The sequence below is a fragment of the Frigoribacterium sp. PhB24 genome (assembly GCF_003755185.1).
Lineage (GTDB): Bacteria > Actinomycetota > Actinomycetes > Actinomycetales > Microbacteriaceae > Frigoribacterium.
In genome coordinates this window covers 340,689-453,848 of sequence record NZ_RKIC01000011.1, presented here as the reverse complement: position 1 = coordinate 453,848, position 113,160 = coordinate 340,689, and the positions used below count along the sequence as shown (strand labels likewise).

General features: G+C 71.2%; 101 protein-coding genes and 2 tRNA genes (2 of these 103 running past the window's edge). 34 read left to right on the top strand and 69 right to left on the bottom strand.

The genetic code is table 11. The annotated features are described in order from the left end of the window. From EDF50_RS09760 to EDF50_RS09735, 6 genes are all read right to left on the bottom strand, one after another. Positions 1 to 540, bottom strand: partial view of a glycosyl hydrolase family 8 gene (locus tag EDF50_RS09760; protein ID WP_123519321.1) — the 5' portion only. It extends 633 nt beyond the left edge of the window; 540 of the gene's 1,173 nt are visible here — the first part of the coding sequence; the start codon lies at positions 538 to 540; its stop codon lies beyond the left edge, outside the window. Positions 541 to 664: 124 nt separating this feature from the next. After that, positions 665 to 1,534, bottom strand: a complete 870-nt coding sequence (locus EDF50_RS09755; protein ID WP_123519320.1) for a DUF4397 domain-containing protein — start codon at positions 1,532 to 1,534, stop codon at positions 665 to 667. Positions 1,535 to 1,632: 98 nt separating this feature from the next. Continuing rightward, on the bottom strand, positions 1,633 to 3,639 hold the full coding sequence (locus tag EDF50_RS09750) for a glycosyltransferase family 39 protein (protein WP_123519319.1): 2,007 nt from the start codon (positions 3,637 to 3,639) through the stop codon (positions 1,633 to 1,635). After that, a complete protein-coding gene (locus tag EDF50_RS09745; RefSeq protein ID WP_233570496.1) occupies positions 3,636 to 5,126 on the bottom strand; it encodes a glycosyltransferase in 1,491 nt (496 codons plus the stop codon). Before EDF50_RS09745 ends, EDF50_RS09750 begins: the two co-directional genes overlap by 4 nt. Before the next feature lie 15 nt (positions 5,127 to 5,141). Further along, positions 5,142 to 5,753 (bottom strand): GtrA family protein, encoded by a 612-nt coding sequence (locus EDF50_RS09740; protein WP_123519318.1) that lies wholly within the window; start codon positions 5,751 to 5,753, stop codon positions 5,142 to 5,144. An 85-nt stretch (positions 5,754 to 5,838) separates the two neighbouring features. Then, positions 5,839 to 7,281, bottom strand: coding sequence for a glycosyltransferase (locus tag EDF50_RS09735; RefSeq protein WP_158612678.1), 1,443 nt, complete (start codon positions 7,279 to 7,281; stop codon positions 5,839 to 5,841). A 182-nt stretch (positions 7,282 to 7,463) separates the two neighbouring features. Between EDF50_RS09735 and EDF50_RS09730 the strand changes: the two genes are divergently transcribed. Further along, complete coding sequence (locus tag EDF50_RS09730) at positions 7,464 to 8,468, top strand: aldo/keto reductase family protein (RefSeq protein WP_123519316.1); 1,005 nt, start codon at positions 7,464 to 7,466, stop codon at positions 8,466 to 8,468. Positions 8,469 to 8,624: 156 nt separating this feature from the next. After that, complete coding sequence (locus EDF50_RS09725; protein ID WP_054144994.1) at positions 8,625 to 9,176, top strand: YceI family protein; 552 nt, start codon at positions 8,625 to 8,627, stop codon at positions 9,174 to 9,176. A gap of 53 nt (positions 9,177 to 9,229) precedes the next feature. On the opposite strand, the gene yidC is transcribed toward EDF50_RS09725, so the two are convergent. Both yidC and EDF50_RS16650 read right to left on the bottom strand, forming a co-directional pair. Continuing rightward, on the bottom strand, positions 9,230 to 9,973 hold the full coding sequence (gene yidC, locus EDF50_RS09720; protein WP_123519315.1) for a membrane protein insertase YidC: 744 nt from the start codon (positions 9,971 to 9,973) through the stop codon (positions 9,230 to 9,232). Between the two features lie 77 nt (positions 9,974 to 10,050). After that, positions 10,051 to 10,347, bottom strand: a complete 297-nt coding sequence (locus EDF50_RS16650; protein WP_158612677.1) for a DUF6412 domain-containing protein — start codon at positions 10,345 to 10,347, stop codon at positions 10,051 to 10,053. A gap of 227 nt (positions 10,348 to 10,574) precedes the next feature. On the opposite strand from EDF50_RS16650, the gene EDF50_RS09710 reads away from it, so the two are divergent. Both EDF50_RS09710 and EDF50_RS09705 read left to right on the top strand, forming a co-directional pair. Then, positions 10,575 to 11,132, top strand: coding sequence for a TIGR03086 family metal-binding protein (locus tag EDF50_RS09710; RefSeq protein WP_123519313.1), 558 nt, complete (start codon positions 10,575 to 10,577; stop codon positions 11,130 to 11,132). A gap of 86 nt (positions 11,133 to 11,218) precedes the next feature. Beyond that, complete coding sequence (locus EDF50_RS09705) at positions 11,219 to 12,913, top strand: long-chain-fatty-acid--CoA ligase (RefSeq protein ID WP_123519312.1); 1,695 nt, start codon at positions 11,219 to 11,221, stop codon at positions 12,911 to 12,913. 33 nt (positions 12,914 to 12,946) lie between these two features. On the opposite strand, the gene lepB is transcribed toward EDF50_RS09705, so the two are convergent. From lepB to EDF50_RS09690, 3 genes are all read right to left on the bottom strand, one after another. Then, positions 12,947 to 13,582, bottom strand: coding sequence for a signal peptidase I (gene lepB / locus EDF50_RS09700; RefSeq protein WP_233570494.1), 636 nt, complete (start codon positions 13,580 to 13,582; stop codon positions 12,947 to 12,949). Positions 13,583 to 13,660: 78 nt separating this feature from the next. Further along, positions 13,661 to 14,578, bottom strand: coding sequence for an oxygenase MpaB family protein (locus EDF50_RS09695; RefSeq protein WP_123519311.1), 918 nt, complete (start codon positions 14,576 to 14,578; stop codon positions 13,661 to 13,663). A gap of 131 nt (positions 14,579 to 14,709) precedes the next feature. Beyond that, positions 14,710 to 15,528 (bottom strand): SDR family oxidoreductase, encoded by an 819-nt coding sequence (locus tag EDF50_RS09690; protein WP_199738705.1) that lies wholly within the window; start codon positions 15,526 to 15,528, stop codon positions 14,710 to 14,712. Positions 15,529 to 15,651: 123 nt separating this feature from the next. Between EDF50_RS09690 and EDF50_RS09685 the strand changes: the two genes are divergently transcribed. Next, positions 15,652 to 17,334 carry a long-chain-fatty-acid--CoA ligase gene (locus EDF50_RS09685; RefSeq protein ID WP_123519309.1) on the top strand — a complete coding sequence of 561 codons (1,683 nt, stop codon included), beginning with the start codon at positions 15,652 to 15,654 and terminating at the stop codon, positions 17,332 to 17,334. Positions 17,335 to 17,381: 47 nt separating this feature from the next. On the opposite strand, the gene EDF50_RS09680 is transcribed toward EDF50_RS09685, so the two are convergent. From EDF50_RS09680 to EDF50_RS09660, 5 genes are all read right to left on the bottom strand, one after another. Next, on the bottom strand, positions 17,382 to 17,837 hold the full coding sequence (locus tag EDF50_RS09680; protein WP_123519308.1) for an SRPBCC family protein: 456 nt from the start codon (positions 17,835 to 17,837) through the stop codon (positions 17,382 to 17,384). A 52-nt stretch (positions 17,838 to 17,889) separates the two neighbouring features. Continuing rightward, the gene (locus EDF50_RS09675) at positions 17,890 to 19,353 is read right to left on the bottom strand and encodes an NAD(P)/FAD-dependent oxidoreductase (RefSeq protein ID WP_123519307.1); all 1,464 of its coding nucleotides are present in this window, start codon (positions 19,351 to 19,353) and stop codon (positions 17,890 to 17,892) included. Next, entirely contained in the window at positions 19,350 to 20,360 is a 1,011-nt protein-coding gene (locus EDF50_RS09670; protein ID WP_123519306.1) for an SDR family oxidoreductase, read from the bottom strand. Before EDF50_RS09670 ends, EDF50_RS09675 begins: the two co-directional genes overlap by 4 nt. Positions 20,361 to 20,449: 89 nt before the next feature. Beyond that, on the bottom strand, positions 20,450 to 21,274 hold the full coding sequence (locus EDF50_RS09665; RefSeq protein WP_123519411.1) for a hypothetical protein: 825 nt from the start codon (positions 21,272 to 21,274) through the stop codon (positions 20,450 to 20,452). A gap of 109 nt (positions 21,275 to 21,383) precedes the next feature. Then, complete coding sequence (locus EDF50_RS09660) at positions 21,384 to 22,100, bottom strand: DedA family protein (RefSeq protein ID WP_123519305.1); 717 nt, start codon at positions 22,098 to 22,100, stop codon at positions 21,384 to 21,386. A 190-nt stretch (positions 22,101 to 22,290) separates the two neighbouring features. Between EDF50_RS09660 and EDF50_RS09655 the strand changes: the two genes are divergently transcribed. After that, on the top strand, positions 22,291 to 22,617 hold the full coding sequence (locus EDF50_RS09655) for an ATP-dependent DNA ligase (protein ID WP_123519304.1): 327 nt from the start codon (positions 22,291 to 22,293) through the stop codon (positions 22,615 to 22,617). A 25-nt stretch (positions 22,618 to 22,642) separates the two neighbouring features. On the opposite strand, the gene EDF50_RS09650 is transcribed toward EDF50_RS09655, so the two are convergent. The 10 genes from EDF50_RS09650 to mnmA all read right to left on the bottom strand — a co-directional run bounded on the left by EDF50_RS09650 (position 22,643) and on the right by mnmA (position 34,302). Then, positions 22,643 to 23,059, bottom strand: coding sequence for a DUF3054 domain-containing protein (locus EDF50_RS09650; protein ID WP_123519303.1), 417 nt, complete (start codon positions 23,057 to 23,059; stop codon positions 22,643 to 22,645). Positions 23,060 to 23,112: 53 nt separating this feature from the next. Beyond that, positions 23,113 to 23,976, bottom strand: coding sequence for a spermidine/putrescine ABC transporter substrate-binding protein (locus EDF50_RS09645; protein WP_123519302.1), 864 nt, complete (start codon positions 23,974 to 23,976; stop codon positions 23,113 to 23,115). A 153-nt stretch (positions 23,977 to 24,129) separates the two neighbouring features. Beyond that, complete coding sequence (locus tag EDF50_RS09640) at positions 24,130 to 24,966, bottom strand: DUF3097 domain-containing protein (RefSeq protein ID WP_199738703.1); 837 nt, start codon at positions 24,964 to 24,966, stop codon at positions 24,130 to 24,132. Further along, on the bottom strand, positions 24,959 to 25,753 hold the full coding sequence (locus tag EDF50_RS09635) for a hypothetical protein (protein WP_123519301.1): 795 nt from the start codon (positions 25,751 to 25,753) through the stop codon (positions 24,959 to 24,961). Before EDF50_RS09635 ends, EDF50_RS09640 begins: the two co-directional genes overlap by 8 nt. Before the next feature lie 37 nt (positions 25,754 to 25,790). Continuing rightward, on the bottom strand, positions 25,791 to 27,290 hold the full coding sequence (gatB, locus tag EDF50_RS09630) for an Asp-tRNA(Asn)/Glu-tRNA(Gln) amidotransferase subunit GatB (RefSeq protein ID WP_123519300.1): 1,500 nt from the start codon (positions 27,288 to 27,290) through the stop codon (positions 25,791 to 25,793). Next, positions 27,290 to 28,840, bottom strand: a complete 1,551-nt coding sequence (gene gatA / locus EDF50_RS09625) for an Asp-tRNA(Asn)/Glu-tRNA(Gln) amidotransferase subunit GatA (RefSeq protein ID WP_123519299.1) — start codon at positions 28,838 to 28,840, stop codon at positions 27,290 to 27,292. The genes gatB and gatA overlap by 1 nt, the downstream gene beginning before the upstream one ends. Positions 28,841 to 28,842: 2 nt before the next feature. After that, the gene (gatC, locus tag EDF50_RS09620; protein WP_043594160.1) at positions 28,843 to 29,142 is read right to left on the bottom strand and encodes an Asp-tRNA(Asn)/Glu-tRNA(Gln) amidotransferase subunit GatC; all 300 of its coding nucleotides are present in this window, start codon (positions 29,140 to 29,142) and stop codon (positions 28,843 to 28,845) included. 106 nt (positions 29,143 to 29,248) lie between these two features. After that, positions 29,249 to 30,706 carry an alpha/beta hydrolase gene (locus EDF50_RS09615; RefSeq protein WP_123519298.1) on the bottom strand — a complete coding sequence of 486 codons (1,458 nt, stop codon included), beginning with the start codon at positions 30,704 to 30,706 and terminating at the stop codon, positions 29,249 to 29,251. A gap of 105 nt (positions 30,707 to 30,811) precedes the next feature. Then, positions 30,812 to 33,160 carry an NAD-dependent DNA ligase LigA gene (ligA, locus tag EDF50_RS09610; RefSeq protein ID WP_123519409.1) on the bottom strand — a complete coding sequence of 783 codons (2,349 nt, stop codon included), beginning with the start codon at positions 33,158 to 33,160 and terminating at the stop codon, positions 30,812 to 30,814. An 11-nt stretch (positions 33,161 to 33,171) separates the two neighbouring features. Further along, on the bottom strand, positions 33,172 to 34,302 hold the full coding sequence (mnmA, locus tag EDF50_RS09605; protein ID WP_123519297.1) for a tRNA 2-thiouridine(34) synthase MnmA: 1,131 nt from the start codon (positions 34,300 to 34,302) through the stop codon (positions 33,172 to 33,174). 39 nt (positions 34,303 to 34,341) lie between these two features. Here mnmA and EDF50_RS09600 point away from each other — a divergent pair, with 39 nt between their 5' ends. From EDF50_RS09600 to EDF50_RS09590, 3 genes are all read left to right on the top strand, one after another. Then, positions 34,342 to 35,592 (top strand): MFS transporter, encoded by a 1,251-nt coding sequence (locus EDF50_RS09600; RefSeq protein WP_123519408.1) that lies wholly within the window; start codon positions 34,342 to 34,344, stop codon positions 35,590 to 35,592. Between the two features lie 56 nt (positions 35,593 to 35,648). Beyond that, positions 35,649 to 35,730, top strand: a tRNA-Leu gene (locus tag EDF50_RS09595). A gap of 94 nt (positions 35,731 to 35,824) precedes the next feature. Then, positions 35,825 to 36,532, top strand: a complete 708-nt coding sequence (locus tag EDF50_RS09590) for a DedA family protein (RefSeq protein WP_123519407.1) — start codon at positions 35,825 to 35,827, stop codon at positions 36,530 to 36,532. Between the two features lie 57 nt (positions 36,533 to 36,589). Here EDF50_RS09590 and EDF50_RS09585 read toward each other — a convergent pair whose 3' ends face one another. The 3 genes from EDF50_RS09585 to murI all read right to left on the bottom strand — a co-directional run bounded on the left by EDF50_RS09585 (position 36,590) and on the right by murI (position 38,889). Next, a complete protein-coding gene (locus tag EDF50_RS09585) occupies positions 36,590 to 37,216 on the bottom strand; it encodes a non-canonical purine NTP pyrophosphatase (RefSeq protein ID WP_123519296.1) in 627 nt (208 codons plus the stop codon). Next, on the bottom strand, positions 37,213 to 37,959 hold the full coding sequence (gene rph / locus EDF50_RS09580) for a ribonuclease PH (protein ID WP_123519295.1): 747 nt from the start codon (positions 37,957 to 37,959) through the stop codon (positions 37,213 to 37,215). Before rph ends, EDF50_RS09585 begins: the two co-directional genes overlap by 4 nt. Positions 37,960 to 38,034: 75 nt before the next feature. Beyond that, entirely contained in the window at positions 38,035 to 38,889 is an 855-nt protein-coding gene (gene murI / locus EDF50_RS09575; RefSeq protein ID WP_123519406.1) for a glutamate racemase, read from the bottom strand. A gap of 105 nt (positions 38,890 to 38,994) precedes the next feature. Between murI and EDF50_RS09570 the strand changes: the two genes are divergently transcribed. Further along, on the top strand, positions 38,995 to 40,245 hold the full coding sequence (locus tag EDF50_RS09570) for a nicotinate phosphoribosyltransferase (RefSeq protein WP_233570528.1): 1,251 nt from the start codon (positions 38,995 to 38,997) through the stop codon (positions 40,243 to 40,245). A gap of 13 nt (positions 40,246 to 40,258) precedes the next feature. On the opposite strand, the gene EDF50_RS09565 is transcribed toward EDF50_RS09570, so the two are convergent. From EDF50_RS09565 to EDF50_RS09555, 3 genes are read right to left on the bottom strand one after another with little or no spacing between them, the layout of a single operon-like run. Next, positions 40,259 to 40,519 (bottom strand): DUF3039 domain-containing protein, encoded by a 261-nt coding sequence (locus EDF50_RS09565; RefSeq protein ID WP_123519293.1) that lies wholly within the window; start codon positions 40,517 to 40,519, stop codon positions 40,259 to 40,261. Positions 40,520 to 40,544: 25 nt separating this feature from the next. Continuing rightward, positions 40,545 to 42,110, bottom strand: coding sequence for an ABC transporter permease (locus EDF50_RS09560; RefSeq protein WP_123519292.1), 1,566 nt, complete (start codon positions 42,108 to 42,110; stop codon positions 40,545 to 40,547). After that, complete coding sequence (locus EDF50_RS09555) at positions 42,086 to 43,552, bottom strand: ABC transporter ATP-binding protein (RefSeq protein ID WP_233570492.1); 1,467 nt, start codon at positions 43,550 to 43,552, stop codon at positions 42,086 to 42,088. The genes EDF50_RS09560 and EDF50_RS09555 overlap by 25 nt, the downstream gene beginning before the upstream one ends. Positions 43,553 to 43,816: 264 nt before the next feature. Between EDF50_RS09555 and EDF50_RS09550 the strand changes: the two genes are divergently transcribed. From EDF50_RS09550 to EDF50_RS09530, 5 genes are all read left to right on the top strand, one after another. Further along, entirely contained in the window at positions 43,817 to 44,530 is a 714-nt protein-coding gene (locus EDF50_RS09550; RefSeq protein WP_123519291.1) for an NTP transferase domain-containing protein, read from the top strand. A gap of 61 nt (positions 44,531 to 44,591) precedes the next feature. After that, entirely contained in the window at positions 44,592 to 45,389 is a 798-nt protein-coding gene (locus EDF50_RS09545; protein WP_123519290.1) for an ABC transporter permease, read from the top strand. Then, positions 45,389 to 46,150 (top strand): ABC transporter ATP-binding protein, encoded by a 762-nt coding sequence (locus EDF50_RS09540; protein ID WP_123519289.1) that lies wholly within the window; start codon positions 45,389 to 45,391, stop codon positions 46,148 to 46,150. Before EDF50_RS09545 ends, EDF50_RS09540 begins: the two co-directional genes overlap by 1 nt. Before the next feature lie 9 nt (positions 46,151 to 46,159). Continuing rightward, positions 46,160 to 46,963, top strand: coding sequence for an EcsC family protein (locus tag EDF50_RS09535; RefSeq protein WP_233570490.1), 804 nt, complete (start codon positions 46,160 to 46,162; stop codon positions 46,961 to 46,963). Between the two features lie 165 nt (positions 46,964 to 47,128). Next, the gene (locus EDF50_RS09530; protein ID WP_123519288.1) at positions 47,129 to 47,410 is read left to right on the top strand and encodes a hypothetical protein; all 282 of its coding nucleotides are present in this window, start codon (positions 47,129 to 47,131) and stop codon (positions 47,408 to 47,410) included. A gap of 38 nt (positions 47,411 to 47,448) precedes the next feature. Here EDF50_RS09530 and EDF50_RS09525 read toward each other — a convergent pair whose 3' ends face one another. From EDF50_RS09525 to EDF50_RS16820, 6 genes are all read right to left on the bottom strand, one after another. Then, a complete protein-coding gene (locus EDF50_RS09525) occupies positions 47,449 to 47,754 on the bottom strand; it encodes a helix-turn-helix domain-containing protein (protein WP_123519287.1) in 306 nt (101 codons plus the stop codon). 99 nt (positions 47,755 to 47,853) lie between these two features. Continuing rightward, complete coding sequence (locus tag EDF50_RS09520; protein WP_123519286.1) at positions 47,854 to 49,158, bottom strand: CDP-glycerol glycerophosphotransferase family protein; 1,305 nt, start codon at positions 49,156 to 49,158, stop codon at positions 47,854 to 47,856. 54 nt (positions 49,159 to 49,212) lie between these two features. Next, positions 49,213 to 50,100 (bottom strand): glycosyltransferase family 2 protein, encoded by an 888-nt coding sequence (locus tag EDF50_RS09515; protein ID WP_123519403.1) that lies wholly within the window; start codon positions 50,098 to 50,100, stop codon positions 49,213 to 49,215. Beyond that, entirely contained in the window at positions 50,097 to 50,903 is an 807-nt protein-coding gene (locus EDF50_RS09510) for a CDP-alcohol phosphatidyltransferase family protein (protein WP_123519285.1), read from the bottom strand. Before EDF50_RS09510 ends, EDF50_RS09515 begins: the two co-directional genes overlap by 4 nt. A 6-nt stretch (positions 50,904 to 50,909) precedes the next feature. After that, the gene (locus EDF50_RS09505; protein WP_123519284.1) at positions 50,910 to 51,953 is read right to left on the bottom strand and encodes a glycosyltransferase family 2 protein; all 1,044 of its coding nucleotides are present in this window, start codon (positions 51,951 to 51,953) and stop codon (positions 50,910 to 50,912) included. A gap of 149 nt (positions 51,954 to 52,102) precedes the next feature. Then, positions 52,103 to 53,875, bottom strand: coding sequence for a trypsin-like peptidase domain-containing protein (locus EDF50_RS16820; protein WP_199738701.1), 1,773 nt, complete (start codon positions 53,873 to 53,875; stop codon positions 52,103 to 52,105). 144 nt (positions 53,876 to 54,019) lie between these two features. Here EDF50_RS16820 and EDF50_RS09495 point away from each other — a divergent pair, with 144 nt between their 5' ends. Beyond that, the gene (locus EDF50_RS09495; protein ID WP_123519283.1) at positions 54,020 to 55,219 is read left to right on the top strand and encodes an aminotransferase class I/II-fold pyridoxal phosphate-dependent enzyme; all 1,200 of its coding nucleotides are present in this window, start codon (positions 54,020 to 54,022) and stop codon (positions 55,217 to 55,219) included. Here EDF50_RS09495 and EDF50_RS09490 read toward each other — a convergent pair. From EDF50_RS09490 to EDF50_RS09470, 5 genes are all read right to left on the bottom strand, one after another. Beyond that, entirely contained in the window at positions 55,205 to 56,071 is an 867-nt protein-coding gene (locus EDF50_RS09490) for a carbon-nitrogen hydrolase family protein (protein WP_123519401.1), read from the bottom strand. The genes EDF50_RS09495 and EDF50_RS09490 overlap by 15 nt on opposite strands. After that, complete coding sequence (locus tag EDF50_RS09485) at positions 56,068 to 57,162, bottom strand: glycerate kinase (RefSeq protein WP_123519282.1); 1,095 nt, start codon at positions 57,160 to 57,162, stop codon at positions 56,068 to 56,070. The genes EDF50_RS09490 and EDF50_RS09485 overlap by 4 nt, the downstream gene beginning before the upstream one ends. A gap of 142 nt (positions 57,163 to 57,304) precedes the next feature. Beyond that, positions 57,305 to 57,378, bottom strand: a tRNA-Met gene (locus EDF50_RS09480). Positions 57,379 to 57,516: 138 nt separating this feature from the next. Next, on the bottom strand, positions 57,517 to 60,408 hold the full coding sequence (locus tag EDF50_RS09475) for a UPF0182 family protein (protein ID WP_370453990.1): 2,892 nt from the start codon (positions 60,406 to 60,408) through the stop codon (positions 57,517 to 57,519). Between the two features lie 154 nt (positions 60,409 to 60,562). Further along, positions 60,563 to 61,798 (bottom strand): PDZ domain-containing protein, encoded by a 1,236-nt coding sequence (locus EDF50_RS09470; RefSeq protein WP_123519280.1) that lies wholly within the window; start codon positions 61,796 to 61,798, stop codon positions 60,563 to 60,565. On the opposite strand from EDF50_RS09470, the gene EDF50_RS09465 reads away from it, so the two are divergent. Continuing rightward, complete coding sequence (locus tag EDF50_RS09465) at positions 61,797 to 63,191, top strand: zinc-dependent metalloprotease (RefSeq protein ID WP_123519279.1); 1,395 nt, start codon at positions 61,797 to 61,799, stop codon at positions 63,189 to 63,191. The two genes, EDF50_RS09470 and EDF50_RS09465, sit on opposite strands and share 2 nt — an antisense overlap. 815 nt (positions 63,192 to 64,006) lie before the next feature. Here the strand turns inward: EDF50_RS09465 and EDF50_RS09460 are convergent. After that, on the bottom strand, positions 64,007 to 65,719 hold the full coding sequence (locus EDF50_RS09460; protein WP_123519278.1) for an ATP-dependent helicase: 1,713 nt from the start codon (positions 65,717 to 65,719) through the stop codon (positions 64,007 to 64,009). Beyond that, positions 65,716 to 66,648 carry an NAD(+) diphosphatase gene (gene nudC / locus EDF50_RS09455; RefSeq protein WP_123519277.1) on the bottom strand — a complete coding sequence of 311 codons (933 nt, stop codon included), beginning with the start codon at positions 66,646 to 66,648 and terminating at the stop codon, positions 65,716 to 65,718. The genes EDF50_RS09460 and nudC overlap by 4 nt, the downstream gene beginning before the upstream one ends. A gap of 74 nt (positions 66,649 to 66,722) precedes the next feature. Between nudC and EDF50_RS09450 the strand changes: the two genes are divergently transcribed. Then, positions 66,723 to 67,724 (top strand): phosphotransferase, encoded by a 1,002-nt coding sequence (locus tag EDF50_RS09450; protein ID WP_123519276.1) that lies wholly within the window; start codon positions 66,723 to 66,725, stop codon positions 67,722 to 67,724. On the opposite strand, the gene EDF50_RS09445 is transcribed toward EDF50_RS09450, so the two are convergent. Both EDF50_RS09445 and EDF50_RS16435 read right to left on the bottom strand, forming a co-directional pair. Then, positions 67,715 to 71,038 carry a UvrD-helicase domain-containing protein gene (locus EDF50_RS09445; protein ID WP_370453988.1) on the bottom strand — a complete coding sequence of 1,108 codons (3,324 nt, stop codon included), beginning with the start codon at positions 71,036 to 71,038 and terminating at the stop codon, positions 67,715 to 67,717. The two genes, EDF50_RS09450 and EDF50_RS09445, sit on opposite strands and share 10 nt — an antisense overlap. After that, positions 71,035 to 74,241: a UrvD/REP family ATP-dependent DNA helicase gene (locus tag EDF50_RS16435; RefSeq protein WP_148076803.1), complete on the bottom strand. Its 3,207-nt coding sequence runs from the start codon at positions 74,239 to 74,241 to the stop codon at positions 71,035 to 71,037. Before EDF50_RS16435 ends, EDF50_RS09445 begins: the two co-directional genes overlap by 4 nt. A 139-nt stretch (positions 74,242 to 74,380) precedes the next feature. On the opposite strand from EDF50_RS16435, the gene EDF50_RS09430 reads away from it, so the two are divergent. Together EDF50_RS09430 and EDF50_RS09425 are read left to right on the top strand one after the other, a co-directional pair. After that, positions 74,381 to 74,605 carry a DUF3107 domain-containing protein gene (locus EDF50_RS09430; RefSeq protein ID WP_043595511.1) on the top strand — a complete coding sequence of 75 codons (225 nt, stop codon included), beginning with the start codon at positions 74,381 to 74,383 and terminating at the stop codon, positions 74,603 to 74,605. Positions 74,606 to 74,607: 2 nt separating this feature from the next. Then, a complete protein-coding gene (locus EDF50_RS09425; RefSeq protein WP_123519274.1) occupies positions 74,608 to 74,904 on the top strand; it encodes a hypothetical protein in 297 nt (98 codons plus the stop codon). Between the two features lie 92 nt (positions 74,905 to 74,996). Here EDF50_RS09425 and EDF50_RS09420 read toward each other — a convergent pair whose 3' ends face one another. Beyond that, positions 74,997 to 75,716 carry a ferritin-like fold-containing protein gene (locus tag EDF50_RS09420; protein ID WP_233570487.1) on the bottom strand — a complete coding sequence of 240 codons (720 nt, stop codon included), beginning with the start codon at positions 75,714 to 75,716 and terminating at the stop codon, positions 74,997 to 74,999. Positions 75,717 to 75,800: 84 nt separating this feature from the next. Between EDF50_RS09420 and EDF50_RS09415 the strand changes: the two genes are divergently transcribed. Beyond that, a complete protein-coding gene (locus EDF50_RS09415) occupies positions 75,801 to 77,252 on the top strand; it encodes a DEAD/DEAH box helicase (protein WP_123519273.1) in 1,452 nt (483 codons plus the stop codon). A gap of 111 nt (positions 77,253 to 77,363) precedes the next feature. On the opposite strand, the gene EDF50_RS09410 is transcribed toward EDF50_RS09415, so the two are convergent. Further along, on the bottom strand, positions 77,364 to 78,218 hold the full coding sequence (locus EDF50_RS09410; protein ID WP_123519272.1) for a PHP domain-containing protein: 855 nt from the start codon (positions 78,216 to 78,218) through the stop codon (positions 77,364 to 77,366). Between the two features lie 83 nt (positions 78,219 to 78,301). On the opposite strand from EDF50_RS09410, the gene EDF50_RS09405 reads away from it, so the two are divergent. Together EDF50_RS09405 and EDF50_RS09400 are read left to right on the top strand one after the other, a co-directional pair. Beyond that, the gene (locus tag EDF50_RS09405; protein WP_123519271.1) at positions 78,302 to 79,333 is read left to right on the top strand and encodes an endonuclease/exonuclease/phosphatase family protein; all 1,032 of its coding nucleotides are present in this window, start codon (positions 78,302 to 78,304) and stop codon (positions 79,331 to 79,333) included. 46 nt (positions 79,334 to 79,379) lie between these two features. After that, entirely contained in the window at positions 79,380 to 80,879 is a 1,500-nt protein-coding gene (locus tag EDF50_RS09400; RefSeq protein ID WP_123519398.1) for an aminopeptidase P family protein, read from the top strand. Positions 80,880 to 80,956: 77 nt separating this feature from the next. Here EDF50_RS09400 and EDF50_RS09395 read toward each other — a convergent pair whose 3' ends face one another. From EDF50_RS09395 to EDF50_RS09380, 4 genes are all read right to left on the bottom strand, one after another. Then, positions 80,957 to 81,754 (bottom strand): copper resistance CopC family protein, encoded by a 798-nt coding sequence (locus EDF50_RS09395; protein ID WP_233570485.1) that lies wholly within the window; start codon positions 81,752 to 81,754, stop codon positions 80,957 to 80,959. Next, entirely contained in the window at positions 81,751 to 82,578 is an 828-nt protein-coding gene (locus EDF50_RS09390; protein ID WP_123519396.1) for a YcnI family protein, read from the bottom strand. The genes EDF50_RS09395 and EDF50_RS09390 overlap by 4 nt, the downstream gene beginning before the upstream one ends. Positions 82,579 to 82,696: 118 nt before the next feature. Further along, positions 82,697 to 83,335, bottom strand: a complete 639-nt coding sequence (locus EDF50_RS09385; protein ID WP_123519270.1) for a hypothetical protein — start codon at positions 83,333 to 83,335, stop codon at positions 82,697 to 82,699. Between the two features lie 17 nt (positions 83,336 to 83,352). Further along, entirely contained in the window at positions 83,353 to 83,853 is a 501-nt protein-coding gene (locus EDF50_RS09380; protein ID WP_123519269.1) for a general stress protein, read from the bottom strand. 71 nt (positions 83,854 to 83,924) lie between these two features. Between EDF50_RS09380 and EDF50_RS09375 the strand changes: the two genes are divergently transcribed. The 3 genes from EDF50_RS09375 to EDF50_RS09365 are packed head-to-tail and all read left to right on the top strand — an operon-like array spanning position 83,925 to position 86,980. Then, positions 83,925 to 85,247, top strand: coding sequence for a magnesium transporter MgtE N-terminal domain-containing protein (locus tag EDF50_RS09375; RefSeq protein ID WP_123519268.1), 1,323 nt, complete (start codon positions 83,925 to 83,927; stop codon positions 85,245 to 85,247). Beyond that, on the top strand, positions 85,234 to 85,815 hold the full coding sequence (locus EDF50_RS09370; protein WP_123519267.1) for a DUF1003 domain-containing protein: 582 nt from the start codon (positions 85,234 to 85,236) through the stop codon (positions 85,813 to 85,815). Before EDF50_RS09375 ends, EDF50_RS09370 begins: the two co-directional genes overlap by 14 nt. Continuing rightward, positions 85,808 to 86,980, top strand: coding sequence for an Mrp/NBP35 family ATP-binding protein (locus tag EDF50_RS09365; RefSeq protein ID WP_233570483.1), 1,173 nt, complete (start codon positions 85,808 to 85,810; stop codon positions 86,978 to 86,980). The genes EDF50_RS09370 and EDF50_RS09365 overlap by 8 nt, the downstream gene beginning before the upstream one ends. 173 nt (positions 86,981 to 87,153) lie before the next feature. Here the strand turns inward: EDF50_RS09365 and EDF50_RS17030 are convergent, their stop codons facing one another. Continuing rightward, positions 87,154 to 87,276, bottom strand: a complete 123-nt coding sequence (locus EDF50_RS17030) for a hypothetical protein (protein WP_255410071.1) — start codon at positions 87,274 to 87,276, stop codon at positions 87,154 to 87,156. 188 nt (positions 87,277 to 87,464) lie between these two features. Here EDF50_RS17030 and EDF50_RS09360 point away from each other — a divergent pair, with 188 nt between their 5' ends. Continuing rightward, a complete protein-coding gene (locus EDF50_RS09360; RefSeq protein ID WP_123519266.1) occupies positions 87,465 to 88,379 on the top strand; it encodes a LysR family transcriptional regulator in 915 nt (304 codons plus the stop codon). 72 nt (positions 88,380 to 88,451) lie between these two features. Here EDF50_RS09360 and EDF50_RS09355 read toward each other — a convergent pair whose 3' ends face one another. After that, on the bottom strand, positions 88,452 to 88,859 hold the full coding sequence (locus tag EDF50_RS09355) for a Sec-independent protein translocase TatB (RefSeq protein WP_123519265.1): 408 nt from the start codon (positions 88,857 to 88,859) through the stop codon (positions 88,452 to 88,454). Positions 88,860 to 88,928: 69 nt separating this feature from the next. Here EDF50_RS09355 and EDF50_RS09350 point away from each other — a divergent pair, with 69 nt between their 5' ends. Then, positions 88,929 to 89,555, top strand: a complete 627-nt coding sequence (locus tag EDF50_RS09350) for an O-methyltransferase (RefSeq protein ID WP_123519394.1) — start codon at positions 88,929 to 88,931, stop codon at positions 89,553 to 89,555. A gap of 113 nt (positions 89,556 to 89,668) precedes the next feature. On the opposite strand, the gene EDF50_RS09345 is transcribed toward EDF50_RS09350, so the two are convergent. The 3 genes from EDF50_RS09345 to dapE all read right to left on the bottom strand — a co-directional run bounded on the left by EDF50_RS09345 (position 89,669) and on the right by dapE (position 92,252). Next, positions 89,669 to 89,839, bottom strand: coding sequence for a DUF3117 domain-containing protein (locus EDF50_RS09345; protein WP_071256769.1), 171 nt, complete (start codon positions 89,837 to 89,839; stop codon positions 89,669 to 89,671). Positions 89,840 to 89,922: 83 nt separating this feature from the next. Continuing rightward, positions 89,923 to 91,194, bottom strand: coding sequence for a hypothetical protein (locus tag EDF50_RS09340; protein ID WP_233570481.1), 1,272 nt, complete (start codon positions 91,192 to 91,194; stop codon positions 89,923 to 89,925). Further along, positions 91,179 to 92,252 carry a succinyl-diaminopimelate desuccinylase gene (dapE, locus tag EDF50_RS09335; protein WP_123519392.1) on the bottom strand — a complete coding sequence of 358 codons (1,074 nt, stop codon included), beginning with the start codon at positions 92,250 to 92,252 and terminating at the stop codon, positions 91,179 to 91,181. Before dapE ends, EDF50_RS09340 begins: the two co-directional genes overlap by 16 nt. Before the next feature lie 75 nt (positions 92,253 to 92,327). Here dapE and dapD point away from each other — a divergent pair, with 75 nt between their 5' ends. Further along, positions 92,328 to 93,302, top strand: a complete 975-nt coding sequence (dapD, locus tag EDF50_RS09330; RefSeq protein ID WP_123519264.1) for a 2,3,4,5-tetrahydropyridine-2,6-dicarboxylate N-succinyltransferase — start codon at positions 92,328 to 92,330, stop codon at positions 93,300 to 93,302. Positions 93,303 to 93,311: 9 nt separating this feature from the next. Then, entirely contained in the window at positions 93,312 to 94,697 is a 1,386-nt protein-coding gene (locus EDF50_RS09325; RefSeq protein WP_123519263.1) for a hypothetical protein, read from the top strand. Positions 94,698 to 94,803: 106 nt separating this feature from the next. On the opposite strand, the gene EDF50_RS09320 is transcribed toward EDF50_RS09325, so the two are convergent. Genes EDF50_RS09320 through EDF50_RS09305 form a run of 4 tightly spaced genes read right to left on the bottom strand, consistent with a single transcriptional unit; the run spans position 94,804 to position 98,896 of the window. Continuing rightward, a complete protein-coding gene (locus EDF50_RS09320; RefSeq protein ID WP_082060022.1) occupies positions 94,804 to 96,099 on the bottom strand; it encodes a citrate synthase in 1,296 nt (431 codons plus the stop codon). 16 nt (positions 96,100 to 96,115) lie between these two features. Continuing rightward, a complete protein-coding gene (dapC, locus tag EDF50_RS09315; protein ID WP_123519262.1) occupies positions 96,116 to 97,216 on the bottom strand; it encodes a succinyldiaminopimelate transaminase in 1,101 nt (366 codons plus the stop codon). A gap of 10 nt (positions 97,217 to 97,226) precedes the next feature. Continuing rightward, positions 97,227 to 97,553 carry a ferredoxin gene (fdxA, locus tag EDF50_RS09310; protein ID WP_043595461.1) on the bottom strand — a complete coding sequence of 109 codons (327 nt, stop codon included), beginning with the start codon at positions 97,551 to 97,553 and terminating at the stop codon, positions 97,227 to 97,229. Next, positions 97,550 to 98,896 (bottom strand): DUF6113 family protein, encoded by a 1,347-nt coding sequence (locus tag EDF50_RS09305; protein WP_123519261.1) that lies wholly within the window; start codon positions 98,894 to 98,896, stop codon positions 97,550 to 97,552. The genes fdxA and EDF50_RS09305 overlap by 4 nt, the downstream gene beginning before the upstream one ends. 179 nt (positions 98,897 to 99,075) lie before the next feature. Between EDF50_RS09305 and efeU the strand changes: the two genes are divergently transcribed. The 3 genes from efeU to efeB are packed head-to-tail and all read left to right on the top strand — an operon-like array spanning position 99,076 to position 102,454. Continuing rightward, complete coding sequence (gene efeU / locus EDF50_RS09300; protein ID WP_123519260.1) at positions 99,076 to 99,975, top strand: iron uptake transporter permease EfeU; 900 nt, start codon at positions 99,076 to 99,078, stop codon at positions 99,973 to 99,975. After that, entirely contained in the window at positions 99,972 to 101,168 is a 1,197-nt protein-coding gene (gene efeO / locus EDF50_RS09295) for an iron uptake system protein EfeO (RefSeq protein ID WP_123519259.1), read from the top strand. Before efeU ends, efeO begins: the two co-directional genes overlap by 4 nt. Next, positions 101,165 to 102,454, top strand: a complete 1,290-nt coding sequence (gene efeB, locus EDF50_RS09290) for an iron uptake transporter deferrochelatase/peroxidase subunit (protein ID WP_123519391.1) — start codon at positions 101,165 to 101,167, stop codon at positions 102,452 to 102,454. The genes efeO and efeB overlap by 4 nt, the downstream gene beginning before the upstream one ends. 64 nt (positions 102,455 to 102,518) lie before the next feature. On the opposite strand, the gene EDF50_RS09285 is transcribed toward efeB, so the two are convergent. The 6 genes from EDF50_RS09285 to EDF50_RS09260 all read right to left on the bottom strand — a co-directional run bounded on the left by EDF50_RS09285 (position 102,519) and on the right by EDF50_RS09260 (position 110,611). Further along, positions 102,519 to 103,034: a hypothetical protein gene (locus tag EDF50_RS09285; RefSeq protein WP_123519258.1), complete on the bottom strand. Its 516-nt coding sequence runs from the start codon at positions 103,032 to 103,034 to the stop codon at positions 102,519 to 102,521. Positions 103,035 to 103,155: 121 nt separating this feature from the next. Next, the gene (gene typA, locus EDF50_RS09280) at positions 103,156 to 105,066 is read right to left on the bottom strand and encodes a translational GTPase TypA (RefSeq protein WP_123519257.1); all 1,911 of its coding nucleotides are present in this window, start codon (positions 105,064 to 105,066) and stop codon (positions 103,156 to 103,158) included. Positions 105,067 to 105,212: 146 nt separating this feature from the next. After that, a complete protein-coding gene (locus tag EDF50_RS09275; protein ID WP_123519256.1) occupies positions 105,213 to 106,970 on the bottom strand; it encodes an ABC transporter ATP-binding protein in 1,758 nt (585 codons plus the stop codon). Then, entirely contained in the window at positions 106,967 to 107,920 is a 954-nt protein-coding gene (locus EDF50_RS09270) for an ABC transporter permease (protein WP_123519255.1), read from the bottom strand. Before EDF50_RS09270 ends, EDF50_RS09275 begins: the two co-directional genes overlap by 4 nt. Next, on the bottom strand, positions 107,910 to 108,839 hold the full coding sequence (locus EDF50_RS09265; RefSeq protein WP_123519254.1) for an ABC transporter permease: 930 nt from the start codon (positions 108,837 to 108,839) through the stop codon (positions 107,910 to 107,912). Before EDF50_RS09265 ends, EDF50_RS09270 begins: the two co-directional genes overlap by 11 nt. Before the next feature lie 149 nt (positions 108,840 to 108,988). Beyond that, a complete protein-coding gene (locus EDF50_RS09260) occupies positions 108,989 to 110,611 on the bottom strand; it encodes an ABC transporter substrate-binding protein (protein WP_123519253.1) in 1,623 nt (540 codons plus the stop codon). 356 nt (positions 110,612 to 110,967) lie between these two features. Between EDF50_RS09260 and EDF50_RS09255 the strand changes: the two genes are divergently transcribed. After that, a complete protein-coding gene (locus tag EDF50_RS09255; RefSeq protein ID WP_123519390.1) occupies positions 110,968 to 111,726 on the top strand; it encodes a CPBP family intramembrane glutamic endopeptidase in 759 nt (252 codons plus the stop codon). A gap of 286 nt (positions 111,727 to 112,012) precedes the next feature. On the opposite strand, the gene gcvP is transcribed toward EDF50_RS09255, so the two are convergent. Then, positions 112,013 to 113,160, bottom strand: the 3' end of a protein-coding gene (gcvP, locus tag EDF50_RS09250) for an aminomethyl-transferring glycine dehydrogenase (protein ID WP_233570524.1). The gene runs 1,672 nt beyond the window's last position; only the last 1,148 of its 2,820 coding nucleotides appear in the window; its start codon lies off the right edge, out of view; the stop codon is at positions 112,013 to 112,015.

The window sequence follows — 113,160 nt, the reverse complement described above, 5'->3', positions numbered from 1 at the left end:
CGTCATCTCGTCGAGCACGTCGGTGCCGAGGTCGACGCCGTCGGTCGTGAGGTCGGGGCGGTCGAACGTGGAGCCGGCGAGCACCAGGGCCCGCGCGGCGTCGACGTCGGCGTCGCTGGCCGGCATGTCGTCCACGACCGCGCCGTCCTTCCACTGCCAGGCGAGCAGGCCGTCGGGGCGGACGAGTTCGTCCTTCGTCCAGGTCCAGATGGCGTCGAACCGTTTCTCGTCGCCCACGGCGACCGCGACGAGCATGCCGTAGGCCTGTCCCTCGCTGACGGTGTCGTCGCCCTGGTCGCGTCGGACGACGCGACCGTCGTCGTCGACGTAGTCGGCGAGGAAGTCCTCTCCGATCTCGGTGGCGGTTCGGGGCTGGGGGGTCGCGGTGCCCGCGCCGGGGGTGCCGGTCGCGTCCGCGCCGCCTGCCTGGTCCGTCGACGGGCCGCTGGACCCTCCGACGACGAGGGAGGCGATGCCGGCGGTGACGGCGAGCGCCACCACGACGGCCGCTGCGAGCAGCGCCTTCGTCTTCTTCGTCATGTCGTTCTCTTCTCTCGCTCGACGGTGCCGAGCATCGGTCCTGCGGTGGGGCGGGGAGCCGAGGAGGCGCGGTGCGACGTGTCGCTCACCGCGCCTCCTCGCCCTGCCGGGGCGGTGCGGGGCGTCAGACCCCGAACCAGCCGAGCACGGTGGCCCAGAGGCCCTTGGCCTCGCTCTTCTGCGGGTGCTCGGCGAGGTAGCCGCCGCCCGTCTGGACACCGCCGACCGGCGCCTGCGCGGTCGCCGCGCTGTCGACCACCGGGACGATGGTGATGCCGCCGGTCGAGTTGTCGAGGACGAACAGGGTGTTGATGCTGCCGGCGGTGAGGTCGACGTCGCTGGTGCCGCGGACCTTCTGGCCGGTCAGGTCGAGCGTCCAGGGGCCGGCCGCGACCTGCGCGTAGCCGCTGGCGCTGCCGAAGGGCGCGTCCTCGGCGATCGTGGTGCCCGTGCTCGTCGCGACCGTCACGGTCTTGCTGACGTTCGCGGCCTGCACCAGGCGGACCTTCGCCTGGCCGTCGGCCGGAGCCGTCAGGTCGTCCGTGAAGACCTGCGTCTTCAGGTCGTCGTTCGGTCCGTAGGCGACGGCCGTGATCGGCTGGCCGCTGTCGACCGTGATGTTCGACGTGATGACCGGCTTGGCGCTGGCGGGTGCGTCCGCCGCGGTCATCGACACCACGTAGGTGCCGGCGGTCAGCGCCTGGTACGGGCTGACCTGACCGTAGGTGACGTCGTCGAGGTCCATGACGACCTGGCCGCCCTTGAGCGAGGTCAGGGTCACGTCGACGGCCTTCGTGTCGGGCGAGAGGTGGCCGACGCGCACCCAGCCGTCGCCGTCGGCGGCGTGGGCGGGCGAGACGCCGACGAGCGAACCGGCCAGGGCGACGCCGGCTGCGGCGGTGAGGGCGAGGACCGTCGCGAGGCGGCGACGCCGGACGGGAGGTGCGGCGGCGAGAGCGGCGGTGGTTCCGGTGGTGCGTGAGAGGGAAGCCATGAGGCTGGTCCTTTCCGGTCGGGTGCCCCACCCCGAGGGGGGTGGGACGCGGTGAGGAGGTGCCGGTGCCCGCCCGAGGGCGGACGCCGGCGTGGCGATCAGTTGGAGAGGACGCCGGTCGGAGCGACGGCCGAGAAGGTGACGCGCAGTCCGTCACCCGAGGGGGCGACCGACTCGGGGACGTAGACGCTGCCCAGGCCCTCGAGGGTCGTTCGTACCTCGTCGACGGACTGGCCGCCCTGCGGGGTGACGTCGAATTGTCGGAACAGCGCGTCCTGCTCGCCCGGCAGGGCCCCGGGGTCGGCGACCGAGATCGGCCCCTGGGCGGCGAGCTGGCCGAGCACGATGATCGCACGAGGGTCGACTCGACCGTCCGAGAGCGCCGTCGACAGGGTCGACGAGATCTGCAGGTTCGGGTTCTGGGCGAGTTCGGCACCGGCCTGCGAGCGGGCCGACGCGGCGTCATCCGCCTCGGTCTGCGCCTGCGCGGCCCCCTGGCTGTCGATCTGTCGGACGTTGACCTGCTGGTCGCCGTCGCCGAACGAGGCGATGACGGTCGAGTTCGCGAGGGCCTCGCGGATCTCGGGCGAGGTCGGCCCCGAGGTGCGGACCGACTCGGTCTCGAACAGGTAGTCCGAGTCGCGCCAGCCGTTCGGCGACTGAGCCTGGACGGCACCGTCGGTGTCGATCTTGTAGAACCAGATCACGTTTTCCCGGGCGAACCCGGCCTTGACCAGGTCGACCCACACGGCGTCGTCCACGAGCAGGCGGCTGTCTTTCGGCACGTTGGTCTCGACCCAGGTCTCGGCGTTCCGCATGGGCGCGTCGAGGTCGGCGTCGAGGAAGCCACGCAGCTGCACGGCCCAGAGCGGGACGACGGCGACCACGGCCGCGAGGGTCAGGGCCAACCAGGCGACCGAGCCGGTGCGGGTGGCCGCGGTCGTGAGGGCACCGGCCCGGCGGGCGCGGAACGCTCTGACGGCGTGGTCGGTGACGGCGGCGACGAGCAGCGCCGCGAACGGCAGCAGCATGATCACGTAGGGCACCGGCAGGTATCCACCGGGGCGGAACATGAAGGCGATCAGGAACACCATCATCACGCCGATCGGACGTACCTTCTTGACGAAGACCGCGACGATCGACGCCAGGGTCCCGAGCACGATCAGCACCTGGTCGAGCTGCCACCACTGCGACACGGTCGCGAAGAACAGGCTGCCGGTGTCGAAGACCGAGCCGCTGGCCTCGCGGGTCGCGAGCTGGAACTGGATGCCCTCGAGGAGGCTCACCCGGCCGGCACCCGGCAGCAACTCGCCCTTCACCGCGGCGAGCGCGACGTAGCCGAGACCGACGAGCACGAGCAGGCTGCCCGCGATCGAGAGGGTGTACCGGCGGGTCGACTTGTCGGCGCCCCGCCACATCATCCAGGCCAGGAAGGGCAGGGCGAGCAGGTACGTCTCCTTCGAGAGCACCGCGATGCCGAACGAGAGCGACGCCGCCGCGAAGCCGGCGAGCTGGTAGCGCTTGCTCAGGGCGAAGACGAACGCGGCGAGCAGCCACGGGGTGGCGACGTTGTCGAGGTAGACCGTGCGGTGGAACTGCAGGGCCAGCGGCGAGACCGCGAACACGAGACCGGCCACGGCGGCCGCGGGACGGCTGAGGCCGAGCTTGCGGCCGAGCAGCCAGACGAGCGCCACCGAGACGACCGTGAAGAACAGCATGGCTTCACGGGCGGCGAGCACGGCGACGTCGTAGCGCGAGAAGGCACCGGTCAGGGCCGTGTAGGCCGAGATCTGCAGCCAACCGACGGGCGGGTGGTCGTACCAGTAGGTGTAGTGGGTGATCTCACCGAGGTTCTGGATCGCCCAGGCCTGGGCGGCGTAGGTGCCCTCGTCGTCGATGCGCTGGGGCGAACCGTCCATGTTGAAGGCCATGACGACGGCGGCGATCGCGAGGACGGGCAGCAGCCACGCGAGGCTCGCACCGTGACGACGCAACCACGTCGCGGGCTTGGCGCCTCGCAGGTCCTTGGTGGGCACCACGGGGGTGCCGGGGCCGTTCGTCACGGTGGTGTCGGCCGCGCGGGGGCGGTTCAGCGTGCTGGTCATCGGTCACCTCCGGTCATGGCCAGGGCGGGCTCCTGCTGGGAGGCGCGGGGCGCCTCCTGCGGTTCGGTCGCGACCTCGTCGCGGTGCGCTCCGGTGTGCTCGGTCTTCTCCCACGCGTTGAGGCCGCGCAGCTGACGGAAGACCGCCCGCACCGCGGCGAGCGCGAGGAAGATCTGGTAGGGCAGCAGGCCCCAGACGAGACGGAAGTAGTCCCGGGCACGGACCTTCTGCCCGTAGACCCGGCCGAACTCGCGCAGGCCGGTGAACTCGACGGCCAGCAGCACGAGCGTGGGCGCCAGGGGCACGAACGACACGAGCGCGATGGCGGTCGGCACCTTGGTGGTCAGGATCAGGACGATCGAGACGGGAATCAGCAGGCCGGTGGCGGCCTGGATGAACGGCATCGTCAGCAGGTAGCGGGCCATGAGGCGCTGGCGCAGACGGGGCAGCTTCTTCCACTCGCCCTTGCCGTAGACCTGCATGAAGCCCTGGTTCCAGCGGGTGCGCTGCTTGAGCAGCGAGACGAAGGAGCCGGGCGTCTCCTCGCGGGTGACGACCTCGGGGCTGTAGGCCACGACGACCTTGGCCCCGGCGCTCGAGAGGCGGACCCCGAGTTCGCAGTCCTCGGCGAGGCACTCGGCGTCCCAGCCCTCGGACCAGTCGAGCCAGTCCTTGCGCACGAAGACCGTGTTGCCGCCGAGCGGGATGAACTTCTCCTTGGCGTGGAAGTGCAGGCGCGACCGGAACCAGAAGTAGTACTCGAGCACGTTGCGCAGACTCCACCAGCTGCTCTGGAAGTTCATCAGCTGCACACCGCCCTGCACCACGTCGGCGTCGGTCTCGGTGAACCGCGAGTCGACGAGGGTCAGGAGGCGCGGGTGCACCTCGTCCTCGGCGTCGAACACGCCGACGATCTCACCACGTGACGACTGCAGCGCCAGGTTGAGCGCCTTGGGCTTGTTCTTCGGCACGCTCGAGTCGACGACCACGCGGATCAGTTCGGGGTGACGGGCGGCCGCCTCGCGGGCGACCCGCTCGGTGCCGGGGTCGTCGTGGCCGACGATGGCGATGATCTCGAAGTCGGGGTGGTCCTGCTGGGCAAGACGGTCGAGGGTCTGGCCCATGACCTCCTCCTCGTGCCGGCCGGGGACGAGCAGGGTGAACGAGTGGGCGGCGTCGAGCGGGTCGTCGCTGAACTGGCTGTCGTCGAGGTTGTCCTTCGACCGCCAGGCGTGCAGCATCCACCAGAGGGTCGACACGGCGACCGCGGTGAGCAGGATCGTCACGACGATCAGCGACGAGTAGCCGATCCATTCGAGGGGCGACCAGTCGGGCAGCTGGAAACCGATCATCGACTCGGCGGTGCCGCTCGAGCCACGGTTCGGGACGAACTGCGACGGGTCGGCGGGAGCTTGCGGGGTGAGCAGCGGGGCGGGTTCGCCCGCTGCGAGACGTGATGTCGGGATCTGGGTCGGGTCAGTCGACACAGGATCACTCTCCAGTCAGTGGGTCGGGTGCAGGTGGGTCTGCGCGGTGTTCTGTCGGGTGGGGGCGTCGGTCGGCCTGGGGCGTGTGACGGTGGCGAGCGCGGTCGACGCGTCGGGGGTGTCGACCGGGGTGGTGACCGCAGGCGAGCCGCGGAAGACGAGATGGCGGTAGGCCATGTAGCGGAACGCCGTGCCGAGCACGAGGCCGACGCCGTTGGCCGCGACGTTGTCGGCGAGCTGGCTCGTGAAGCCCAGCAGGTAGTGCGAGACGAACAGGCACGCCGAGGCGATCAGCAGGCCGCCGACGTTGACGAGGCCGAAGGTGACGGCCTCGCGGACGACGGCCTGGTTGCGCCCCTCACGGAACGTCAGGTACCGGTTGCCGAGCCAGGCCACGGCCGTGGCGACGATCACCGAGATGACCTTGGCGCCGATCGGCTTGTCGTCGAGCAGGGTCGCACGCAGCAGGTTGTACAGGCCGACGTCGACGACGAAGGCGATCCCGCCCACGGCGCCGAAGGTCGCGAGTTCCTTCACCCGGGCGACGAGTCGCAGGGGTGGTGTCGGGTTCGTCGAGGTGGCACGGTCGGGACGCGCCCCCTGAACGGGGTACTCGGGTTCGGGCATGACACCGGTTCGGGGGGCGTCGGGGATTCGGTTTGGTCGGGGCCTCCCCGTCTCGGCCAATTGCCAGGTAGGCGACATCTGCCGTTCATCTCGTGGCGGTCGCGTCGATCCCGACGGGCCGTCCGTCGGGCGTCGGGACGCCCGACGCCGACGGGCCGACGGCTCTCGCCCGGCCGGTCGCGAGCTCCGTCCCGACCGCCGCCACGACGGCGGCGAAGCCGACCAGCCGGTCGGGCACCGAGCCGACGACGACGAGGAGGCGCTCCCGGCCCGTCGCCCGCCGCCCCTGTTCCGCGGCCGCCTCCGTCGTGGCCCCGACGTCCAGGAGCTGCGCCAGCACCCAGGGCAGCACGGGCACGAGCGCGAGCGCGATCATGAGGGTGGGGGCACCGACCAGCACGGTCGACAGGAGGGCCACGGTCGTGACGACGGTCACGGCCGCGTCGAGGAGCGGGTCGACGAGCACGCCGAGGGCACGTCGTCGCGCCTTCGGCCGGAGTCGACGCCAGTCCCGCTTGCCGAGCACCTGCAGGCAGCCGCGGACCCACGTCGCCCGGACGCGCATCAGTTCACGGAGTCCCCCCGGTGAGCGCTCGACCGTGGTCGTCTCGGCCGAGGTGGCGATGACGACGCGGGCCCCGGCCACCGTCATGCGGACGCCGAGGTCGAGGCCCGCCTCGACGCCGGTCGCGTCCCAGCCGCCCGACCAGGCCAGCCAGGAGTGACGGACGAAGAGCGTGCTGTCCGACAACGGCACGAAGCCGGCCCGGCCGTGGGAGCGGACGACCGACCGCGACCACCACCACCGGTCGACGGCCGACCGGGGCGCCCACCACGGCGTCGACTCGAGCGCCGGTCGGCTGGCGTGCTGGACCGCGTCGGCGTCCGTGCGGGTCAGGACCGAGTCGACGAGGGCGAAGAGCCGGGGGTGCGGGCGGTCGCCAGCCGAGAAGACACCGACCACGCCGTCACCGACCTCCGCGAGGCCGTCGGCGAGTGACGAGGCGGCCGTGGCGGGCCGCCCGCCGAGGGACCGGGTCTCGACGACCTGCACGCGCCCGGGGTGACGCCGCACGGCGGAGGTCGCGACGTCGAGGGTCAACGAGTCGTCCGCGTCCACGACCGCGAGGACGTGGACGTCGGGGTGCTGCTGCCGCGCCAGGAGGTCGAGGGTCACGGCCAGCCCGGCCGGACCACGCGCCGGCACGAGCGCGGTGAAGGTGTGCGCGGAGGGCAACACCGGGCCGTCGAGGTCGCGACGGCCGAGCTCCTCCTGCTCGCGGACGAGGTACAGCCTGTGCACGAGGCGACGGATCGAGACCACGAGGGTCAGGGCGACGAGCACGGCGAGCAGCACGAAGCCGGCCCACTGCACGCTCGACCAGTCGACCCAGGGCAGAGCTGCCGAGACGTGCTCGACCGGGACCGAGGGCACGCCGTCGCGGTTCGGCACGGGCGTCACGGGCGTGGCGGGCAACGTCGGGGTCAGGACGGGGCCGGGCGCCGCGAGGGTCGGGTCGGAGGTCACGGTGGTGCTCCAGTCGGGTCGGGTCAGCAGGAGCCTCGGACACCCGCCCCGGGTGGGACCGCGGCGTCCGACGGACCGTGTCCCCCAGGCGGGGGACATGATCTGATGAATCGTCACTGTACCGCGCGCGAGTCGGCCGCACACCCCTTCGCCGCCTCCACACCGACGCGTAGCGTGGGGTCATGGACTTCAGACACCTCGGCGACAGCGGACTCAAGATCTCGGAGATCACCTACGGCAACTGGCTGACGCACGCGTCCCAGGTCGAGAACGACGTGGCGACGCAGTGCGTCCGCGCGGCCCTCGACGCCGGCATCTCGACCTTCGACACCGCGGACGCCTACGCGAACACGGCGGCCGAGCAGGTCCTCGGCGACGCCCTCAAGGGTGAGCGTCGCGAGAGCCTCGAGATCTTCACGAAGGTCTACTGGCCCACCGGTCCCCGCGGCCACAACGACGTCGGCCTCAGCCGCAAGCACGTCCTCGAGTCCATCGACGGGTCGCTGCGGCGCCTGGGCACGGACTACGTCGACCTCTACCAGGCCCACCGCTACGACCACGAGACCCCTCTCGAAGAGACCATGCAGGCCTTCGCCGACGTGGTGCGGGCCGGCAAGGCGCTATACATCGGGGTCAGCGAGTGGACGGCCGAGCAGATCCGGGCCGGCCACGAGCTGGCCGTGAAGCACGGCGTGCAGTTGATCTCGAACCAGCCGCAGTACTCGATGCTCTGGCGCGTCATCGAATCCGACGTCGTGCCGGCCAGCAAGCGGCACGGCCTCGGCCAGATCGTCTGGTCGCCCGTCGCCCAGGGCGTCCTGACCGGCAAGTACAAGCCGGGTGCCGAACTGCCCGCGGGCAGCCGGGCGACCGACGACAAGGGAGGCGCCGACACGATCAAGCGCTTCCTCACCGACGAGGTGCTCGCCGGCGTCGCGAAGCTCGAGCCGATCGCGGCCGACCTCGGCCTCTCGATGGCCCAGCTCGCCATCGCGTGGGTGCTGCAGAACGACAACGTCGCATCCGCCATCATCGGCGCCTCGCGCCCCGAGCAGGTGGCCGACAACGTCAAGGCGGCCGGCGTCGCGCTGCCCACCGACGTCATGTCGCGCATCGACGAGGCGCTCGGCGACCTCGCCGAGAAGGACCCCGCGAAGACGGTCTCGCCCGAGCACCGACCGGCGTGAGCCTCGGCCGGCCCGACCTCGGTCCGGCCGGTCGACGCCCCCTCGACACCTTCCGGACATCCCGGGAATGTTGTCCGGCTGGATGCGCTTGCATATACTCGTACCAGCTTCGATGACATGTCATCGACCTCGACCTCACAGATTCAGGAGAACATCATGACCATCACCGCAGAGAAGATCCCCGCCGGCACCTGGAACCTCGACCCCACCCACAGCGAGGTCTCGTTCAGCGTCCGCCACCTGGCCATCAGCAAGGTCAAGGGCTCGTTCGAGTCCTTCGACGCCTCGCTCGTCACCGCCGAGGACCACACCGCCTCGAAGGTCACGGCCTCGATCGACGTGGCCTCGGTCAACACCAACCAGAAGGACCGCGACGGTCACCTGCAGACCGGCGACTTCTTCCTCGCCGAAGAGCACCCCAAGATGACCTTCGTGTCGACCAGCATCGAGGAGAAGGGCGACGACGCGTTCCTCGTGCACGGCGACCTGACCCTGCGCGGCGTCACCAAGCCCGTCACCCTGAAGAGCGAGTTCGGCGGCCTCGTCGTCGACGGCTACGGCCAGACCAAGCTCGGCTTCTCCGCGACGACCAAGATCGACCGCACCGAGTTCGGCGTCACCTGGAACGCCGCCCTCGAGGCCGGCGGCTTCACGCTCGGCAACGACGTCACCGTCACGCTCGAGATCCAGTTCACGCTCGCCGCGTAGGCACCGGCACCCGAAGGGCCCGCTCTCGCACCGCGAGGGCGGGCCCTTCCACGTCACCGCGCGAGGGCACGGCGCAGCACGGCGCGCTCCCCCAGCGTCCAGACCGCGCTCGTCACGAGGTAGAGACCGGCGGCCAGCGGGGCGAACGCCGCGAACAGCACGCTGACGAACGGCAGCCAGCGCACCAGACCCGCCGTGCCGGGGAGCGCCTCCTGCCCGCGCCCCGTCGTCGTGGCGGTCGGCGATCCGGTGAAGCGCAGGGTGGCGCGCCGGCTCAGTTCGACGACGATCGCGAGCAGCACCAGCAGCACGAGGTACGGCCAGACGGCCGTGAGACCCGTTCCGAGCGTGACGAACAGGTTGGCGCCGAGGGCGGCCCCGCCGAGCGTGTGGGTCAACAGCGTGTTGGCGTGACCGGCGATCTCGGAGTGCGCGAACAGCGAGTACACGGCCGTGAGCACGGGCGCCTGCGCCAGGGTCGGCAGGCAACCGGCGAGCGGCGACACCTTCTCGGACGCGTAGAGCGACATCAGCGCCTTGCTGCGCGCCGCGGGGTCGGTGACCCGACGGGTGAGGTCGGCGATCGCGGGGGCCAGACGGCGGCGGGCGATCTCGGCCCGCACCTGCGAGACACCGACGGGCACGAGCACCAGGCGGACGAGCAGGGTCAGCAGGACGACGCCGAGCGCGGGGGAGGACGTCCCGGCGACCGGTTCGACGAGCACGCCGAGGGTGGTGACGAGCGATTGCAGACCGCCGAGGACGACGGCGATCGGGGGAAAGGTGGACAGGTCCATGAGGACTCCTCGGTCAGAGAGACGGTGGGTGTCTTCTGGCCGCCGAGGGCGTCGGGACGACGCGGGCGAGGATGCGCTCAGGCGGCCGGGACGGCCCGTCCGGGAGCCCGTGACCGCACGTGCCCCCGGGCGTCGGGGTCGCGTCGCCAGACGAGGAGGCGCGTGCCGGCTTCTTCACGCAGGGTCACCTCGGGCACCGCCCCGGCCAGCCCGCAGAGTGTGAGCACGACACGGGCGACTCCGAGCACGACCACCGCGGTGGCGGCGCCGAGCAGGCCGACGAGCACGACCGCCGACAGCGGGGCCCCGCCCGACGAGAGCACGGCCTCGACGAACGCCACGAGGGGCGTCAGCGTCGACAGGCCGAGGGTCATGAGCCCAACCTACTCCGCACCGCGCCTCCCCTCGAGGTGTCGGCGGGTTCCCGTCACCCCGGGCGGGTCAGCGCCGACCCGCCCTGGACGACGGGAACCCGCCGACCTGGCGGGCAGCATCAGGAGCCCTCGGACGGGCACGGCCCCCGCACGAGCCTCAGGAACATCCTGGCGTCGCCCGCGGTTGACGCCGAGAGCGCCCGCCCCCGCCCCGAGAGGACTCCCCGATGACCGTCGACTGGATCACCCTGCAGAAGACCGCCCACGACGAGTTCGCCCGTCGTGTCGAGGCCGTGGCCGACTGGGACGCCCCGACGCCCGACACCGAGTGGAAGGTGCGCGACCTCGTGCGGCACGTCACGCGTGAGCAGCAGTGGGTGCCGCTGCTGCTCGAGGGCGGCGACCCCGCCGAGGCCGAGAACTCGATCGAGCCCCTCGGCGACGACCTCGTCGAGGCCTGGCACCGGTGGTCGAGCGCGGCCACGGCCGCCTGGAGCGAGGCCGACCCCCACGCCGAGGTTCGGTTGAGCGCCGACGTCGTGCCCGTGCACGAGTACCTCGCCGAGCAGGTCGCCGACGTCACGATCCACAGCTGGGACCTCGCCCGCGCCGTGGGCACGGACGAAGAGCTCGACGACGCGCTGGTCGAGGCCGTCTGGGGCGTCTTCGCGCCGCAGAAGGACGCGCTCGAGGCGTCGGGCCTCTTCGCCTCGCCCGTGCCCGTCGACGACGACGCCCCGTTGCGCGTCCGCCTGCTCGCCCTGACCGGGCGCGACGCCCGCTGAGCCGACCGGCGGCCGCGGCGGGCGTTCCCGAGGCCGCGGCCCGCGCCTCCCGGCGGTTCATCACCCGCCCCTGCCAGGGTGGAGGCATGACCGCCCCGATCGACCGCCCGTGGCTGCACAGCTACGCCCCCGACGTCCCCGCCGACATCGAGCCCGTCACGGGCAGCCTCGTCGACCTGATCGACGACGCCGTGTCGACGTACCGGCAGAAGCCGGCCCTCGAGTTCTTCGGCCGCGAGACCAGCTACCGCGACCTGGGCGACCAGGTCGCGCGCGCGGCAGAGGGCCTCAGGAGGCTCGGCGTGGGTCGCGGCGACCGGGTCGCGTTGATCTTGCCGAACAGCCCCCAGCACGTCGTGGCGTTCTACGCCGTGCTGCGCCTGGGCGCCGTCGTGGTGGAGCACAACCCGCTCTACACCGATCGTGAACTACGCCACCTCTTCGAGGACCACGGCGCCACGATCGCCATCGCCTGGGACAAGTTGGTCGACCGGCTGCGCGACCTGCCTGCCGACATCGGCTTCTCGACGGTCGTCTCGGTCGACGTCACGAAGGGCATGCCGCTCGCCACGCGCCTCGCGCTCAAGCTGCCGGTGCCCGCCGCCAAGAAGAGCCGCGCGGCCCTCACCGACGGCACCGAGGGCGACGTCACCTGGCAGGGCCTGCTGGCGGGCCGTCCCCTGCGCAAGAAGCACCCGCGCCCCGACGTCGACGACATCGCCCTGTTGCAGTACACCAGCGGCACGACCGGGTCGCCGAAGGGTGCGATCCTCACCCACCGCAACCTGCGCAGCAACGCCGCACAGGGCCGCGCCTGGGTGCCCGGCCTCGTCGACGGCGACGAGACCGTCTACGGCGTGCTGCCGTTCTTCCACGCCTACGGCCTGACCCTCTGCCTCACCTTCGCGATGAGCATCGGGGCGCGCCTCGTGCTGTTCCCGAAGTTCGACGTCGACCTCGTGCTCAAGGCCGCCAAGAAGCACCCGCCGACCTTCCTGCCGGCCGTGCCGCCCATCTACCAGCGACTGGCGGACGCGGCCCGTGAGCGCGGCGTCGACCTGTCGTCGGCCCGCTTCGCGATCTCGGGGGCGATGAACCTGCCGACGGCGGTCGTCCAGGCCTGGGAGGGCGTCACGGGCGGCATGCTCGTCGAGGGATTCGGCCTGACCGAGACCTCGCCGGTCGCACTCGGCAACCCGATCGGTCCGACGCGCCGCGTCGGCACCGTCGGCGTGCCGTTCCCCTCGACCGAGGCGATGGTCGTCGACCGTGACGACCCCGATCCCGACCGCCCGGTCGCGCCGGGCGCCGCGGGTGAGCTGCTGCTGCGCGGGCCGCAGGTGTTCCGCGGCTACTGGAACCGCCCCGACGAGACCGCCGAGGCCTTCCTCGAGGGCGGCTGGTTCCGGACCGGCGACATCGTCACGATGAGCGCCGACGGCTACGTCACGATCGTCGACCGCATCAAAGAGCTCATCGTCACGGGCGGCTTCAACGTCGCTCCTTCCGAGGTCGAGGAGGCCGTGCGCAACGCCCCCGGCGTGGCCGAGGTGGCCGTCGTCGGCCTGCCCCGGTCAGGCGGCGGCGAGGACGTCGTGGCGGCCGTCGTGCTCGAGCCGGGCGCCTCGTTCGACGCCGAGGCCATCCGCGACGCCTCGCGCGGCCAGTTGGCCGCCTACAAGGTGCCCCGTCGGGTCGTGCAGCTCGACGAGTTGCCGAAGTCGCTGATCGGCAAGGTGCTGCGCCGCGAGGTGCGCGACCGACTCATCGCCGCGGGCTGAGAGCCGAGGCGGGGGCGGGCCCGGTCGGTCCGCTCAGAGCCGCTGCCACCGCTCGACCGGCCAGCTGATGACGAATGCGCGCCCGATCACGTCGTCCAGGGGCACGAAGCCCGCATAGGGACCGGTCTGGTGTGCGCGCGAGTCCGCCGAGTGGTCGCGGTTGTCCCCGAGCACCCACAGCGCCCCCTCGGGCACGGTGACGTCGAAGTCGGTCGCCGAGGCCCGGGGGCCGCCGTCCGTCAGGGTCAGGTACGGCTCGTCGAGGGGTTCGCCGTCCACGAGCACGTGCCCGTCCGCGTCGCAGCAGCTGACGTGGTCGCCCGGCAGGCCGATGACGCGCTTGACCAGGTACTGTCCGGCGTCGTCCCCGTAGCCGAGCCACCCGCCCGGGTCCTCGAACACCACGACGTCGCCCCGGTGCAGCGGCATCGCGCCGGGGGCGAGCTCGTTCACGACGATCCGGTCGCCGATCATCAGCGTCTGCTCCATCGACCCCGACGGGATCGAGAAGCTGCGCACGAGGAACGTGCGCACGCCCCACGACAACACCAGCCCGACCAGCACGATCGCCAGCAGCTCGAGCAGCCACCGCGTCGTCGGCCGAGCCGAGGAGGCGCGGGTCGACGCGCCGTCGTCGGTCGCGTCGGCGAGGGGGCTGGCTTCGGGCACCGGCTCATCCTGCCAGCGGGTGCGCGCTCCCGCCCTCCCCGGTCAGGGGGGCCGGAAGGGGGCGCGACCCCGCCGGGGTCAGGCGGCCGTCCACCCGATGCGGTCGAGGCGGGCGAGGGCGTGCTCCTCGGCGACCGGCCGCTTGCCGAGGACTCCCCCGACGCCCGCGAGCATCGCCTGGGCCGGCCCCCGGGTCGGCAGGGCGACGGGCCCGACGTGCGGTGCGCGCAGCCCGAGCAGTTCGCGGAACCTCGGTTGCAACGTGCCGACCGCACCGTTGAACAGCACGGGGTACCCGACCTTGAGCGCCGGGAAGAGCGGCGGCCGCTTGATGAACCTCACGACGTCGTCGGTCCGGGCGGTGCGCTCGAGCACTCCCCGACGGTCGAAGTCCATCAGCTGGTGCTGCATCTCGGCGACGCTGCGGGGCGGGTTCGGCACGCCCATCAGTTCGCCGGCCGTCGCCCATTCGCGGACGTAGGCGTCGGGCCCGCCGGGGACGGGCTCGCGACCCCACTCGAGGTAGGCGGCCAGGAATGAGTCGGCGAACGCCATGTGCACCCAGCTGAGCAGCTCGGGGTCGTTGGCGGCGTAGTCGTGGCTCACGCCGTTCCGGTCGTCGTACGTGCCGACGACCTTGGTGTGCAGGCGCGTCACCCAGTTCGACGCGTGGGTGGCGGCCTCGCGACTGCCGTACGAGACGGTGTAGATCCATCGGATGGTGCCGGCCAGGCGCCCGAGTGGGTCCTCGCGGAAGCGCGAGTGGTCGTGCACCCCGGCGAGAGCCCCCGGGTGCAGCGCCTGGACCAGCAGGGCCCGCACGCCGGCCGGGATCGTCGACATCGCGCCGTGCACGGCCCACACCGCCGAACCCGGCAGGAAGAACCCCTCGTCGTCGCCCTTCTCCAGGTCGGTGACCCATTCGGGCGTGCCCGTGTACTGCCCGTTGAAGGTGTACTGCAGGCGGGCGCGGAGCGGTTCGGTCAGAGCGGGCATGACTCGATCATGCGCCGCCGTGGCTGGACGCCCGCGGCGGACACCGGGCGCGATCCGCGCCGGACGCACGCCGCGCCTCCTGCGTGCCGGGGAGGGGGCAGGAGGCGCGGCGTCGGTGACGGGCGGAAGCGTCAGTTCCCGTGGGCCTCGATCGAGACGGGCTGCCACTCGTTCCACGTCTCGAGGCGCGATTCGTAGTCCTTCGTGGCGATCTCGAGCGGCGCCTTGCCGAAGAAGATGCGCAGCGGCGGCTCGTCGGCGTCGACGACCTTCAGAATGGCCGAGCGGGTGGCCGTCGGGTCTCCCGGGTCGGCGGCCGAGGGGCGCTTCGAGGCGGCTTCGCGCACCTCGGCGTAGGCCTCGAGCTCGTCGCTGCGCGAGGCGGACGGGCCCGACCAGTCGGTCGAGAAGCCGCCGGGCTCGACGAGGGTCACCTTGATGCCGAAGCCCGCGACCTCTTGCGCCAGCGACTGGCTGAAGCCCTCGAGGGCCCACTTCGACGCGTGGTAGATGCCGACCGTCGGGAACGCGCTGATGCCGCCGATGCTCGAGACCTGGACGATGTGGCCCGAGCCCTGCTCGCGCATGATGGGCAGCGCGGCCTGCGACACCCAGAGGGCGCCGAACAGGTTCGTCTCGAGCTGGGCACGCGCCTCGTCCTCGGTGATCTCCTCGATCATGCCGAAGTGGCCGAAGCCGGCGTTGTTCACGACGACGTCCAGGCGTCCGAAGCGCTCCGCCGCCTGCTGCACCGCGGCGACGTCGGCCGCGCGGTCGTTCACGTCGAGCTGGATGGGCAGGAAGGAGTCGCCGTACGCGTCCACGAGGGGCGTGACGTCGTCGATCTTCCGTGCGGTGCCCGCGACCTTGTCGCCGCGTTCGAGGGCCGCCTCGGCCCACTCGCGGCCGAAGCCCTTGGATGCACCGGTGATGAACCAGACCTTGCTCACGATATGTCGTTCCTCTCTCCGTGATGTCGAGCACCATGCTGCGCCGCGCCTCCTCGTCCGCGGTCAGCTTGCCAGCCGGCATCGAGCCGACGGGGTACGCCCGGCGATCGATAGAGTGGCCCGGTGACCACCGACAGCGCTCGTCCCTGGCTCGACTCCTACGCACCCGGCGTGCCGCACGACCTCGAACCGGTCGACGGCTCACTGCTCGACCTGGTCGAGGCTTCTGCGGCGCGCTACCCGAAGGCGGTGGCGCTCGAGTTCTTCGGTGCGACGACGACGTACTCCGAGCTCGTCGACCAGATCTCGCGGGCCGCCGAGGGTCTGCGCAGGCTCGGCGTCGGGCACGGCGACACGGTCGCGATCGTGCTGCCGAACGGCCCGCAGCACGTCGTGGCGTTCTACGCGGTGCTCCGTCTCGGGGCGATCGTCGTCGAGCACAACCCGCTCTACACGCCGCGCGAGCTGCGTCACCAGTTCGAGGACCACGGCGCGAAGGTCGCCATCGCGTGGAACAAGGTCGTCGACACCATCCAGGCCTTCCCCGACGACGTCGCCGTGGACCACCTCGTCTCGGTCGACGTCACCCGGGCCATGCCGTTCGCCACCCGCGCCGCCCTGGCCCTGCCGATCAAGAAAGCCCGCCAGTCGCGCGAACGCCTGACGACCAGCGTGTCGGGCACCACCCCGTGGGAGAAGATCGTCGGCTCGTCCCGCATCAAGGCGAAGCACCCGCGACCGGCGACCGCCGACCTCGCCGTCATCCAGTACACGAGTGGCACGACGGGCACGCCGAAGGGCGCCCAGCTGACGCACCACAACCTGCTCTCGAACGCCGCCCAGGCCCAGGCCTGGGTGCCCACCATCGAGCGCGGCACCTGCGTGGTCTACGCCGTGCTGCCGATGTTCCACGCCTACGGCCTGACGCTCTGCCTCACGTTCGCCATGAGCATGGGTGCCCGGCTCGTGCTCTTCCCCGCCTTCGATCCGGCTCTGGTGCTCAAGGTGATGAAGAAGCACCCGCCGACCTTCCTGCCCGCGGTGCCGCCGATCTACGCCCGCCTGCAGAAGGCCGCACTCGACGCCGGCGTCCCGCTGAAGGGCGTCGACGTCGCCATCTCGGGCGCCATGCCGCTCTCGGCCGACGTCGTCGAACCGTGGGAGGCCGAGTCCGGTGGCTGGCTGGTCGAGGGCTACGGCCTGTCCGAGTGCTCGCCGGTGCTCATGGCCAACCCGGTCGGGCCGACGCGTCGCGCGGGCACGGTGGGGCTGCCCCTGCCGGGCACCGAGGTGCGGGTCGTCGACCCCGAGAACCCCACGGTCGACGTCCCCGCCGGCGAACGCGGTGAGCTCATCGTCCGGGGCCCGCAGGTCTTCAGCGGGTACTACCGCAAGCCGAAAGAGTCGGGCGAGGTCTTCGTCGACGGTGACTGGTTCCGCACCGGCGACATCGTCACGATCGACGACGACGGCTTCGTGCGCGTCGTCGACCGCATCAAAGAGCTGATCATCACCGGCGGGTTCAACGTCTCGCCGTCCGAGGTCGAAGAGGTGCTGACCCGGTTCGAGGGCGTGGCCGAGGCCGCCGTGGTCGGACTGCCGACGCCCGGCGGTGAGCAGGTGGCCGCCGCGATCGTCACGAAACCCGGTGCCCACGTCGACGTCGCCGCCCTCCGTGCGTTCGCCCGCAAGCACCTCACGCCGTACAAGGTGCCACGGCGCATCGTCGTCGTCGACGACCTGCCCAGGTCGCTCATCGGCAAGGTGCTGCGCCGCAAGGTGCGCGACTCGCTGGCCGAGCGCTGAGACCCGGCCCGCGCCTCCTCGACGCGGTGACCCTCAGGAGGCGCGGGTCAACTGGGCGAGACGCGGTCACGCACGCGTCCTTCGGCCAGCCAGGCGAGGCGCTGCAGCGCCTCTTTGTTGCGCCAGTGCAGCGGCGGGTCCATCACGGGCTTCGGCACGAGGCGGCCGGGGCCGGCGACGGCGTACTCGGTCATCGTGACGAAGCAGCCGCCCATGCGGTTGCGCACGTCGATCTCGACCCGGGCCTCACCCATCGGCCAGCCCTTGGCGTGGAACACGGCCCGGACCGGAGGGTCCCACTCGAGGATCGTCGTCACGTCGTCGATGACCAGGGGCCAGATGCCGAACGAGTGGTGGATGGTGGCCTCGACGCTCGGCCAGGTGAGGTCGACCTCGCGGATGCGCGCCGATCCGACGACCCAGCTGGGGAAGAGCCACCCGTCGCCCAACACGTCGAAGACGTCGTGGGGCGAGGCCTCGATGAAGCGGTGGGTTGTGCTCATGGGTAGATCCTCGCAGTGATCGGGTCGGGACGTGCCGATGTCGTGCCGGCGGTCAGGCGTCGACGCCCAGGTAGGGCAGCCGATCGATGCCGAATTCGTGCTTCAGGGCGCTGCGGGCCGCGTACGCCCCGCCGAGGCCGTGCACCGACGGCCCGGGCGGAGTCGACGACGAGCAGAGGTAGACGCCGGGCGTCGGCGTGCGCCACGGCTCGGTCGACAGCGTGGGTCGTGCCGCGAGCTGCCAGACGCTCGGTGCCCCGGACGCGATGTCGCCGCCGATGTAGTTCGGGTCGTGCCGCTCGAGGTCGACGGCCGTGCGGCTGTGCGTCGCGAGGATCGTGTCGCGGAACCCCGGGGCGAAGCGCTCGATGCCCGCGATGACGGTCTCGGTCTGGTCGACCGTCGAACCGCGCGGCACGTGCGTGTACGCCCAGAGCGCCTGCTGGCCGTCCGGCGCACGCGTGCCGTCGACCACGCCGGCCTGGGCGACCAGCACGTAGGGCGTGCGCGCGTGTCGGCCCGAGGCGACGTCGTGCTCGCCCGAGGCGATCTCGGCCCGCGTGCCCCCGAGGTGCAGGGTCGGGCTGCGGCGGGCCTCCTCGTTCGCCCAGGGCACGGGGCCGGACAGGGCGAAGTCGACCTTGGCCGCGGCGTTGCCGTAGCGGAAGCGGCGAAGGGCGCGCTCGTACCGGTCGGGCAGACGGCTGCCCGCGATGTCGGCCAGGGCACGGGCGCTCGTGTCGAAGATCGTGGCCCGCGCCGTGGGCAGTTCGTCGATCGACGTGACGTCCACGCCCGTCGTGATCGTGCCTCCGTGGGCCCGGACGTCGTCGGCCATGGCGTCGACGATCGACTGGCTGCCACCGGTCGGCACCGGCCAGCCCCGCGCGTGCGCGTGCACGGCCAGCACGAGTCCGGCGGCCGAGGTCGACAGGCTGGGCATCGGGCGGATGGCGTGGGCCATCACACCGGCCAGCATGGCGGGGGCCTCGACGCCCGAGAACCCGGCGTTCCACCACGGGCCGCTCTGCGACAGCGCGGCGAGACCGAAGCGGGCCATGGTGACCGGGTCGTCGGGTACGCGGACGAGCTCGCGCATCGTGAACCTCGCCATGCGCGGCTCGCGCTCGACGAGCCCCCTGAGGAGGCGTGTCCACGCCGCCCCGTCGGCGCCGAGCCCCTCGGCCGTCCGCTCGAGGTCGCGGTAGGCGATCCCGGCCCGTCCGCCGTCGAGCGGGTGCGCGTACGAGATCTCGGGCACCGTCAACTCGATGCGACGGTCGAGCTGGAACCGCTGGAAGAACCCCGAGGCGAGCGCCATCGGGTGGACGGCCGAACAGATGTCGTGTCGGAAACCGGGCAGGGTCACCTCGGCGGTCCGGGCTCCACCACCGATGGTGTCGGCACGTTCGACGACCTCGACTCGCAGGCCCGCCCGGGCGAGCACGACGGCCGCGGCGAGCCCGTTCGGGCCCGCGCCGACGACGACGGCGTCGACCTCGGGCACGGCGCTCATGCGCGACGTCCTCGGGTCACCCGGCCCACGACGGCGGCGGCGGCGGCCGCGGAGGCCCCGAGCGCGGCACCCACGGTCAGGGCACGATGACGGGTGTACCAGACCTGCGGGCTCGTGCTGCGGGCTCGGTCGCTGAAGATGCCCCGGGCACCCTGGTCGCCGGTCGTGGGCTCGTAGAGGTTGTCGGGCAGCATGGGTTCGCTCTTGTCGGGTGCCTGCTGACCCGAGTACCCGCTCTTGGCCAGGTAGACGTCGAGGAAGTTCGCCACGAAGCGGTTGCCCAGCACCGTCATGACGGTCGGCTCGCCGAGCCAGGTCCGACGACGCGGCTTGTCGGCGACGTCGGCGATCGCCCGGGCCCCGACCTCGGGCTCGAAGATGGGCGGCACCGGTTGGGGGTGGTCGGGAAGGGTCGACCGCACCCAGTTGAACTGGATCGTGTTGAGAGCCGGCATGTCGACCGTGCTGATGCGCACCGAGCTCTTGTTGTGGATGAGCTCGGTCGTCACGGACTCCGTGAAGCCCTGCACGGCGTGCTTCGCGCCGCAGTACGAGGCCTGGAGCGGGATGCCGCGATGGGCGAGGGCCGACCCGACCTGGATCACGTGCCCCCGGTCCCGGGGAACCATGCGTGACAGCGCCGCACGCGTCCCGTTGACGAAGCCGAAGTAGTTGACGGCCGTCGCCCGTTCGAAGTCGTCGGGATCGGTCTCGAGGAACTCACCGAAGACGCCGACCATGGCGTCGTTGACCCAGAGGTCGATGGGTCCGAGCTCGGCCTCGACGCGGTCGGCCGCGGTCTCGACCTGGACCCGGTCGGCCACGTCGGTCGCGATGCCGAGAGCTCGGCGCCCGGCGGCCTGGACGTCTCGCACGGCCCCGTCGAGCCCGTCCTGGCCTCGGGCGAGGACCGCGACGTCCCAGCCGCGGGCGGCGAGCTCTCGGACGGTGGCACGGCCGAGACCGGCCGACCCTCCGGTGACGACGGCGACTCTGGTGCTGGTCATGGTGCTCCCTGGGGCCTGACGGCGGGTGGTGGGCGGACCCTCGACGCTAGTCCGCGGCGAGGGGCCCGGCCCGGGTCGACGCTCAGGTCTCAGATGTCGAAGTCGCCGCCGCCGAAGTCGCCGAAACCGCCACCGAAGTCGCCTCCGCCGAAGTCGCCACCCGTGTCGGCACCGAAGTCGCCGCCGCCGTCACTCGCCGTCTCGGTCCCGCCGTCGGCACCCGCGTCCGCTTCCCCGTCGCCCTCGGTGCCCTGGTCGGCGCCGGGGTCGTCCCCCGCGCCTCCGTCCGCCGTCGCGCCCGCGTCGGGCAGGAACGCACTCATCAGGGTCGACCCGATGACGTAACCCGCGACCGTGCCCAGGATCGATCCGCCGATGATCGAGCCCATCCCGGGCCCCTGGCGCACGGGCTGGCCGTTCGGGCCGACCTGCTGCTGACCGGTCGCGCCGCCGCCGAGGGTGCGCTCGAGCGTGCCGGGCCGGCGCAACTCGGAGCGGGTCGCCGCTTGGGCGAGCGAACCGGCGTCGTCACCGCGGGGTGCCTCACCGGGGCTCGACTCGGCCGTCAACTGGTCGAAGACCAGGCGGCGCTGCTCGGGGCTGAGCTTCGCGAAGGCCTCGGCGTGCACCTGCTCGATGGTCTCGGGCGGGGCCGTCTTCAGCAGGTAGCGGTAGCGCTCGACGGCGATCTCGTCGTCGCTGCGGGCCGGACCAGCGGGGCGCCCGGACGCGGGCTGGACCGACGGCTGCTGGCCGTAGCCCTGCTGGTCGTAGCCCTGCTGGTCGTAGCCCTGCTGTGGGGCGGCGGGCTGCTCGTAGCTCTGCTGACCGTACCGGTAGCCCTGCGGAGCGGACTGCTGTTGAGGCTGGCCCTGCTGCGGCTCGCGGCCGAGGAGGCGGTCGAGGAATCCCATGGTGACGTCCTGTCGGGTCGTGTGCTCGGTGCCGCACGCGGGGCGCGGCGTCGGTCTGCCCACCACGCTACGGACCGGTCGAGCCTGCCGCCTGGGCAGCGACGGAGCGTCAGCCGCGAACGTCCTGATCGACGGCGTCGCGCGACGCGTCGTCGACACCGGCCCGTCGACGGCGCACCGACCGGACGACGAGGAACACCACGACGCCCGCGATCGCCGCGTAGACGGCGTAGTCGAGGTACTTGGCGTACTCGTCGATCAGCTCGTACTGGGTGCCGAGGGCGGCGCCCAGGCCGATCAGCAGGCCGTTCCACAGGCCGCTGCCCACGATGGTGAAGACCGAGAAGACCAGCAGGGGCATGCGCTCGGCGCCGGCGGGCAGCGAGATGAGGCTGCGGACGCCCGGGATGAACCGGCCGAAGAACACCGCCGACTTCCCGTGGCGGTCGAACCAGCCGGCAGCCTTCTCGAAGTCGTGGCGGTCGACGAGCGGCAGCTTGGCCAGCCAGCGGATGCTGCGGTCGAGGCCGAGCCCCGCCCCGAGTCCGTAGAGGACGAGGGCGCCGAGGTAGGCGCCGAGCGTGCTCAGCGCGATCAGCAGCACGATGTTCATCGACCCGGCGCCGGCCAGGAACCCGGCCAGCGGCAGGATGATCTCGCTCGGGATCGGAGGGAACACGGTCTCGACGAAGGTGAGCAGGGCGACGCCCCACTCGCCGAGGGCGTCGATGACGCGGGCGGCGAATCCGACGAGGCCGTCGAGGTCGGCGACGACGTCCTGGCTCGAGGACGAGGAGGCGCGGAGGACGGGGGCTGTCGAGGTCATGGGTCCCAGCTGGTCGGTCGGGCGCTCGGGGCGCAGCGGATCGGCAGCCCCGAGTATGGCGTCACAGCCTGCACGTCCGCCCACAACGTCCCCGCGGTGCTCGCCTGTCGGAGAACGCCTGATCGCAAGGTACATTGACCTGTGTCGGACTCGTCGCCGACGTCGGCCACCCTCACGAAACAGGACCCCAATGGGATCGCTCATCTACGGCACATCGGGCATCGAGGTCGAGTTCGAGGACCGCGTGCTCGAACACCTCCAGATCGTCATCGCCACCAAGCTGCGCCGACGCGAGTCGTTCTTCTTCTCGTGGCGCGACACGCAGAAGGTCGGCGACGGCCGCAGCAGCATCTGGCTGGACGCCGGTATCCCGCTCTACTTCAAGTACTCGGGCGGGCGGGTGCCGTCGATCAACCGTGACTGGCTCAACGAGTTGACGGCCTCGTCGAACAGTTCGTCCGGCCTCGTGCTCACCGACGAGCCCAGCCTCGACAACAGCGTCAAGCGACGGGGCTGACCCGGGTCGGGTGCCGCCGTGACCTCTAGCCTCGGGTACCGCGCACCCGTCGCACCAGGGCGACGACGGCCCGCCAGCCCACCAGGAACACACCGAGCACGACGATCGTCACGATCACGAAGCTGAGCTGCACGCCCTGTCCGGCGACCACCCGCAGCAACACCCCGATCACGGCGGTCGAGACCCAGACGACCGCGCCCGACCGGACCGTCGACAGGGGCCAGCGGACTCCTGCCACGCTCACCCAGCCGACGACCGCGCCGACGACGAACGGCCAGAGGGTGCCGAGCAGGCCGGTCAGGTCGAGCCCCTCCGCGTGACTGCGACGACCGATCACGACGAAGGCCACGACGGCGACGAGGTCGACGACGATCGGCCACCGCGCCGGGCCCACGTCTCGTCGCCGGGTCGTCGTGCTCGAGGTCGGGGTGGAGCGGGTCATCTCGGGGGTCCTCTCGTGACGTCGGCACCCGCGGCAGGTCGGGCGGTTCCGGTTCAGCGGGACCGCGGCTGCTCGAGCGCGCGCGACAACTCTGCCAGCAGTTCGTCGACCTGCGGCGCCACGAGACGGTCGATCGCCTCGGCGATCCGCGGACGGTGGTGCACGAGGGCGAGGCACAGGCTCGTGCCGACGGCCTCGGCGTGGTCGCCGGCCAGCGTGATCTCGCGTCGAAGCGCCGCCTTGGCCTCGTCCGAGTACTCGACCTCGTGCTCGGGCTCGTGCTCGTGCTCGTGCTCGTGTCGCGGAGCGGGTTCGGGCTGCGGTCCCGGCTCGGCCGCCGGGCCGGAACCGGGCGACCCGGGCGCGTCGGACGACGACGAGTCGGGCGCCAGCAGCCAGCCCTCGAGATCGTCGACGTCGGACGAGAAGGCGGGGAGGTCGACCTCGGTGCCGCTCCCCGAGGGTTCCGTCCCCCCGAGGGTGGGGTCGGGCGGGACGACCCCCTCGTCCGCGGGCATGCCCGCGAGACCGGCGAGCGTGAAGAGGAACGGCTGGCCCGGTTCGGGCTCGGGGTCGAGGTCGAGGCCCTGGAACTCGAGGTCGAGACCCTGGTCGGGTCGGTAGCCCCGCGCCTCCTGGGCCTCGGCGAGCCGGAGCTCGCGCGTGACGAGCGGCAGGTTGCGGGCCGTGTACTCGTCGACGTCGTCGTCGACGATCTGCCGCATCCGGTTCAGCAGCGCGTGCTGGACGGCGTGCGGCACGTCGTGGTCGAAGCCGGCCGCGGTGGCGACGGGAGAACCCAGGCAGACGCGACAGGGGCGCGTACGGCCCCGGGCGGTGCCGATGTGCCACCGGGGCAGCCAGCGGAGCCAGGCGTCGACGGCGGAACTGACGCGTCCCTCGATCTGCTCGGCCATGCCCTCGAACTTAGGGCGAAATGCCGCCCAGGTGCCGACACGCCCGGGCGATTCCCGGGGATCGGGGTCTCGGAGGCAATGGTCGGACCCGATATCGGCCCACGGCTCGAGGCGCACGCCGGCACCGACCCGTGCCTCCGCGAACGCCCGGGCTCAGCCGGACGTGACGAAATCGATGAGCTCCTCGACCCGTCCGAGCACCGACGGTTCGAGGTCGGCGTAGCTGCGCACCCGCGACAGGATGTGCTGCCAGGCCCGCGCGATGTCGGCCTGATCGTCGTGCGGCCAGCCCATCGCCTCGCAGACGCCGTGCTTCCACTCGACCGAGCGGGGCACGACGGGCCAGGCGTCGACGCCGAGTCGAGCCGGCTTCACGGCCTGCCACACGTCGACGAACGGGTGGCCGACGACGAGCACGTGGCGACCGAGCGGACTGCGGGCGATGCCCTCGGCCACACGACTCTCTTTCGAGCCCGGCACGAGGTGGTCGACGAGCACGCCGACCCGCCGCTCGGGCCCCGGCCGGAACTCGCGGAGCACGTCGGCCAGGTGGTCGACCCCCTCGAGGTACTCGACGACGACACCCTCGACCCGCAGGTCGGAGCCCCAGACCTTCTCGACCAGCTCGGCGTCGTGTCGCCCCTCGACGAAGATGCGGCTCTGCCGCGCGACCCGGGCCTTCGCGTCCTCGACGGCGAACGATCCGGACGCCGTACGCGCCCGACCCGGCGGGGCCGCCCGGGGTACGCGCAGGGCGACCGGGGCGTCGTCGATCAGGAACGACCCGGTCAGCGGGAAGGCCCGCACCCGCCCCTTCCAGTCCTCGAGTTCGACGGTGCCGGCCTCGACGCGGACGATCGCGCCGGTGAAGCCCGACCGGACCTCCTCGACCACGAGGTCTCGGACGGCGTCGGTGGGCGTCGGAGCAGGCCTTGACGATCGCTTCCAGTCGCCGGCGAGCACGTCGGCACCGTACCGGTCGTCATCCACGGGGGCCTCCGGAGCGGGGTCGAGGTTGGTAGGGACGGGGTGGGCCCTTGCGCGGGCCGTCGGCGGTCGGTGTCGCCGGGCGCCCGGGCACACGGCCCGGCCGTGGTGACGGCACAGGAGGCGCGGTGCCGGTTCTCGGCGTCCCGCTGACGGGGGCAGCGCCCGCCCGTTGCGGACGCGCCGCCGGAGCTGCCCGGGGGGTCTCGACGGCCGCGGCGGGCGGCCTCGACCGGACCCGCGCCTCCGGGGCCGACGCGACCCCGCGGGCCGCGACGCCCGCCGGGGTCGGCGCGAACCCGACGGTGAACACCCAGACCAGACCGCCCAGGACGAACAGCACGAAGGCGGCGGAGACGGCCGCCGGCAGCCACCACGCGGCGAGCGGGCCGCTCTGCGAGGCCATGGCCAGCACGAAGAGAGCCGAGAGGAACCACAAGGAGGCTCCGGTCGCCACGGCGAGGTACCGCGCGTACCGGCGCCTCATCTCGGCCCGGTTCGTCGGCTGCTTCCAGAAGGCGGCGTGCGGGACGAGCACGTGGCGCACGGGCGTCACGGCGAGGAACAGAGCCGAGACCAGCCAGGTCACGACGATGCCGACCACGAGGACGCCACCGAGCAGGACGAGGTCGTCTCGGCTGGCCGCGAACGCCGATCCGCCGGTCTCGCTGAGGTGGACCATCACGACACGGCCGGGCAGGACGCGCGAGGCGACCGCCAGGGTCACGAGGACGCCGACGAGCGCGACCGCCACGGGCACGGCGGGGCGCAGACGCGCGACGAGGTTCATCGTGCGCCGCACCCTGCCGCGGCCGTGGTCACGTCGGTCAGGCCTGCGCCCGCTCGAGCACCAGCTCGCGGACGCGGGCGGCGTCGGCCTGGCCCTTCATGGCCTTCATGACGGCGCCGATGACCGCTCCGGCGGCCTGGACCTTGCCGTCGCGGATCTTCGCGAGCACGTCGGGCTGGCTGGCGAGAGCCTCGTCGATCGCGGCGATCAGCGCGCCGTCGTCGGAGACGACCTTGAGACCGCGCGCCTCGACGACCTCGGACGGGCTGCCCTCGCCGGCGACGACACCCTCGAGCACCTGACGGGCGAGACGGTCGGTCAGCTCGCCGCTCTCGACCAGGGCGATGAGCTCGCTGACGTGCAGCGGAGACACGAGGCTCGACGCCTCGACGCCCCGGGCGTTGGCCAGGCGCGCGATCTCGCCCGTCCACCACTTGCGCGCCGCCTGAGGCGAAGCGCCCGCAGCGACGGTCTCGACGAGCTCGGTGAGCAGCCCCGAGTTCACCACGTCCTGGAACTCGAGGTCGGCGAAGCCCCAGTCGGACTTGAGCCGGCGGCGCTGGGCGACGGGCGCCTCGGGCAGGGCGAGACGCAGCTCGTCGACGAGCTCGCGCGGAGGCACGACGGGCAGCAGGTCGGGCTCGGGGAAGTACCGGTAGTCGTCGGCGTCGCTCTTCGGGCGACCCGCCGAGGTGCGACCGGTGTCTTCGTGCCAGTGGCGCGTCTCTTGCGTGATCGTCCCACCCGCGGCGAGGATCGCCGCCTGACGCTGGATCTCGTAGCGGACAGCCCGCTCGACCGAGCGGAACGAGTTGACGTTCTTCGTCTCGGTCCGGGTGCCGAGTTCTCGCTGCCCGTGCGGACGCAGCGAGACGTTGGCGTCGCAGCGCAGGTTGCCGCGTTCCATGCGGGCCTCGCTGACGCCCAGGGCCCGCACGATGTCGCGGATGGTGGAGACGTAGGCGGCGCCCAGCTCGGGGCCCTTCGCACCCGCGCCGATGATCGGCTTGGTGACGATCTCGACGAGCGGGATGCCCGCGCGGTTGTAGTCGACGAGCGAGTACTCGGCGCCCTGGATGCGACCGGTGGACCCGCCGACGTGCGTCAGCTTGCCGGCGTCCTCTTCCATGTGGGCACGCTCGATCGGGATGGCGAAGACCGTTCCGTCGGGCAGTTCGACCTCGACTTCTCCCTCGAACGCGATCGGCTCGTCGAACTGGCTGACCTGGTAGTTCTTGGGGTTGTCGGGGTAGAAGTAGTTCTTGCGAGCGAAGCGCGAGCTCTCGGCGATCGAGCAGCCGAGCGCGAGACCGAGACTGATCGAGTAACGCACCGCCTGCTCGTTGACCACCGGCAGCGAACCGGGCAGGCCCAGGTCGACCGGGGTGACGTTGGTGTTGGGCTCGCCGCCGAAGAAGTTCGGGGCGTCCGAGAACATCTTGGTCTTCGTGGCGAGTTCGACGTGCACCTCGAAGCCGAGGACGACCTCGAACTGCTCGAGGGCCTTCTCGTAGTCCATCAGGTCTGCCTTGGCCATCAGATGACTCCCTCGGTGGCGGCGGTCTGCTCGGTCGCGCTCAGGTCGGGCGCGCGCGAGATGAGCGTGTGGCCCCAGCCCTGCTCGAGCAGCTGCTCGAGGGCGGCGCCATAGGTGTAGAGGCGGGCGTCGCCGCGCGCGGGGGCCATGAACTGCAGCCCCGTCGGCAGCCCGTCCTCTTCGGCCAGACCCATCGGCACCGTGATGCCCGGGATGCCGGCCAGGTTGGCCGGGATCGTCGTGATGTCGTTGAGGTACATCGCCAGCGGGTCGTCGATCTTCTCGCCGAGCCGGAAGGCCGTCGTGGGCGCCGAGGGCGAGACGAGCACGTCGACCTGGTCGAACGCGGCCGCGAAGTCGCGCTGCACGAGGGTGCGCACCTTCTGCGCACTGCCGTAGTAGGCGTCGTAGTAACCGGCGCTCAGGGCGTAGGTGCCCAGGATGATGCGACGCTTCACCTCGGGGCCGAAGCCCGCCTCGCGGGTGGCGGCCATGACGTCCTCGACGGTGCCGCCGCCCTCGGGGACGACCCGCAGGCCGAAGCGCACCGAGTCGAACTTGGCGAGGTTGCTCGACGCCTCGGCGGGCAGGATCAGGTAATAGGCGCTGATCGCGTGCTCGAAGCTCGGGGCCGAGATGTCGACGATCTCGGCGCCGGCCGCGCTCATCAGCTCGAGGGCCTCGGCGAAACGTGCCTTGACCCCGGCCTGGAAGCCCTCGCCGTTGAGCTCGCGGACGACACCGACGCGGACCCCCTTCAGGGCGCCGCCGGCGAGACCGGTGCGGGCCGCCTCGGTGAACGAGGGCCAGGCGTCGCGCAACGAGGTGGAGTCGCGGGGGTCGTGCCCCGTGATGACGTCGTGGAGCATCGCACTGTCGAGCACCGTCCGGCTGACCGGACCGACCTGGTCGAGCGAGCTGGCCAGGGCGATCGCTCCGTAACGACTGACGGAGCCGTAGGTCGGCTTGACGCCGACGGTGCCGGTGACGGCGCCGGGCTGACGGATCGACCCGCCGGTGTCGCTGCCGAGGGCCAGTGGCGCCTCGAAGGCGGCCACGGCGGCCGCGGAGCCACCCCCCGACCCGCCGGGGATGCGGTCGAGCGACCAGGGGTTGTGCGTCGGCCCGTAGGCCGAGAACTCGGTCGACGAGCCCATCGCGAATTCGTCCATGTTGGTCTTGCCGAGCGGGACGAGGTCGGCCGAGCGCAGCTTGGCGACGACGGTCGCGTCGTACGGCGGCACCCAGCCCTCGAGGATCTTGCTGCCCGAGGTCGACGGCATGTCGATCGTGCAGAGCACGTCCTTGATGGCGATCGGGATGCCGGCGAGCGGACCGAGGGCTTCGCCCGCGGCTCGACGGCGGTCGACGTCGGCGGCCGTGTCGAGTGCGGCGGAGCTGACGTGGAGGAAGGCGTGGACGTCGCCGTCGACCGCCTCGATGCGGTCGAGGTGGGCACGCGTGACGTCGACCGACGACACGTCGCCGGCGGCGAGCCGCGTCGACAGCTCGGCGGCGGACAGGTGGACGAGCGAGGTGGTGTCGGTCATGGCTACTGCTCTTCTCCCAGGATCGCGCTCACCCGGAAGCGCGAGCCGTCGTGGTCGGGGGCGCCGGACAGCGCCTGCTCGGCCGTGAGCGTCTCGCCCACGACGTCGGGCCGGAACACGTTCTCGAGCGGGATCGGGTGGCTGGTCGCGGGGACGTCGTCGGTCGCGACCTCTCGGACCTTGGCGACGCTGTCGACGATGTGGCCGAGTTCGGCGGTCATCGTGTCGATCTCGGCCTCGGTGAGGGCGATGCGGGCGAGACCGGCGAGGTGCTGCACCTGCTCGCGCGTGATTTCGGACATGCTTCTCTCTCACGTGGTCGTGCGGGGGTACCGCGGCGGGGCTACCGCACGATTCTACGGGGCGGCACCGACGCCCGGGGGTCGCCCGGACGACGTCGTCGGCCTCTCAGTCACGGAAGTACACGTCCTGCGGGCGCACCAGCGTGAGGGCGGGAGCCTCAGGGCCTCCCCCGCCGGGGTCGCCGGCGCGACCGTCCACGAGGTCGCCGTGCCCCAGTCCAATCAGCGCGAGGCTGCGCATCGACTCGGTGCCGGCGCGGAAGTAGTCGTTGTGGCCCAGGGCCGCGTCGAGGGCGCGCCCCGTCACGGTGTCGGAGCCGCCGCCCATGTGCAGCACGACCGCACCGAAGGCGGCCGTCGCCGGGTCGGCCCCGAAGAACCCGCTGCCCGCCACCGGGTCGAAGCTCCCGGCCGCCGCGTAGACGTCGTCCCCCCGGACGGCGAGGTCGCCCGCCTCGGTGACGACGCTCCCGGGCGACCCCAGCAGCACGAGTGAGTCGACCGCGACGCGGCCCGACGACAGGGCGATCGTGGCCGTCGTCGACCCGTACGAGTGCGCCATGACCGACACGCGCGGTTCGTCCGCCGGCCGGGCCGCGTCGAGTCCGGCGAGGGCGTCCTCGAGGTGGTCGGCACCCCGGTGGGCGAGGCCGAGGTCGTAGAAGTTCGTCAGGTCGGGCGTCTGGTAGCCCATCCAGGCCACGACGGCGACGGTCGGCACGGGCCCCGGCCCGCCGCGACCGAGCAACGTCGCCCAGGTGGCCTGCTCGTCGTGCAGGGCGCCGGCGGTGTTGGTCCAGTCGACGAGCTGGTCCGAGACGGTGAAGAGCATGCCGGGCACGAGCACGCTGACGTCGTCGGCCGTGTCGAGGTCGCCGACGGTGACGGCCGCCCGGCCGGGCAGCGCCGTGTCGAGGGCGACGAGGTGGCGGTCCGCCGTCCCGGCGAAGGGCACGTCGTGCGTCGCGCCGTCGAGCGTCGCCCGCACCTGCTGGAGCATCGCGAGGCGCCGGGGATCGTCCGCTCGCTCGGCGTCGGAACCGATCCGGTCGGCCACCGCCGTGGTCGCGTACCGCAGGGACTGCCGATTGGCGGTGTCACGCACCGCGTACGGGAGGCCCTCGAGGTTGCCGACGACGCCCGGCAGCGCCTGCGCGAGGACGCGACGCCGTTCGTCTTCCAGGTCGGACCACCAGGTCGCCGTGACCTCGGGCGACACCTGCTCTCCGACCGCTGCCGCGAGAGACGTCGCGTCGTCGCCGTCGGCGTCGAGGGTCGCGGCGAACCGCTCGGCCCCGGACGAGGAGGCGCGGGCCAGCTGGTCGAGGCAGGCCTCCGCTGAGAACGTGCTCGCCCCGGCCCCGCGGCAACCGTCGAAATCGGGCTCGACCCGACCGTCGCGTATCGGCGGGGACACGGTGACGCCGTGCGGGGACGCCTCGACGTCGGCGGCGGACCGCCCCAGGTCACCCGTGGTGGCCGGCTCGGCGGTCAGAGCTGGAGCGCCGGCCACCCCGCCCAGGTGCACGGAGGCAAAGATGATCGCCGCAGCGAGGAACAGCACGTCGGGTCTTCTCCCTCGTCACGTGCCTGTACCCCGGCTCCCTACTGCTGGAGAACGACACGTCCTCACATCTTACGAAGAGAAAGTGCCGCCTGACCAGGGGAATCACGAATCTGCCGCCTCGTCGCCCCCCGTCTGGGGGTCAGCCAAGGCCGCCGGGCCCTCCTTAAGGAGGACCGCGAATTGCTCGGCGTCGATGATTCGTACCCCGAGTTGTTCGGCTTTTGTCAGCTTCGACCCGGCGCCTGGTCCGGCCGCGACGAAGTCGGTCTTCTTGCTCACGCTGCTCGCGGCCTTGCCGCCGGCCTCGACGATGGCCTCGAGGGCACCCTCGCGGGTGAAACCCTCGAGACTGCCGGTCGCCACGACGGTCACCCCGGTGAGCACACCGCCGGCCGCCTCGGCAGCACCCGGGCCAGGGTGACCGGGAGTCGCGAACTGCACGCCCGCGGCCGTCCACCGGTCGATGATCTCGACGTGCCAGTCGACCTCGAACCAGGCGAGCAACGCGTCGGCGATGATGCCGCCCACGCCGTCGACCGCGGCGAGTTCGTCGCGAGAAGCCGCCCTGATGGCGTCGAGCGAACCGAAGTGATTGGCGAGCGCCCGGGCCGCGACCGGGCCGACGTGACGGATGCTGAGGCCGACGAGGATGCGCCAGAGCGGACTGGTCTTCGCCTTCTCGAGGTTGGCGAGCATCTCGATCGCCGTCTTGGACGGCACCGAGGTCTCGTCGCCCGAGAACTCGGACGCCTGCGGATCGTGGTCGCCGTCACGCTTCGCCCGCTTGCGACGGAAGGGCGTGACGAGTTTCGGCTGCCCGTCGGCCTCGAGCTTCCGCATGCCGGTCTCGGCGTCACGGACGACGACCCGCACGGGGAAGATGTCGGCCATGGTGAGGCTGAACAGGCCGGCTTCGGTGCGCAGGGGCGGCGTGGCCGGCTCGACGGGCTGGGTCAGAGCCGCCGCGGCCACCTCGCCGAGGCCCTCGACGTCGAGGGAGCCACGTGAGGCGATGTGCTCGACTCGACCGCGCACCTGCGCCGGGCAGCTCTCGGCGTTGGGGCAGCGCAGGTCGATGTCGCCCTCTTTCGCGGGCTTGAGCGGGGTTCCGCACTCGGGGCAGTCGTCGGGCATGACGAACTCGCGCTCGGTGCCGTCACGCAGCTCGATCACCGGACCGAGCACCTCGGGGATGACGTCGCCCGCCTTGCGCAGCACCACGGTGTCGCCGATGAGCACGCCCTTGGCCTTGACCACCTGCTGGTTGTGCAGGGTCGCCTGACGCACCTCGCTGCCGGCGACCTCGACCTTCTCCATGACCGCGAACGGTGTGGCCCGGCCGGTGCGACCGACGCTGACGACGATGTCGAGCAGCGTCGTGTTGACCTCTTCGGGCGGGTACTTGAACGCCGTCGCCCACCGCGGGGCCCGGCTCGTGGCCCCGAGCTCGTCGTGCAGGGCGAGGTCGTCGACCTTGACGACGATGCCGTCGATCTGGTGCTCGACCGACGAGCGGCGCACCCCGTAGTCGTGGATGAACGCCTCGACCTCGTCGACCCTGTCGAAGACGCGGTGGTGCGTCGAGATGGGCAGGCCCCACCCGCCCAGCAGGTCGTAGACCTCGGACTGCGACCGCACCTCGGTCGCACGCTCGAGTTCGCGCACCGGCCAGGCACCGACCCCGTGCACGAGCATGCGCAGTCGACGCAGGCGCGCGTGCATCAACTCGCGTTTCTCGGGGCTCTTGCCCTCTTCTTTCTGACGGAGCGAGCCGGCGGCGGCGTTGCGGGGGTTCGCGAAGACGCGTTCACCGGCCTCGCGCTGCCTCGCGTTGAGCTCGTCGAACTCGCTGACCGGGAAGAAGATCTCGCCCCGCACCTCGACGAGCGGCGGGTGGCCGGTGCCCTCGAGACGCTCGGGGATCGTGCCCATCGCGAGCACGTTGCCGGTCACGTCTTCGCCCACGACGCCGTCGCCGCGCGTGGCGGCGGTGACGAGCACCCCGTCCTCGTAGCGCAGGTTGATCGCCAGGCCGTCGATCTTGAGCTCGGTGAGGAACCGCACACGCTCGGCCCCGGCGTCGCGCTGCACCTTGCCGGCCCATTCGGCCAACTCGTCGTCGCTGAAGACGTTGTCGAGGCTCAGCATGCGCTCGGCGTGCTCGACCGGGGCGAACTGGGTGGTCTCGGCCCGGCCACCGACCGTCTGTGTGGGGCTGTCGGGCTTCTGCAGCTCGGGGTGCGCTCGCTCGAGGGCGTCGAGGCGTCGCACGAGGCCGTCGTAGTCGGCGTCGGCGACGGTCGAGCCGTTGCCCTCGTAGTACTGGTCGCGCAGCTCGAGGATGCGGGTCGTCAACCGTTCGGCCTCGTCTCGTGCCACCGAGAGGTCGTCGGGAACGCTCTCGACCACGGACCCGGAGGGGGAAGCGGGGTCGATGCCGGTGTCGCTCATCGTCGGTCGCGTCAGGCGGTCGCGGCGACGGGAACCGGCACGGCGCTGACCGTGCGGTCGATGGTGCACTGCCCGAGGACGCGCGTGCCGACGTAGACGACGGCGGTCTGCCCGGGGGCGACGCCGTTGAGGGGTTCGCGAGGTGTGATCACGAGTTCTTTCTTACCCTCGACCACCGACACCCGCGCGACGGCCGGCACCGGGTCGGCGTGGGCACGGATCTGCACGTCGCAGTCGAACGCGACCGTCGGGTCGACCGGGGCGAGCCCGGCCCACGTGTACGAGCCACCGGCGATCTCGGCGATGTCGAGAGCCTCTTTCGGGCCGACGACGACCGTGTTGTCGACCGGCCGCACCTCGAGGACGAAGCGCGGTTTGCCGTCGTCCGACGGGAACCCGATGTTCAGGCCCTTGCGCTGACCGACCGTGAAGGCGTGCGCGCCCTCGTGCGAGCCGACCACGGCACCATTGCGGTCGAGGATCTCGCCCGTCTCGGCACCGACGCGTTCAGCGAGCCACCCGCGGGTGTCTCCGTCGGGGATGAAGCAGATGTCGTGGCTGTCGGGCTTCGACGCCACGCTGAAACCGCGCTCGGCCGCCTCGGCCCGCACCTCGGCCTTGGAGGGCGTCGCCCCGAGCGGGAACATCGAGTGCGCGAGCTGCTCGGCGGTGAGCACGCCCAGCACGTACGACTGGTCCTTCGCCCACGCGGAGGCGCGGTGCAGCTCACGGTTGCCCTGGTCGTCGGTGACGATGGTCGCGTAGTGCCCGGTGCAGACCGCGTCGAAGCCGAGCGCGAGCGCCTTCTCGAGGAGGGCGGCGAACTTGATGCGCTCGTTGCAGCGCATGCACGGGTTGGGTGTCCGGCCCGCGGTGTACTCGGCGACGAAGTCGTCGACGACATCGAGCTTGAACCGCTCGGAGAAGTCCCACACGTAGTACGGGATACCGATCTTGTTGGCGGCGCGCTGGGCGTCCATCGAGTCCTCGATGGTGCAGCAGCCACGGCTGCCGGTGCGGAGCGTGCCCGGCATCCGGCTCAGCGCCAGGTGCACCCCCACCACGTCGTGGCCGGCCTCGACCGCCCTCGCCGCGGCGACCGCCGAGTCGACTCCACCACTCATCGCTGCCAAGACCTTCATCCGACAAGTGTACGCAGCGGGCCTAGGGTGGCGAGCGACATGTCTTCCTCCTCCCCCGCCTTCAGCATGCGGTCGGTGGCCCTCGCGGCGTTCCTGCCCGCGGCTCTCTTCGCCATCGGCGAGGGCGCCATCATCCCGATCATCCCCGTCGTGGCGAGCGAACTCGGTGCCTCGCTCCCCTTCGCGGGCTTCGTCGCCGCGCTCATCCTGGTGGGCGAGCTGATCGGCGACATCCCCAGCGGCTGGCTCGTCGGCCGCATCGGCGAGCGCACCTCGATGATCGGGGCCTCGCTCGTCAGCATCGGTGGTCTCGTCACCTGTCTGCTGGCTCCGAACGAGATCGTCCTCGCCGTCGGCGTGCTCGTCATCGGTCTCGCGACCGCGGTGTTCGCCCTCGCGAGACACGCCTTCATGACGAGCTTCGTCCCCGTCGAGATCCGCGCCCGGGCGCTGTCGAGCCTGGGCGGCGTCTTCCGGCTCGGCTACTTCGTCGGCCCGTTCCTGTCGGCCGGGGTCATCGAGCTGACCGGGTCCGTCCAGTCGGCGTTCGTCGTGCACATCGTCGGCTGCCTCGGCGCGGCGATCGCGCTGCTCGTCCTGCGCGACCCGTCGGCGGCCTTCGGGGTCCGGCCGGGGCGTGGCGCGGAGGACGGCGCCGAGCTCGTGGCGAAGGAGTCCCACGGGCTGTTCGGCACCCTCTGGCGTCACCGCGGCGTCCTGGTGAAGCTCGGCAGCGGCGCGGCCCTGATCGGCGCGATGCGCTCCGGCCGCCAGGTGATGCTGCCACTCTGGGCCGTCAGCATCGGCCTCGGGGCATCGGAGACAGCGATCATCATCGGCGTCGCCGGGGCCGTGGACTTCGCCCTCTTCTACACGAGCGGCCAGATCATGGACCGCTTCGGGCGGCTGTGGAGCGCCGTCCCCTGCATGGTCGGTCTCGGACTCTCGTACCTGGCCCTGTCGGTCACGCACGACCTCGACGCGAACATCGGGTGGTTCGTCGCGGTCGCCGTCCTGATGTCGCTGGCCAACGGCATCGGCAGCGGCATCCTCATGACGCTCGGCGCCGACCTGGCCGACAAGGGCGACCCCGCACCCTTCCTCGGCGCGTGGCGCTTCACCGGGGACGCCGGCAGCGCAGCGGCCCCGCTCCTCATCTCCGGCGTGACCGCGCTCGTGTCGATCTCGCTCGCCAGCGGGGTGATGGGTGTGCTCGGGCTCGTGGGCGCGGCGATCCTCGTGCGCTACGTGCCCCGGTACTCACCGCACGTGCCCCGCTCGAAGCGCTAGCGCCTCCTCGTCCGCCGTTCCGGCACGGGGCCGTCGTCGGTACACTCGGTGCTGCCGCGGGAGTGGTGGAATTGGCAGACACGCAGGATTTAGGTTCCTGTGCTTTCGAGCGTGAGGGTTCAAGTCCCTTCTCCCGCACGACCGCCCGACGGGACGAGGGCCGATGTGCCCCTCCCGCACGGGTAGCCTGATCGAGACCGGCAGGCCGGCCACCTCGACCGGAGAACACCCGATGCTGCCCCTCGTCTCCATCCCCTGGCTCAACCCGGAGTACCTCCTCACGGCCTTCGGCCCGTGGGCCGTGCTGGGAGTCTGCCTGCTCGTCTTCGCCGAGACGGGTCTGCTCGTCGGCTTCCTCTTCCCGGGTGACACGCTGCTGATCATCACGGGCATCCTCGCCGCGACCAACCCCGGAGCCCTCGGCCTGCCGATCTGGCTGATCGCGATCTTCATCAGCATCGCCGCGTTCGCCGGCGGTGAGCTCGGCTACCTCATCGGCCACAAGGTCGGCCCGCGCATCTTCGAGCGGAAGGAGAGCGGGCTGTTCAGCGTGGCCAACGTCAACCGCACGAACGCGTTCTTCGAGCGCTTCGGCCCCACGGCCGTCATCATCGCCCGGTTCGTCCCGGTGATCCGCACCTTCGCGCCGATCATGGCCGGGGTCGGCCACATGAGCTACCGGCGCTATTCGCTGTTCAACGCGATCGGCGCCGTCGTCTGGGGCATGGGCATCACGCTGGCGGGCTTCGGCATCGGGCACATCCCGCCCGTCGCGAACTTCGTCAGCTCGTACATCGACCTGATCCTGCTCGGGGCCGTGCTCGCGACGGTGATCCCCATCGCGATCCACTACGTCCACGGCGTGCACCAGGCGAAGAAGGCCGAGCAGTCGGGCGAAGTCAAGATGCCCGACGTGTCGTCCGCCCCCCACGACGCCTGACCGCCGCGCCCGAGCCGGCGCCGTCGGGGCGCAGGGACCCGAGGAGGCGCGTGCGACTCAGTCGGCGAGCGCGGCCACCCGGGGTGCGATAGCCCGGAACGCCCGGGAGCGGTGGCTGACCGCGTTCTTCTCGTCCGCGGTGAGTTCGGCGGCGCTGCGGCTCTCGCCCTCGGGCCGGAACACGGGGTCGTAGCCGTGCCCGTTCGAGCCGACCCGCGCCTCCAGCACCTCTCCGTGCCATTCGCCGTACTCGACGTGCTCGACCCACTCGCTGCCCTCGGGCGGACCGTCGGGCCCCTCGGCCCCGGTGGGCGGCGGCACGACGAGCGCGGCCGCGCACGAGAACCAGGCCGAGCGGTCGTCGGCACCGCCGAGCTCGGTCAGCAGCTTGTCGATGTTGTCGTCCGCGTCGCGCGTCCCGGCGTAGCGGGCCGAGTGGATGCCCGGTGCCCCGCCGAGGGCCGCCGCCGAGATGCCGCTGTCGTCGGCGAGCGCGGGCAGTCCCGTGTGGCGTGCGGCCGCACGGGCCTTGATCAGGGCGTTGGCGGCGAAGGTGTCGCCGTCCTCGACCGGTTCGGGGCCGTCGTAGGCGACCAGCTCGACGCCGGGGGCCGTCTCGGCGAGCAGCAGCCGCAACTCGGCCACCTTGCCCGGGTTGTGCGTGGCGATGACGACACGGGTCATCGGCCGAGGGCCTCGCGCTGGAAGCGGCTCAGGTCGACGGCCCCGGCGACGGCGAGGTCGAGCAGCGAGTCGAGTTCGCGACGGTCGAAGGGCGCGCCCTCGGCCGTTCCCTGCACCTCGACGAACGATCCACTGCCGGTGACGACGACGTTCATGTCGGTCTCGGCACGGACGTCCTCGACGTAGGCGAGGTCGAGCATGGGCTCGCCGTCGATGATGCCCACCGAGACGGCCGAGACACTGTCGGTGAGAGGCGTGGCCTTCTGCCCGACGAACTTCTTCTCGCGGCCCCACTCGATCGCCTGGGCGAGGGCGACGTAGGCGCCGGTGATCGCGGCGGTGCGGGTGCCGCCGTCGGCCTGCAGGACGTCGCAGTCGAGCACGATCGTGTTCTCGCCGAGTGCCTTCGTGTCGACCACCGCCCGCAGGCTGCGGCCGATCAGACGCGAGATCTCGTGCGTGCGACCGCCGATCTTCCCCTTGACGCTCTCGCGGTCGTTGCGCGAGTTGGTGGCTCGGGGCAGCATCGCGTACTCGGCGGTGACCCACCCCTTGCCCTTGCCCGTCAACCAGCGGGGCACGCCGTTCGTGAAGGACGCCGTGCAGAGCACCTTCGTGCCGCCGAACGTGATCAGTGCGCTGCCCTCGGCGTGGGCGCTCCAGCCGGTCTCGATCGTGACGGGGCGCAGGTCGGTGGTGCTGCGCCCGTCGGCGCGGACGGTCGTGCTCGTGATGTCGGTCATGGTGCCTTCTCTCGGCGGTGGTGGACGGGTGGCGGGCGGGGTCGTCGACCCCTCGGGGAGCGCAGGAGGCGCGGGTCAGGTCCGTTCGACGGGGCGGAGGCCGGTGGGCAGCTCGATCGCGCCCGTCTCGAGGTGGCCGACGCGCGAGACCTCGGGCCCCAGGAACCGTCGGGCGAGGCGCAGGAACGCCGTGCCGTCGGGCCCGGTGGCCTCGAACTCGTGGTGCGGCTCGCCGCGGTCGGTTCGCTCGAGCCCGTGCTGGACGAGGGTGCGGTAGACGTCGGCCGCGGTCTCCTCCGCACTGGACACGAGACGGACGTCGGGGCCGACCACGTACTGCACGGCGGCGGACATGAGCGGGTAGTGGGTGCAGCCGAGGACGAGCGTGTCGATGCCCGCGTCGCGCAGGGGGGCGAGGTACCCCTCGGCGACGGCCCGCAGCTCGGGACTCGACGTGTCGCCCGCCTCGACGAACTCGACGAAGCGAGGGCACGCCTGCGTGAACAGCTCGAGGCCCGCGGCGGCCGCGAAGGCGTCCTCGTAGGCGCGCGAGTTGATCGTGCCCTCGGTGCCGATCACGCCGATGCGACCGTTGCGGGTCTGCTGCACCGCAGCGCGCACGGCCGGCTGGATCACCTCGACCACGGGGATGCCCGCGCCGATCGTGTACCGCTCGCGGGCGTCGCGCAGCACCGCGGACGACGCCGTGTTGCAGGCGATGACCAGCAGCTTGACGCCCTGCGCCACGAGGTCGTCCATCACGGCGAGGGCGTACTCGCGCACCTGGGCGATGGGCTTCGGCCCGTACGGCGAGTGGGCCGTGTCGCCCACGTACCGGATGGACTCGTGGGGCAGCTGGTCGATGATCGCCCGCGACACGGTCAGGCCGCCGACGCCGCTGTCGAAGACTCCGATGGGTGCGTCCGTCACGACCACGAAGCCTACCCGTCGCGAGCCGCCGCCCCCGGGACGACCGGGCGAGCCTAGGCTGGAGGCGTGACCAGCGCACTGTTGACCGACCGGTACGAGCTCACCATGGTGGAGGCCGCCCTCAAGGCGGGCACGGCCCACCGCGACAGCGTCTTCGAGGTGTTCGCCCGGCGCCTGCCCGAGGGCAGGCGCTACGGCATCGTCGCGGGCACCGGCCGATTCCTCGAGTTGCTCGCCGACTTCCGTTTCGGCGACGACGAGCTGCGTTGGCTGCGCGACGCCGGCGTGGTCGACGGGACGACGGCCGACTGGCTGGCCGACTACCGGTTCTCGGGTGACATCCGGGGCTATGCCGAGGGAGAGGTCTACCTGCCCGGGTCGCCGCTGCTGGTCATCGAGTCGACGTTCGCCGAGGCGGTGTTGCTCGAGACCCTCGCCCTGAGCGTCTTCAACTACGACTCGGCCGTGGCCAGCGCGGCAGCCCGCATGGTCTCGGCCGCCGACGGTCGCCCCCTCGCCGAGATGGGCTCGCGCCGCACGGGCGAACGCAGCGCCGTCGCCGCGGCCCGCGCCGCCTACATCGCCGGTTTCGGGGCCACGAGCAACCTCGAGGCCGGACGATCGTGGGGCGTACCGACGATGGGCACCGCGGCCCATGCGTTCACGTTGCTGCACGACACCGAAGAGGACGCCTTCCGTGCCCAGGTGGACACCCTCGGCCCGCGAACCACCCTGCTGGTCGACACCTACGACATCCCCGAGGCCGTGGCCACCGCCGTGCGGGTGGCGGGTCCGGGGCTCGGGGCCGTGCGCATCGACAGCGGCGACCTGCCGTCGCTGGTGGGGCAGGTCCGGGCCCAGCTCGACGACCTCGGGGCCTCCGCGGCGAAGATCACCGTGACGAACGACCTCGACGAGTACACGATCGCCGCCCTGCGCGCGGCCCCGGTCGATTCGTTCGGCGTGGGGACCTCCGTCGTCTCGGGCTCTGGCCATCCCGCCGCCGGGATGGTCTTCAAGCTGGTGGCCCGTCGAGGCGACGACGGCGCCTGGGTCGCGGTGGCGAAGAAGTCGGCAGACAAGGCCACCGTCGGGGGACGGAAGTCGCCGGTGCGCGTGATCGTCGACGGGGTCGCCACCCGAGAGCTGATCCGCGTCGGCTCGTCGGAGGTCGCGGACGGGGAGCGCCCGTTGCACGTGCCGCTCGTCACGGCAGGTGAGATCGACACCCGTCACACGGGGGCCGAGGGTGTGGCCCGCGCACGCCTCCACCGGGCCGCGGCCGTGGCGGAGCTGCCCGACCAGGCGTTGCGCCTCGGCCGCGGCGAGCCGGTCGTGCCGACCGTCTACGCCTGACCCCGGCCCGGGCTCACTCGCGCGTCATCTTCTCGTAGATCTCTTTGCAGGTCGGGCAGACCGGGAACTTCTCGGGGTCGCGTCCGGGAGTCCACTTCTTGCCACAGAGCGCCTTGACGGGCTTGCCGCTGAGGGCGGACTCCATGATCTTGTCCTTCTTGACGTAGTGCGAGAAGCGCTCGTGGTCGCCCGGGTCGATCGCTTCGTCGTTCAGGAGCTTCTCGAGCTCGCGGTCCATGACGTCGAGGCCGCCGCCCGTCTGCGTGTCAGTCATGGAGACATCGTACGTCGACCTCGGCTCAGCTGCGGAGGGCGAACGCCAGAAGCTCGGGGGCCCGTCTGGAGAAGACCCGGGCACCGAGGGCGACGCCGGCGACCAGCACGACGAGCCCGACGCCGACGCCGAGGACGAGTGCCCACGTGCCGCCCGTCGGGTACCCCGTGATCAGCCCACGACCGGCGAACCAGAGCGCGGGCGCCGTCGCCAGGACGGCACCCCCGATCATGACGGTCTGCGCCCACGCCGCCATGGCGCCGTTCGACTGCGGCTGCTGGAACGGATCGTCGTGAGGCCGGACGGTGGCGTACGGCATGAGGGCCGAGACCAGGCTCGACAGGCCCAGGCCGCTGAGCAGGAAGCCGGCGCTCACCCCCAGCTCGGACGGGAGCGCCTGCCAGTCGCCGAAGAGCCAGGTCGCCACGACCGAGCCGAGCACGACGAGCGGGACCCCGATCAGCAGAGGAGGGGCGAGTCGCCCCACGCGGTCCGCCAGACCCCGCGTGTCGGACGCCACGTGCATCCAGAGCGCGGTGCTGTCGTAGGCCACGTCGTTGTGCGGCAGGAACCCGAGGATGAGGCACATGATCGGCACGGGGACGAGCGCCAGCCAGTTCCAGCTGACCCCGGCGATCCCGAGCGGGACGACCAGGAGGGGCAGGAACGGGATGATGACGAGCGACATGCGGTAGCGCGCGTCGCGCATCCAGTAGGTGAGGCTGCGGCCGGCGACGGCACCCGTCGGCGAGGCGCGGACGTACTCGAACCAGCCGAGCCCGTCGTGGTCGTCGACCTCTTCGGGCTCGGGTCGGTCGACGAACGCACGGGCGACGAGGGCCCGCCACGCGAGCCAGAGGACGGCGAGCGTGACCGTGGCGATGAGGACGTCGGCCACGACGCGCCCGGTCTGGCCGGCCGCGACGTGACCGGGAAGCGCGAGGGCGGCCCCGAAAGGCGTCCAGGCGAGGGTGTCGGCGATGACGCCGGTGCCCGAACGGCCCGGCAGCGAGAGACGGACCAGGTCGACGATCACCGGCACGGCCAGCAGGACCACGAGCACGGCACCGACGAGCGCCAGCTCCCGCCCGCGCCGGGACGTCAGGACGACGCTGTTCAGCGTCGAGGCCACCAGGGCGAGCAACAGGGCGGTCACCCCGGCGACGAAGGCGGCCACGACGGCGACGGCCGCCACGCCGGTTCCTTCGCCCCACGCCCGGACGTAGCCGGTCGACAGGACGAGCAGGGCGAGGGTGGGCAGGCCGATGACGGTGCCGAGTGCCAGGCCGACGGCCGCACGCCCCTCGGGCACACCGAGGACCGCCAGGCGGCGAGGGTCGCTCCAGGCGGGACGGACGGTCGCGAAGGGCACGACGGCGAAGCCCACGAGCAGCAGGGCGCCCCCGCCGACCGCGAGAGCCCGGACGTCGTCGAGGGGCGCGTCACGCAAGCCGCTGACGAGGCTCGCGACCGCGATGGTGACGATGAGGACAGCGAGGACGGAAGCAACCGCGACGGCCAGGCGACGCGGTCCGAAGCGGACCGTGTTGCCGATCGTCTGCAGTCTCAGTCGGAGAAGTTCTGCAACCATTCCATGCCCTCCGTGACCGCGCGCCCGCCGGCGAGCTCGACGAACCGCTGCTCGAGGGAGCGCCCGGCCCGGACCTCGTCGACCGTGCCGCTGGCGAGGACGTGACCGTCGACGATGACCGCGACGCTGTCGCAGATGCGCTCGACCAGGTCCATGCTGTGACTCGAGAGCAGCACCGTCCCGCCCCCGGCCACGTAGCGCTGGAGGACGTCCGTCACCGTCGCGGCCGAGACGGGGTCGACCGACTCGAACGGCTCGTCGAGCACGAGGACCCGCGGGGAATGGATGATCGCGGCGGCCAGGGCGATCTTCTTCGTCATGCCCACGGAGTAGTCGCTGACGAGACGGCCGAGCGCGTCGTGCAGGCCGAACGCCGTGGCGAGGTCGGAGGACCGCTTGCGGGCCGTGACCCCGTCGAGCCCGCGCAGGGTCGCCGAGTAGTAGAGGAGTTGCGCTCCGGTCAGCCGATCGAAGAGACGCAGGCGGTCGGGGAGGACGCCGAGCGACCGCTTGGCCGCGGCCGGGTCGCGCCAGACGTCGGCGCCGAGGACGGTCACCGTGCCGGCGTCGGGCCGCAACAGACCGGTGACGATCGACAGCGTGGTGGTCTTGCCGGCCCCGTTCGGACCGACGATGCCGTAGAACGAGCCGGCCCGGACCTCGAGGTCGACGTTCTCGACCGCGACCGTGCCGCCGTAGCGCTTCATGAGTCCCGAGATGGCGAGGACCACGGGGGCCTCGGTGTCGACCGGGCGGCCGGGACGCGCGTGGCCCGGGTCGACGGCGGCAGGCTCGTCGGACGAGGCCTCGACGGCCGTCTCGTCGGCCGTCTCGTCGGCCGTCGTGGGGACGTCGTCGCCCGTTTCGGTCGGAGGGGCGACGACGGTGAGGGCCTCGTCGAGGGCCGCGGCCGATTCGTCCTCGGCGGCCAGGGCGTCGCCGAAGTAGTCGTCGGCCGAGACGGGGACGACCACGGTGCCGTCGGTCGTGACCCCCGCGTCGGCCAGCTCGACGACGAGTTCTTCTTCCGCGGCCTTCGCCGCGGCCTCGGCCCGGGCGCGCGCGTTGGCGGCACGCGTCGCCGCCGCCTTCTTGGCGGCGGCCGACCGGTCGGCCGCCGTCCGCTGCGATGGTTTACGGGGCGTCGCGGGCTTGCGCGGCGTCGCGGGCTTGCGGGGCGCCGCGGGCTTGCGGCCCGTCGACGTCGACGCGCCGGTCGACCCTGCGCCGGACGACCCTGCGTCGGCGGACCCTGCCCCGGTGGTCGGAGCCTCGTCACCCGTCACCGCCATCGCGCCGTCGGCCACGTCCCCCGTGGTCGTCGTGCCGTCGTCCACTGCGTTCTCCCCCTGGTCGGATGCGCCCACCGCTCCGACCGCGTCGTCACCCGGCGTCGAGTCGGGGGCGATCTCACCCACTTCGTCCTCGCGCCGTCCAGCCATCGCCCCACCGTACCAAGGCGACGACACCCGCCGGACGGCGGGAGGTGCATATCACGAAACGGACACGCTTCGGGCGCCGTCCCTGGCCGCCGAAGGCCCCATCGGGTAGTCTGCAACGGCACGACGACGTGTCCAGATCGATGCTCCGCGGTGAACACCGCTCGAACACGAGGCGAATCGCACCCAGAGACGGGTCCGGTCCGCACCGCCGGGGCCACCGCAGAGCCCGTCCCGCACGAGCTCGCCCCTTGTGAGGAGACCAGCGTGAGCAAGAACGACACGAACCACCGTCAGCAGGTCGTCATCCTGGCCGCCGGACTCGGCAGCCGGCTCGGCCGGTCGCTGCCCAAGGCACTGACCGAACTCAACGACGGCCGCACGATCATGCAGCAGCAGTTCGACAACATCCGTGACGCCTTCGGGCCCGACGCCCGGGTGACCGTCGTCGTCGGCTACAAGTTCGAGCACATCGTCGAAGCGTTCCCGTCGGCCTCGTTCGTCTACAACGAGATGTACGACCAGACCAACACCTCCAAGAGCCTGCTCCGCGCCCTCCGGGCCAGCGCCTCCGGCGGCGTCCTGTGGATGAACGGCGACGTCGTCTTCGACCCCACGGCCCTCACGCGTGCGGCTCGACTCGTCCGCGACGACCAGTCATTCGTCACCGTCAACACCTCGAAGGTGTCCGACGAAGAGGTCAAGTACACGACCGACGCCGAGGGCTACATCGCCGAGCTGTCCAAGCAGGTCAAGGGCGGTCTGGGCGAGGCCGTGGGCATCAACTACGTCTCGAAGGCCGACAAGGCCACGCTGATGCACCAGCTGTCCAAGGTCGACAACCAGGACTACTTCGAGCGCGGCATCGAACTGGCCATCGGCCAGGACGGGCTACGCTTTGAGCCCGTGGACATCTCCGACCTCTACGCCGTCGAGGTCGACTTCGCCGAAGACCTCGAGCGCGCGAACCTGTTCGTCTGAACCCGGCCGTCTTCCGACGGACGCGCACCAGTGGGTGATGTCCTGACCGCGAAGGACGTCCGTGAACACTGACCAGGCCGAACGGCCCCGTCGCAGCGGCTTCGCTCGATACCGTCAGACCCTGTGGCTGCTGACGAGTCGCGACCTCAAGGTCCGGTACTCGACGTCGAAGCTCGGGTACTTCTGGTCGATCCTCGATCCGCTCGTCATGTCGGGCATCTACTTCTTCGTCTTCTCCGTCGTGTTCAAGCGCTCGGTCGGCGACGAACCGTACATCGTCTTCCTGCTCTCGGGGCTCCTCCCTTGGATGTGGTTCAACGGAGCCGTCTCCGACAGCACCCGAGCCTTCATCCGCGAGGCGAAGCTCGTCCGATCGACCAAGATCCCCCGCACGATCTGGGTGTTCCGGCTGGTGGGCTCGAAGGGCATCGAATTCGCCCTCAGCCTGCCCGTCCTGGCCCTGTTCGCCGTCGCCGGAGGCGCCCACCTCCAGTGGCAGGTGGTGTTCTTCCCCCTCGCGATGATCCTGCAGACCGTCCTCGTCGCCGGGGTGGGGCTCATCGTCGCCCCGCTCGTCGTGTTCTTCCGCGACCTCGAACGCGCCACCAAGCTCGCGCTGCGGTTCACCTTCTACGCCTCGCCCATCATCTACGGCACCCGCGACCTGCCCGAGAGCCTGCACCTCCTGGCCGCAATCAACCCGCTCAGCGGAATCTTCGGCCTGTACCGCTCGGCGTTCTTCCCCGAGCAGTTCGACCTCACCGAGGTCCTCGTCGGCGGGGCCGTGTGCTTCGTGGTGCTGGCGATCGGACTGCTCGTCTTCCGGGCCAGCGAGCGTGCCGTCCTGAAGGAGATCTGATGCCCACCACCGGCCAGGGCCCCGTGATCCGCGTCGACGGCGTCGGCATCCGCTTCCGTCGCAACCGCCGCGGGCGACGGTCGTTCAAGGACCTCTTCGCCGACAGCAGCCGCCGGTCACGCCCCGGTGAGTTCTGGGCGCTCCGCGACGTCAGCTTCGAGGTGCAGCCCGGCGAGGCCATCGGCGTCGTGGGACGCAACGGCCAGGGCAAGTCGACGTTGCTCAAGCTGGTGGCCGAGGTGATCCTGCCCGACACGGGCACGGTCGAGGTCTCGGGCGGCGTCGCCCCCCTCATCGAGATCACCGGTGGCTTCGTGGCCGACCTGACGGTGCGCGAGAACGTCTACCTGACCGCCGGTCTGCACGGCATGCACCGCACCGAGATCGACGAGCGCTTCGACGAGATCATCGAGTTCGCCGAGATCGCCGACTTCGTCGACACCCCCTACAAGCACCTCTCGAGCGGCATGAAGGTCCGCATCGCCTTCGCCGTCATCTCGCGACTCGAGGAGCCCGTCGTGCTCGTCGACGAGGTGCTCGCGGTGGGCGACAAGGCCTTCCGCGAGAAGTGCTACGCCCGGATCGGCGAGATGTTGGCCGACGGTCGCACGCTCTTCCTCGTCTCGCACAACGAACGCGACCTCAAGCGGTTCTGCCGGCGGGGCCTCTACCTCGACAAGGGCGAACTGGTCTTCGACGGCCCGCTCGACGATGCTCTGGCCCGCTACGCCTCCGATCACCCTCCCCGCCCCTCGGCGTAGTGTCGAGCAGTGCCCGAACGTAGCCAGCCCCACAGCCCCGACCACGACGCATCGACGACGGACGGGCGACTGGTCGCCCGCGATGCGACGACCTCAGCCGAATACCACTACGAGACGACGTCGCCCGACCGCACCGACGATGCCGCCTGGGTGCGACGGCTCGACAAGTTGCTCGCGGTCCAGCGACCGGTCGTGGTCAAGCACGTCGCCGCGCTCCGGCGTCGCCACAAGAAGGCGACACCGCAGAAGCTGATCGCCGTCCTCGAGCGCGAGTACCTCGCGGCCGTGACCACGGGCGGAGCCGCCGTGGGTGCCAGCGCGGTGATCCCCGGCGTCGGCTGGGGTGTCTCGTTGGCACTCTCCGGCGTCGAGACCGCCGGCTTCCTCGAGGCGAGTGCCCTCTTCGCGCAGTCCGTGACCGAGGTGCACGGAATCGCCGTCTCGGACCCCGACCGCGCCCGAGCCCTGGTCATGGCGATGCTGCTCGGAGGCCCCGGCGCGAGCCTCGTCCGCCAGTTCGCCGGTGAGGCGATGGGCACGGCTCCGGCCCGGACCGCGTTCTGGGGCGAGCTCGTCACCTCGAAACTGCCGAAGGCGGCGATGAGCGGCCTGACCGACACGATCCGCAAGCAGTTCATCCGACGCTTCGCCGCCTCCCAAGGTGCCACGATCCTCGGCCGGGCCATCCCGTTCGGTATCGGTGCCGTCGTGGGCGGGACGGGCAACCATCTGCTGGGACGCAAGGTCGTCACGACCGCCCGCACCGCGTTCGGCGCGGCCCCGGCCGAGTTCCCGGCCGACCTGGACCTCTAGGCCCGGGGGCCGCGGCCGACCTGGTCCTCTGGGCCCGGACGCCGCGACAGATGGTCCTCGATAGGCGCGTCGGGGCCCGTTCACCCTCCGACGGTTCCTCCCCATCCACCCGTCGTCCACAAGAACACGCGACGACCCACGGCGGTCGATCCTAGGGTCCACGACATGACGTCCACGACCCTCGCCTACACCGTCCCCTTCACCCTCGATCGTTCCCGCGCGCCCCGCGTCTACCGGCTGGTCAACGATTCCGCCGAGGCCGTGACCGGCGTCCGCGTCACCCTCGTGGGCTCGGGGCTCCTCGTCCCCGTCGCGACCACCCGTCTCGAGCCCGGTGACTTCGTCGACCTCTGCGTCCTGGGCGTCGAACTGGCCCGCAACGGGATCGCGGTCGTGCGGTGGTTCCGGCCCGGCGGCGACGAATACCTCTGGCGCTTCAGCTTCTGATCGCCCGCGGCCGACGGGTCACGGCAGGGCCGATCGCGTCAGCTGCTGAGCCGAGCGCGTCTCTCTGCGACGTAGTCCGCCGCGGTGAAGGCTTCGAGGACCGGTGGCAGATGCTCGACCCCGAGGCCGGTCACGAGGACGGCCGGATCGACCCCCAGGACCACGGCGAGCCGGACGATCGTGTGCAGCACGGGATTGCCGATGCCACGCTCGATCTTGCCGTAGTTCGAGACGTTCATGCCCGCCAGGTGCGCCACTTCGTCCTGGCTCAGTCCGAGCCGCAGGCGCTCGTCTCGGATGCGTTCTCCGAAGAGACGGGCGGCGGCGGACATGGGCTCAGGCATGCCTCATGGATACGCTGCTCAGCGACTGAGATCCAGAGTCCACAGCACCGAGACATCAATGCCCTGACGTCAGATGCCTCCTCGGTAGGCAGGCGGAAGTCAGAGGTCGACGGCCTCCGCGTCCGCAGCGTCCTGGTCGGCGTCACCGGTCGCCCCCGTCGAACGCCGTTCGTCGAGGACGGGACGGCGCGCGGCGTAGTCGTCTCGCAGCCGGACCAGGTCCGCCACCGCGGTCTCGAACCGACGCGTGGCCGCACCGGGCGACGTGTCACCGAAGTGGTGACTCACCCAGTGCTCGAGACGGCCTCGTGCCTCCGGATCGTCGACGACGCCGTCGACGAGGGCGACGATGTCGTCCGCCCCCTCGGCGGTCAACCATTCGGCGTCGCCGAGGTAGCCCGACTCGTCGACGTCGGCCTCGGGGTCGACCGGGCGCGTCACGATGATCGGTCGCCCCGTGGCGAGCCGGTCGTAGACCATCGCCGAGATGTCGGTCACGGCGACGTCCGCCGAAGCCAGCTGCCAACCGAGTTCGGGCCCCTGGTCGTGGACGTGGTGGGCGGCGGGGTCACGCGTGTTCGCTTCGGCGAGGGCACGGATGATGGCTTCGTGAGCTCGCCGGTACTCGGGATCGAGCACGCCGCTACGGGGGTGCGCCCGGTAGACGACCCGGTGTCGGCCCGAGGCCAGCAAGGCCCGGACCAGGGCGAGGCCGTGCGTGGCGATCGAGCCGTAGGCGGCCGCGGGACGGTCGCCCTCCCAGGTGGGGGCGTACAGCACCACCAGACGGTCGTCGGCGGGGTAGGGAACCTCGCCCGAGAAGTGGTCGGCCTGTGGGCGGCCGATGGGTACGGCGCGCTTGTCGAGGTCGTAGTCCCAGAGCTTGGCGGCGAGGCGGTCGCGCGCGGCGTCACCGGCGACGAAGGCGTAGTCGTACGCCTTGAACTGGTTCGTCGTCATGTACATCTTGTCGCTCTCGCCGTGGTTGACGAAGACGTGCCACATGCGGCCGTACCGCATCATCTGGAAGTTCTTGGCGTTCTGGTTGACGTACAACGTCATGGCCAGGGGCTGGGCGACGACGAACTCCTCGAGATCGGTCACCTTGCGGGCGTACACGAGAGGCACCGGGCACTCGTCGAGCATGGTGACCATGGTGCCCGGCGACCGGACGACGACGGCGACGGGGAAGGTCTCGGCCAGGCGGGCGAGCGGCGCGTACCACTGACGGATCTGGTACATGTTCACGGCCGTGTCGGCGAAGTACACGGCGACTCGGACGGTGCCCGGAGCGGGCGTCACCGCGGCCCGCGGGTCTCGTTCGAGCCGACGTCGGCTGCTGCGCGAACGCACGGCCCGGCGGGCGAGGCTCCAGGCGAGCCCCAGGTCTCGGGTCAGCGGCACGTGCCCTCCTCGGGTGGTGTCCGTCGCCCCGATCGACGCCGGACCCCGGAAAGCCTAGAGGACCGGAGGTCGGCCCGCCCTGGACATGCGCAGGACCGTTACCCAACCGATGGACCGACGACCGCCCGGCGCCTCTCGCCACCCCTCGATCCAGCCCCCGAACCACGGCCGCAGCCGCTGCGGGGTCCGTGCCCAGCGCAGCAGTTGTACGGCCGTCCAGGACGCGACGTAGACCGGGACGAGGGGCCAGGGCAGATTGCGCTTGGCCAACCAGACCCGGTTGCGGGCGTTGAGGCGGTAGTACTCGGCGTGCCGAGCCGGGTCGATCGCCGGGTGGTTCGCCACGAGCGAGCCCTCGTACCAGGCCCGCCTGCCCTGGGCCCAGACACGCCACGCCAGCTCGATGCCCTCGTGCGCGTAGAAGTACGGTTCACCCCAGCCGGCGCAGGCGTCGAAGACGTCGCGGGGCAACAGGGTCGCGCCCTCCCAGACGGAGAAGACGTCGCTCGACCGCCGCGGGTCGCCCTTGCGCAGGCGTGGCGTCCACCGTCGTGGGTTGACGGCACCGTCCGGGTCCACGACCCGTGGCTGCACGAGTCCGATCTCGGGTCGGGCGCGCATCAACGCGACGGCGTCGGCGAGGAACCTCTCGGAGGGCAGGCTGGCGTCGTCGTCGAGGAAGAAGATCCAGTCGCCGGAGATCGCCTCGGCCCCCCGGTTGCGACCGGCGGGGATGCCCACGTTCTGGGGCAGTTCGAGCAGTCGGACCGCGGTCGGCACCTCGACCGCCGCGGTCTCCGCGTCGCGACCGTTGACGACGCAGACGACGTCCAGCTCGACGTCGCGCTGGGCCAGCAGCGAGGCCAACCCTCGACGCAGATCGTCGGGACGGCGCCCCTGGGTCAGGCTGACGACTCCGACCCGGGGAACGACCTCGTTCAGGAGCGCACCCGCTTCGAGGCCATGATCGCCACGAAGTGACCCACCAGCGCCAGCACCGAGAGGGGCAGCAGGGCGCCGAGCAGGACGCGGTCCGCGGTGACGCCGCCGACGACGACACCCACGATGGCGGCGACGAAGACGAGCATGGTCAGCTCGACGGAGTGGTAGAGCCGGTGGAACGGCACGAACCGCGCGGCGCTGCGCAGTCGGGACAGGAGGCGCCCACTCGGCTGCGTCGCGCCTCCTCGTTTGTCTTCGAGTCGGTCGAGGCCCGCGTTCGCGCGGGCGACGTGGACCATGTCGTTGAGCGCCTTGTTCAGCACGATCACGAGGGCCAGGGCGAAGCCCGCGGTCGTCCAGAGGAAGTCGTCCGGGGTCTCGAAGGGGAACCCGGCGGCACGGATGCCCAGCACGATCGGGATGAGGGCCTCGGTCGAGTAATGACCGACCTTGTCGAGGAAGACCCCGGCCGGCGAACTGGTGCCGCGCCACCGCGCGACCTCGCCGTCGCAGCAGTCGACGAGCATCTGCAGCTGACCCAGCACGAGGGCGAGAAGGGCACCGGTGATGCCCGGCACGAGCAGCGACAGGGCCGTGCACCAGCCGACGAGGATCATCAGCCCGGTCACACCGTTCGCCGAGACGCTCGTCTTGAGCAGCCACCAGGTCAGGTAGGGCGAGACGTCGCGCAGGTACAGCGACGCCGTCCAGTGCTCGGCGTTCGCACGGCTGCGCACCTCGGGCGGCTGGGCGACGCGTCGCAACTCGGCGATCGAGCTCGGTCTGGTGGGCAGCGCGGTCATCGGCGGCTACCTTCCGGTCTGGGCGGTGATGTTCTTCGTGAGGTCGAGGAAGCCGAGCACGAAGCCGACGCCCCACCCGAAGTGGATGGAAGGCAAGACTACGAGAAACCAGAGACGGGTGCGGAGGTCGTCGCCGCGGGCGGCGAGCACCGCGGCCGCGAGGACGAAGACGACGTAGACACCGGGCACGACGAGGGCGAGCGTCGCCCATCCGAGTGGGCTGCCGAGCGCGAGACCGACCACGCCGACCAGGCCGACGACCAGGCCGAGAGCCACCCCGAGCACCATGGCGGGCGGGACCAGGTACCTCAGCGTGTTCGCCTTCGGGAACCGTCGGGCCAGTTCTCCGCGCCACAGCCCGGTGGCGACGAACTGACGCGCCAGCTTGCGCAGGCTCGGGCGGGGCCGATAGGTGACCACGAGCCGCGGAGTGAACCAGACCGTCCCACCCGTCGCTCGGAGCCGCCGGTTGAGTTCCCAGTCCTGGCCGCGCTTGACACCCTCGTCGAAGAGCCCGACCTCGATCAGCCGGTGCCGCAGGAAGACACCGAGGTAAGCCGTGTCGGTCGGGCCCTCGGCGCCGCCGACGTGGTGGGGGGTGCCCCCGAGTCCGACCCGGCTGCCGTAGGCCCGCGCCACGGCCTTCTCGAAGGGGGTGCGCCCCACGGCGGCCATGATGCCGCCCACGTTGTCGGCACCGCTGCGCTCGAGCGTCTCGACGGCGATGCGCGTGTAGTCGCGCGGGAGCACCGAGTGGGCGTCGACGCGCACCGTGATCGGGTGGATCGAGGCGCGGATGGCCACGTTGAGCCCCGCGGGGGTCGAACCCACCGGGTTGGGGATGCTGCGGACCCGGGGATCGACCGCAGCCATCTCGGCGACGACCTCGTTCGTGCGGTCGACGCTCGGACCGAGCGCCAGGATCACCTCGAACGGGCCCTCGTAGTCCTGTGCGAGCAGGCTCTCGACCGCCGCCCGGATCTCGTGCTCCTCGTTGAGGACGGGCATGACGTACGAGACCCCGGGTCGGGTGGCGTCGCCTGCTTGCATGGATCGCGTTCCTCGGGCTCGTGAGCGCCGGGGAGGCGCGGGTCGGGACTGCGGACGGCCGCAGGGATCGTGGCGAGCTTAGCAACACGCGAACGGGGGTCGGGACGCCGTCGCGTCCCGACCCCCGCCGCACCGGCCGAGGCGAACCCTCAGCTGGTCAGGGTGTCGAGGGTGACGTTCGCCTTGTCGGTCTTACCGTCGCGGACGTAGGTGAGTTCGGCCGTCGCACCACCGGCGAGGAACCTGACCTGCGCGGTGAGGTCGGTCCGGTCGCTGATCGGCACGCCGTTGAACTCGGTCACGACGTCGCCCTGCCGCAAGCCGGCGTTCTGGGCCGCACCACCAGGGCTGAGCTGCACGATGAGGGCACCGACCCGGGTGGCGGCCGCATCGCTCGTGGCGTCGTTGACGCTGGCCCCGAGGAGGCCATGACTGGCCGACCCGTTCGCCATGATCTCTTTGGCCACGCGCTGCACGAGGTTCGACGGCACCGAGAACCCGACGCCGATGCTGCCGGACGACTCCCCGGAGCTCGCGATCGCGACGTTGAGGCCGATCAGCTCGCCCTGCGAGTTGAGCAGCGCGCCACCCGAGTTGCCCGGGTTGATCGACGCGTCGGTCTGGATGACCGGCAGCGAGATGACCGAACTGGCCTGGTTCTGTGAACTGCCGTCACCGTTGTTGAACGAGAAGGGCCCCTGACCGTTGTTGTCGTTCTGCTGGCCCTGGTCACTGCCGTCGCTCGGCGCGGCCGAGGACTGCACGGTGATGCTGCGGTTGAGGGTCGAGACGATGCCGTCGGTCACCGTGTTCGACAACCCGAGCGGGGCTCCGATGGCCACGGCCGTGTCGCCGACGTTCAGCTTCGACGAGTCGGCGAAGTCGATGGGCGTGAGCCCGGTCGCATCGACCTTCAACACCGCGAGGTCGACGGTCGGGTCGAGCCCCACGACCTCGGCCGGCAAGATGCTGCCGTCGCTCAGGGTGACCGAGATCGTCCCCGACGCGCTCGCCCCGTCGAGCGTGACGACGTGCGTGTTCGTGACGATGAACCCGTCGTCGCTCAGGATGACTCCCGAGCCGGTGCCGCCGGACTGGCCCGCCGACACGCTGATCGTGACGACCGATTTGGTCGCCTTCGCCGCCACCGCCGTGACGACCGTCGCGTCGTCGTAGTCGTTGACCGTCAGGTCGCGCGACTGACCGGTCACCGAGACCCCGGCCCCGGAGTCCCGGGAGAGCACCGCGGCGACTCCCCCGCCCGCGGCACCGCCCACGAGGACCCCCACCAGGAGGGCCGCGGCGACGGACCCGGCGCCCCGACGGTTCTTCTTGGGAGCCTGTGGCGGTGCCTGCCACCCGGCCGACGCGTACGAGTTCGTCGTGTCGTAGGCGAAAGCCGAGGGGTCGGACGTCGGCTGCTGATACGGATCGGTCCCGGCTTGGTGCTGCGAACCCGGCTGCTGGTACGAACCGGGCTGCTGATACGAGGACGGCTGCTGGTACGAGCCGGGTTGCTGGTACGAGCCGGGTTGCTGGTACGAGCCCTGCTGCTGGTACGACGGCGGCTGCTGGTACGAACCCGGCTGCGGGTAGGCGCCTGGCTGCTGGTACGTCGAGGGCTGCTGGTACGAACCGGGGTACGGCTGCGTCCGGTCGGGACCCTGTTCGTCGGAACCCGACCCGAACGCCCCGGCCTGCGGGGTGCTGCCGGGCAATGGTGGTGCACCGTAGGTGACGCCCTGATCGGCCGGGTACGACGGCGTGGGCCGGACCCCGTCGTGCGCGCCCCGGTCGTCGCCCGGGCCGCCCTGAGTGCCGTCGGCCGTGCCGTCGGGCGTGCGCGGGGTGCCGTCGGCCGTACCGTCGGGCGTGCGCGGGGCGCCGTCGTCGGTGCCGTCGTGGCGGGGGGTGTCGGTCATGGTGCTCCTTCCAAGCCCTGACAGCCTGGTCGCCCAAGCTGGGCGGATCATACGGCGAGCCTGTGAGCGGACTGCACTCACCTTATGCGCCGTCTGGACGCGACCGCCCCGGCGCGGGTCCGACGGAGATACGGTGACGGGATCATGACTCCTCCAGCACCCTGGCAGCGCGCGGCGAGCGGCGCCATGCTCCTCGACGCCGAGGGCCGCCTCGCCCCGACGATCTTCGCCGAGATGTCGGCCCTCGCCACCGCGACCGACAGCATCAACCTCGGCCAGGGCTTCCCCGACGAGGACGGCCCCGTCGAGGTCCTCGACGCCGCGCACGAGGCGATGCGCTCGGGTCTCAACCAGTACCCGCCGGGTCGGGGCATGCCGGTCCTGCTCGAGGCCGTCGCCGCGCATCAACGGCGGTTCTACGGCATCGACCTCGACCCACGGCGTGAGGTGCTCGTGACGGCGGGCGCGACCGAGGCGCTCGCGGCGACCATCCTGGCCTTCGTCGACCGGGGTGACGAGGTGGTGACGCTCGAGCCGTTCTACGACGCGTACGGCGCCGTGATCGGGCTCGCGGGCGGCGTCCACGTCACCGTCCCGCTACGGGGTCCCGACTCGACGGTCGACCCGGACGAGTTGCGCCGCGCCTTCGGGCCGCGTACCCGGCTCGTCGTGCTGAACGACCCGCACAATCCCACGGGTAGCGTCCTCGACGACGCGACCAAGCGCCTCCTGCTCGAGCTCGCCGTCGAGCACGATGCGCTCGTCGTCACCGACGAGGTCTACGAGCACCTGCTCTTCGACGGAGCGGACCATGTGCCGTTCGCGACCCTGCCGGGTGCCGCCGCTCGCACGATCAGCGTCTCGTCGGGCGGCAAGACCTTCAACACGACGGGGTGGAAGATCGGCTGGTTGACCGGTCCGGCGGATCTCGTCGACCGCGTCGTCGCCGTCAAGCAGTACCTGACGTTCGTGAACGGCTCGGTCTTCCAGCCGGCGATGGCCGTCGGGCTGGGCCTGCCGGACTCGTACTTCGACGGCCTGGCCCGCTCTCTGGCCCACAAGCGTGACGTACTGTCCGAGGGGTTGCGTCGTGCCGGCTTCGCGGTGCGCGCGAGCCACGGTTCGTACTTCGTGGTCGCCGACGCCGCCCCGCTGGGTTTCGACGACGCAGCCGACCTGTGCCGACGCCTTCCCGGGCTCGCCGGTGTCGTCGGGGTGCCGATCAGCGCCTTCTGCCACCCGGGGTTCGCCGCCGAGCAGTCCTCGCTCGTCCGTTTCGCCTTCTGCAAACGCATCGAGGTGCTCGAGCGCGCCTCGGCCCAGCTCGCGTCACTCTCGGTCTGAGCCGGCCGCCGCGGACGGACCACCGCGGGGGCGGCGCGGGACCACGTCGTACCGGCGGAGGGCCAGCGACGGGTTCGTCCGACGGACGGACGCGATGCGGTCGGACGAGACCCTGCCGAGCGCCATGACGTCCACCTCGTCGCCGACCGACGCGAGGGCCACACCCGTCGGATCGATGATCGTGCTGCAGCCCACACCGACGGGCGGCGCATGGTCCGCCGCGGCGACGTACACCGTGTTCTCGAGCGCTCGAGCCGTCAGCAGGGTGGTCCAATGGTGCTGCTTGAGCGGACCACGCACCCACTCGGCAGGCATGAGGACGACGTCGGTCCCGGCGTCGACTAGGGTCCGCGTGACCTCGGGGAACCTCAGGTCGTAGCAGGTCTGCAGACCGAAGACGAGCCCGTCGAGCTCGAAGGTCGCGGCGACGGCCAGTGGGCCCGGCACGATCCACCGGGACTCCTGCCCGCCGAACGCGTCGTAGAGGTGCTGCTTCGAGTAGGTGGCGACGACACCCCGGCCGGGCGCCACCGCCACGAGCAGGTTCTCGAACCGCGCCGGATCGGGCGAGACGGCGACCAGGCCTGCGACGATCACGAGACCGAGACGATCGGCCAGTGCTCCCAGATGGCGCACGAAGGGACCGTCCGTCGGTTCGGCGGCCTCGAGGTACGCGGGCCCCAGCTCCGCCGCGAAGAACGACGAGTACTCGGGGAAGACGGCGACCCTCGCGCCTCGGCGGGCTGCTTCCTCGGCGAGGTCCGTGATCGTGTGCCGGTTGCGGACGGGGTCGTCACCTGGCGCGGTCTGGACCACCGCCACGACGAGGTCGACGGTGCTGCCGGCGCTCATCGCGCCCACCGCCCGGCCACGAGCGCGGCAGCCTCGCCCAGCCAGTAGGAGGCGCGGGTCGTCGACTCGAGGACGTCGCCCGCCAGACGCGTGGTCGACACGACGTCGGTGAAGCCGTCGGTGGGGGCCTCGACGACACCGGCGACGAGCACGACCGGGACTCCGACCCGGTCGGCCATGCGCCGGACGACCGACACGGTCTTGCCCGCCTCGGTCTGACCGTCGAAGCGTCCTTCTCCGGTGACGACGACATCGGCGTCGCTGAGGGCCCCCGACAGGCGGACGGCCTCGGCGACGGCGACGGCCCCGGGCTCGAGCCGGGCACCCCAGGCGAGCAGACCGAACCCCGCTCCGCCCGCGGCCCCCGCGCCCGGGGTCGCGGGATCGACGTCCACGAGGCTCGCGAAGCACGCGAGACCTCGTTCGAGCGCGAGGACGTCGTCCGGCGAGGCGCCCTTCTGCGGGCCGAAGACCGCAGCGGCTCCCGCCGGCCCGAGCAGGGGACTGTCGACGTCGACCAACAGCGTGACCCCGCCGGCCGGCAGGGCGATCAGGCCCGAGAGATCGACCCGGGCGGCCGCGGTGAGCCCGTGGTTGCCGGCGACCACGGGCTCACCGAGGGAGTCGACGATGTGGGCGCCGAGAGCCGTCAAGGCTCCCGCTCCCCCGTCCGTCGATCCGCTGCCCCCGAGGCCGACGAGCAGCCGCACGGCACCGGAGTCGACGGCGGCACGGATGACGCCACCCAGGCCGCGGGTGTGCGCGTCGTGCGGCGCAGGTGTCCCCAGGAGGCCGAGACCGCAGGACGAGGCCAGTTCGACGACGGCCGTGCCGTCGGGCAGCGCGAGCCAGGGAGCTGCGACCGGACGACCGTCGGGGCCCTCGACGACGACCTCGTGGCGGATGCTCCCGGGAACGGCCCGCTCGAACGCGTCGAGGGTGCCTTCCCCGCCGTCGGCGAGCGGCACCGCGACGATCTCGTCGTCGGGTCGTGACCGTGACCACCCCGCGGCGAGGGCGGCCGTCACCTGTGACGCGCCGAGGCTTCCCTTGAACGAATCGGGCGCGAGGACCACCCGGAGTCTCGACATGCCTCAACCTTGGCATGCTCGACGGGCCGGGGCACGGGCCCGTCTCCGAGAAGGAGTCCGACGGACCGGATTGGGGCCGGTGGTAGCCCCAGCGTGGCAAGAGAAAAGCCCCGGTCTCTCGACCGGGGCTTTCGTCTTCTTGTTGCGGGGGCAGGATTTGAACCTACGACCTCTGGGTTATGAGCCCAGCGAGCTACCGAACTGCTCCACCCCGCGGCACAAGAAATGACTCTAGCACGCCGTTCGGGCGCCGTCCAATCGAGCCACCGTCGCCGCCCGTCGCCGCCGGGCCGCGACGCGACGAACCCCCTCCCGGCGAGCTGGGAAGGGGTTCGTCGGACTCACGGTCGAGGGCTACTGGCCGCTCGCAGCGACCGCGTCCTCGAGAGCGGTCTGGAGGCGCGCATCGGCTTCAGCCGCCTGGACGAGGTTGTTCTCGGCGTAGGCCGCGGCACGGTCGGTCAACGCCTGCTGCGCGTCGGCGAGGGCCTGGTCGAGCGCAGCGTTGTCGGTGCCCGTCCCGGTGTCACCGTCATCCGGAGCGGCCGTGCCGCCATCGGTCGCCTCGTCACCGGTGCCCGTGTCGGTGCCACCGGTCGCGTCACCCGTCGTCGGCACGCCGTTGTCACCTGCCGTGGCACCGGAGTTGCCACCGAACAGCGAGTCGAGGGCGCCGTCGAGGGTGTCCTCGAAGGCGATCTTGTCTCCGAACGACACCAGGATGCGCTGCAGCACCGGGTACGAGGTCTCGGAGTTCGACTTCACGTAGATCGGCTGCACGTACAGCAGACCACCACCGACCGGCAGCGTCAGCAGGTTGCCTCGGACGACACTCGTGTCACCGCGGGTGAGGAGCGCGAGCTGGTTCGCGACAGCCGTGTCGGTGTTGAAGTTGTTCTGCACCTGTCCGGGTCCGGGCAACGTGTCCGTGCGCGGCAGAGCCAGGAGCGTGAGCTTGCCGTAGTCCGACGAGATCTCGCCCGGCGTCGACCCCGCGTCCGCGTTGGCCGCCAGGTAGCCCGTCAGGACGTTGCGCGCGTTCTCACCCGACTGCTGCGGGATGTACGTCGAGTAGATGGAGAACGCCGGGTCCTGGTCGGGCAATTGCAGCGTCAGGTAGTACGGCGGCTGCAGCGGAGGGTTCTGGGCGTTACTCGTGGGCTCGTTGGGCGTGACCCAGGCGTCGTCGCTCGAGTAGAACGAGTCGGCGTCCGTCACGTGGTAGGTGCCGAGGATGGCGCGCTGCACCTTGAACATGTCCTGCGGGTAGCGCACGTGCTGGAGCAGCTCGGCGGACATGTCGCTCAGCGGCGACAACGTGGACGGGAAGATCTTGTCGTAGGTCTGCAGGATCGGGTCGCTCGTGTCCCACGCGTAGAGCTTGACCGAGCCGTCGTAGGCGTCGACGGTGGCCTTCACCGAGTTGCGGATGTAGTTGATGTTGTTCGACGCGTACACCGGGCGGTCGTTGTAGGTGTCGGCGATGGCGTCGGACAGCGCCTGCGGCTTGGAGTACGGGTACTCGTTCGTCGTGGTGTATCCGTCGACGATCCACACGACCTTTCCGTCGACCACCGACGGGTACGGGGCGCTGTCGATGGTGAGGTAAGGGGCCACCTTCTGCACGCGCTCGGTCGGGTCACGGTCGTAGAGGATCTGCGATTGGTCGTTCACCGCGTCGGACAAGAAGATCTGTTCGGACTGGAACTTGATGGCGTAGATGAGCTTCTTGAAGATGTTGTCGAGCTTGGGCCCGCCGTTGCCCTCGAAGGTCGTCGTCTCGTTCGTGCCGTTGTCGTTGCTGCCCGAGGGGTAGTCGAGCTCGATGTCGTTCTGACCGTCGCCCCCGACGATCGAGTAGGTCGGGGACTCCTGACCGAAGTAGATGCGCGGCTCGTAGTCCCCGGCGTCACCGAGGGCGCCCGTCACCGGGATGCCCGACTCGAGGAAGACGGGCTGGCCATCGGCCGACCGCTGGTTGCCGTACGCCGCGACGACGCCGTAGCCGTGCGTGTAGACGAACGTCGTGTTGTAGGGGGTCGCCGAGTTACCGAGCTGCGAGGTGTTCAGCTCGCGCACCGCGATGACGGTGTCCTGGACGTTACCGTCGATCGTGTAGCGGTCGACCGCGAGCTGCTCGGGGAAGCTGTAGTACTGGCGGTACTGCTGCAGCTGGGCGAACGCGTCGGTCACGAGTGCGGGGTCGATGATGCGGATGTTGGCGGTGGTGACGGCGTCACCGGCCAGGGCTCCGGCCTCGGCGTCGGACTTCGCGTCGTAGGTCTGCTCTTCGACGTCGGCCACGCCGTACGCGTCACGAGTCGCCTGGATGTTGCGTTCGATGTACGGCGACTCGACCGTCCGCTCGCTGGGCTCGACCGTGAAGCGCTGGACGATCCAGGGGTAGATGCCGCCGACGATGATGCTGATGATGATGAGCGCGGCCGTCCCGATGACGGGAAGGCGCCACCGGCCGACGATCGCGGTCACGATGAAGAGGACGGCCACGACCACCGCGATGCCGGCGAGGATCTGCTTGCCGGGGATGCCGGCGTTGACGTCGGTGTACGTGGCACCCGTGAGCAGCTTGTTGGTGCCGTCGGACAGGGTCGCGTACTGGTCGAGCCACAGGCTGACACCCTGGAGCAGCAGGTAGACGGCGGCGGTGATCGCGAGCTGAATGCGTGCGACCTTGGAGATGCGGACCTCGCGCCCCGTGAAGCGCAGGGCCCCGTACAGGTAGCTCGTCGCGACGGCGGCGATGCCGGCGATCAGCACGACGGCCGAGGCGAAGCCGACCGCTGCCTGGTACAGCGGCAGCTCGAAGACGTAGAAACCGATGTCGAGCCCGAACTGCGCGTCGGTCTGACCGAAGGGGGTGCGGTTGATCCACTCGAGGACGGTCTGCCACTGGGTCGACGTGGCGATCCCGGCGAAGAGACCGAGCACGGCGGGGACGCCGATCACGACGGCACGACGCAGCGGCTCGATGACCTGCTGGTATCGATCGAGCTGAGAGTTGAGCTTCGCGTAGACGGGGCGGAACCTGAAGGCCACCTCGATGCTGACGTAGACGGGTACGGCCATGGCGACGAATCCCACACCGAACATCACGAGGCGCGAGATCCATTGCGTCGTCAGCACACCCGTGAACCCGAGCTGCTCGTACCAGAGGTAGTCGGTGAGCAGCGACGAGAAGATGAAGAAGGCGATGACCAGGGCGGCGAGGACGGCCACCGTGACCAGGACGGGCAATCGGGGCGAGCGTCGTACGGTTCGCGACGATGCGGGTGACGTCAAGGGTGTGCTCCTGGCTGACGGGGACGTGGACCGCCATCCTACGGGTCGAGCCTGGTGGTCCCAGCGTCCCCTTCTCAGCTTTGCGCGAGCTGCACGAACCCTATCGACCGGCCGTGCAGGTGGGCAGCGACGCCGTGTCGCCGTCGTCCGCTACGGTCTCGAGAGCCGTGACCGCCTCGTCCAGGGTGGCGACGGAGTAGACGTCCAGCCCCGACGGCACGTTCCCGACGACGTCCAGGCAGTTGGACGCCGGCGCCAAGAAGACGGTCGCCCCGGCGTCGCGAGCGCCGTAGAGCTTCTGGCGGATGCCTCCGATGGCACCGACCTCACCCGAGGCCGTGATGGTCCCGGTGCCCGCGACCTTCTCTCCGCCGTTGAGCTCGCCCGGCGTCGTCTTGTCGATGATCCCGAGCGCGAACATCATGCCCGCGCTCGGCCCTCCGACCTGGTCGAGCTTGAGCGTGACGTCAAAGGGGTAGGTGTAGTCCACGCTGACCCCGACCCCGAGCAGGGGCGTGCCGGCGACCTCCTGCGGGGTGACCTCCTCGGTCACGGTCGTCCCCGCGCGGTCGATGACGACCTCGGCCGGCGTGGAGGCCCCGTTCGCCGCGACGAGACCGCGGAGGACGTCCACGTCGGCGTCCGTGGCGAGGCTCGTGCCGTTCACGCTGACCAGGACGTCGCCTTCGCGGAGGACGCCCTCGGCCGGGCTGCCCTCGGACACCTGGCTTACCGTGACGGCGCTCGGGATGGCGTAGCCCTCGTGGATGAGCGCCGCCGCGATCGCCGATTTCTGCGAGTTCTGCATGTCGACGGCGTTCTGCTCGTCGACCTGGTCGTTCGAGACCCCCGACGGGTACACGGCCTCGACCGGGATCACCGACCGACTGCGGTCCGCCCAGGCGCGGACGACGTCGACCCACCCCGGGCGGACGTCTTGATTGCCCTGCACGCTCACGGTGAGCAGGTCGAGGGTGCCGGCCGTGGGGTAGGTCTCGTGGCCGGACACCGTGATGAGGGGCTGCGCCTCCCCCTCGTAGTCGGCGCTTCCGAGGGTGTCGAAGACGGGCCCGGGCTGTTCGATCAGGTAGGGACCCGGCAGCAGGCTCAGGACGACCGCCGAGACGACGGCCACGCCCAAGAGGGGCCAGCCGGCCCGACTCGCACGACGGGCGGACGACGGCGCGGTGCGCGGGGGCGTGAAGAAGGCCACGGGGGTCCTTTCGGGATCGGCCGGGGAGGCGCGGGTCGCGTTCGCCACGAGCGCAGCGTCGGCCTCGGGGCGGCGGCCGAATCCCAGGATCTTCGTGCGGCCAGCAGCTAGCGTAGTCAGCATGACCGATGATTCGCCGCGCGGGCCTGAGGACGAGTTCCGTGACATGCTCCGGCAGTTCCTGTCCGGCGGTTCCGAGATCGATCCGTCGCAGTTGGCGGGTGCCGCGGGGCTGCCGGACGACCCGGCCTTCGTGGCGCGACTCATGAGCCAGTTGCAGAACGCCGTCAACAGCAGCGGCGACGGGATCGACTGGTCGATCGCGACCGAACAGGCGTCCGCCGTCGGCGCGCAGACGGCCGTCGCCCCGACGGCGGCCGAGACCGCCGCCCTCGAGCAGGCCTTCCACGTCGCCGCGCTGTGGCTCGACGACGTCACCTTCGTCGCCGAGCTCACGGCCGCCCCCCGCCTGGTGACACGGGCCGAGTGGGCCCGACTGTCCATGCCCGTGTGGAGCCAGCTCGCCGAGCCGGTGGCCACCTCGATCGCCGACTCGCTGACCGGGGTGCTCAGCGAACAAGCCCCCGAAGAGATGCGCTCGATGCTCGCCGGGGCCAGTCAGGTCATGCGGAGCGTCGGCGGCACCCTCTTCGCCATGCAGCTCGGTCAGGTCGTCGGTCAGCTCTCGACCGAGGTCGTGTCCGGCGGCGACGTCGGCATCCCGCTGCTCGACGAGCAGCAGGCCGCGCTGCTCCCCCAGAACGTCGCCGCATTCGGCGAGGGTCTCGACATCGAGACCGACCAGGTGCAGCTCTACCTGGCGGTCCGCGAACTCGCCCACGCCCGACTCTTCCGCCACGCGCGATGGCTGCGGCTGCACCTGATCTCGTCCATCCGCGAGTTCGCCCAGGGCATCCGCATCGACACGTCGCGACTCGAAGAGCTCGCCGTGGACTTCGATCCGTCGAACCCCGGCGAGCTCCAGGAAGCGATGAAGAGCGGTGCGCTCATCCCTCCGAAGACCGACGAGCAGCTCGCCGCGCTCGCCCGTCTCGAGACGACGCTGGCGTTGATCGAGGGCTGGGTCGACGTCGTGACCGCCCAGGCCACCGCGCGCCTCCCGAAGTCCGCGGCGATCGCCGAGACGGTGCGCCGTCGCCGAGCCGCCGGCGGGCCGGCCGAGTCGGCCTTCTCGACCCTGGTCGGCCTCGAGCTTCGACCACGGCGCCTTCGCGAGGCGGCCGCCCTCTGGCAGACCGTGTCCGACGCCGTCGGGGCCGAACGTCGCGACGATCTCTGGTCGCACCCGGACATCGTGCCGACCAGCGCCGACATCGACGACCCCCAGGCCCTGGTGGCTCGACTGACGTCGAACGAGCCCGCGTTCGACGACGTCGACCAGGCGATCCGAGACCTGCTGGACGACACGACCGACGACCGCCCACGCGAGGGCGAAGACGGTTCGGCGACCGAGCCCGGCGAATCGGGGCCCGATCCCGACGCACCCCGGGCCTGACACACCGGGTCCCGTCCCCGGGCGGCCGCCTGTGGACAACCTCCGATCCCCCCGGACCCCACGACATGATCGGACGATGCACCTCGTCCTCGACCCCCGCGCACCCGTCGTCTGGCGTGACCCGTCGACCCTCCAGGTCGGCGTCGACCGTCCGACACTCGTCCTGAACCCGGTCAGCAGACTCGACGAACGCGTGGTCGCCGCCGTCGCCGCGGGCCATGGTGCAGGGGGCCTGCCCACGCTGGTCGCGCACCTCGGGGCCGATCCCCTGGCGGTCGAGGCCTGCGTCGAGCGCTTGCGGCCCGCGCTGGCCGGTGAACGCCTCCCGAGCGGGCCGCCACCCCTCGTCGTCGTCGCCGGGCCGGGCCCCGTGGCCGATGCCGTCGCGCGCCTCCTGGGCTCGTGCGGTGCCGACGTCCGCCGGGCCGCCGGCGACCTGCCCCCGCCGAGGCACGCCACGGGCGTCCTCGTCGGCGGGCACGTCGTCGATCCGGGGGTGGTGCGCGAATGGGTGCGGGCCGACCTCACGCACCTCCTGGTGCGCGTGGGCGACCGTCACGCGCGGATCGGCCCGGTGACGGTGCCCGGCACGACGGCCTGCGCCCGGTGCCTCGACCTCCACGCCGGCGACGCCGACGGGGCCTGGCCCGCGATCGCCGGTCAGCTGAGTGTTCGGCCTCTCACCGCGCCTCCTCTGCTGTCGGTCCACGAGATCGCCACGAGAGCCGCCCGCCGCATGTGGTCACGGCTGGCCGGCGCGACCGGAACACCCGACGATGCCGAGGTCGAGTCGGTCTCGATCGCCGACGGTCTCGTCACTCGCGCGAGCGTGCCGTCCCACCCGGACTGCGGGTGCGCAGCTCTTCCACGAACCGGCTCACCCGCCGTTCGCCGCCGCGCCCCTGCCCCGACCGGCTCCACGACAGCCTCAGCCGCTCGCGTGCCCTCGTGACGCCGACGTAGAGCAGGCGGCGCTCCTCGTCGACCGCCGCATCGTCCTTGGCATAGCTGATCGGGACGAGCCCCTCGCTGAGACCGATCAGGTAGACGCTGCGCCACTCGAGTCCCTTGGCGGAGTGCAGGGTCGCCAGGGTGACCGCGGCCATGGTCGGCTCGTGCTGTCCTGCCTGCCGCGCGAAGAGCTCGTCGACGAACTGACGCAGGGTTGTCCCGGGGGCCGACGCCTCGGCCAGGCCCATGATCGTGTTCAAGGACTCCCAGCGGTCGCGGATCGCGCCTCTCTGGTCGGGAGCGTCCTGCGTCCAGCCGAGCGACCGCAGGACGTCGCTGACGGTCTTGAAGAGCGGCTCTCCCACGATGCTGACCGCGGCACCCTTCATCATCATCAGGGCCTCTTTCACCTCGCGCAGTTCGAAGAATCGCGTCGCGCCGTGGATGCGGGTCGACACGCCGACGTCGGCGAGCGCGCGCTCGATCGCCGCGGCCTGGACGTTGACCCGGTAGAGCACCGCGATCTCCTCGGGAGCCACGCCCGACCGGATCTCGTCTGCAATCGTCTCGGCGATGCCCCTGGCCTCGGCCGAATCGCTGGCGTATTCGGTCACCGGTGGCACGGGGCCCGTCGTCTCGACGGCCGGGTGGAGGTGCAACGCACCCGGTCGACCCCGCATGAGCTGGTTCGCGGTGTCGACGATCTGCCTCGACGAGCGGTAGTTCTGCTCGAGACGGACGACCGTGGCGTCGTCGTAGCGCGCGCCGAACCCGAGCAGGTAGTCCGACGAGGCGCCCGCGAACGAGTAGATGGTCTGACTGGCGTCGCCGACGACGCAGAGGTCGTTCCGGCCGCCCAGCCACAGGTCGAGCAGGTCTTGCTGGAGGGGCGAGACGTCCTGGTACTCGTCCACGACGAAGAAGCGGTACTGCTCGTGCACCTGCTGGGCCACACGCGGCTCGAGCTCGAGCATGCCGACGGTGGCGAGCAGCACGTCCTCGAAGTCGAGTTGACGCCGCTCGTCTTTGACGGCCTCGTAGGCACGGTGCAGATCGACGGCCTTCTCGATGCTGATCGACGGCGGCAACGATCTGCTCGGCAAGGCCTTCGCGTACTCCTCGAGTGTGAGGCGGGAGACCTTGCGCCACTCGATCTCGCCCGCCAGGTCTCGGAGGGCCGCCGTGTCGATCTTGAGCCTCAACGATTCGGCGGCGTGGGCGAGGGCCTTGGCCTTGCTGTCGAGGAGACGAGGCATCTGACCCCCCATCGTCTGCGGCCAGAAATACGACAGCTGGGACAGCGCCGACGCGTGGAAGGTGCGCGCCGAGACTCCCCCGGCGCCCAGGTGACGCAAGCGGCCCCGCAGTTCGGCGGCCGCCCGCGACGTGAAGGTGAGCGCCATGACGCGGTTCGGGGCGTAGACGCCCGTGGCGACCCCGTATGCGATCCGGTGGGTGATGGCGCGGGTCTTGCCCGTGCCGGCACCGGCGAGCAGGCACACGGGACCGAGCAGCTTCGACGCCGCCCGGCGCTGCTGCTCGTCGAGCCCCGCGATCAGGTCGGCGGCCTCGGTCACTGGTCGATCTCGCCGCCGAACCAGTCCTCGATGATCGCGCGGGCGATGGACGTCCGACCGGGCAGGACGATCTCGCCCAGGCCGGCGACGAGGTCGTCGCGGCTGAACCAGCGCAGGTCGAGGATCTCGGCCCCGTCGGGGGTGAGCGTGCCGGGGTCGTCGGCGTCGACCTCGGCTCGGAAGCCGAGCATGAGGCTCGCCGGGAACGGCCACGGCTGCGAACCGAGGTAGCGCGGCGACACGACGTTGATGCCGGACTCCTCGAAGATCTCGCGCTGCACGGCGTGCTCGAGGGACTCGCCGGGTTCGACGAAGCCGGCGAGCAGCGAGTAGCGGTTCTGCTCCCACAGAGCGTTCGAGCCGAGCAGGAGGCGGTCGGCGGCATCGGTCACGCCGACGATGATCGCGGGGTCGGTCCGTGGGAAGACCTCGTGGCCGTCGTCCGGGTCGCGACGGACCCAGCCCGCCTTCTCGGTCACCAGTCGACGGCCGGTGCGCGGCGAGAACCGGTGCGAGTCGTGCCAGTTCGCCACGGCCACGGCCTCGACGGCCAGGCCCGCGTCGCGGGCACTCAACGCCGTGCCCGACACCCGCGGGCTGCCCCAGGCCGAGTCGTCCGCCGCCAGCGCACGAGCACGGTCGTCGTCGAGCAGCGCCGCGAGGACGGGCGTCCCCACCGGCTCGGCGGCCGAGGGGTCCTTCGAGACGCCGAGGTAGACGTAGTCGTCGGCGGTCGGCACCGAGATGGCCGGCAACAGGGCGAGGGAGTCGGGCGACGCCATCAGCGTGCGCCCGCGCCACACCGGCAGCACACGGGTGGCGGCCGACGCGAGAAGCTCGTCGACGACTCCGTCACGCTCACGGGTGAGGTAGTCCCGGTCGACCTGGTGGCGGGACAGCGGGAGGCGGGACGTGAGAGGAGTGGACATCGGACGACCAATCATCGCGAGTTGACAGCGTGGCGCACGGCAGGGCACCGCGTGCAGCGGCCTACCCTGAGGGCATGGCCAGATCTCATCTCACTCTAGCCGCGCTGGCCACGGCCGCCGTCGCGGACCTGGACGTCACGCGTGCGTCACGCCACGGCAGCGAGACGGGTGGCGACTTCGACTCCGCGCTCGTCGACGGACGCGCCGGAGAGCACTGCATCGTCCGCGTCCCCCGCTCGCAACGAGCCGAGGCCGAGCAGTCGTCCGACCTCGTCGCCCTGCGCGCCCTGAGCGCGGGGGTCCGCGGGCGCCTCTCGTTCGACGTCCCCGCCTACCGTGGCCAAGCCCCGATCGGTCGCACCCGCGGAATCGTCTACGACGTCGTCCCGGGCAAGCACCTCTCGATCTCGCGACTCACCGCGACCAGCGATCTGCCGACGGCTCTCGGCCGCGCGGTGGCGGCGATCCACTCGCTGCCGACGAGTTTCGTGACCGACGCCGGCCTGACCAGCCACACGCCGTTCGAGGCCATGCGGTCCTCGGCGGCGCTGGTCGATCGCGCGGCCTCGACGCGCCTGCTGCCCGCTGCGCTGCTCGAGCGCTGGGAGGCCGCGATCCAGGACTCGGTGCTGTGGCAGTTCCAGCCCACGGTCGTCAACGGCTCCCTCGACGCCGGTTCGGTGCTCGTCCTCGGCGACACCGTCAGCGGCGTGATCGGCTGGCACGACCTGCAGGTCGGCGACCCGGCCCGCGACCTCGCCTGGTTGCTCGGCGCCCCGAGCCCCGAGGCGATCGACACGGCTTTCGAGGCGTACAACACCGCTCGCGGGACGAGCGATCACCAGCTACGACACCGGGCCACCCTGTACCGCGAACTCGACCTGGCGAAATGGCTGCTGCACGGCACGGGCACGAAGAACACATCGGTCGTCGACGACGCCGTCGAGATGATGACGAAGCTCGTCGACTCGTTGCCCGGTGGTCGCCGGGCCGGCATCGGATCGGGCTCGACCGCCGCCCTCGACGTCGACGGCGTCGAGGACCTGCTCGAGGCGACCGAACGCCGTCACGTCTGAGACGAGGTCTGCGCCTCGACCCGCTGCCAGAGCCCGACGAGTTCGCTGCGGTCGGCCACGTGCCGGGGGCGCAGCACCACGTCGTCCGCGACGAAGTAGAACACGGCGTCGATGCTCTCGGCGGGAATGCCCCTGAACCGTGCGTAGGCCTCACGGTAGAGGGCCAGCTGGAGCTGCTTGAGCTCGAGGTCGGCGTCGTCGGTCGGCGCCTTGCCGGTCTTCCAGTCGACGACCTCGAACCGACCGTCACGTGCGAACACGGCGTCGATCTTGCAGATGACGGTCCGACTGCCGAGCGGGAGGTGGATCTCGAGTTCGACGTCCTTCGGCTCGAGCGACGCCCAGGCGGACCGCTCGAAGGTCGCGACCAGCTGCGCGAACCTCCTCGCGTCGTCGGGATCGACCGGGCCCGTCCCGGGCGAGCCGACGCGTTCGTCGTCGAGATCGCTCTCGTCTCGCCAGGCGTCGAGGGTCTCGGCCCGCCCCGTCGGCCGGAAACGCTCCTCAACCCACTCGTGGAACAGCGTGCCGAGACGGGTGGCCCGGTAGGGCCTCTCCGGCAAGGGCCGACGCAGCGCGGCGGCGACCGCCGCCGGGTCGTCGACGTAGTCCTTGAAGCGTGAGGCGGGGATGCGCTGTGGCAGGGGCACCACCCCTGTCCCTGACCGGGCGGCGTCGCGTTCGAGCAGCAGCAGATCGATGTCGGCCGACCATCTCGACCGGGACGGCGGCTTCACCGTGTCGACGAGCTCGTCCCTCGAGCGTCGCTCGACTGCCGCGGAGACCCGGGCCGCGGCGTCCTCGACGACGGCGCGGCGCTGACCCAGCGGGTCGAGGGGCCAGCTGAGCTCGCGCGAGGCGGAGGCCAGGGGGTTCTCCTCGTCGTCGGGTCGCTCGGGCAGGTCACCGGGCGGGACGAGTCCCCTCTCGGCCAGCTCGACGACGAACCGGCTCGCCGGACGCGGGCGCACCGCGCTCGTCCAGAAGGAACCGCTGACGAGCAGGGCGTCACGGGCCCGGGTGAGCGCGACGTAGGCCAACCGCCGCTCTTCGGCCTGGTGGCGGACGACCAGCTCGTCCTTGAACGCCTTCAGCGCTTGGTCGAACTCCTTCTGGTCGGCCACGCCCTGCCAGCCGAGCACGGGCAGCTCGGCGGCGTCGCCGCGGAACTCGTACGGCAGCTCGCCGAAGCCGAGCCAGCCCACGCCCTCGCGGGAGGTGCCCGGCAGCTCGCCCTCGACCATCCGGGGTACCGCCACGACATCCCATTCGAGTCCCTTCGACCCGTGGATGGTCAGCAGCTGCACGGTGCCCCGCTCGGCCTGCTCGGACCGCGGCCCCATGTCGTCACGGCGCTCGGCCGCCTCGAGCCACGACAGGAAGCCCCCGAGCCCCGCGTTCTCGTCGGTGGCGACGTACCCTGCCAGCTCGTCTTCGAAGGCCTGCAGCCAGGCACCACCCGAAGGCGCCCCGGTGGCCGCCGCGACCTCGACGTCGAGGAGCATCTCGTGCTCGACCAGGGTGACCAGGTCGACGAGGTCGAGCCCCGTGCGGCCCCGGAGGAAGGCGAGCTGCGAGCCCAACCGCCTCAGGCGGGTGAGCCCCTCGTCGCTGAAGGCGGCGAGCTGCCGGTGGGTCACGGGCGCTGTGGCCACGAAGTCGAGGGCGTCGACGATCGAGCCGTGCTCGCCGACGGCGACCGATGCCCGGAACCCGGCGGCGACGTCGTCGTCGAGGCGCTGCTGGGCGTGGTCGTGCGAGAAGAGCCACGACGCGACGTCGCGCAGCCGCGCGATGTCGCGCACACCGATCCGCCAGCGGGCCCCGGCCATCAGGCGGATCGCCTCGGAACCGGCCGACGGGTCGTGCAGCACCCGGAGGCAGGACACGAGGTCGACGACCTCAGGTCGTTGCAACAGACCGCCGACGCCGAGGACGTGGTACTTCACCCCGCGTGCGGCGAGTGCCTCGACGAAGACGGGCATGGTCTTCTTGGACCGGAACAGCAACGCGGCCGTCCGGCGGGCGGGCTCGCCGTCGACGATCGTGGGGACGGCCAGCTCGCCCTGCAGCCAGGCCGCGACCTGGTCGGCCTCGCCCGGCAACGTCTGGTCGAAGAGCAACTCGACGCGCCCCTCGGGAGCGCCGGGCCGAGGACGCAGCTCACCCACGATGGCACCGGAGGTCCGAGCGAGCTCGGCCACGACGGTGTTCGCCGCGTCGAGCACGCGTGACGCGTTGCGCCAGCTCGTCGAGAGGCTGAACACGGCGTCGGGTCGAGCGCCGAAGTCGACCGGGAACCGTCCGAGGTTCGCGGCGCTGGCACCGCGAAACCCGTAGATCGACTGGTGGGGATCGCCGACCGCCATGACCCCGGTGCCCTCGAAGAGACGGGACAGCAGGGTGGTCTGGACGACGCTGGTGTCCTGGTACTCGTCGAGCAGCACGACACGGTACCGGTCGCGCAGCTCGGTCACGACACCGGGCGCGGTCTCGCAGACCTCGAGCGCCAGGGCCACCTGGTCCGAGTACTCGACGAGGCCGCGGCGAGCCTTCTCGTCGGCGAACGCCGCGGCGAGCTCGAGCAGCGGAGGCAGGGCCGACACCGCACCGACGGCGTCGACGACCGACTTGTAGGCGCTGCCCTTGGTCGACGGCAGGCTCGCGAGGTCGAGGAACCGGTCGGCCAGGCGCGCCACGGGCTCGGGCCCCGTGACGTTCTCGCTCAGAGCGTGGCTGAGACGGAGGACGGCCTCGGTGATGCCGTCGACGCTCCGACCGAGCCCGGCGAGGCGTTCGTCGTGGCTGCCCACGACGAGTGAGCGTGCCAGCTGCCAGGCGGACGCGTCGCCGAGCACCTGCGACTCGCTCTCGCGGCCCACCCGCAGGGCGTTGTCACGGAAGATCGCGTTGGCGAACGCGTTGTAGGTCGAGACGGTGGGCACGTCGAACGGATCGACCTCGTCGCCGAGCAGCCCGACGGCCGCGAGCTGCGCGATGCGCCGTTCGATGCGTTCGCCGAGCTCGCCGGCGGCCTTTCGGGTGAACGTGAGCCCCAACACCTGCGAGACGCCGACGAGACGGTTGGCCAGCAGCCAGACCACGCGGTTGGCCATCGTCTCGGTCTTGCCGCTGCCCGCGCCCGCCACCACGAGGGCGGGCTCGAGAGGCGCCTCGATGACGGCCTGCTGCTCGGGGGTCGGCGTCGGCAGCCCCAGCGCGTCGGCGATCTCGGCCGCGCCGAGAAGCGACGAGGAGGCGCGGGTCGCGTCGCCGAGGCCGCCCGTGTCCCGCACGCCCTCCACCCCGGTCACGAGCCGCTCACCTCGCCCACCACGTGGATGCGGCACGACCCGCCGTGCCGTCCTTCGCAGTGGTCGTCGAGGCGGCCGACGAACACCCGGCCCGCCATGTGTTCGGCGGCGTCGACGACCCGGGCGCGGAACGCGGCGAGCTGGTCGTCGTCGAACGCGCCCTGCGCCGGCTCGCGGTAGAGCTTGCCGCGCACCCCCGACGACACGATGACGAGCTTCGCCCCGCCGGGCGGCGTGCCCTCGGGCACGGCCTCGACCGCGCCGTCGGCGAGGGCGACCTGGTAGGTGCCGAGCTGCGGGTGCTCGGCCACGGACTGCGGCGACGTCGGGGCCGACCGCCCCGTCTTGAGGTCGACGATGACGGCGGCGCCGTCACGGGTGCGCTCCACCCGGTCGATCGAGCCTCGCAGGCGCGCCGGTCCGATGTCGAGCGTGAACGTCGACTCGGCTCCGAGCAGGCTGCCGCCCGACGCCTGGAAATCCCGGAGGTACGCGGAGAGGCTCTCGGTCATGGCGAGCGCCCGGCGCCTCTCGGACTCGGCGATCCAGGCCGACTCGAACTCGAGCTCGGGCCAACGCGCCTCGACCGCCCGCCAGAGCGAGTCGACGTCGGTGCCCTCGGCGTGCTCCATGACGTCGTGCAGCACCGTGCCCAGGCCCATGGCCGCGTTGGGCGGGGACCCGCCGAACCGGTCGACGAACCAGTGCAGCGGGCACTCTTCGAACGACCCGAGCTGCGACGGTGAGACCGGGACGCGGGCCTCGGGGTCGTCGAGGTCGATGAGCGGTTCGGTGGTGGTCGGGTCGAGCAGCCCGTACCAGTCGTCAGGCGACGCGCCGGCCACGCCCTCGCCGGCGAGGCGGGCCAGGGCGTCGACCGCGTCGTCCGCCCGGGGACCATGAGGCGACGACACGAGCACGTGCCGCAGGTGCCCGACGAGCCCCCTGAGCGACAGGGGATGACCTGCGGGGGCCTCGGGGCAGTCGGCGGGCAGCAGCCGGAAGAACGGCGAAGGACCCTCGTCGTCGTTCGAGGTGCACGAGAGCACGACCTGCCGCGTTGCCCGCGACACCGTGAGCGCGAACATGCGCAGCTCGTCGGACAGCACAGCGGCCCGGGCATCGGAGGGGACGTCCGGTTCGGCGTCCTGGTCGTCGACCTCGCCGGGCTGATCGGGCCGGGTCTCGAACAGGCCGCGTTCGGCCAGGGCCACGAGCTCGTCGGGCGCGAGGAGCCCGCCACGGACGCGGAGGTTCGGCCACACGCCGTCCTGCAGGCGGGCGGCGACGACGACGTCGACCTCGACGCCCACGGCATTGGACGGTGAGCAGACCAGCACCGTCTCGGCCGTCGCCTGCGGCGAGAGCGTGTCTTCGGGGACCTCGGCCCCGAGCAATGAGTCGAGGAAGGCACCAGCCGGTGCCTCGGGGGTGCGCTCGACGAACCGTTTGGCAGCGGTGAACAGTGCGACGACGCCGTCGAGGTGTCGGTCGGCCTCGGCGGCCACGATGCCACGGCCGTCGCTCTGCACCGACCATTCGGCCGCCAGCCCGCTGCGCTCCCACAGACCCCAGAGCACCTCTTCGATGCTGGCTCCGGTCGCGGCGGCACGACGGGCCGCGTCGAGGCTGGTCGAGAAACGCCCGGCTCGGGCCGCGAACCTCGAGTCGATCGTGACGAACCGGCCGGCGCCCTCGAGGGCTTCGACCAGCAGGTCGTCGGCCGAGCGGACTCCGCCCGCCTTGAGCTCGTCGGCTCGAAGCGCGAGCCTCAGCCGTCGCAGCGAGAGCGGGTCGAACCCGGCGAGGGGCCCCAGCAGCAACTCGGTCGCGAGCTCGACGGTGAGTTCGTCGCGTCCGACCGCCACGGAGGCGGCGAGCAGCAGATGGCGCGCGGCGTGCTCGTCGCGCACGGCGCGTCCGGCGACGGAGGTGCGGGTCGGCACCTCGGCGAGTTGCAGCCCCCGGGCGACGCCGTCCACCTGCCCACCGCTGCGGACGACGACCATCATGCGCGACCACGGCACCCGGCGGACGAGGTGGTGCTCGCGCAGCAGCCGTGCGACCGACGCCACTTCGTGGGTCGGGCTGTCGGCCCGGACGGTGACGATCGGGGGCACGGTGGAGTCGGTCGTGGCCCCGCCCTCGGAGGGCTCGGTGACCTGGGCCGCCGTCGCGGCGTGCTGGCGACCGGCGCCGGCCGTGCCGATCCTCGACGTGACGCGCTGCACGAGGTCACGGAGCGGTGGGTGATGCCGGTGGGCCGTGGAGAGGTACAGGGTCTCGACGTCCGACAGACCGAGTCGGGGGCCGAGCCGGCCGAGCACGTCGGGGGTGCCACCGCGGAACGCACTGGTCGAGAGGTCGGGGTCGCCGAACGCGACCACGGCGACACCCCGTCGGGTCAGGGCCCTCAGCAACGCCAAGGTCGACTCGGTCGCTTCTTGCGCGTCGTCGACGAGGACGACTCGCAGCCCCTCGACGACCGGAGAGGTCTCGCCGCGGTCGAGGGCGGCGACGGCGTGGTCGACGAGGTCGGCCGAGTCGAGGTGCCCGCCCCGGGCCGCGTCGAGCACGCTCAGGTACTCGTCACGGAAGTCCGCGACCGCGGCCCATTCGGGCCGGCCGGCCCGTTCGGCGGCTCGTCTCAGCCCGTCCGATCCGATGCGATGCTCGGTCGAGCGCATCAACACCTCGCGGAGCTCGGTGCGGAATCCGCGGAGCCGGCGCACGGACGGGCCCAGCCCATCGGGCCAGGACGGACCGGTGCCGTCGACCTCGTGCCCCTCGAGCAAGGAGCGGACGATGCTGTCCTGGTCGCCGCCGGTCAGCAGGGTCGGCGTCGGGAGGCCCACGAGTCGTGCCGCGTGTCCGACCACGTCGAACGCGAGGGACGAGACGGTGCGGGCCAGGGGGCCGGGGGTCGGCACGGTGAGCCTCGACGCGATCACGTCGCGCAGGGTCGTGGCGGTCGACCGCGTCGGGGCGAGCGCCATGACGGCGGTCGGGCCCCACCCGCGCACCTCGACTCGGTCGACCACGAACTCGACGAGCGTGCGGGTCTTGCCCGACCCCGGCGCACCCACGACCGCCGCCGACCGCCCGGCGGGCAGGTCGAGCACGGCCCGTTGTGAGTCGTCGAGGGCCGGCTGGACCGCGGGGCGTGTCGGGCCCGACACGGGCGGGGAGACGGTCGAGGCCATGCCCCGACGCTATCGGCTCGCACCGACATCGAGGTCGGACCGACGAGCCGGAGACCGGCGGCGGGCCGACGGATCGCCGCTTGTGCGCCGACAGTGAACGCGACGACGTGAGAGCGGCGCCGTCGGTTATCGTGACCACGTGGACATTCGCATCGGCATCACCAACAGCCCCCGTGAGATCAGCTTCGAGACGGCGCAGACCGCCGACGAGGTCGAGAAGGTCGTCGGCGACGCGCTCGACGGCGGCAAGTCGTACGTCACCCTCGCCGACTCCAAGGGCAAGACCTACCTGGTCCCCACCGCGTCGCTCGCCTACGTCGAGGTCGGCAGCGAAGAGAGCCGCAAGGTCGGGTTCGTCAGCTAGCCGTGGAACTCCTCTTCATCGTCCTGGGTGGCGCCGTCCTCGGCTTCGTCATCCACTACGCGCTACCCGACGCCGACACCCGTGGCGTGCTGCTCGCACCGGCCTTCGGTGCGGCGGTCGCCGCGATCGTGTGGGAGGCACTCACCTGGGCGGGTTGGCCGGCCGACGGTGGCTGGATCTGGGTGGCCGGACTCGTCGTCCCGGGCGTCGTCGCGATCGTGGTCTGCCGCGTCGCCGCCGTCCGCCGACGGGCGCGCGACAGCGAGCATTTCGCCCGGTTGCTCCGCTCCGCGTCCTGACACTGGATTCGGGGGTGGCCGCGGGGCCTGTCGAGGAGTCGTCAGGACTCGAACCCTGACGAGTCGTGCGGTGGGCAGGACGCCGTGACGGGTCAGGCGGTGAGCCCGAGCGCGTCCATGCGGCGGGTGTGGGCGGCGATCAACTCGGTGAAGACCGGTTCGAGGCGCTCGTCGTCCGCCGACACGTGCGAAGCGGCGACGGCGGCCCGCGCCACCAGCAGCGTGTCGCCCACGAGCCTGCGCCCCCAGAGGGCCAATCGGGATGCGAGCCGCGGGTCGGCCTCGATGGCCGCCGAGAGTTCTCGCACGACGAGCGGTGCGTCGTCGTGGGCCTCGAGCACCGAGACGATCCGCTTGTGGTGATCGGCGGGAAGCCCTGCCGCGAGTCGGACGAACACGTCGTTGAGCAGGCCGGCCGCGACGTAGTCGGCGAGGATCGCCTCGTACCAGTCGGTGCCCTCGGTACGGGCCCGGAACTCGTCGATGGCGGCGATGTGGGGCTCCATCGACCCGGTGGCGTCGTGGCCCGAGCGTTCGATCTCGGCCACCAGGCCACGGTGACGTGCGAGCGTCGTCTCGGCGATGCGCCCGGTGGTCTCTTTCGCGCGGACGTCGGGAGCGAAGGCCGACGAGCGACCCAGCGTCTCGAAGAGCGCCAGCTCGAGATAGGCCGCGTGCCCCAGGAAGACCAGCAGGTCGGGGGTGAACTGGTCGAGCTCGACCCGCGCCACGGGGGTCGGCTTCGCAGCGGGCCGCGGCCACTGCAGGGACGGGACGCCGCGTTTCGCACCTCGACCGGGCCAGGACACCACGCCCACATCTTACGGGGTCCGAGAGGGCGTCCGTCGCGACGGGCTAAACTCCTGGCATCCCCCTATATGAGACAGGGCAACACTTTGACATTCACTGACCTCGCGATCGACCCCGACATGGTCGACGCTCTGGCGTCGAAGGGGATCCTCGAACCTTTCCCCATCCAGACCCAGACCATCCCCCTCGCCCTCGCCGGCCAAGACATCATCGGCCAGGCCAAGACGGGCACCGGCAAGACCTTCGGTTTCGGCCTCCCGATCATCCAGCGCATCGGCCTCGACCCCGCTCCCGGCGTGAAGGTGCTCGTCGTCGTCCCCACCCGTGAACTCTGCGTCCAGGTGGCCGACGACCTCGAACTCGCCACGTCCAACCGTGCCACCAAGATCGTCAGCATCTACGGCGGCAAGGCCTACGAGGGCCAGGTCGAGCAGCTCAAGGCCGGCGCGCAGATCGTCGTGGGGACCCCCGGGCGCCTCCTCGACCTGGCGGGCCAGCGCCTCCTGAACCTCAAAGAGGTGCAAGAGGTCGTGCTCGACGAGGCCGACAAGATGCTCGACCTGGGCTTCCTCAGCGACATCGAGAAGATCTTCCAGCAGGTGCCGGCCACGCGTCACACCATGCTCTTCTCGGCGACGATGCCCGGACCGATCGTGGCTCTGGCCCGTCGCTTCATGACGAAGCCGATCCACATCCGCGCGACCGACCCCGACGAGGGCCTGACGCAGGCGAACATCAAGCACGTCGTCTACCGGGCGCACTCGCTCGACAAAGACGAAGTGATCGCCCGCATCCTGCAGGCCGAGGGCCGCGGCAAGACCGTCGTCTTCACCCGCACCAAGCGCGCGGCCGCCAAGCTGGTCGAAGAGTTGAACGACCGCGGCTTCAACGCGGCGGCCGTCCACGGCGACCTCAACCAAGAGCAGCGTGAGCGTGCCATGGCTGCTTTCAAAGCCGGCAAGAAAGACATCCTCATCGCGACCGACGTCGCGGCCCGGGGCATCGACGTGAACGACGTGACGCACGTGATCAACCACACCGTGCCCGACGACCACGACACCTACCTGCACCGTGCCGGCCGCACCGGCCGAGCGGGCAAGACCGGCATTGCCGTGACCTTCGTCGACTGGGACGACCTGCACAAGTGGGCCCTGATCAACCGGGCACTCGACATGGGTCAGCCCGAACCGGTCGAGACCTACTCGTCGAGCCCGCACCTCTTCGCCGACCTCGACATCCCGGCCGGCACCAAGGGACGCCTGCGTGCGACCTCGCTGTCGGCCGTCAAGGCGGGCTCGGCCGGCTCTCGCGAGCGCACCGGCGGCCCCCAGGGCGACCGGGACCGCGGTCGCGGGCGCGGCCGTGGCGACGCGCCCGTGCGTACCTCGGGCGAGCCGTCGGCCACGGGCCGCGGCGCCGCCCAGGCGACCGATGCCACGACGCCCTCGACCGACGGCACCGGCGACGCCCCGCGCAAGCGCAGCCGCAACCGACGCCGACGCCCCGCGGGCGACTCGTCGTCGCAGCCGCAGGGCTGACACCCGATCGTCACCGAGACCCCCTCGACCGTCCGCGGCGAGGGGGTCTCGTGCATGCGGCACGTCGCCGACCGGCGCATCGCCGACCGGGACGAGGAGGCGCGGGTCGACTCAGCCCCGGACGGGCGCCCACCCGGTCGCCGCGTCGACGATCCGGTCGAGCTGCTCGGGGGCCGTGGCGTTCTCGCCCAACCGGTTCGGCTTGCCGTCGCCGTGGTAGTCACTCGACCCGGTCACGATGAGGTCGTACCGCCGCGCGAGCTCGAGCAACCGGGCCTTGCCCGCGGTGGTGTTCTCGCGATGATCGATCTCGACGCCGAGCAGGCCGGCGTCGACGAGCGCCTCGAAGCCCTCGGTCGAGACGTTGGGCTCGCGGCCCCGTGTCGCCGGGTGGGCGATGACGGGGACTCCCCCGGCCTCGCGGATGAGTCGGACGCCGATCACGGGGCTCGGTGCCTCGTGCGGCTCGTAGTACCCGGACCGCCAGTGCAGGATGCCCGCGAAGGCGGCGCTCCGGTCGGGCGCGTACCCCTTGGAGACGAGGGCGTCGGCGATGTGCGGTCGGCCCAGGGTCGCCCCCGAGCTGGCCTGCGCGAGGACGTCGCCCCAGGTGAGGTCGTAGTCCGCTGCGATGCGTTCGACGATGCGCTCGGCGCGGTGCAGGCGGCTCTCGCGGAGGCGGGCGGTCTCGGCGACGAGTCCCGGGTGCGCGGGGTCGAAGAGGTAACCGAGCATGTGGACGCTGTTCAACCCCAGCCGAGTGCTGAGTTCCATGCCGGGGACGAGCGTGAGACCCGTCCCGGCGACGGCGGCCGAGGCCTCGGACCACCCGGCGGTGCTGTCGTGATCGGTCAGCGCGACGGTGTCGAGCCCCGCCCGCACGGCCGACGCGATCAGGGCGGCGGGCGTCTCGGTGCCGTCCGACACGCTCGAGTGAGTGTGCAGGTCGACCAGACGCGTGGGCATCCTCCCATCGTAGGCGGCACGCATCCGAGCCGTCCGTGCGGCGCCCGACGTGCGGTGAGGGGTTCCCCTAGGCTCCAGGAGCCATGATCCGTCGTCTCGTCGCCCTCGTCTTCGTCCTCGCCGTCGCCGCCGTGCTGTCGGTCGCCCTCTGGCCTCAGGCCGTCGGGCTGCAGCGCGTCTTCCCGGTCGGCCAGGTGGTGTCGTTCCGGCTCGCCGCCGCCGCCGTCGCGGTCGTCCTCATGGTGCTGCTGCTCGTGCTCGGGCTGGTCGCACGACCGATCCGGTCCTTGACGGCCAGCGCGGCCGTGCTGCTGCTCGTGTTCGGCGTCCTTTCGGCAGGCGTCGTGACGGCTCGAGGCCTCGGACGCACCGACTTCGTCGAGAAGACCCCGACCGACGTCACCGTCTTGTCGTGGAACACGCTCGGCGCGGCGACGGGGGCCGACGCCGTCGTCGCCCTCGCGACCGAGGTCGGCGCCGACGTGATCTCCTTGCCCGAGACCCGACAAGAGGTCGGTGTCGCCGTCGCCGAGGCCATGGGAGCCGCCGGCAAGCCCATGTGGGTGCACACGGTCGCCTACGACCAGATCGCGAGCGGTCGCTCGACGACCCTCCTGATCAGCGCCGCCCTCGGCGACTACCAGGTCGCGATCGGCGACGACGGCACGACCGACGCCCGCACGACACCTGTGCTCCCGACGGTCGTGGCGACGCCCGTCTCGGGCGAGGGGCCCACCATCGTCGCCGCGCACCCCGTGTCGCCGACGCCCGATCACATGGGGCAGTGGCGTGCCGGCCTCGGCTACCTCGCCGACGTCTGCCGGTCGGGTGACGTGATCATGGCGGGCGACTTCAACGCCACACTCGACCACATGGCCGGGCTGGGCTCCGACGGTGGGGCCCTCGGCGCCTGTCGCGACGCCGCCGAGGCGACCGCCAACGCCGGGGTCGGCACCTGGCCGACCGACGTCCCTCCCCTGCTCGGCGCCCCGATCGACCACGTGATGGCCACCGAACAGTGGCTGCCGACCGGCTTCCGGGTCGTGACCGAGCTCGACGAGGCCGGCAGCGACCACCGTCCCGTCGTCGCGCAGCTCAGTCGCACGGGGGCCTGACTCCGCCGACTGGGCGTCCGGCCCGTTTGGCGGGACAATGGTGGGCATGGCAGATCAGAAGGCGCCGCGCGCGACCACCAACCGCTCCACCACCCCCGGGTCGGACACGTTCAAGGACTACATCTCGTCGCAGTGGGCCGACCGCCCCGACGTCCTGCCCGAGCCGCGCGAGCAGGCGCCGTTCGCCGCCGACCGCCGCGCGCGGCTGTCCGCGCTGCACCCGGGCACCCGCCTGGTCGTGCCGGCCGGCTCCGCCAAGGTCCGGTCGAACGACTGCGACTACCCCTTCCGGGCCCACTCGGCGTTCTCGCACCTGACGGGCTGGGGTTCCGACACCGTGCCCGGTTCGGTGCTCGTGCTCGAGCCCACGACCGACGGCCACGACGCCACGCTGTACCTACGGGCGAGCGCCGGCCGCGACTCGGACGAGTTCTACGCCAACCCCGAGATCGGCGAGTTCTGGATCGGCCCGCGCCCGTCGTTGACGCAGGTCGCCGCCGACCTGGGGCTCGCGACGCGAGACCTGGCCGACTTCGAGGCCGTGGTCAGCTCGATCGACGCCGAGACCCTCGTCGTCCGCGAAGCCGACCCCGACCTGACGCGTCGTCTCGACGCCGTCGTCGAGGCCGCCGCCGAGCAGAGCCCCGCCTCGGCCGCCATCGCCGACGACACCCCCGCCCACGCGACCTCCGCCGACCTCGCCCGCGATCTGAGCGAGCTGCGGCTCGTGAAGGACGCCTACGAGGTCGCCCAGATGCGCCAGGCCGTCACGGTCACCGGCCGGGGCTTCACCGACGTGATCGCCGACTTCGACGACATCGTCGCCCACCCGCGCGGCGAGCGGCTCGTCGAGGGCACCTTCAACCGTCGCGCCCGGGCCGACGGCAACACGGTCGGCTACGACACGATCGCCGCCTCGGGCGACCACGCCTGCGTCCTGCACTGGACGCGCAACGACGGCGTCGTGCGCGACGGAGACCTGATCCTGATCGACGCCGGGATCGAGCTCGACAGCCTCTACACGGCCGACATCACCCGCACGCTCCCGGTCTCGGGTCGGTTCACCGACGTGCAGCGCCTCGTCTACGAGGCCGTGCTCGAGGCCGCCGACGCGGCGTTCGCGATCGTGCGCCCCGGCGTCGCGTTCCGCGAGATCCACGCGACGGCCATGAAGGTCATCGCCGAGCGCACGGCCGAGTGGGGCTTCCTGCCCGTCTCCGCCGACGAGTCGCTCGCGCCCGACCACCAGTACCACCGTCGTTACATGGTGCACGGCACGAGCCACCACCTCGGCATCGACGTGCACGACTGCGCCGCCGCGCGGCGCGACCTGTACCTCGACGGGGTGCTCGAGCCCGGCATGGTGTTCACCATCGAGCCCGGTCTGTACTTCCAGCCCGACGACCTCACCGTGCCCGAGGAGTTCCGCGGCATCGGCGTCCGCATCGAGGACGACATCCTCGTGACCGCCGACGGCGCCGAGAACCTCTCGGTGGGCATCCCCCGCACGGTCGCTGACGTCGAGGCGTGGATCGCGCGCGACTGAGGTCCGACGACGAAGGGCCCCGGGTGCGATGCGCCCGGGGCCCTTCGTCGGTCCACGTCTCGATCAGCGAGGCGCGCTCACCGCCCGTCGGACGGCTCGTCGGCGTCCGGGGCCGACGTGCCGTCGACCTCGGGATCGGCGGGCGTCGCGTCGCGGCGGCGGCCCGTGACGATCGCCACGACGACGCCGGCGGCGGCGAGGACGACGATCGCGACGGCGATCCCGATGACGAGACCCGTGTTCACCGCACCCGACCCGGGCTCCGTCGCGGTCGGCGACACGACGTCGTCACCCGGGTTCGCCATGGTCGTCACCTCGGGTTCGGGCGAGGCCGACGGCGAGAGCGAGGACGAGGCCGCATCGGTCTCGTCGTCGGTGGCGGCGCCGGAGTCGCCACCCGCGCCTCCTGCGCCGTCACAGCTCGGACGGGTCGGCGAGCCGGCCCCCTCGGCGGTGCCCGCGGCCGGGGCGTAGGTGAACGGGACGGCATCCGACACGGTGTGGCCGTCGGCCGAGACCGCCTGGTAGGTCATCGTGTAGGCGCCGGGCGCCCCGAGCGCGACGCCGGTCGTGAGGGTCGGGCCCGAGGTGGTCGAGCAACCGTCCTCGTAGTGCAGGCCGGCGGCGTCCGTCACCTCGAGCACGTTCGAACTGCCGGTGCCCGAGAGGTCGAGGATCACGTCGTTGAAGGTGATGGACGCCGTCGTCGGGGCCGAGTCGACGGTCGAGCCGGCGGCGGGCGTGCTGCTCACGACGTAGTCGTGCGCCGAGGCCGACCCCGCCGGGACGAGCGCGAGGGCACCGGTCGCGGCACCGAGGCCGGCGACCGCGAGCACACCGAGGAGGCGCGGTGCCCGCAGGCGCGCGGCCGTCACGCGTCCACCCGGCCGTTCTTCGAGGCGTCCGACGACGTCGCCCGGGGCCGACGGGTCAGCGCCACGACCGAGACGACGAGTGCCAGGGCGCCCAGGGCGAGGCCGCCGATGCCGAGTCCGATCGAGAGCGGTCCGACCGCGCCGTCGCCGGAACCCGACGCGGAGTCGGCGGAGGTGCTGAGACCCGCGGTCGTCGCGTCGTCGCCCGTGGTGTGTCCGGCGTGCTCGTCGGCCGGCGGCGCGTCGTTCACGTACAGGGTCGGTGCGGGGTGCTCGGGCTCTTCTCCCGAAGCCGGCGTCGCGTCGGCCCAGTCGACGACCGTGCCGTCCGAGTAGCGCTGGTGGGCCGGCAGGGCGATGGACCCGGTGTCGGGCACGGCACCGGCCGAGATGACGAACTGCTGGAACTGCCCCGGGGCGATCTGCGTGTCGCCCTCGGCCGTCCAGGTCACCTGGGTGGGCGCCTCGGTGACGGTCGTGCCGTCGATCTCGACCGGCTCGGGCAGCGTGCTGGTGGTGACCTCCGCCGTCCACCCCGGAAGGGGCTGGTACGACACCGAGGTGAACGGGGTGTCGGTGGGCAGGTCGACGACGAGCCCGACCGTGCCCGCGGTCGCCGACTCGTTCGGCACCTTGAAGGTGAGCGTGGCGTACGACCCGGCGTCGGCCTGTCCGGGCTCCACGTGCACGTGGGCCGACGCGGCGAGGGGCGCGGCCAGCGCGAGCAGGGCGGCGGCGCCGAGGGTCGCGGCCGAGCGGGCGGCGACGGCGGACGACCGTGGGCGGCGGGTCGTGGCGGATGCGGCGGTGGTGTTGCGGTTCATGGATCTGGTCCTCTCGATCGCGGATGCGATCGTTCTGCTGTGCATGACGATGGGCTCCGAGGGCACGGTGGACGCGCACGTCGGGACGACCGACGACGTGGGTCGCCGGCAGGTGGGGTCAGGCAGGGCAGGGCGGACCACGACGGGGCCGGGCCGTGAGGTGTCGTCGCCCGGGCGGACGCGGACGGACGCCGCCCGACGTCGGTGGGCGACGGACGACGGGTGCCTCGGGAAGGTGCCCCGCAGTCAGGAGGCGCGCGACGCCCAGACCACGGACGGCCAGTCGGACGAGGGCCCACGCGGCGCCCTCGCCCCTCCGCAGGGCGACGACGGTGATGACCGCCGCCAGGGCGTGGGCCAGCCACATGGCGGGGCCGCCCATGACCATGGCCGGGCCGACGCCGCCGGACACGGCCCCGTCGGCGATGGTCGAGATCACGAGCGCGGAGTGGTGCCCACCCGAGGCGGAGGCGCCGCCACCGTCCGAGGCGCCCAGGGAGAAGAGCAGGTGGAACGCCACCTGGCTGAGGGCGACCGCGACGGCCAGCCGTACGGTCGAGAGGTGGACGCCGGCGAGGGCGATCGACACCGGCACGGCCACGGCGAGCGCGAGCACCACGCCCAGTGCACCCGGCTGCATGCCGCCGCCGGCGACGTGCGAGAAGGCCGCGACCAGCGTCGACGCCCCGGCGATCACCCACCCCCGCGCGAAGCGCTCGGCACGGGTGGCCGTCGTGGAGGGGTCGCGGGGTGCCATGTCGACACCAGAGTACGTCAGCGACGTGGGGTCTCGGGACGGGCGAGGATCTCGTGGGCCCGGCCGGAGACCTCGGGGTCGACGACGATCTGGTAGTTCGACGCGAGGACCTGATGGGTCGACGTGAAGTCGCGGCGGCGTCGTGTGACGGCGAAACTGACGATGCCGTAGAGCATGCCGAAGCCCGCCCCGAGCAGGGCGGCCGCCCCGACGGTGGCCGCGGTGGCGGTCTCGGTCGCGAAGACCAGCATGACGAGGCCGAAGAAGACGCCGAGCCAGAGCCCCGTCACGGCCCCCGCCAGGGCCGCACGCCCGTAGCTCAGCCGTCCGGTCACCCGTTCGACCGTCTTGAGGTCGTTGCCGATGATTGCCACCCGCTTGATCGGGAACTCGGCCTGCGACAGCCGGTCGACCACGCGCTGGGCCTCGGGGTACGTGTCGTAGGTGCCGAGGACGTCGCCCCTCGGCAAGGTGGGCACCGTCGGCGAGCGTCGCCCCACGGGGCCCGGATTCGTCATCCCTGCATTAAACACGGTGCCCCTGCCGAGCCCCCGTCGGCGGGGACGGCGCGAGCGACTAAATTGGACGCGTGAGCGCAACCAGAGTCTTCGTCGCCCGGCTGGCCGGTTGCTCCGTCTTCGATCCCGCAGGCGACAAGGTCGGCAAGGTCCGCGACGTTCTCGTCGTCTACCGGCGGACGGGCGCGCCCCGCGTCGTGGGGCTCGTGGTCGAGGTCCCCGGCAAGCGCCGGGTCTTCGTGGGCATCGGCCGCGTCACGAGCATCGGTTCGGGCCAGATCATCACGAACGGCGTCATCACCCTCCGCCGCTTCGAGCAGCGGGGAGGCGAGACCCGGGTCATCGCTGACCTGCTCGGCCGACGGGTGTCGTTCCGACACGGGGGCGGGCACGCCTCCATCGAGGACGTGGCGATCGACGAAGTGAGCGAGGGCGACTGGGAGGTCGGCCAGCTCTTCCTGCGCAAGCCCAAGACGTCGCCGTCGCCCTTCGTCAAGGCACCCACCGCGTTCGCGGCGTGGGACGACGTCGTCGAAGAGGCCGGGCCGGGCGAGGCGCAGAGCGCCGAGCACCTGATCGCCGCGTATTCCGACCTCGTGCCCGCCGACCTCGCGAACACCCTGCTCGACCTGACACCCGAGCGGCGGCTCGAGGTCGCCGGCGAGCTGTCCGACGACCGTCTCGCGGACGTTCTCGAAGAGCTGCCCGAGGCCGAGCAGGTCGAGATCTTCACGGGTCTCGACGACCACCGCGCGGCGAGCGTCCTCGACCAGATGCAGCCCGACGACGCGGCCGACCTCATCGCCCAGCTGCCCGACGAGCGCACCGAGCAGCTGCTCACGCTGATGGAGCCCGACGAGGCCGACGACGTGCGCATGCTGCTCAGCTACGACTCCGACACCGCGGGCGGCCTCATGACGACCGAACCCGTCATCGTCTCGGCCGACGCGACCGTGGCCGAGGGCCTCGCGCTGATCCGGCGCCACGAGTTGGCCCCGGCGCTCGGCGCCGCCGTCTGTGTCGTCCTACCGCCCTACGAACCGCCCACCGGTCGGTTCCTCGGCATGGTGCACTTCCAGCGCATGCTCCGATACCCGCCGAACGAGCGCCTGGGCACCATCCTCGACCAGACCACCGAGCCGGTGCGCGTCGACGCCACGGCCCTCGAGGTCACGCGCGTCATGGCCACCTACAACCTCGTCTCGGTGCCCGTCGTCGATTCGGCGCACCGCCTGGTCGGCGTCGTCACCATCGACGACGTGCTCGACCACGTGCTGCCCGACGACTGGCGCAGTCAGGACCCCGACCAGCCCCTGACCCCGACCCGACCACGTGGTCGCACCCGCCGCCCGCCGGTCGGCCAGAGCACGAGGAGCGACGATGGCACGCGATAACCGCAACGACGTCCGCCTCGACGCCCCGAAGGGCATGCGCACCCGGGTGCTGCCCGGGCGCAAGCGGGTCAGCAGCGACCGCTTCGGGCGGGCGACCGAGTCCATCGCGCGGGGCATGGGCACGCCGTACTTCCTCATCGCCCTGACGCTCTTCTGCGTCGTCTGGATGATCTACAACACGGTCGCACCCGAGGGCATCCGCTTCGACAGCGCAGCCATCGGCTTCACCGCCCTGACGCTGATCCTGTCCCTGCAGGCCTCGTACGCCGCTCCCCTGATCCTGCTCGCGCAGAACCGACAGGACGACCGCGACCGTGTGCAGTTCGAACAGGACCGTCAGCGCGCCGAGCGCAACCTGGCCGACACCGAGTACCTGGCCCGCGAGGTGGTCGCCCTTCGCATCGCGATCCGCGACATGGCCAGCAAGGACTTCATCCGGGCCGAGTTGCGCTCGCTGCTCGACGAGCTCGACCGGCGCGACGACGACGAGACGCCCGGGGTCGAGGCGACCCGCCCCTCCTCGTCCTCGTCACGGCGCGAGACCCGCCACGACGGCCACCGTGGCTGAGCCGTCCGCCGCCTTCCGACCACCGGTGCCGACGCCGGACGACGTGCGCCGTGCGCTCGCCCGGGTGCTCGACCCCGAGATCCGCAAACCCGTCACCGAGCTCGACATGATCGGCGACGTCGTCGTCGACCCGGGAGGCGCGGCGACGGTGGTCGTCAAGCTCACCATCGTGGGCTGCCCGGCCGCAGACACGATCGAACGAGACGTCCGTGAGGCCACGGCCTTGGTGGCCGGCGTCACCGACGTCACCGTCGACGTGACCGTGATGACGAAGGACGAACGGCACGCCCTCACCCAGAAGCTGCAGGCCGGACGGGCGGCGCGGGGCATGCAGTTCGGGCCCGACACCCTGACCCGGGTCTACGCCGTGACGAGCGGCAAGGGCGGCGTCGGCAAGTCGACCGTCACCGCGAACCTCGCCGTCGCCCTCGCCGCCCGCGGTCTGGCGGTCGGCATCGTCGACGCCGACGTGTACGGCTTCAGCATCCCCGGGTTGCTCGGCCTGGTCGGCGCCGACGGCGCGTCCGTGAAGCCGACCCGCGTCGACGACATGATCCTGCCGCCTGTCGCCCACGGCGTGAAGGTCATCTCCATCGGCATGTTCGTCGAGGACGCCTCGACTGCCGTCGCCTGGCGCGGACCCATGCTGCACCGCACGATCCAGCAGTTCCTCACCGACGTGTACTTCGGTGACCTCGACGTGCTGCTGCTCGATCTTCCCCCCGGTACGGGCGACGTCGCCATCTCGGTGGGACAGCTGCTGCCCCACGCCGAGGTGCTGGTCGTCACGACCCCCCAGCCGGCCGCCGCCGACGTCGCCGAGCGCAGTGGGCTCGTCGCACGTCAGACGGGTCAGCGGCTGCTCGGCGTGGTCGAGAACATGGCCGGCCTGCCCCAGGCCGACGGCAGCGTGCTCGAGCTCTTCGGCTCGGGCGGTGGCGTCGAGACCGCGCGTCGCCTGTCGGCCGGACAAGAGGCCGAGGTTCCGCTGCTCGCGAGCGTGCCGCTCAGCCTGGGCCTCCGGCAGGGCGGCGACGAGGGCGTGCCGATCGTGCTCGCCTCCCCCGACGACCCCGCGGCCGCGGCCATCGACGGATTGGCGGGGCGACTGGCCGTCCGGGCCCGGGGGCTGGCGGGCCGCAAGCTCGGGCTCAGCGTCAACTGACCGGCCGACGAGCCCCGGACACGTAGAAAGGGCACCTCGCGCGGCGAGGTGCCCTTTCGTCACGGCGTCTCGCCCGGGGGCGGCGACGCGCTCGTGCCGCACCCCAGCACAGGGGCGACACACGCGATGACGGGGCGCTCAGGAGGGAGACGCGCCGACCACCGCGAAGACGACTACGACCAGCGGTTGTACGTCTTGGTCGGGATGGCGCGGAAACCGTCCCGGGCGACCGAGACGAGCGAGCCGGCGATTCCGACGGCGGCGGCGATGGCGAGGACGATGATTCCGGTGAGCATGGGGGACTCTTTTCTGGCGCGGTTCGACGCGCGGTTCTGCGTGGTGGGATGGATTCGCCACCGAGCCCGGGACCAGGTCGACCGGAGCTCGGGAGTGCTACGACGCGCTCCGGGGACTCCTCAATGATGCGCCTCATGAAGCGGTAGATCAATCTCACGCTTCTACCGAAACAGAGTAGATTTGCTACATGGACGTCAAGCGACTCGAACTGCTCCGCGAGCTGGCCGAACGGGGCAGTGTGGCCGCCGTCGCGCGAGCCACCCACCGCACCCCGAGTGCCGTCTCCCAGCAGCTCAAGGTGCTCGAGCGTGAAGCCGGCGTGGCTCTCACCGAACGCGTCGGACGAGGGATCGTGCTCACCGGCTCCGGACGCGTCCTGGCCCAGACGGCCACCGACGTCGCCGTCGCCCTCGAACGCGCCCAGGCGGTCTGGGACGACTTCGTCGCCACCCCCCAGGGAGAGGTCACGCTGGCCACGTTCCCGACGGGCGGGCAGATGCTGCTGCCGGGACTGCTGCGCACGGTGGCCGAGACCCCGGGCCTCGTGGTCGTCGCGAGCGACCACGACCCCTCGATCCGCGAGTTCCCCGAACTGGCCGCCGACCACGACGTCGTCGTCGCGCACTCGTCCGACGACAAGCCCTGGCCGGGCCGCGGTCTCGTCACCGTCCCGCTGCTGACCGAGCCCCTCGACATCGCCCTGCCTGCCGACCACCGCCTGGCCGGCCGGGCCTCGCTCGCACCCGGCGACCTCGAGGGCGAGAACTGGATCGGCGTGCCGCACGACTTCCCGTTCGAGTGGGTCTATCGCGAGATCGAGCGCGTGACGGGCAGCCCCGTGCGGGTCACCCAGCGCTTCAGCGACACCAAGGTGACGGAGTCCCTCGTCGGAGCCGGCCTCGGCATCGCCGTGCTGCCGCGTTTCACCGCCAAGGACGCCCGCGACGACATGGTCCTCGTGCCCCTCGAGAGCATCCGGGCCGTGCGCTGGGTGTCGGCCCTGCTGCGGCGGGACCGGGCCGAGCGCCCCTCCGTCCGGCGGGTCGTCGACGCGCTCCGCGCCGAGGCCTCCCGCGTCGCGGCCCTGCACGGCGGCGTCTGACCCGCCGGGTCCCGTCGTGAGGCACGCCTCGCGGCGACACGAGGGCTCAGGAGGCGCGGCGCGGGAGGCGCGTCAGGTCGCCTCGGAGTCGTACGGCGGCACCTCGCCCGCCGCGAGCGGCACGGCCTGGGCCGTGGACCGCCCACCGGGCAGCCCCGCGGAGACGGCCGCGGCGGCGGCACCGGCCGTCGCCATGCTCGGCGCCGACGGCTTGGGAGCCGCGTCGGAGCCGTCGAGCAACGCGTCGCGGATGATGCGCCGCGGATCGTACTGCCGGGGATCGAGCTTCTGCCACTCGACGTCGTCGAATTCGGGGCCCATCTCGTCACGCATGCGGGTCTTCGCCCCGTTGGCCATGTCGCGCACCGTCCTGACGAGTTGCGCCAGCTTCGAGGCGTAGCCGGGCAGGCGTTCGGGACCGAGCAGGAAGACCGCGAGCACACCGATGATGAGCAGCTTGTCGAACGTCAGACCGAACATGGACACGCATGCAGACTAACCGGTGACGACTCCGGGAACCCCCTAGAGTTGGCCTTTCGAGGAGTGGGTGTGTCGCAGATAGAGTCAAGTTGGAAGTTCGCGGAAGAACTCGTCACCGAGAGCGACGCCATCGCCGGGGCTCGACAGCACTCGCTCGAGGTCGGGGTCGAGGCCGTCTCGCCGGCGGTCGGCGCCCAGCTCGCCGTCGTGGCCGCCGCCTCGAACGCGTCGTCGATCATCGAGGTCGGCACGGGTCTGGGAGTCAGTGGCCTCTGGCTGCTCTCGGGCGCTCCCGGTGCGGTCCTGACGACCATCGACCGCGAGATCGAGCACCAGCAGGCCGCTCGCGACGCGTACCTCCAGGCGGGCGTCCCGGCCGCTCGCTTCCGCCTGATCGCCGGCCGCGCCACCGACGTGCTCCCCCGCATGAACGAGAACTCGTACGACATCGTCTTCGTGGACGCCGACCCCGGCTCGGTCATCGAGTACGTCGAACACGGCCTGCGACTCGCTCGTCCCGGCGGTCTCGTGCTCGTCGCTCACGCGCTCTGGCACGGGCGGGTGGCGAACCCGGCCGTCCGCGACAGCACCACCACCGGGTTCCGTACCCTGCTCACCGAGGTGTCGACGTCACCGGCCGTGATCAGTTCGCTCTCGACGGCGGGCGACGGTCTGCTCTCGCTCGTCAAACGCTGAGCCACCCCCGAGCGGTCGCAGGGCCGGAGGGCCGCGGCGAGGCCGCACGCACGAACGCCCGCCCGTCGCAGGTGCGACGGGCGGGCGTTCGTGGTTGATAAGGAGGTGGCCGACTACGCGCTGACGACGCCGGCGAGGGCGTCGTGCAACTCTTTGGCTTCGTCGTCGTTGACCGACACCACGAGGCGTCCCCCACCTTCGAGCGGAACGCGCACGATGATGAGACGGCCCTCCTTAACGGCTTCCATAGGCCCGTCGCCGGTCCTCGGCTTCATGGCTGCCATCAGATAGTCCCCTTTCGCAAGATGCTGGTCCTATTATCCGTGATTTCTTGCCCCCGACCTAAACGACGCCGTCCGGTCGCCGATCACGGCGGCGTCCAGTCGTACCCGTTCACCCACCAGCAGTAGTAGAGCCACACCCATTGAGCCGCCAGGAACACCGCCACGAGCATCGCCCGGTAGATCGTCGAGCGCGGCACCGCGAGCACGCCCAACACGGGGAAGAGCGGCATCAGGAGCCGCCAGGTGCTGGACTGCGGGAAGAACACGGCCAGCAGGTAGAGCGTGTAGGCGACGGCCCAGAGCCCCAGGTCGACGTCCGTGCGCCGTGCCCACGGCGACAGCATGAGGGCGGCGAAGGCGAGCAGGACGACGCCGAGCAGGACGATGCCGGAACCACCCGGAAACCACCAGTTCGCCCCGTCGACCCACGGGGTGAACGGCACGAGCGGCCCGTAGCCGATGTACGGCGCCCGCCACGCGAGCTCGGTCTCGGTGTAGGCGCCCGGCACGCCGGTCACCGCTCCGGCGACGACGAGCCATGCGACGCCGAAGACGGCCGTGACCGCGGCCGACACCCCCACGCGGACCCGGTCGCGCACCGGGAAGGGGTCGTCACGGCGATGCCACCAGCGCAGCAGCCCGTGCAGTCCGATCGCCAGGGCGAGCGGGAGGGCGCCGGGCCGCGTGAACGACAGGACGAGCACGACCGGCAGCATCGCCAGGTACTGCCGCCGGACCAGCATCAGCAAGCTCGCGCAGAGCAGGAACAGGAACATCGACTCGGCGTACGCCACCTGCAGCAGCGGTGACAAGGGCGCGACGCAGAACAACACGACCGCGAACAACGAGGTCGACTCGGACAGCGAGTGTCGCATCAGGCGGTAGAACAACAAGGCCGTCCCCGCGGCGCAGGCGACCGACACGGCGACGGCCAGCGTCGCGAAGGGGAGTCCCGTCAGGGTCATCAGCCCGCGGACGATGAACGGGTAGGCGGGCATGAACGCCCAGGCGTTCTCGCCCACGTGACCGTCGCCCGTGATCGGCAGGTCGCTCGGGTACCCCACGACGGCGATGATGTAGTACCAGTGGCCGTCCCAGATGGTCGCGAAGCTGCCGTAGTTGGGGCTCGCGAGGGTCCACGCGTTGGCCTGCTGGGCGCCCGCGAAGGTCAGCAACGCGATCGTGCTGACGACACGTGACAGCACGAAGACCACGAGCACGCGGGCCCACCACGGCGTCAGCCGGTACCGCACCAGGAGCCACCTCGACGGCGGGATCGGCCGTCGGAGGTCAGGACGCGAGAGCGGGGACGAGGAGGCGCGGCCCGCGTCGTCGACGGTCAGGCCGTCAGCCACGCCCGCAGTCCGCGCTCGTTGTCGAGGATCTGCTGCACGGGCACCCGCTCGTCGTCGTGGTGGGCCAGCATCGGGTCGCCGGGACCGTAGTTGACGGCGGGGACGCCGAGCGCCGAGAAGCGCGCGACGTCCGTCCAGCCGTACTTCGGCTTGGCCTCGCCGCCGACGGCGCGCAGGAACTCCTGCGCCAGCGGGGCGTCCAGACCGGGCCGGGCACCGGGTGCGAGGTCGACGATCGTGACGTCGAAGTCGTGGAAGAGCTCACGCACGTGGGCCACGGCCTCGTCGGCGCTGCGGCTCGGGGCGAAGCGGTAGTTGACGTGCACCATGCACTCGTCGGGGATCACGTTGCCGGCCACGCCCCCCGTGATGCCGACGGCGTTCAGGCCCTCGCGGTACACGAGACCGTCGACCTCGACCTCTCGTGCCTCGTAGGCCGCGAGCACGTCGAGGATCGGCGCGGCCTTGTGGATGGCGTTGTCGCCGACCCAGGACCGCGCGCTGTGCGAGCGGGCGCCGAAGGTGCGGATCTCGGCGCGGAGGTTGCCGTTGCAGCCCCCCTCGACCCCGCTGTTGCTCGGTTCGCCCAGCACGGCGAAGTCGCCCGCGAGCAGATCGGGCCGCACCCGCGCCAGGCGGCCCAGGCCGTTCAGCGCGTCGGACACCTCTTCGTGGTCGTACCAGACCCAGGTGACGTCGACGGCGGGGGCGGTCAACTCGACCGCGAGCCGGAGGTGGACGGCGCAGCCGGCCTTCATGTCGACGGTGCCGCGGCCCCAGAGGTAGTCGATGCCGCCCTCGGTCTCGAACCGCGTGGGCACGTTGTCGTTGATCGGCACGGTGTCGATGTGCCCGGCGATCACCACCCTCGAGGCCCGGCCCAGCTGTGTCCGGGCGACGATCGCGTCACCGTCTCGGAACAGTTCGAGGTGGTCGCACCCTTCGAGCGTGGCCCAGATCTCGTCGGCGACCCGGCGCTCGTCGCCCGACACGGAGCGGATGTCGCAGAGTTGCCTCGTGACGTCGACGGGCGAGACGGAGAGGTCGATCGGTGCCATGCGGGCGAGTTTACGGGCCGAGGGCACGGGTCACCTCCGAGCCGGGTCGTCGGCGGCTGCCGATACGCTCGGTCCATGACTTCCGACGCCACCGCCACCGCCCCGACCCACGCCTACGGGTACGGCCTCGCGACCGTCTCGCACGACGGCACCACGCTCGACACCTGGTTCCCGTCCCCCCGGCTCGGCACCCTGCCGGCCGACCGAGACCGCGAGATCGTCCCGGCCGAATTGACCGACGCGGCGGGCCCCGACGAGCGTCGGGCGGTGGACCTCGTCCCGGTGACCGTCGAGATCGACCTGAGCGCGCCTCCTGCGTCCACCCCCGACGCGTACCTGCGTCTGCACCTGCTCAGCCACCTCCTGGTCGAGCCCAACACGATCAACCTCGACGGGGTGTTCGCGCACCTGCCGATCGTGACCTGGACGAACGCCGGGCCCGTCCACCCCGACGACTTCGCGCGCCTGCGTCCGACGCTGCGACGCGCGGGCATCGTCGCGACCGGCATCGACAAGTTCCCGCGCATGCTCGACTACGTCTCACCCGACCGCGTCCGCATCGCCGACGCCTCGCGGGTGCGTCTCGGCGCTCACCTGGCACCCGGTACGACGGTCATGCACGAGGGCTTCGTCAACTTCAACGCGGGCACGCTCGGGTCGTCGATGGTCGAGGGGCGCATCTCGCAGGGGGTCGTCGTCGGCGACGGGTCCGACATCGGCGGCGGCGCCTCCATCATGGGCACGCTCTCGGGGGGCGGCACCCAGCGGGTGACCATCGGCGCCCGCGCCCTGCTCGGCGCCAACGCCGGCATCGGCATCGCGATCGGCGACGACACGGTCGTCGAGGCCGGGCTCTACGTGACGGCCGGCACCAAGGTCGTCGTCGTGGGCGGCACCCCGACCAACGACGGTTCGCCGCAGACCGTCAAGGCCGTCGAGCTCTCGGGTCAGCCCGGGTTGCTCTTCCGCCGCAACTCGCTGACCGGCGCCGTCGAGGTGCTCCCCCGCAAGGGTCACGGCATCACCCTGAACTCGCAGCTGCACGCGTAGGCACGGCCCATGTCGGCCGAAGTGGACCTGGCCGCCTTGCTGGCGGCGTCCGAAGCGAACGACCCGTTTCGCGACGATGGTGTCGTCGCCCGCGACGTCATCCGCTTGGAACAGCGTATCCGTCGTCGATTCGTGCGTGTCGCCGCGGGAGCAGTGGTTCTGTCTCTCCTGTCCATCGCCGGCTTGTGGTACGCGGGACTCATCAGTCGCATCAGCCCCGATCCGACCACGCCGCCGTCGATGCAGCCACCGGACTACTGGGACGTCGACCTGTCGCTCTCGTCGACGACCTGCTTGTCAACGCTGGCCGTCCTCGCGACCGTGATCGTGGCCCTGCAGGTGGCAGTCCGTCCGGGCACGTCGTTCGTGGACGGCATCCTCGCAGAGCAAGTCGCTCGCATTCGTGCTCTCGAGAGTCTCGCGCTCCTGGCCGGCCTCGCGGCAGTCGCGACCGGAGTGTTCGGGGCACTGCGTGTGGGGCTCGACTCAGCGTGGACGCACCCCCTGCATCTCTTCGGGCCCGTCGCCGTGGGGTCACTCCTTTGCGCCGTGGCGACCGACGCGTCCACGGCCAGCCAGAGCAGATACGGCCCGGTCGTGTCAGCGGAGTACTCGCGACAGACGTACGCACGGTACGAGACCGCCCGCGCCGAGCTGTCCCACCGCACGACCATCGCCACGCGTCCCGTATTCGGAGAGCTGGGCCAGGGGGTGGTCATCGCCGTCTGTGTCGCCGCGCTCAGCGTCACTCCCGCCCTCGCGTTCGACGACGGCAGGCCCTGGTGGCGCCTTGCGCTCGGAACGTTCTTGACGTTGGGGTTCGGGGTGGTGTCGACGGCTGCTGCGGCAGGTCTCGCCGGACATCACGCGAGGCTGCGTGAGCGATGGGCGACGGCCTTCTACCTCTTGGTCGGTCTGGTCTTCGGCATCGTGACCATCCTCGTGACGGGGCAGATCGCTCTGAACCACGTCCGGACCAACGCGGGAGCCGTCCAGGTCCTCGTCCTGCTCCTGCTCGATTGTCTGTTGCTGACCCTCGGCGCGGCCTTGACGAGCGGCCCACCACCCCCGTGGTCAGCTCCCGGGGTCTGCCGGCGCCTGAGCGAGAAGGCATACCTCAGAAAACTCGAATCCAGGATGACGTCGACGCCCCGCGACCCGAGCCGTGCCCGCTCTCCGCTCCTGACATCGATCGTTTCGGGGATCGGCGTGATTCTCAGCGCACTGGTCCCACCTCTGGGCCTGATCGTGGCAGGCCGGGTGATCGCCTCCGAGCCAAGGAGCGCCAAGCGGACCTGCGCCGTCGTGGCTGTCGTCCTCTCGCTGGCCATCACGATCGCCGCTGTCATCGTCGGCATGAGAGCCGAGGCGCTCTTTCCCACGCCCGCCGGCTGAACACCGAGAGACTCGTCGAGTCATCACAACAGAAGATGGGCACGACGCCAGGTCTACATCTGGCGTCGTGCCCATCTTCTGGCGTTCTGGCCGCCGTGCCGGCGGTCTAGCGCTGCGGCCAGTCGCGTTCGGTCGCGCCCAGGTACAACTGCTGTGGGCGGCCGATCTTGGTGGTCGGGTCGGTGTTCATCTCTCGCCAGTGGGCGATCCAGCCGGGCAGGCGCCCGATCGCGAAGAGCACGGTGAACATGCGGGGCGGGAACCCCATCGCCTTGTAGATGACGCCGGTGTAGAAGTCGACGTTCGGGTAGAGCTTGCGCTCGACGAAGTAGTCGTCGGCGAGGGCGATGCCCTCGAGTTCCATCGCGATGTCGAGGAGGTCGTCCTTCACGCCGAGGGACTCGAGCACCTCGGTGGCGCTCTCTTTGACCAGCTTGGCCCGCGGGTCGTAGTTCTTGTAGACGCGGTGGCCGAAGCCCATCAGCTTGACGCCGGCCTCTTTGTTCTTGACGCGCTCGACGAAACGCTCGACCCCCTGGCCGCTGTCGCGGATCTCGGCGAGCATCTTCAGCACGGCCTCGTTGGCACCGCCGTGCAGCGGCCCGTAGAGCGCGCTGATGCCGGCCGAGATCGACGAGAACATGTTCGCCTGGGTCGAACCGACGAGGCGGACGGTCGACGTCGACGCGTTCTGCTCGTGGTCCTCGTGGAGGATGAGCAGACGCTCGAGGGCCTTCGAGAGGACGGGGTTGACCTCGTACGGCTCGGCCATCGTGCCGAAGTTCAGCTTGAGGAAGTTGTCGACGAAGCTGAGCGAGTTGTCGGGGTAGAGGAACGCCTGGCCCAGGCTCTTCTTGTGAGCGTAGGCCGCGATGACGGGCAGCTTGGCCAGCAGTCGTACGGTCTGCAGCTCGACCTGCTCGGGGTCGTGCACGCTCATGCTGTCTTCGTAGAACGTCGACAGGGCTCCGACCGCGCTCGACAGCACCGACATCGGGTGCGCGTTGTGCGGCAGGGCGTCGAAGAAGCGGCGCAGGTCTTCGTGCAGCAGCGTGTGCCGCCGGATGCGCGCGTCGAAGTCGGCGAGCTGGTCGGGTGTGGGCAGTTCGCCGTAGATCAACAGCCAGGCCGTCTCGAGGTAGGTCGAGTTCTCGGCGACTTGTTCGATCGGGTAGCCCCGGTAGCGCAGGATGCCCTGATCACCGTCGATGTAGGTGATCGTGCTTCGGGCGTTGGAGGTGTTCACGAAACCCGTGTCGAGTGTCGTGTAACCGGTCTGCTTGGTGAACGTCGAGATGTCGATCGACGAGGCACCCTCGGTGCTCGCGACGATCGGGAACTCGGCTGTTCCCCCCGGGAACTGCAGCGTGGCCTTCTGGGCGTCGTTGGCAGTGTCAGTCACCCGGTCAGCCTAGCGGTCAGCCGCCGAGTCGCTCCACGGCGGCCTCGATGCGCTCGTCGGTCGTCGTGAGCGCGACGCGCACGTGGCGGCCACCCGACGGGCCGTAGAACGACCCCGGGGCGACCAGCACGCCGCGCTCGGCGAGCCAGCCCACGGTGGCCCAGGAGTCCTCGTCGCGCGTGGCCCAGAGGTAGAGCCCGGCCTCGCTGCGGTCGATGCGGAAGCCGGCCGCCTCGAGGGCGGGCAGGAGGCGCGCCCGGCGAGCCGCGTAGCGCGCCTTCTGCTCGACCACGTGCGCCTCGTCGGCCAACGCGACCACCATGGCCTGCTGCACCGGGGCCGGCGGCATGAGACCCGCGTGCTTGCGGACGGCGAGCAGCTGCCCGAGGACGTGGTCGCAGCCCGCCACGAAGCCCGCCCGGTAACCGGCGAGGTTCGACTGCTTGCTGAGGGAGTAGACCGAGACGACGCCGCGGAGGTCGTCACCGACGACGCGAGGGTCGAGGATGCACGGCGTGGGGCGGTCGGCCCACTCGCCCGTCCACCCGAGTTCGGCGTAGCACTCGTCGCCCGCGATCACGGCGCCGAGGTCGCGCGCGCGGGCGACGGCGACCCGGAGGGCCTCGATGTCGAGCACGGCGCCGTCGGGGTTGCCCGGGCTGTTCAGCCAGACGAGCTTCGTCGAGTCGGGCCATTCGGCGGGGTCGTCGGAGGCGAGTGCCGTGGCACCGACGAGGGCGGCACCGAGCGCGTAGGTCGGGTAGGCGTTCGTGGGGTACACCACGGTGTCGCCCGGGCCGATGCCGAGCCAGAGCGCCATGCCGGCGATGAGCTCTTTCGAGCCGATCGTCGGCAGCACGTTCTCGTCGCCGAGCCCGGACACACCGCGCCGCCGCTCGTACCATTCGCCGATCGCCGACCGCAGGGCCGGTGTGCCGGCCACCTGCGGGTACGAGTGCGCGTCGGTCGCGACGGCCAGTGCCTCGCGGACGACGTCGGGCGTCGGGTCGACGGGCGAGCCGACGCTGAGGTCGACGATGCCACCCGGGTGTCGCCGTGCGGTCGCCGCGTACGGCACGAGCGCGTCCCAGGGGAACTCGGGCAGGTCGAGCGCCACGGAGGCCGACCTACGCGCCGGCGCCCTGAGGGGGCAGCGCCGAGATCACGGGATGGTCCTTGGCGATGACGCCGACCTTCGCCGCGCCGCCGGGCGAGCCGATCTCGTCGAAGAACTCGACGTTGGCCTTGTAGTACTCGGCCCACTTGTCGGGCAGGTCGTCTTCGTAGTAGATGGCCTCGACCGGGCAGACGGGCTCGCACGCACCGCAGTCGACGCATTCGTCGGGGTGGATGTAGAGCGAGCGTTCGCCCTCGTAGATGCAGTCGACGGGGCACTCGTCGATGCAGGCACGGTCTTTGACATCGACACAGGGAAGTGCGATCACGTACGTCACGTCTGGGGGGTTCCCTTCGCGTCGGGCAGGGCGTCCAGCTTATCGCCTGCCGGCTGCGCCCCGACCGAGGAGGCACGGGTCGCGTCGCCGGGCGGCGTCGCGCCCCTGCCCGGAAGGCCCCGCAGCCGCGGCCACCCGAGCACCAGGGTGACGACCACGACCACCCCGACGAGCCAGACGTAGGCGGGCGTGTTGGCGGGCAGCAGCACGGACCCCCCGGGGCTCGCCTGCCACAGGACGACGAGCGCCCCGACCAGTCCGAGGGCGGCGGCGCCGGCCATGGCGCGCGAGCCGAAGACCGAACGCAGGCCCGCCAGGAGTGTCAGGCTCATCAGCAGCGCGAGCACGAGCCCCGACCAGACCGGCGAACCGGCGACGGTGATCGTCGACTGGTGCATCACGGTGCCGATGGTGCCGAAGACGGCCCCGGCCGCGAGCGCCAGCACGAGCGCGGCGACGCGGCCGCCCCTGGTCATCTGCGCCATCTCGGAGGCGCCCTCGGCCGCCGTCGGCTCGGGCACGAAGCGGAACGACTCGCGGACCGTCACGGGTTCGACGACCCCGTGGGGGAAGCGGATGCCGGCCCGGCCGCCCGGGAGGTCGACGACCTCGACCTGGCTGCGGTGGTCGCGGAGCGCGGCGAGCTTGCGGGGCGCGACGTGTCGGGTGTCCATCGTGAGCACGGTGTCGTCGGCCGCGAGGGCCTCGGCCTCGGGACCCTCGGCCGACTCGGCGTCGGCCACGATCGCGAAGAACGGCACGCCGACCAGCCGCGCGGCGCGCACGGCGACCCGGTTGGCCCGGACGTGGTCGGGGTGGTGGTAGCCACCGTCCTCGTCGTAACTGACGATCGCGGTGGGCCGCACGGACTGGACGACGGCCGACAGGTCGCTGACGACCTCACCGAACTCGGCGGCGCAGAACGCCGCGGGGTGCAGGTCGGGCGTCGGCCCGGCGACGCCGTCGGACCGCCACACCATGCCGCTGTCGCGGTAGGCCCGCTCGGCGAGGCCCGGGGTGCGGGCGCCGGGCGAGCCGAGGAACCGGTGGTCACCGACGCCGAGGTCGTGCATGGCCGAGGCGATCTCGCCCTCGCGGTGCACGGCCAAGGCGGCCTGGTCGTCTCGGAGGGACGAGAGGTCGTCGGGGATCACCTCGCCCAGTTCCCCTCGGGTGCACGTCACGACGGTGACGGCGGCGCCGGCCTCGACCAGCGCGGCGATCGTGCCGCCCGTGGTGATGGTCTCGTCGTCGGGGTGGGCGTGGACGAAGAGCACGCGCTCGAGCCGCGGGTCGCCGGCGGTCGAGGGCGACGCGGGCGTCGGCGAGGCGGAGGAGTTCATCACTGGACAGGATATGCCGCGCCGCACTACTGTCGGTCTGGCTCAGGGTGCCCTTAGTGAGGTTAGCCTAACCATACCGGCCCGTTCGGTCCCGTTCCGACGTTGTGTGCGCTCCGCCACCCGGATGCCGCTCCTGCTCGACGACGAGCTCCGCTCCCCCTCCCGAGAAAGCCGTACCCGTGCTCGCGAACTACCTCATCGGACTCCGAGAGGGCCTCGAGGCCGCTCTCGTGGTCGGCATCCTCGTCGCCTACGTCGTCAAGGTCGGACGCCGCGACGTCCTCCCCCGCCTCTGGCTGGGCGTGGGCGTGGCCGTCGCGCTCTCCCTCGGCATCGGCGCCGTCCTGACCTTCGGCACCTACGGCCTGACCTTCCAGGCACAGGAGATCATCGGCGGCGGGCTCTCGATCGTGGCGGTCGGGTTCGTCACGTGGATGGTCTTCTGGATGGCCCGCACCGCCCGGGGGCTCCGCGGCGAGCTCGAGTCGGGCCTCGAGCGCGCCCTCGCCGGCGGGGCCTGGGCGGTCGTCGCCCTGGCCTTCCTCTCGGTCGGACGGGAGGGCATCGAGACCGCCCTCTTCGTCTGGGCCACCGTGCAGTCCACCGGCGGCGGGACGACGCCCCTGATCGGCGCCGTGCTCGGCATCCTCACGGCGGTCGCGATCCAGCTCGCGATCTACCGGGGCGTGGTGCGCCTCGACGTCGCCCGGTTCTTCCGGGTGACCGGGTACTTCCTCGTCGTCGTCGCGGCGGGCGTCCTCGCCTACGGGGTGGGTGACCTGCAGGAGGCGTCCGTGCTCCCGGGCCGCGCCTCCCTGGCCTTCGACGTGAGCGCGGCCGTGCCGCCGACCAGCTGGTACGGCACCCTGCTCCAGGGACTCGTCAACTTCACGCCGACGCCGAGCTGGCTGCAGGTCGTCGTCTGGGTCGCATACCTCGCCGTCGTGGTCCCGCTCTTCGTGCGCGCGACCCGCCGCCGTCGCCCCGGCATCACGGACGGGACCGACGCGTCGGTGCCCCGTGGCGCGTCCGTCCCCTCGACCACCCCATCCCCCCGCACCGCAGGAGCATCCCGATGATCGCCAGCCCCCTCCGCCCCCTCGCCGTCGCCTCGGGCGTCGCCGTCCTCGCCCTGGCCCTGACCGGGTGCGTCGCGAACGCCCCCGCCGGCTCGTCCGCGGCCACCGCGGTGACCGTGGACGGCTCGGACGACTCGTGCTCGCTGTCGACGACCTCGGTGCCGAGCGGCCCGGTCACGTTCACGATGACGAACACCGGCAGCGACAACAGCGAGTTCGAACTGCTGGCCGAGGACGGCCTGCGCATCATCAGCGAGAAGGAGAACATCGGCCCGGGCACGTCCGGCTCGATGACCGTCTCGGTGCCGGCCGGCGAGTACTACACCGCCTGCGTCCCGGGGCTCGTCGGAGAAGGTGTGCGCGCCTCCTTCACGGTGACCGACTCGGGCACGGCCGTCGAGGCCACGGGCAGCGAGAAGCAGCAGATCGACGCCGCGGCGGCGGCCTACGTCGGCTACGTGAAGGACCAGACCGGGCAGCTCGTCACCGCCACCGACGAGTTCCTCACCGCGTACACGGCCGGCGACGACGAGAAGGCGCGATCCCTCTACCCGGCGGCCCGGGCGCACTACGAGCGCATCGAGCCGGTGGCCGAGTCGTTCGGCGACCTCGACCCGAAGATCGACTTCCGTGAGGCCGACGTCGAACCCGGCACCGACTGGACGGGCTGGCACCGCATCGAGAAGGACCTGTGGCAGCCGGCGGCCGCCGAGAACGGAGGCGCGGCGTACATCCCCCTGACGTCCGACCAGCGTGCGCACTACGCCGACCTGCTGACGAGCGACACGACGGACCTCTACGACGAGGTCACGGCGACCGACTTCACCGTGGGCATCGACACGATCGCCAACGGCGCGGTCGGCCTGATGGACGAGGTCGCCACCGGCAAGATCACCGGCGAGGAGGAGATCTGGTCGCACACGGACCTGTACGACTTCCAGGGCAACCTCGAGGGTGCGCGCGTCGCCTTCGACGGCGTGCGCGACGTCGTCGACCAGAAGGACCCCGAGCTGGCGACCTCGATCGACGCGCAGCTGACGAAGGTCGAGACGCTCCTCGCCGGCTACGGCAGCCTCGACGCGGGCTACCCCTCGTACACCGACCTGACCGACGCCGACAAGAAGAAGCTGTCGGACGCCGTCAACGCCCTCAGCGAGCCGCTCAGCATGCTGACCTCGGCGCTGGTCGCCTGACGGTGGCCGACGGAGGCGGCCTCTCGCGCCGCGGCCTGCTGGGCCTGGTCGGCACGGGCGTCGGCGCGGGGGTGCTGGGGGTCGGCGTCGGGATCGGCACCGACCGCGCGGTGCAGGCACACGCCACCGGGTCGTCCGGGGCGGCGGCGGCCTACCCGTTCTTCGGTCGCCACCAGTCGGGCATCGTCACCGCCGCGCAGGACCGCCTGCACTTCGCCTCGTTCGACGTCGCGGACGGGGTCTCCCGCGCCGAACTCGTCGAGCTGCTGAAGGACTGGAGCCACGCGGCCTCGAGGCTCACGGCCGGCCTCGACGTCAGCCCGACGGGTGCCACGGGCGGCAGCCTCCTCGCACCGCCGGACGACACCGGCGAGGCCACGGGCCTTGCCGCCGCCGGGTTGACCGTCACCATCGGCTTCGGTCCGACCCTGTTCACCGCGGTCGACGGGACGGATCGCTTCGGGCTCGCCTCGAAGCGACCTCCGGCCCTCGTCGACCTGCCGCACTTCTCGGGCGACCAGCTCGTGGCGGCCGCGAGCGGCGGCGACCTCTGCGTGCAGGCCTGCAGCGACGACCCGCAGGTCGCGGTGCACGCGATCCGCAACCTCTCGCGGATCGCCTTCGGCCGCGCCTCCTTGCGCTGGTCCCAGCTGGGCTTCGGTCGCACCTCGTCGACGACCCGGGGACAGACGACACCCCGCAACCTGTTCGGGTTCAAGGACGGGACGGCCAACGTCAGGGCCGAGGACGTCGATGCGGTCGCCGAGGGCGTCTGGGCGGCCGCCTCCGACGGCGCGGGGTGGATGGGCGGCGGGTCGTACCTCGTCGCCCGCAAGATCCGCATGACGATCGAGACCTGGGACCACGCCTCGCTCGGGGAGCAGCAGACGGTCGTGGGGCGGGACAAGGGCGAGGGCGCCCCGCTCTCGGGCGGGACCGAGTTCACGGCACCCGACTTCGCCGCCGCGGCCTCGACCGGTGGGGGGCCGGCCATCGCGCCCGACTCGCACGTCGCGCTCGCGCACCCCCAGAACAACGACGGGGCCACACTGCTGCGCCGCGGGTACAACTTCGTCGACGGCAACGACGACCTCGGGCGCCTGGACGCCGGACTGTTCTTCATCGCCTTCAACCGCGACCCACGCAGGCAGTACGTGCCGATCCAGCAGGCGCTCTCGCGGAACGACCGGATGAACGAGTACGTCAAGCACGTCGGATCGGCGATCTTCGCCGTGCCTCCCGGGGCCTCACCGGGCGGCTGGGTCGGCGAGACGCTCTTCGGCTGACCGGACGTCCGGCGGAGGAAGGCACGGACGCCCGTCTGAGCACGGCAGGCCCGCCGTGGCCGGATCAGACGGGCGTGACGACGTACGTGGCGATGGTCTGGCCGTCGCCGTCGGCGGAGACCGTGAGCACGACGCGGTGCGTGGCCCCGGTGAAGGTGCCGAATCCGCTGTCGGCATCGGTGTCGACCCCCGACGCCGTGAAGCCGGCGGTCTCGAGCTGCTGCTGAGCGACGGCGAACTGGTCGGCGCCCGAGACGGTGATCTGGGCGACCCAACCGGTGCCGTCGGGGCCGGCTCCCCCACCACGGGTCGTCCCGGCGACGAGCGGGACGTCGGCCGGGAAACTCGCCGGCAACGTGCCGTCGGTCGTGATGCCGGCCCCGTTCAGGGCCTCGCCGGCCGCATCCTCGATCGCCTTCTGGGCCGTGCCCTTGAGGCTCTCGATGCCGCTGTCGACCGCACCACCGACGATGTTGTCGACGGGCGAGCCCTCGCCGCAGGCGGTGAGACCGGTCACGAGGCCGAGGGCCAGCACGAGCGCGGCCGCGGAGCGGGTGAGGGTCTTCTTCTCGTTCAGCACCCCGCGAGGTTAACCGCCATCGCTGGGGGCGGGCGCAGAACGTGCCCACGATGCACGAAGGAGGCGGCCCGCGGTGGTGCGGACCGCCTCCTCGGCGGGTGGTGCGGTGCTGCGGTGCTGCCTACGCGTTCTGCTTCTTGAGGCGGGCGGTGCTGCGCTGGCGGGCCGACGCGTCGAGCTCGACCTTGCGGATGCGGATGGCGTCGGGGGTGACCTCGACGCACTCGTCGTCGCCCGCGAACTCGAGTGCCTCCTCGAGCGAGAGCACCTTCGAGGGCGTCATCGACTCGAAGTTGTCGGCCGTCGACTGACGCATGTTGGTCAGCTTCTTCTCTTTGGTGATGTTGACGTCCATGTCGTCGGCGCGCGAGTTCTCGCCCACGACCATGCCCTCGTAGACCTCTTCGGTCGGCTGCACGAAGAACGACATGCGCTCTTGCAGGTTGATGATCGCGAAGGGGGTGACGACGCCCGAGCGGTCGGCGATGATCGAGCCGTTGGTGCGGGTCGAGATCTCGCCGGCCCAGGGACCGTAGCCGTGGCTGATGCCGTTGGCGATGCCGGTGCCGCGCGTGTCGGTGAGGAACTGCGTGCGGAAGCCGATCAGGCCGCGCGAGGGGACGATGAACTCCATGCGCACCCAGCCCGAGCCGTGGTTCGCCATGTTCTCCATGCGGCCCTTGCGGGCGGCCATCAACTGCGTCACGGCGCCGAGGTACTCGTCGGGCACGTCGATGGTCATGTGCTCGAACGGCTCTTGCAGCTTGCCGTTCTCGTCACGACGGGTGACGACCTGGGGCTTGCCGACGGTGAGCTCGAAGCCCTCGCGGCGCATCTGCTCGACCAGGATGGCCAGCGCGAGCTCGCCGCGGCCCTGGACCTCCCACGCGTCGGGGCGTCCGATGTCGAGGACCTTGAGCGAGACGTTGCCGACCAGTTCGCGGTCGAGGCGGTCCTTCACCATGCGGGCGGTCAGCTTGTGGCCCTTGACCTTGCCGATGATCGGCGAGGTGTTCGTGCCGATGGTCATCGAGATGGCCGGGTCGTCGACCGTGATGGTCGGCAGCGGGCGCACGTCTTCGGGGTCGGACAGCGTCTCGCCGATGGTGATGCTGTCGAAGCCGGCGACGGCGACGATGTCACCGGGGCCCGCGCTCTCGGCCGGGTAGCGGCTCAGGGCCTTCGTGATCAGCAGCTCGGTGATGCGCGCGTTCTGAACCGTGCCGTCGGACTTGACCCAGGCGACCGTCTGGCCCTTCTGCAGGGTGCCGTGGAAGACACGGAGGAGCGCGAGACGACCCAGGAACGGCGAGGCGTCGAGGTTCGTGACGTGCGCCTGCAGCGGGTGCTCGTCGTCGTAACGCGGCGCGGGGACGTGAGTGAGGATCGCTTCGAAGAGCGGCTCGAGGTCGGGGTTGTCGGGCAGCGAGCCGTCGGCGGGCTTGTTCGTCGACGCGGCGCCGTTGCGGCCCGAGGCGTAGACGACGGGCACGTTGAGGATCGCGTCGAGGTCGAGGTCGTCGACCTCTTCGCTCAGGTCGCTGGCGAGGCCGAGGAGGAGGTCTTGGCTCTCGGCGACGACCTCGTCGATGCGCGCGTCGGGGCGGTCGGTCTTGTTGACCAGCAGGATGACGGGCAGCTTGGCCGCGAGGGCTTTGCGCAGAACGAAGCGCGTCTGGGGCAGCGGGCCCTCGGACGCGTCGACGAGCAGCACGACGCCGTCGACCATGGACAGGCCGCGCTCGACCTCGCCACCGAAGTCGGCGTGGCCGGGGGTGTCGATCACGTTGATGGTGATCGGGCCGTCGGTCGCGTGGACACCGTTGTAGAGCACCGAGGTGTTCTTCGCGAGGATCGTGATGCCCTTCTCGCGCTCGAGCTCGTTGCCGTCCATCATGCGGTCTTCGGTGTCGAAGTGCGCGTCGAACGAGTTGGTCTGCTTGAGCATGGCGTCGACGAGGGTCGTCTTGCCGTGGTCGACGTGGGCCACGATCGCCACGTTGCGCAGGTCGCTGCGGATGGCAGTCGCCATGGATGTATTCCTTACGAGAAGAGAGAGGGGGAAGTGGTCGGGTCAGAGCCCGGCGTACATAGTCTACGGCACGTGGTAAAGGGGCCCCTCCGCCGTGCTCTCGGCACGGCGCAGAGGCCCCCTCGACACCAGGAGGCGCGGGTCGGCTACCGGCCGAACTCGAAGTTCGCGCCGGGGATCGCCTCGAGCAACTCGCGTGTGTACTGCTGGGCCGGGTTGGCGAAGATGTCGTCGGTGGTGCCCGCCTCGACGACGCGTCCCTTCTGCATGACGCTGACGTTGTCCGCGATGAGGCGGACGACCGCGAGATCGTGCGTGATGAAGAGGTAGGTCAGGCCGAGCTCGGTCTGCAGATCGGTGAGCAGGTCGAGGATCTGCCCCTGGACGAGCACGTCCAAGGCCGAGACCGCTTCGTCGAGGACGATCACGTCGGGCTTGAGCGCCAACGCACGGGCCACGGCGATGCGCTGTCGCTGACCACCGGAGAGCTCGTTCGGGTACCGGTTGACCGTCGAGGCGGGCAACGACACCTGGTCGAGCAGCTCACGCACGCGGGCCTGACGACTGGACCGGTCGCCGATGCCGTGCGTGACGAGCGGCTCGGCGATCGTGTTGCCCACGCTGTACATCGGGTCGAGCGAGCCGTAGGGGTCTTGGAAGACCGGCTGCACACGACGACGGAAGTCGAAGAGCTCACGGCCCTTCAGCGCCCCGACGCTCTGACCGCCGACCGCGACGGTACCCGACGTGATCGACTCGAGTTGGAGCACGAGCTTGGCCACGGTCGACTTGCCCGAACCGGACTCGCCCACGAGCGCCATCGTCGTTCCGCGCGGGATCGAGAACGACACGTCGTCGACTGCCCGCAGGTCGGTGGTCTTGAACCCGCCCTGACGGATCTTGTAGACCTTGGACAGGTTCGTCACCGAGATGTACTCGGCGTCCTTCTTGCCGGCCTCTTCCCGCTGACGGGCGCGGGCGATGAGCTCGGCGTCGTCGGCCCCCTCGTCGGAGATCTCGAGCCCGTGGGAGTGCGTGGGCGCGATGCTCGACTGGATGCGCTGGCTCGCGAGGCTGGGCGCCGCGGCCACCAGACGCTGCGTGTACGGGTGCTGCGGGTTGGCCAGGATCTCTTTCGAGGGGCCCGACTCGACGACGCGACCCTTGTACATGACCACGAGCTTCTCGGCCCGCTCAGCGGCGAGGCCGAGGTCGTGCGTGATGAAGAGCACCGAGGTGCCGTAGTCGCGGGTCAGCGTCTCGAGGTGGTCGAGGATGCGCCGCTGCACGGTCACGTCGAGGGCCGAGGTCGGCTCGTCGGCGATCAGCAGCTTGGGCCGCGACGACAGACCGATGCCGATGAGGACCCGCTGGCGCATGCCGCCCGAGAACTGGTGCGGGAACTGCTTGAGACGGTCACCCGCGTCGTTCAGCCCGGCTTCTTTGAGGACGTCGACGGCACGCTGACGGATCGCGTTCTTGCCGGTCGCGACACCGTTGGCACGGATCGCCTCCTCGACCTGGAAGCCGATGCTCCAGACGGGGTTGAGGTTCGACATGGGGTCTTGAGGGACGTAACCGATGTCTCGACCCCGGATGGCCTGCATCTCGGAGGCGCTGACCTTCGTCAGGTCTTTTCCCTCGAAGAGGATCTGTCCACCGGTCACCTCACCGGTGCCGGGCAGCAGGTCGATGATCGAGGTGGCGGTCGTCGACTTGCCCGAACCGGACTCGCCCACGATCGCCAGGCTCTCGCCCTGACGGATCGTCAGGTCGACCCCGCGCACGGCGTCGACGTAGCCCGCCTGCGTCTTGAAGCCGATCTTCAGGCCCTTGATCTCGAGCAAGGGCGTCGACGACGACGCGGTGCCGGCCGTCTCGGGTCGGGTGGAGGTGTCGGTCATCGACGTGCCCTCGCCTTCGGGTCGAGGGCGTCGCGCACGACGTCGCCCATGAGGAGGAACGACAGCACCGTCACGGACAGCGCCGCGGCGGGCCAGAAGAGGGGCATCGGGGCGACACGCAGCGAGTTGCGTGCGGCGTTGATGTCGTTGCCCCAGGACATGGTGCTCGGCGGCAGCCCGATGCCGAGGAACGACAGGGTCGCCTCGGCGACGATGAACGTGCCCAACGAGACGGTCGCCACGACGATGACCGGGGTGATGGCGTTCGGGACGACGTGTCGGACCAGGATGCGGAAGCGGGACACGCCGAGCGCCGCGGAGGCCGTGACGTAGTCGGCGGCGCGGGCGCTGAGGACCGAACCGCGCATGACGCGCGCGATCTGGGGCCAGGCGAAGACCGACAGGACCAGGGCCACCGTGAGCGGCGTCCGCGTCGGCAGGATCGACATCAGGACGATGGCACCGAGGACGGTGGGGATCGCGAAGAAGATGTCGCCGAGACGGGAGACGATCGCGTCGAGCCAGCCGCCGTAGAACCCGGCCAGCGAGCCGATGACGATGCCGACCACCGTGACGATGATGGTCGCCAGCAGACCGACGGTCAGCGAGGCACGGGTGCCCCAGACGATGCGGGCGAACACGTCGGTGCCCTGGAACGTGAAGCCGAGCAGGTGCCCGGCCGACGGCCCCTCGTTGCTGCGGGGCAGGTCGGCGGCCGTCGGCGAGACGCTCGTGAACAGCCCGGGGAAGAGCGCCACCACGATGACGACGACGATGAGGAACGCCGCGATCCAGAACGTCGGGCGACGCTTCATGGCGTCCCAGGCGTCGTTCCAGCTGCTGCGGGGCTTCTCGGACTCGTCGATCGCGTCGACGGCCTTGACGGGCGTCTCGTCGAGATCGGCGACGAAGTGGTCGGCGGACAACGCCGACGAGTCGTTACTTGGCATAGCGGATCCTCGGGTCGAGAAGGGCGTACAGCAGGTCGACGAGGAGGTTGGCGATCATGAAGATGATCACCATCACCGCGACGAACGAGACGACGGTGGGGCCCTCGCCGAGCGTGATGGCCCGGTAGACGGTGCCGCCGACGCCCTGGATGTTGAAGATTCCCTCGGTCACGATGGCACCGACCATCAGCGAACCGATGTCGACGCCGAGGTAGGTGACCACGGGCACGAGCGAGTTGCGCAGGATGTGCACCGTGACGACGCGGCCGCGGGTGAGGCCCTTGGCCGACGCGGTGCGCACGAAGTCCGCGCTCGAGTTCTCGGACACGGAGGCGCGGGTCAGCCTGACGATGTAGGCGAACGACACCGAGGCGAGGACGATGGCCGGCAGCACCAGCTCGTCCCACGGTGCCTGCGAGCTGACCGTCGTGCGGAACAGGCCCAGCTGGATGCCGAAGACGTACTGCAGCAGGAAGCCGATGACGAAGGTCGGCACCGAGATGAGCAGCAGGCTGACGACGAGGGCGCTCGTGTCGAAGAGCTTGCCCTTGCGGAGACCGGCGATCAGGCCGACCACGATGCCGGCGACGGCCTCGAAGAGCAGGGCGAGCATCGCCAGTCGGAACGTGATGGGGAACGCCCGGACCAGCTCGTCGACCACGGGTCGACCGGAGAAGGTCGTACCGAGATCGCCGGTGAACAGGCCGCCGATGTACAGCAGGTACTGCACGATGAACGGCTGGTCGAGGTTGTACTCGGCGCGGATCGCCTCGATGACGGCGGGCGACGGGGTCTTGTCGCCGAACAGCGCCGCCACGGGGTCACCGGGCAGCGCGAAGACCATGAAGTAGATGAGGAACGTCGCCCCGAAGAAGACGGGGATCAGTTGGAGGAGCCGGCGTCCGGTGTACCAGAGCATCAGGCTTCCTCGGACGTCTGCGCGTGCATCGTTATCGCAATCGTGTGGAGGGGGAGGTGGGTGGGCCCGCCGAAGGGGCCCGGACAGTGTGAACACTGCCCGGACCCCGTCGAGCGTCGGTCGAGCGCGTGAGCGACGACCTTACTTGGTTACTTGGTGATGTTCTCGTAGATCGGCACGGAGTCCCACCCGTACTCGACGTTGCTCACCGTGTCGGCCCAGACGCCGTTCACGTTCGCGTACCAGAGCGGGATGATCGGCAGGTCCTTGAGCAGGACCTCCTGGGCCTTCTGGTACGAGGCGTTCGCGTCGTCGACGTCGCTCGCGGCGCTGCCCTCGGCGAGCAGGTCGTCGAACTCGGGGTTCGAGTACTTGCCGTCGTTCGAGCTGCCGTTGGTGGCCATCGTCGGGTACAGGAAGTTGTACAGCGAGGGGTAGTCGGCCTGCCAGCCCGAACGGAAGGCGCCGGTCATGGCACCACCCGAGGCGTCGGTGCGGAACTCGGCGAAGGTCGGGTAGGGCTTGCCCTCGGCCTTGATGCCCAGCGTCTTCGAGATGTTCGCGGTGACCGCGTCCACCCACTCCTGGTGTCCGCCGTCGGAGTTGTAGCCGATGGTGAACGTGGTGTCGCCGTAGGGCGAGATCGCGTCGGCCTGGTCCCAGAGGTCCTTGGCCTCGTCGGCGTCGAACGACAGGACGCTCTCACCCTCGAGCTTGTCGGTGTAGCCGGGGATGACGGGCGAGGTGAAGTCCTTGGCCGGCGTGCGCGTGCCCTGGAAGATGACCTTGGTCACGTCGTCGCGGTTGATCGACATCGAGATCGCCTGACGACGCAGCTGGCCCTCTTCGTCGTCACCGAAGTGCGCGAGGTACTGCGGGATCGTCATGCCCTGGAAGACCGCGGCGGGCTGGTTGACGTTCGTGTCGGGGAAGTCGCTCTGGTAGGTCTGGAACGCCGCCGGGCCGATCTGGTCGAGCACGTCGAGGTTGCCACCCTGCACGTCGGCGTAGGCCGAGTCGAGCGAGGTGTAGAAGTTGATGTCGAGCCCGCCGTTCTTCGGCTTGCGGTTGCCGTCGTAGTCGGGGTTCGTCTTGAGCTTGATGCCCTGGTTGTGCGTCCAGGCGCCTTCACCGTCGAGCATGTACGGGCCGTTGCCGACCGGGTTCTCGCCGAACGCGGCGGGGTCGGCGTAGAACGACTCGGGCAGCGGCGAGTAGGCCGAGTAGCCGAGGCGCAGGGGGAAGTCGGCCTCGGGCGTGTTGAGCGTGACCGTGAACTCGGTCGGGCTCTCGACGGTCAGGTCGAGGTCGCTCTGCTCGGTGTCGCTGTAGCCCTTGAAGTTCTCGAAGAACGAGCTGCCGGACGAGTTCGCGACGTTGTCGAAGCTGGCCGCCCAGTTCCAGGCCTTGGTGAACGACTCGCTCGTGACGTCGGTGCCGTCGGTGAACTTCCAGCCGTCCTTGAGCGTGACGGTCCACACGGTCGCGTCGTCGCTCTCGATGCTGTCGGCGACCTCGTTCTTGGTGGTGCCGTCGGCGTTGTAGCTGACCAGACCGGCGAAGATCGAGGTGACGATGCGGCCACCACCGGTCTCGGTCGTGTTCGACGGGACGAGCGGGTTCTCGGGCTCGGTTCCGTTCGTCTTGATGATCGCGGAAGCGTCACCGGACGACGAGTCGTCGTCCCCGCTGCCGCTGGCGCAACCGGTGAGGACGAGTGCTGCCGTCCCCACGACGGCGACGGCCGACAGGCCCATGCGCGTCTTCTTCAATGTTCCTCCTGATGCGGGAAAGGACGCAGCACTGTGCCCAGGGGCCGTGCCGCGTTGGATGAAGTCACCCTAGGCAACGGGTTCGGGCATCACCAAACCCCCACGGCAACGGTTACACGACGGAAACCAACTCGCCGGATCATTGCGTCGGCATGCGGTTCGTTGCGCGGAGTGCCTGAAGTTCGCATGAATCGGCTGCGAGAAATCCGCCACCTGGCAGGTATTGTTCGCCGTCGGCTTGGGAGGCGCGGGTCATCCCCCTCACGTCGGTCCCGTACCATCACCCCGTGAGCCGCCACCACGACCCCGCCCCCGATGCGACACCACCCGTGGCCCTCGCACCGCACCCGGCCCCGATGACCCGGGCGCGCCTCCGGGTCGAGATCGTGATCGTCCTGGGTCTCTCCCTGGGCGCGTCGGCCGTGTACTCGGTGCTGTCGATCGTCAACCGGCTCACGCAGCAGACCGCGCTCTCGCAGCAGACGGCCACGCTCAACTCGCCGCTGAGCAGTCGTGAGTTCTTCGACCTCGCGTACCAGGTGCTCGGCGTCGCGGTCGACCTCGTGCCGGTGCTGCTCGTGGCCTTCTTGCTCTGGCGCGAGGAGCGACCGCACCTGGGCCGCCTCGGCGTCGACTTCTCCCGCGCCGGGCGCGACACCCTGGGCGGCATCGGCCTCGCTCTGGCCATCGGCATCCCGGGCGTCGGCCTCTACCTGGCCGGAAAGGCCCTCGACCTCACCGTCACGGTGGTCCCGACGAACCTCGGCGAGCACTGGTGGACCGTCCCCGTGCTGCTGCTCTCGGCCCTGCGGGCCGGGGTGACCGAGGAGGTGATCGTCGTCGCCTACCTCTTCGCGCGCCTCCGCGACCTCGGCTGGCGGACCTGGTCGATCATCGTCACCGCGGCCCTCTTGCGGGGCAGCTACCACCTCTACCAGGGGTTCGGCGCGTTCGTCGGAAACGTCGTCATGGGCATCGCGTTCGGTTGGCTCTACCAGCGCTTCGGCCGGGTACTGCCCCTCGTCGCCGCCCACTTCTTGATGGACGCGGCCGTGTTCGTGGGTTACCCGTGGGCGGCCACGGCCTTCCCGGGCCTCTTCGGTCTGCCGTCCTGACGCCCCTCGGGCGGTCGAACCGGCGTGGCGAGCGCCTCACCTGGGCCACAGGCCTTGACACCCGTTCGGGGGGCGAGTCAGATGTACCCACGGGTCGTGACGATCCGGGCAAGCCGAACAGCGTGAGCTGTCCCCCGGGCGTCGATCGGGACGGTCGCCGCTACGTGAACGCCTTCCGCGACACTCGGCGGCCGACGTCCGGGGGGCCCAGAGGGAACCGCCAGCACTCGACGGGATCGGGTGCTGGCGGTTTCCCGTCTCGAGGACGGGCCGCTCGGGGCCGGTGTCAGGCGAAGGCCTCCGCCGGCGGGCAGTTGCAGAACAGGTTGCGGTCGCCGTAGGCCTGGTCGATGCGGCGCACCGGCGGCCAGTACTTGCCCCGGACGAGTGAGCGCACCGGGTACACGGCCTCCTCGCGGCCGTACTCGGCGGTCCACTCGCCGACGACGACCGACTCGGCCGTGTGCGGCGCACCGCGCAACGGGCTCGACTCGGCGGTGTACCGACCCGCGGCGACCTGGTCGGCCTCGCCCTTGATCGCGATCATCGCGTCGACGAAGCGGTCGATCTCGGCGAGGTCCTCGCTCTCGGTCGGCTCGACCATGAGCGTGCCCGCGACGGGGAACGACATCGTCGGGGCGTGGAATCCGTAGTCGATGAGGCGCTTGGCCACGTCGTCGACGGTGACCCCGGTCGCGTCGCGCAGGGGACGCAGGTCGAGGATGCACTCGTGCGCCACGAGACCGTCCTCACCCGCGTAGAGCACGGGGAAGTGGTCGCGCAGGCGGGCGGCGACGTAGTTGGCCGCGAGGACCGCCGCTCCGGTCGCACGGGTGAGACCCTCGGTGCCCATCATGCGCACGTAGGCCCAGCTGATGGGCAGGATGCTCGGCGACCCGTACGGCGCGCTCGACACCGGCACTCCGGCGTGCGCCAGACGGTCGCCGTCGACCGCGGGGGCGGCACCGGTGCGACGATCGGCCTGCTGCGCCATCGGGTGGCCGGGCAGGAAGGGCGCGAGGTGCGCCTTGGCCGCGACCGGACCGACACCAGGGCCGCCGCCGCCGTGCGGGATGCAGAAGGTCTTGTGCAGGTTGAGGTGCGAGACGTCGCCGCCGAAGTCGCCGAAGCGTGCGACACCGAGCAGGGCGTTGAGGTTGGCCCCGTCGACGTAGACCTGGCCACCGGCCGCGTGCACCGCGTCGGTGATGGCGACGATGTCGTGCTCGTAGACGCCGTGCGTCGACGGGTAGGTGATCATGAGCGCCGCGAGCTGGGCCGCGTGCTGCTCGACCTTGGCCCGCAGGTCGTCGAGGTCGACGTTGCCGCCCTCGTCGCAGGCGACCACGACGACGCGCATGCCCGCGAGCACCGCGCTGGCCGCGTTGGTGCCGTGCGCGCTCTGCGGGATCAAGCAGACCGTGCGCTCGGTGT

Excerpts from the sequence above, each read along its gene's own strand:
- EDF50_RS09755 (WP_123519320.1), bottom strand. The coding sequence starts at position 1,534 with ATGGCTTCCCTCTCACGCACCACCGGAACCACCGCCGCTCTCGCCGCC.
- gatC (WP_043594160.1), bottom strand. The coding sequence starts at position 29,142 with ATGTCCGAAATCACGCGCGAGCAGGTGCAGCACCTCGCCGGTCTCGCC.
- EDF50_RS09405 (WP_123519271.1), top strand. The coding sequence starts at position 78,302 with ATGATCCGTCGTCTCGTCGCCCTCGTCTTCGTCCTCGCCGTCGCCGCC.
- EDF50_RS09360 (WP_123519266.1), top strand. The coding sequence starts at position 87,465 with ATGGACGTCAAGCGACTCGAACTGCTCCGCGAGCTGGCCGAACGGGGC.
- EDF50_RS09670 (WP_123519306.1), bottom strand. The coding sequence starts at position 20,360 with ATGACCAGCACCAGAGTCGCCGTCGTCACCGGAGGGTCGGCCGGTCTC.
- EDF50_RS09560 (WP_123519292.1), bottom strand. The coding sequence starts at position 42,110 with ATGGTTGCAGAACTTCTCCGACTGAGACTGCAGACGATCGGCAACACG.
- EDF50_RS09680 (WP_123519308.1), bottom strand. The coding sequence starts at position 17,837 with ATGAGCACAACCCACCGCTTCATCGAGGCCTCGCCCCACGACGTCTTC.
- EDF50_RS09410 (WP_123519272.1), bottom strand. The coding sequence starts at position 78,218 with ATGCCCACGCGTCTGGTCGACCTGCACACTCACTCGAGCGTGTCGGAC.
- EDF50_RS09710 (WP_123519313.1), top strand. The coding sequence starts at position 10,575 with ATGACCGTCGACTGGATCACCCTGCAGAAGACCGCCCACGACGAGTTC.
- dapE (WP_123519392.1), bottom strand. The coding sequence starts at position 92,252 with ATGGCACCGATCGACCTCTCCGTCTCGCCCGTCGACGTCACGAGGCAA.
- EDF50_RS09485 (WP_123519282.1), bottom strand. The coding sequence starts at position 57,162 with ATGTCGAGACTCCGGGTGGTCCTCGCGCCCGATTCGTTCAAGGGAAGC.
- EDF50_RS09555 (WP_233570492.1), bottom strand. The coding sequence starts at position 43,552 with ATGGCTGGACGGCGCGAGGACGAAGTGGGTGAGATCGCCCCCGACTCG.
- EDF50_RS09490 (WP_123519401.1), bottom strand. The coding sequence starts at position 56,071 with ATGAGCGCCGGCAGCACCGTCGACCTCGTCGTGGCGGTGGTCCAGACC.
- EDF50_RS09325 (WP_123519263.1), top strand. The coding sequence starts at position 93,312 with ATGTCGGCCGAAGTGGACCTGGCCGCCTTGCTGGCGGCGTCCGAAGCG.
- EDF50_RS16435 (WP_148076803.1), bottom strand. The coding sequence starts at position 74,241 with ATGGCCTCGACCGTCTCCCCGCCCGTGTCGGGCCCGACACGCCCCGCG.
- EDF50_RS09530 (WP_123519288.1), top strand. The coding sequence starts at position 47,129 with ATGACGTCCACGACCCTCGCCTACACCGTCCCCTTCACCCTCGATCGT.
- EDF50_RS09650 (WP_123519303.1), bottom strand. The coding sequence starts at position 23,059 with ATGACCCGCTCCACCCCGACCTCGAGCACGACGACCCGGCGACGAGAC.
- EDF50_RS09355 (WP_123519265.1), bottom strand. The coding sequence starts at position 88,859 with ATGTTCGGTCTGACGTTCGACAAGCTGCTCATCATCGGTGTGCTCGCG.
- EDF50_RS09255 (WP_123519390.1), top strand. The coding sequence starts at position 110,968 with ATGACCCGGGCGCGCCTCCGGGTCGAGATCGTGATCGTCCTGGGTCTC.
- EDF50_RS09390 (WP_123519396.1), bottom strand. The coding sequence starts at position 82,578 with ATGAACCGCAACACCACCGCCGCATCCGCCACGACCCGCCGCCCACGG.
- EDF50_RS09265 (WP_123519254.1), bottom strand. The coding sequence starts at position 108,839 with ATGCTCTGGTACACCGGACGCCGGCTCCTCCAACTGATCCCCGTCTTC.
- mnmA (WP_123519297.1), bottom strand. The coding sequence starts at position 34,302 with ATGAAGGTCTTGGCAGCGATGAGTGGTGGAGTCGACTCGGCGGTCGCC.
- EDF50_RS09470 (WP_123519280.1), bottom strand. The coding sequence starts at position 61,798 with ATGCTGACTACGCTAGCTGCTGGCCGCACGAAGATCCTGGGATTCGGC.
- EDF50_RS09675 (WP_123519307.1), bottom strand. The coding sequence starts at position 19,353 with ATGAGCGCCGTGCCCGAGGTCGACGCCGTCGTCGTCGGCGCGGGCCCG.
- EDF50_RS09655 (WP_123519304.1), top strand. The coding sequence starts at position 22,291 with ATGGGATCGCTCATCTACGGCACATCGGGCATCGAGGTCGAGTTCGAG.
- rph (WP_123519295.1), bottom strand. The coding sequence starts at position 37,959 with ATGACCGACATCACGAGCACGACCGTCCGCGCCGACGGGCGCAGCACC.
- dapD (WP_123519264.1), top strand. The coding sequence starts at position 92,328 with ATGACTTCCGACGCCACCGCCACCGCCCCGACCCACGCCTACGGGTAC.
- EDF50_RS09270 (WP_123519255.1), bottom strand. The coding sequence starts at position 107,920 with ATGCCAAGTAACGACTCGTCGGCGTTGTCCGCCGACCACTTCGTCGCC.
- EDF50_RS09510 (WP_123519285.1), bottom strand. The coding sequence starts at position 50,903 with ATGACCGCGCTGCCCACCAGACCGAGCTCGATCGCCGAGTTGCGACGC.
- gatB (WP_123519300.1), bottom strand. The coding sequence starts at position 27,290 with ATGGCCAAGGCAGACCTGATGGACTACGAGAAGGCCCTCGAGCAGTTC.
- yidC (WP_123519315.1), bottom strand. The coding sequence starts at position 9,973 with ATGGACCTGTCCACCTTTCCCCCGATCGCCGTCGTCCTCGGCGGTCTG.
- typA (WP_123519257.1), bottom strand. The coding sequence starts at position 105,066 with ATGGCGACTGCCATCCGCAGCGACCTGCGCAACGTGGCGATCGTGGCC.
- EDF50_RS09465 (WP_123519279.1), top strand. The coding sequence starts at position 61,797 with ATGACCGATGATTCGCCGCGCGGGCCTGAGGACGAGTTCCGTGACATG.
- EDF50_RS09665 (WP_123519411.1), bottom strand. The coding sequence starts at position 21,274 with ATGGGATTCCTCGACCGCCTCCTCGGCCGCGAGCCGCAGCAGGGCCAG.
- EDF50_RS09570 (WP_233570528.1), top strand. The coding sequence starts at position 38,995 with ATGGTGGAGGCCGCCCTCAAGGCGGGCACGGCCCACCGCGACAGCGTC.
- EDF50_RS09590 (WP_123519407.1), top strand. The coding sequence starts at position 35,825 with ATGCTGCCCCTCGTCTCCATCCCCTGGCTCAACCCGGAGTACCTCCTC.
- EDF50_RS09450 (WP_123519276.1), top strand. The coding sequence starts at position 66,723 with ATGGCCAGATCTCATCTCACTCTAGCCGCGCTGGCCACGGCCGCCGTC.
- EDF50_RS09495 (WP_123519283.1), top strand. The coding sequence starts at position 54,020 with ATGACTCCTCCAGCACCCTGGCAGCGCGCGGCGAGCGGCGCCATGCTC.
- EDF50_RS09725 (WP_054144994.1), top strand. The coding sequence starts at position 8,625 with ATGACCATCACCGCAGAGAAGATCCCCGCCGGCACCTGGAACCTCGAC.
- EDF50_RS09385 (WP_123519270.1), bottom strand. The coding sequence starts at position 83,335 with ATGGCACCCCGCGACCCCTCCACGACGGCCACCCGTGCCGAGCGCTTC.
- EDF50_RS09525 (WP_123519287.1), bottom strand. The coding sequence starts at position 47,754 with ATGCCTGAGCCCATGTCCGCCGCCGCCCGTCTCTTCGGAGAACGCATC.
- nudC (WP_123519277.1), bottom strand. The coding sequence starts at position 66,648 with ATGTCCACTCCTCTCACGTCCCGCCTCCCGCTGTCCCGCCACCAGGTC.
- EDF50_RS09750 (WP_123519319.1), bottom strand. The coding sequence starts at position 3,639 with ATGACCAGCACGCTGAACCGCCCCCGCGCGGCCGACACCACCGTGACG.
- EDF50_RS09540 (WP_123519289.1), top strand. The coding sequence starts at position 45,389 with ATGCCCACCACCGGCCAGGGCCCCGTGATCCGCGTCGACGGCGTCGGC.
- EDF50_RS09380 (WP_123519269.1), bottom strand. The coding sequence starts at position 83,853 with ATGACGAATCCGGGCCCCGTGGGGCGACGCTCGCCGACGGTGCCCACC.
- EDF50_RS09505 (WP_123519284.1), bottom strand. The coding sequence starts at position 51,953 with ATGCAAGCAGGCGACGCCACCCGACCCGGGGTCTCGTACGTCATGCCC.
- EDF50_RS17030 (WP_255410071.1), bottom strand. The coding sequence starts at position 87,276 with ATGCTCACCGGAATCATCGTCCTCGCCATCGCCGCCGCCGTCGGAATC.
- gatA (WP_123519299.1), bottom strand. The coding sequence starts at position 28,840 with ATGACCGACACCACCTCGCTCGTCCACCTGTCCGCCGCCGAGCTGTCG.
- EDF50_RS09645 (WP_123519302.1), bottom strand. The coding sequence starts at position 23,976 with ATGGCCGAGCAGATCGAGGGACGCGTCAGTTCCGCCGTCGACGCCTGG.
- EDF50_RS09275 (WP_123519256.1), bottom strand. The coding sequence starts at position 106,970 with ATGACCGACACCTCCACCCGACCCGAGACGGCCGGCACCGCGTCGTCG.
- EDF50_RS16820 (WP_199738701.1), bottom strand. The coding sequence starts at position 53,875 with ATGACCGACACCCCCCGCCACGACGGCACCGACGACGGCGCCCCGCGC.
- EDF50_RS09345 (WP_071256769.1), bottom strand. The coding sequence starts at position 89,839 with ATGGCAGCCATGAAGCCGAGGACCGGCGACGGGCCTATGGAAGCCGTT.
- EDF50_RS16650 (WP_158612677.1), bottom strand. The coding sequence starts at position 10,347 with ATGACCCTCGGCCTGTCGACGCTGACGCCCCTCGTGGCGTTCGTCGAG.
- EDF50_RS09600 (WP_123519408.1), top strand. The coding sequence starts at position 34,342 with ATGTCTTCCTCCTCCCCCGCCTTCAGCATGCGGTCGGTGGCCCTCGCG.
- EDF50_RS09740 (WP_123519318.1), bottom strand. The coding sequence starts at position 5,753 with ATGCCCGAACCCGAGTACCCCGTTCAGGGGGCGCGTCCCGACCGTGCC.
- EDF50_RS09660 (WP_123519305.1), bottom strand. The coding sequence starts at position 22,100 with ATGACCTCGACAGCCCCCGTCCTCCGCGCCTCCTCGTCCTCGAGCCAG.
- EDF50_RS09695 (WP_123519311.1), bottom strand. The coding sequence starts at position 14,578 with ATGCCCGCTCTGACCGAACCGCTCCGCGCCCGCCTGCAGTACACCTTC.
- EDF50_RS09705 (WP_123519312.1), top strand. The coding sequence starts at position 11,219 with ATGACCGCCCCGATCGACCGCCCGTGGCTGCACAGCTACGCCCCCGAC.
- EDF50_RS09305 (WP_123519261.1), bottom strand. The coding sequence starts at position 98,896 with ATGAACTCCTCCGCCTCGCCGACGCCCGCGTCGCCCTCGACCGCCGGC.
- efeO (WP_123519259.1), top strand. The coding sequence starts at position 99,972 with ATGATCGCCAGCCCCCTCCGCCCCCTCGCCGTCGCCTCGGGCGTCGCC.
- EDF50_RS09635 (WP_123519301.1), bottom strand. The coding sequence starts at position 25,753 with ATGAACCTCGTCGCGCGTCTGCGCCCCGCCGTGCCCGTGGCGGTCGCG.
- EDF50_RS09565 (WP_123519293.1), bottom strand. The coding sequence starts at position 40,519 with ATGACTGACACGCAGACGGGCGGCGGCCTCGACGTCATGGACCGCGAG.
- ligA (WP_123519409.1), bottom strand. The coding sequence starts at position 33,160 with ATGAGCGACACCGGCATCGACCCCGCTTCCCCCTCCGGGTCCGTGGTC.
- EDF50_RS09585 (WP_123519296.1), bottom strand. The coding sequence starts at position 37,216 with ATGACCCGTGTCGTCATCGCCACGCACAACCCGGGCAAGGTGGCCGAG.
- EDF50_RS09400 (WP_123519398.1), top strand. The coding sequence starts at position 79,380 with ATGGCAGATCAGAAGGCGCCGCGCGCGACCACCAACCGCTCCACCACC.
- EDF50_RS09370 (WP_123519267.1), top strand. The coding sequence starts at position 85,234 with ATGGCACGCGATAACCGCAACGACGTCCGCCTCGACGCCCCGAAGGGC.
- EDF50_RS09730 (WP_123519316.1), top strand. The coding sequence starts at position 7,464 with ATGGACTTCAGACACCTCGGCGACAGCGGACTCAAGATCTCGGAGATC.